The organism is Bdellovibrio sp. ZFWA1 (genome assembly GCF_056175665.1).
The window spans coordinates 1-115,343 of record NZ_JBJKJH010000003.1; the positions used below are offsets into that span (position 1 = coordinate 1).

Below are 115,343 nucleotides of genomic sequence, written 5' to 3' on the forward strand. Positions count from 1 at the left end.
TCGTACGTCCGTCCGTCTGTCCGTCTGTAGTGATACCGTTTGACACCGATCGGTTACCACTGGTTTCCACATGGTTACCAGTTGGTGTCCGTTCGGTAACCGTATGGTAACCAGTTGGTTTTTGATCTGAAATTGAGATCATTTCTTTTGATTTGAAGTGCTCGATTGCTGAAAGAATATTCTCTGGCGAATCACCTATGTGCGCGCAAAGGTACTCAAGATCTAATTCAATCCAGTCCCTTTGGTCACTTGATGCCAGGGAAAGGATGCCTATCCATAGCCATTTCTGTGCCGCTGAGAGGCCATGCAACTTTCTTGAATATATGATGGTGTTATCAACTCGGAACCAAGAATGCTTTTTTCGGTCCTTGCGCGGGTTGAACTCTTCCATGTTGAGAATCTGGATGTACTTCATGATGATCCCCTGAACTATTGAACCTTATATTGACGTTTTATTTGGGCCGTTTTTTTGGCGATTAACGCCGTGGCAATTACTTGCCTCATATCTTTTTCATTGACCCCAAAAAGCGGGGCCAATTTCTTGATGGCTTTCGCAGGTGGTTCCGAAACTCCCCTTTCCCAGTTGCTAACAAATTGGGCAGTTGAGTATTTCATAGATCGCGAAACATCGAGTTGAGATAAGCCAGCGTTGATTCGATACTGCTTCATGATGGAGCCTAGCGCCCCAACATTTGAATGATTTTGATTGTTCATTTTTCCCCCCGGAAAAGATTAGGTAGTAAACTGGTAGTAAACTTTTATGGAAATTTATGGAGTTTTAAGGGGAGTCAGGGGGGATCAAGTAGGTGGTGGCAAAAACCATGCTTTTCATAGGGAAAACGGCTTAAAAACCACTTGCATTCGAGCAGAATGGCTTTATAGTTAAAAAAGTGGCGGGGGGCCCTCCCCGCGCACCAATTCCAACAGTACTCGAACCCACACGGGTTGAGTTACTGATACTAAAAAGCTGACCTTCGAGTCGGCTTTTTTTATGCCCAAAATCTGCCGCCGCTGTGGCGGTGGATGAAGTTCCCTCTGTTCCCGTAGCTTTTAATGGTTCCCTTACTGGTGCATAAAGGCCCATTTTGATCTTTGTTGGGTGGATTTCGATGAATTTCACCAGATTCGTAAATACCGGCCTTTGAAGCTCTTTGGGAGCTTGCTCTAAATTCGCTAGGACCTGCTGGATCTTGGCAGTGAAACCTTCTTGGTCAATTTCTTGAGAGCGCAAATCCAGTTCTTTGGTTTTTAGATTTTCTTTAGCAAGTTTCAAGTCGTTCAACTTTTGGGTCATCTGCTTGATTTGCTCATAGAAGGCATCGGCAGGGACTTCTGCCGGAAGGTCAGCGATTCTTTGCACCAAGTTGTTGATGCGTTTTGAAGTCATCAGCATTTCTTGATCTAGCTTTTTGCTCTGCGCTTGAAGCTCTGGCAAATCGCTTGTGGTCTTTGACTGATAAATCTCAATCCACTTTGTAATGAGGCTTGAGTCACTCAACAGCGTCTTTAAAGACTTAATGACAATCTCCTCAAGTCTTGGCGCCCTAACGTTCTTAACTTGGCACTGATGTTCGTTAGCCTTTGTCAGCGGGTTCTTAAGTTGAGGATGACCATAGTAAAAGTGCTTTTCAGTTCTCCCAGTGCCGGACTTACCACCTAAAGATTTCCCGCATTCACCACATTGAACAAGTTCAGTGAGTGGGAATGGATATTTCTTCCAAGACTCGGGCTTGTAGCGGTTTTTATTTTTACTTAGGCGTTCCTGAACTTTAGAAAAGACTTCTTCGCTGATAATTGAGGGCCAAACGGCTTTTATTGTCTCTATAGCACCGTCTTTGTGTTTTACATCTTTAAGCCCCAAATACGTTTTGTTGGTCAAAAGGGATTGTAGGGTATCGACGGTAAAAATTTTGCCACCTTTGTCGATGCCATGCTTGTTGGTAAATTTCTTATTGAAGATTCCTTGTTCGATCAATGCGACTTGGGTTTTACGTAGGGATTCTTTCTCAAGGAAGGTTGCAAAGACCTTCTGAACTGTACAAGCCTCATCTTGGTTGATGACAAGTTCACCTTTGTTTTTGGGATTACGATCGTAGCCCAAAGGAATTGTACCGCCATTGAAAAGTCCACGCTTAGATCGCGACAGCCAGTTGGCTGCTATTCGTTCAGACGTTTGCATGCGTTCATACTGGGCATAGTTAATAAGATTAAAGACCATCATCTCGCCGCTTGCAGTTGTTGTATCGAACTGCTCACGTAATGTGACGAAGCTTGCCTTGTGCTTTTTAAGAAGATCCCAGACCTCGCAGAAGTCTTTGATGTTGCGATTGAGCCTTGAAAGCTCCGTCGCTATGATGAGATCAACTTTTCCAAGCTTTACGTCATTAAGTAAACGTAGGAACTCAGGCCGACCCTTCATATTCTTGGCAGACTTTCCTTCGTCGCAATAAATATCGACCAAAGTTCCCCAGTTGGATTCTCTTTTGTTTTGAAATTCTATGTATTCAAGTAAGCGATTTCTTTGAGAGACAAGTGAGCCATCTTGGATTCTGGCTTGTTCTTCCGTAGAAACACGAATGTAGATTCCGATTCTTTTCATTAGCTAGCCTCCTTCATTTCTGAAGCTGTGCTTTGATCACTCGCTTGATCCTGCTGCTGTTTCATAGCACGGTCAATTTCGAGCAAGGCTTTTACCAGTTGCACAACTTGGTTTTCGTATTCAGTTCGTTTTAAATGCACCTCGATCATTTCAAGTTCGTAGTTTTGTAATCCTACAACTCGCATCAATTACTATTTTCCTTATTCATATCTGTACCTCCATTTTTTTGATTGATTGTTTTTTGCTGTATCCTCCTCTCATTTTGCTCCCCTCTCTCATACTCTATTTTATTTATATTTTCCCATTAATTTTTCTTATCCTGTCCATTCCATTTTCCTGTTTCGTGACCACTTCCTCTCGTAGAGGGGGAGTGGTCACGAACGCTTGCGAGGGAAAATGGGATGGACAGGACTTCGTGTTCTTCAAATATTTTGAATATTTACAGTGGTTTTTTCGCCTTCAGATCGAATTAAATACCCGCGGAAGCTTTCCGTTTATTTTCCGTAGTGTTTGGAACTCACTAAAATCTATTAATGATATGCGCGGACGCCGTGTCGCCTAAAATCCGCGATCGAGGGAATTTTCGGTTCAGATATTTTTCATTTGTGTCGCGTCGAATTGGGAAATAATCGTGTAAAAAAGGTTTCAAATTTTTTGAAAGATTTCATCTTGGTATTCAGAAAACAAAAAACCCGCTGTTTTTTTTAAGTCAGCGGGTTTCGATAATTACTTTGGCAAGTTCACAAGTGGTATGGGGGGAGCACTACAGTCCAGAAGCAAGTTGCACGATAATAGCAGCTAGCAGTTTTATAATAGCTTACTCCATTTAAAAATATATTTTCGGTATCGTTGTCATTTACTCGCCAGCAGAATATCTACATTTCATGTTTTCATCAAAAACGGTAACTCCGTTTTTATCGGCTAAATAAAAGCCGCCATCTCTAATATTAAGGCCAGCTTCATACATACCGTTCCTTGCGAAGACCGCTTTCACATCTTTCATACTCTTTCCTGTTCCTCTGAAAGAAATGTCTTCGGACTTAACCATTGAGTAAACCAGATTACCTGGAATTTCTGAATTCTTCGATGTTGCAGTCAAAAGCAAACCTTCGGCGTTTTGTCCGAATTGTGCGGTGACTTTCTTTCCTTCACAGGTCCAATAGGATGCATGTACGGATGTTGAAAGTAGCAATGTCGCTATTGTTAATAGGGCTTTCATATTTAACTCCTTAAAGTTTGGTTTTAACTGAACTTGATGCAATGTATCAAATTGACTCGACGAAAGATACATGAATTTACATTTCGTAAAATAAATGGTTTAATTATTTGTATTTAGTGCGTTTTTATAAATTGTCATTTTTACAAAAGAGTCCTATGGCCACACCTAAACCATGGCAAAAAATCTTAATTCTAAATGAAGACAAGAGACGCATGTCTAAAGGCGATCGGCGCATGCAATTGATTTTAGATAAAGCCATTGAGTACATCGGATCTAAAGGATTTGATGAATTAAACTTTCAAGAGATTGCCAAGCTAAGCAAAATCACTCGGCCCTTAGTGAACCATTATTTTTCCAATAAGTATGAACTTTTTGATGCCCTCGTGCAGTTCGTAGCGCAAGACCACCAGAGCTATATTCTTTCTCACATGGCTAACGCCAACTCATCAAGCGATCTTCTATTAAACTACATAAGAGGAAATATTCTCTGGGTGCGCGAAAGGAGATCGTGTTCACGAGTATGGATGTATTTTCTCGCCCAGGCGGGCTATCAAAAAGAAGCGAAACTTTTGAATTCTCAATCAGTCCTCCATGGACGAGAGCGGATACTTACCATACTCAAAGAAGGAGCCCAAGAAGGAACGTGGAATAACATAGAGCTAGAAAAGAAGGCGCGCAAAATTCAAGTGATGATCACGGGCACAGTAATAAGTCTTATCACTGAGGCACATACAGATGAGGATATTGAATGCGCCATCAATGATATCTGCGCGGATGTTAAAGAATTACTGAGGCCGTGAGATTCGTTCATCACGGATATTTCCATCACGATCTGTGAACACAAACCTTAAACGATGAATGCTTGAAAGCTTTGTATCAATTTGAAGATAAATGGTTTGAAATCCATTTCCTGTCGGCTTCTTAAATATTAAATGCCCCTTCCTATACTCAGCCCAACCATCTGGACTTCTCCACCCCTCATAAAGAGGTAGATTTTCATGAAGAAGCTTATATCTTTGGTGGACGATATTACTTTCTGCGCCGAGCCAAAACGAAAAGTAAAAATGATCCTTGTTAGATTTTGTTGTGTAAACCTTGTCACTTCTGGAAATTGAAACCTCAAGAGGACCAGATTTGGATTCAAATCGTTTGTAAATTCCTTTAGCCGACTGGATAGGTAGCTTCTTACTAGACTCTACAAGAGAGTAGTACCCGCTACGATCCGACGGTTGCCACTCTTTTTTAGTATCTTTAAAGAGTTTTTGAAAACCTGCAACTGTCTCTGCGGATGCACCAATCAAATAATATTCTTTATCGCCTTTTCTTATTGGAGCCTCATATCCCGGGACCGCTTTAAAACCAAGCTTACGATACATTCTTGCCGAAACCATATCTGCATCGGTAAAGAAAATCATTTTATTGGGCTCATGCCCTTTTTCACGCATGAGTTGATGAGAGAAATCTATGAAGTGTAACATCAGCTCAGAATAAACCTCTGAACTTTCATTTTTGGCGACAACAAAATTACCAGGCTCAAATTTTCGACCACCATTCAAAGGTAAATTAATACCGTGGTCTATCTCCAAAGGTAATTGAGTTTTTTTATCCGCCCTGATCACCTTGAGTGAACCCTTAATATTCAAATTCTGTTGATTTACCCTGTCAAAGCGATGAACCATAATATAATGAGCCTGCTCCGCATACATAAAGGCGTCATCATAAATTGCCTGACGATACGAAGCATCCCAAGCACGGCGCTCTTGATAAGTTGAGATGACGAAGTCGATATTGGCCTTAACCAAATCAGCGAAAGTCTTTTGGGGATAAAGTCCATCAAATGAAGACGGCCCAGTGTTATTTGATGAAAACGAAAATACATTTGTTAAAAGCTTCTTTTTTAAGTAAAAGGCCTGATTCAAAGAGCCAGCTACATTTTTAGAAATTCCGGCATCACTTTTTTTACCTTGCCAAGTAGTGTAGTACTTATCGAGAAGAATATAGTCTGGCATCAGGTCCGCAGAGAATACCTGAGAGCAAATAGGTGCTGCCAAAGCCGCATTCAAGGGCAGACAAAGAGCGATAAAAATAGCAGCAATCTGATGCGACCAGGTCATAGTCAAAGTGGGTGCCACTTTCGTGCCAGACGGTGGACACCCCCATTTAGCGCAAGGAAAGCCCGGCAAAAGAGCTCCATCAATGAAACTGATAAAATGTGACCCAAAGTGAGACAGCTCACGCCACGCGCAAGTTATTGAGTTTACGTGTGTCAAACAAAGCTATAGGTGGATGACAAAAGAGGGAATGCCTATAATACTTAAAACGAATAGGTTCGCGCTGGCTTCCTGATCCCCAAAGACCTCCTGATTTTTACTAAAATCAGGAGGAGCCCCTTTTAAAACAGTTTTGCCGTACAAAAGCCTCGGAGGCCCCGATAGCCACGGCAGCACTTGCATACGATCCATATATATTAACGAATCGCAGCAGATCTGCGGGCAATAGCGCCTTAGGCTCTGCAATCTCCTCAAACTCTAGTTCAATTAAGACCCGGGAACCCACCCAAGCCGGTTCGCCTACTCCGGAGACTCGCGCACCAATTGTCAAGCTTTGCGAACCAAAATTCGCAGTTTTTAAAAAACCCCGATTTTTTTCGGGGTTTTTTATTTTTAGCTCCTGTTCGTAAAAATCTTTATCTAAGTTCCAATAAATCTTAATTGAATCCACTCCAATTTCGACTCTGTGGATGAATTTCTGCAAAAGACTGCGCCTGATATTGAAGTCAGGATTATTTTTAATTGCAAGGCCCGCGAACGCCGCAAATTCTTCAAACGTCTCAATGGGGACAAGCCTTTCATCAATATTCAAATCTTTTATCTTTAAAAGCCCTTCCTCCAAATCCTTTTTAACCAACTCAAGCCTTTCCAATTGTTTAAAGATTGGCGTGGCCGATACCGTTTTAGGTAGCATTGATAACCTTTCGGTCAAAGCGTCTAATTGCGAACTCACACCATAAAGTTTGGCCTTTAATTTTCCACGTTCTGACTCTTCGTTATTATTTTTATGAATGGCCTTCACTTTATTTTGAAGCTCTATTAAAAATTTTTGGCTTTCGATAAATTTACAAAATTCACCCCACACTAAGACTTCTGCTTTCTTTGATTGAACTCGTGTTGGTTCACACTGGAAAGTTTTTTTGGTTAAAGTCGAGTTTCTTTTTGTGGCCCATGAGTGTTCATAATAAGGAACCTTGCCATTTCTACCAGTTGCAGACTTTCCTGGCATGTGGTCACCACACTTCATACAAAAACATACACCAGATAAAAGATAAGGGTGCTTGCTGGTTTCTTTTAAAGGTTTAAGTCTTGAATGATTTTTGGTGAGCTTTTCGTTTGCTCGCTCAAAAACCATTTCATCAACAATAGGCTGCCAAACGGCCTTCACTTCCTTTTGTTCACCTTTTTGTGTGTAGGTTTTAATTCCGATATAAGCCTTGTTGCGAATCATTGCTTGCAAGTTATCCACTGTAAAATGGCCAAGCCTCATTCTCGAACCGCCGCCTTCCAGATGAGCTTTAGCCTTGTAACCATTATCATTCATCCAGCGAGCCGCACGAGACAAGCTTCCTTCTCGCAAAAATGTTTCAAAGGCAATTCTAACAGTGGTTGCCTGAGGTTCATCAATGTCCAAGCTACCATTTTTTGTGTGACACTTTTTAAAACCTAGCGGGATAGTTCCCCCATTGTAAAGGCCACGACTAGCGCGTGCTAAAATGTTCGCCGAAACTCTTTCACTGGTTTGCTTTCGTTCAAATTGAGCAAAGTTCATCAATTGAAATAACAACATTTCACCGGCGGCAGTTGTAGTATCGAAATCTTCGCGAAGGCTCATGAAGCTACATTTAACTTCACTCATCATGTCCCACATATTTAAAAAGTCTCTGTTGTTTCTGGAGAGCCTTGAAATTTCTGTGACCATGATGAGATTAATTTTCTGCGCCCTCATGTCTTTAAGCATGGATTGCAAGGCGGGCCTGTTCATGTCCTTCGCTGAAATTCCAGCGTCCACATAGACATTAAAAATTTGGCCGAAGTTAGATTGTTTATTTCTATAGGCAACAGCTTCACGAAGCCGTTGCTCTTGATTTTTAATGGAGCCTTCTGGGTTTTCCGCTTGTTCTTCGGTTGAAACTCTAATGTACAAAGCAATGTTGAAATTTTTGTTCTTAAGCATCTGATCCCGTCCTTTTTAAAAGATTATCTTTTAGGCTTGACGAGTCAGAGAGTGATTTTTTCTGGAGCTGGCAGAGTTCAATATAAATAATGTTCGCCACTTCTTCAATCATTTGTTCATACACCTTTTCATTAATTTTTTCGTTTCTTAAATTTATTACTTCGATCTCGTCCCATTTCTTATTCATGAGCTATCCCTATTTTTTATGGATATACTCAATTCATCACTCAATACTTCTCGCACTTTTGCCGCCGCTTAAACTGACCTAAACCTTTCGATCCGTGACCCCTTTCCACCACATCGTTGGGGGGGAGGGGTCACGGAAAAAGAAAGGTAAAAATGAGTCACTCATTGCGGCGGCAAATACCTTAAATCAAAAATAAATTTCAAATTTTCCCTAATCATTTAACGCAATTACTCAGTATTCCCACTGGGCATATTGGTGGGCATACTGTTTTCTTAGTGAAAAACCAAAGTGTTCCTAGTGAGAACACTTCAGGGAACTCTATCTTGAGAAGTCTTCGCATGACGAAGTCTTTAGCGAAGACTTCTTTTTTAGATTTTTGATTTCATTTTAATCACCTCCGATGAAGTGATCTATTAGCAAGACCGTGCCAATTATCTTTGAATTGATATGCAGATGTAACTACTTGATCCGACTTATTGAAAGTGTTTATTGGTGTCAAAACAGTCTCTCATTTCTGAGAGACTCTATTAAGAATGAGAGACAGAATTAATTGTGTAAAAATATTAAGGGCCATTTTAATTTGGCCCCTTGGATTTTTTGAATATAGTTTTTAGTTTGATTGTTATTTATTAAACTAGTGGTTTGAAGCTATTGAAATTCCCAGAGGTCCAAATTTAGCCTCCCGCTATCGGTTGCCTGATGATCATTTTCATATTTTTAGGAAAATCTCTTGAAACGTCATTTAAATATATCTCGTGGTGATAGCCTTTCGGACTCAATCCATGATCTGGAAGATATCTTTCATACAGTTGAGAATTTATTTTTTGGATTTTATCCATGTTTCCCTGACATAGGATCTGGACTGATTTTCCTTCGTGATACATTTCATATCGCAAAGTAGAGATATCTCCATTGATATTTTCTCTCGCTTTTTGCAAAGCATCGTCAAGTAACTCATCATCCATCCAATCACCAATGACAATCATCAAGCGCCATTTCCAATTTTTTTTATCTATTTGACTTAGGTTATGACCTTTGTCGCTCCACCAAAGACATTCCAGAGGAGGTTCAACAAAATTTTTACCAAGTTTCTTTCTGGCTAATTGTCTCAATGGATGAATAGCCATGAAAATCCACTTAATCGATTTAGCAAATAACTCATCTTCGGGGCCCCCGGTTCCGTCTATCATCATGTATTTGAGTTCAGGAACGTCCACAAGAGTAAATTCTTTTTGCGATGGTGAATATAAATGTTTAATTTTTCTGAAAAAAGCTTCCTCTTTCATTTACAACCTCTCAGTTTGAATTGATTTAGACTTCATATATTCAAGTGTCGATTCTACCCATTCCAGCTCCGACTCAAGCTGTCCTTTTGAAAAATTGAATAAGAGTTCGATGAAATCAGGAAAAGGTTGATTCTGATAAAGCACATTTTCCAACCGGCTTAATTCATTTTTAATTGAAATGGTTCGTGCTTCCAAAGATTTTATGGCATCAACATTGGGCAGGCACTGCCAGTTGATCATACCCAAAAGAATAGATGAAGTATTGGCCCTGATTTCAGATAGCGCAAGTTCAGTTTGCTTACGTAGTTCTTTTCTGCCCAAGGGACTTAAAGAGATCGTCTTCTTGTCTCTTGATGAGGACGATTTAGAGCTTTTAACTAACCCTTGATTTTCAAGCTCTTTGAGGATGTAGTAGATGGAAGAGAACCCGATATCGGTCCATTCACGCATCCCCCTGTCTTCAATCACTTTCTCTAACTCATAAGCATGGCGTTTTCTTTCTGATAAAAGCCCAAGTATTAGTAATTTTGCATCAGTAAGCTTTTTCATGACCATATTCTAGCACTAGAATAGTCAAAGTCAATTGAATTTAAGAGTAGTGGTTTATTTAAGCCGTTCATTTCGTAATTATTCGTTTTTATGCTCAAAAGAGCTTAAAGCAACTGCTTTCGGCCACTTGGATGCTTTTGATTCCTGAATAAGCTCAAACTGGGCTTTTCTGATTTGTTTTAAAACCCAAGGCAAGTTCCCAGTTCCGACAGCCAAAAATGCCAGCGTGACAGATAAAGAAATCAATTTTGATAGGCCCATTTGATTTGCTCCTTTTCCTCTACTGTCAGCCCATCAAGGTCAAAATTTCTGCGTCTGATGCTCTGACAGTAGTTAGTGATAGCATTGAGAGTCCGTCCATAATGACGGGCCAGTTCTTGCCTTGACCAGCCGTGTATATAACGTAGTTTTGCCAGCTCCGTTAAATTCACTCTCGACTCATGCCACTGGATTGGATAGGCTATATCCAAACTGAGTGGTTCTCTCAGCATAGGGCGAGGGGCACCATAACCACACATCGGCTCGGCTCTTCTCATTTAACTGTTTATCACTCAGCGCGGCTCTTCTCATTTAACTGTTTATCACTCAGCGCAATTCAATAAAAACAAGCATTTAAGGTTTTCAGTCGATAGTTTACAAAGTTTTTAAACCCTCTGGCCCGCTTCTGGAGGGCCTTTGCGTTCCCGTTAGTAGCCTCCGTAAATCCATTTGTCCAACGATTTTCAAAGTATCCAATTAAAGGTTCCAGCCACTTTCTGAGGGTTCTTCCGAGAGTATTGGCAGCTGACTGGCTTGAGTTTTTTAAGTCATTAATAAAGCACTCAAGATTTCTTCTCCCTTGGCGTCGGTTCCGACAATTATAAAACTGCCGCAGGCGTTCTTTGTACCAATACAACTCCTCAAGATCGGGGTGCTTGTGGAGGAACTTATCGAGATCTCTTTTTTCTGTATAATTTAAGTCTTCGCGATTTCTCAGGATTAGGCGACGTTGTTTTAGCTCCAACTTATTGCCGTTAATTTGTTTTCTCAACTTCATCATTGCAGGATTTAGAAGCCGGAGAGCATGAAATTTATCGGCTACAATTTTAGCGTTTGGGAAGAGTCTTCGCACAATGCTTAAATATCCGTTCGACAAATCTATCACTACCACTTTGACATTGTCTCGGCCTGGATAGTGTTCAACAGCTTCGAAAATTGATTTCGCATCTTTACCTTTGCACATCTCAAACAACCGACGCTTCTTTAGATCACAGAACACCGTTGCAAACTCTGCATAACCATTTCTACGAGTGAAAAAGTGTTCGTCGATGCCCAATATTTCCGGCCACTTCATTCCGTCGCGATCTTTGAGTTTCGCAGCCAGAGCCTCATAATGGACCTTATAGATAAATCCACTGGAGCAAGAGTGATGCGTTCGCACTAATTCTAGATTCACGTAGTTTTTGCAGTCTTTGGCTACGGCATTGCGAAAATGTCCCGTACTTCTTCGGCGTGGCCAAATACCTTTTACTGCCTCTGTAAAGGGCTTGCGGCAGTTCTTGCAATAGTACCGATGCTTTTCAATACGCAGCCATAATGGCCTTTCTCTAATTGGCGCATCGCGGACGACGCTGAATGCTTTTCCAGCTAAAGTATTCGATGGTGTAGCGCATTTGGGACAAACTTCGCAGGAAGCTCTTATTTTTTTAACCTCCCAAAGATATCCGTTGCGAAAACCTCTTGAAGACAAAAATTTTAGTTCCTCAGATAGCATTTGATCGGCTAAGTTGAAGTCCGTGGGCATGGTCTAGGCTCCTGAAAAAGATGTGTTGTGGTAAACAAATCTTATGAAGAATCCTGTTCCATGCCTATTCTTTTTGACTCAATGCTTTATACAGTGAAGTGTGAAGATCCCTCAGCGCAATTCAATAAAAACGGTTCTTCTCCAAAGGTAGGGGCAGGCAAGGTTTCTGCTAGCTACAATATGCCTTCACTCTGATTCTGTAATTTCCAAAGTTATGGCTCTTGCCCATTAACAGGGGCGGTCGAACTTTTGCTATCCAAGATATAACCTTGCTCTTAATCGGAAATTCTCAAATTCTTCACTCACCTTTGGAAAACCATCTCATCTGGAATGGTTTGGCACGGAGAAATTAAAAATAGAGCAAAAGACGGTTCGTACTATTGGGTGGATACCACGATCTATCCTTTAAAAAACACTGATGGAAAAATAATAAAGTACATCGCTATTCGCTTCGAAATCACCGACAAGAAAGACGCTTTTGAGAAACTACAAATAGCAAATGATGCTACAAAAAAAGCAGCCGATGCAAAAAGTGCTTTTCTAGCAAACATGAGCCACGAAATCAGAACCCCATTAAACTCGATTATTGGTCTCACCGAAGTACTAAAGGAAACTAACCTATCCCAAGAACAAAGCATGCATCTTAATACCATTGAATACGCGAGTAAAAGCCTCCTCAACATAGTGAACGATATCTTAGATCTATCTAAATTAAACGCAGGACAGGTTCAATGCGAAACTCGGATCTTTTCAATAAAGACATTAGCGCGAGAGACCCTATCTATGATTTCTTCTCAAGCAAAAAGTAAAGGGATTGGAACTGCCTTTTCTATTGACGACAATATTTCCGAACACTACATCGGCGATGAATTTCGAATCAATCAAGTACTAATAAATCTTTTAGGAAACTCCGTTAAATTCACAGACGAAGGAGTCATTGAACTAAAAATCACGCAAAACACGAACCCTGAACATCCAGGAAATCTATTGTTTACAATAAGAGATACGGGAGTTGGAATACCGAATGAAGCGCAAAGCCTACTTTTTCAGGCATTCCAACAAGGAGACAATTCAATTTCTAAAAAATTTGGGGGCACAGGCCTCGGTCTATTTATCTGTAAAAAACTGGTAAATTTAATGGGAGGGAATATTTGGTTTGAATCTACCCCAAATCACGGATCCACATTCTATTTCACCCTTTCACTACCTCCAACAAATAAGCCAATCAATAGCAATATAATACGCCCCTTACCATCACCGCTCCCGCAGTTAGTTAACCCCATTAAAATCCTTTTAGTAGATGATTCCAAAGAAAATCGGGACTTAATTAAACTCTATCTGAAAAATCAAAACTGCCTAGTTTATGAAGCTGAAAATGGCCACTCAGCCATCGAGATTTTTAAAAAAGAAGTTTTTAGCCTCGTACTAATGGATCTACAAATGCCAATTATCGATGGCTTCGAATGCACTAAAATAATGCGAACAATAGAAAAAGACCTGAGTCTCAAACGTACACCAATCATTGCTTTAACGGCATGCGCTCTAGAAGAGGAAATAAAGAAAACAAAAGAAGTCGGCTGTGATGACCACTCGACGAAACCAATTTCAAAAAAGGCCCTCTTATCTTTGATTAGAAAGTCTATCTGGTTCTAAATACACTGCTCTCAACTAGATCTTAGGCTTGAAATTTATGAATATTAATCGAAAGAGTCAATCAGGCCCCAAAAAATTTCTCAAACTGCCGATAACAAAGAATGCGTCATTTAAAACGAGGAACTTTGTGGGTCCTCCTCTCTGCAGTGATTATTTCTTCATCAGCAAGCCACTCTTATGAAGTGGATAATTTTACATATCGCTATGATCCCCTGAAAGATTCTCGAGACGTCTTAAATGATGAAGTGAATCGCTTACTAAAACAAGTGCAAGAAACTCTGGATTCTGAAAAATGCAGTTCAAAAGAACTCTTAGAGGTCAGCCAAGATTTTTTAGGATCCGGTGTCGTCGGTGTGATGGAAGAGTTCGCTGACGAATCTAAATTGATTCAAAAACATCCCGAACCAAAAAAGAATGTCTACGCTCAAGGGCGCGGAATTTTTCTTTCTTTGGTTGGACTTAATTCAAGTATTAACCTTAATGGAAATTATGTGGGAGTTGATAAACTAGGACATTTTTTTGATCAAGGATTGGAATACTATCAGATAAGAACCCGTAGCAAAAACTATGACGACGGGATCGTAAAGGCCCTGAGATATGGGCAGAGTTTAGAAAAAGGCGAATATGGTCTGGAAACCACCGGTATCTATTCACATGCTGATTTAGCTGCAAATTTTTCGGGCTATCAATTTTGGAGTCAGCTTTACGAAGGCCAGAACCCCTACTTCAAGTGCCAGAACGGTAAGTGGACCCAGGTTCGAAAGTTCGACTTCGCCGAATACGCAAACCCCGCCTGGGATGAAGGAATTAACTGTTCAAGATTTCAAAATCCGTTCTTCGAAAAATCCTTCAATAACACCTTAAAGATCTATGAAAAAGCCTCCGCAACTAGTGGACGTCGCCGAAACTATCGGTGCCCGGTATCAACCAATGAATGTTATAAGCTGAACAAGCTTTACGGCAACAATGCTTCATATATTTTGCATCCATCTTGCCAAAATGCCGTTGAAGATCCAAACGAAGACTACAAATCAGCCCAAATACCTGCAAGTTCCCTAGGACTTTCAAAATACGATAATCTAAAAAACTCTAAGTCGTCGGCACCACCTGCTAAAGGAGCAAGATAATGAAAACCATCCTTGCCACACTCATTTTATCGATGTTAGTTACTAATGCGAACGCGGTAGAGTTTAAAAACAAAAAAAGAAACACCGCGAATGCTTTGTACTATACAGAGACTGAGCTATTAAATAATCTATTCACTTGCACTCAAACCAAGAAATCAGCCGACGAACTGCGAACTTGTGCTGATGAATTTTTGTCGAAAAAAATCAGTTCTAAAAATAAAAATGAAATATTATTTTGGTTAAGTCGTCCCCTCTTCTTGGATTCTTTAAGTGAGTGCCCTACTTTTATAAAAAAATGGGAATCAAAAAAAGAATTAACCAATGCCTCTTTCCTATGTTCAAAAATTGTCTCGAGCGAGCTAAATAAAATAGCAGTATTTTATTTTGATAAAAACGGAGCGTCCTTAACTTTACTAGAGATCAAAGAAAAACTAGATTTCAATAACTAGTCCGTTAGGGCTTTTCGAAAACACGACTGACGAGGCTCCATTCCATAGGTCTGCCAAACCGAAAGCGTGGGAACTCACCTCCATCTCGTCCGTAGATTGAGGTCTGGGGCCCAAAATTTTCGATCGAAGCTCGCAGTTTTAAAATTGTATATGTTCGCGAATTCTCGGGATCCATTATCCAAAGCTCCGCACGTTGAGCATCCCAATAGACTTGCAAGACAAAATGATAAATCTCGATCGCAGTGTCTTCACCAGGGGGAACCGGACCTTGCTGCGGGATCAAAGGATTTGCGATTGAACGCCCTCCCCTCGTTGGATGGGGGAATTGCCGACTTTGTACAATCTCTTTAAATCTTAAAAGTAAAATCTGCGGTCTTGAATCCAAAAATAAATCTTTAATCTGTTCGGGGTTTAACTTTCTAAGGTCCGCGTTAGCGTATGATTTTTTGAACCCGAAAAGCTTAGCATAAAAATTGGCATATCTAGCGAGTTCAAAATCCGGCAGGCCATTGCGTACATCGACAGAGCTTTGCTGGTAAAATTCAATAGAAGCATTGATTATATTCTGCACTCCAGATTCAACATCAGCCTTGGAACGCCGTCCCTCTAGAATTTGCCAATTTTCAAAAGAAACAGGCCCACACAGGCTCGAACTTTGATCTTTGGCTAAAAAACCAAACTGATAGAATAAAGAATCTCGTTGATCGATAAATGGAGACTCTGTCATTTTCTCTGTTTGCGCCTCTTGAGCAAAACTCGATTCCGAGCCCCCAATCAAGAAGATAAACAACAATATCAACGGAATTTGCGGCCATCCCGCCCTCAACATAAGCACCTCTAAACCGAAGTGCCCAATTTGCCGGATTTTTTAGAAAAAGCCCAGACTATAAGAATCGACTTTCAAGATTACAGGACTGTCTAACTCCTAGCCAGTCCCATCGAATCTACCTAAATCAATGCGCGTCGACGACCTTGGTAGTCTTTTCTTTGAAGCGAATAAAATATAAGGGGATAAATGCGAACACAAAAATGATCATCATAGTCCACATCAGCTGTTGGAAAGTCAGCATAAAAACCTGGTTCTGAATTCGCCCGTAGATACTTTTAAGCGCTGCTTCCGCACCAGTCCCCATGCCCAAACTTTCAGTCATTTTTCCACCCAATGCCTGAGACCCCGAGTAGTACTGCGTTTGAGTCGTTTGATTCAAAAGGCTTACCTTAGAGGTTAAGTCTAAATAGTTTTGATGGCTGCGTGTATTTAGCATCGTTGCAATCAGGGCAATCCCCATCGCCCCACCAATCTGCCGGGAAAGGTTCAATAGCCCTGACACCTGCCCCATATCCAACCCCTTAAACTGCGACAGAATCGAGGAGTTGATCGGAACAAAAATAAAGGCCATAGCAAAGCCACGAACATAAAGCATATGCAGCACATCAGCTTCGGAAGACTGTGGCGACAATTGAGTCATCATAAACAACACAATTTCAATCGAAAGCAAGCCTACAAAAATTAGAATTTTTGGGTTTACTCCCTTAAACATGGCTCGCCCAATCATTGGCATCAACAGCATCGTTAACAAAGAGCCCGGGATAAAGAGCATACCTGTTTGGGTCGCATCTAAATGCAATGTTCGACCTACATAAACTGGCAAAATAAACACCACTCCATACAAAAAGAATCCCACCATCATCATCAGACCCACGCCATTAAAGACGATAGGATTCGCAAAAAGTCTGACATTTATAATTGGATTTTTGACTCTTAACTCCCACCATACGAACATCGGAAGGGCGATTATAAAAGTAATCGTATTTAGCAAAATAATCTTTGAAGCAAACCAATCCTCGGCCTCACCTCGTTCAAGAACATATTGCAGACAACCGATCCCTAACACCAGCAACACCAAACCCCACTTATCAAATGCTGGCTTTTCTTGTTCGGGTTCTTTAGGAACATTAAAGATAACCAGAGCGCCAAGGAATAGGGCTAATAATCCAAGTGGTAAGTTGATATTAAAGATCGATCGCCACCCGAAATTGTCGGTCAAATACCCACCTAAGGTAGGCCCCAGAGTAGGCCCAATCATTACGCTCATCCCAAAAATAGCCCCTGCAATCCCCGCCTTCTCTTTTGGAAACTGCTCGTAAATCAAAGTCTGAGATGTCGGAAGAAGTGCACCACCTGCAAGCCCCTGCAGAATACGGAAAACAATCAGTGTTTCAAGATTTGGAGCCAGTCCACATGCTACCGAGGTGATTGTAAACAAAGCAATACATCCTAAATAGAATGGCCTTCTGCCAAATCTGTCCCCAGCCCAAGCGGCCACTGGTAAAATAACAGCGTTGGCAATCGCGTAGCCTGTAATGACCATACTGATATCTTCAAGAGTGGCCCCAAGATTACCCATCATACTAGGAAGAGCCACGTTGACGATCGATGTATCGATAATTTCAAGCAACGAGGCTAGAACAGCAACTACTAGGATTAAAACGGACTCCCGTTTCATAACAACCTTCTTTAGTGTTTACGAACTTTTACAATCGCCGACAAACCTGCTCTTAACGAATCGATATCGTCAGCACTTAAATCAAGCAGCTTAATTTTTACCGGGACTCGCTGAACCACTTTTGTAAAATTGCCGGTCGCATTGTCTGGAGGAAGTAACGCGAAGGTTGCACCTGTTGCGGATGAAATAGACTCGACCTGCCCTTTAAAAGAATGACCTGAAACCGCATCGACCGAGACTTCAACCAGCGCACCAATCTTAATCGATGCAATCTCAGTTTCTTTGAAATTCGCAGTCACCCATCTTGACGAGCTATCTACAAATCCTACTAACGGAACACCAGGAGCCGCCAATTGCCCCACCTCTGCAGATTTTTTAGCAATAACACCATCAGAAGGAGCTTTTAGTTTAGAATTCTCAAGGTTCAACTCGGCCTGAGCCACTACCGCGGCTACGGCCTCAGACTTAGCTTTGACCTCTTTAAGAGTAGCCCCTGCCGCATCGAACTGCTGCTGAGAAACCACATTCTTTTTGTAAAGTTCAGAGACCCGGTAGTAGTTTTTTTCTAAGTCAGCCTTTTTTGCATTTAAAGAAGCCAACTCTGCTTTGGCCTGCGACAGCGAATTTTGAAAATCACGAGCGTCTATTTCGACAAGGACCTCATCTTTTTTTACCTTCTGCCCGTCTGTAATATGAACAGACTTAATAAAACCACCAACTTTAGAGGCCATTAGCAATGAATGAGCCTCGACCTGTGCATTATCAGTCTGCACATAGGTGAAGTGCTCATATCCAAAATAAAGGCCGACAATCAAAACTACTAAAGCAGCAATAATGCCAATTTTTTTCTTTTTTTGTGAACTCATAAATATATCCTTTTAAAATTTAAAAATTTCTTTTCCAGAGGCCATTTCCAAATTAAACAGAGCCTCGATCGCTCCTATTTGTGAATAAACGGCCTGAGCCTTCGAACGATACAATTCCGCCTCGGCAATTAATACTTCCGTGCCTGTACGGGCTCCGACTTTTTGCCCCTCATGAGCCAGACGAGAACTTTCTTCAGCCTTAGCAATATCATTTATTTTAGAAGCATATACCTGACAATTGTAGCTGTACTTCCGTTTCCACATATCAAAATCTCGCCCAGCCTTCAGCAAAGCTTGTTGAAGGGTCTGTTGTGCCTGAACTTTCTGTTCAACACTTTGCTTAGATTTTGATATCGACGACATTCCATCGAAAAGGTTCCAACTCACAGTGACACCCACTGAATACGAATCTCGATATCTATCCCAGTCATCAAAACGGTTGTTTCGATTGTTATAGTAGTTGTATTGACCTATCAAAGCGACTTTAGGCACCCAATATTTTTCAGCACTCTTTTCTGAATATTCAACAGCTTGAGTTTTTAACTTCAATGCAACAAGGTCTCTGCGATCACCCGCTGACTCTTTTTGAAGACCCGCAATTAAATCTGCCTTTAAAACAGGAAGGACACCTTGCACTTCCACATCATCAGTATTTCGCCCCAAAGCTTCTGCAAGGCGGGACTTAGCGATTTCAAGATTGTCAGTTGCATTCAGCACCTCAGAGCGTGACTCACTTAATTGAACTTCGGAACGAAGCACATCAAAGTTAGTCGTGACTCCAACCCGTCTTTGAATTTGAACATTCTTAACGATCTCTTCAAGAGCAATGACGTTCTGCTCGGCAACCTGCTTTAGCTGCTGAGCCGCCAATACCTTATAATAAAGCAATGCAATTTCCCTTTTATGCTGAAACAAAGCCCAATCGAAATCTGCTTGTGCCGCGTCTTCAACACTTGAGGCACTTTGGAGTCGATTTGTACTGGCAAATCCATCAAAAATGGACCACTGCGCACTCAAGGTTCCAATGGACGTTGGTACAATACTAGGTATCGTCGTCGGATTGCCCCCTAAAGTCACATCCGTTAAAAGATACTTTTTATCCGTTAGGTATGTCACTGATGCGTTTAGCGAGGGTAAAAAACCGCTGTAGGCCTCGCGGGTTTTCCACTTGGACTCATTAACTGCTGATTTAACTTTTTGAATTTTTGGAGATGACTGAAGACTTTCATCGACAGCCTGCTGCAGACTCAAGGATTCTGCCCAAGCAGAAGAGCCAATAACCAGGGCACCTAATAAGGATACAAATCTATTTTTTCTCATATCGAGAACTCGCATTCTTTGATAGTTATGCTCTTTGTTGTACAGACAAATAGTTTGCATTGCAAACGATTTGTGTTACGATCTATCAAAATGGAGCAGACATGAGAAAAGCTAAATTTGACTCAAATCAACTTGAGACCATCAAATCGAATAAAGTAAATCCAGTGCTTAAAAGTCATTTTGCCTATTCTTTAATTAAAGCTGCCATCAAACTAAAAACACTGATTAACGATAAGATTTCTCACTTAAATATTATCGGCCCTCACATTGGCGTGATGCTTTATATTCAAGCTCATGGACCCATTAGCCAGATAGAATTAGGTACAGAGCTAGGCATTGACAAAGCCACCATGGTCAAGCTTATCGACCAACTGGAGGTCGAAGGGATTGTCAAAAGGTCCTCCTCCGCGGAAGACCGCAGAATTAAAAACGTAGAGCTAACCACAAAAGGGCAGAGAACTCTTGATAAAGTTCGGACCCTCAAAGACGAAGTGGAGCAAGAATTTCTTGCCCCACTCACTGCCGAAGAACAGAAAGTTCTTCGAAAGACCTTACCTCTATTAATCAGCTAAGCCAGCTGCTTCAAGATACTTTCTTTAGTTCGTCACTTTTATCAACATGCCAGTTATTTATTTTCTTTGAATCAATAAAGAAGAACCCTATCACAAAGGTTATCAAAGCCACCGAGATAGGGTACATCAGCCCAGAAAAGTGATTTCCCGTTGCCGCCACCAAAGATGTTCCAATGAACGGAACCAAGCCACCGAAGACGCCGTTTCCAATATGATAAGGCAGTGACATTGATGTGTAGCGAATATTCGTTGGAAATAGCTCGACCAGGAACGCTGCGATAGGACCATACACCATTGTTACAAAAAGAACCTGAATCAGAATTAAAATCACCAACATCATTTGGTTTGGATTCACGGCAGGATCATTTGGCAATGCCGCATTCCAACCCGAATAAAACTCCATTGCCTGATAGATCGGAATATAACTAACGGCCGCAAGCAACATACCCGTCAGCATGATAGGTTTACGACCGATTCGATCCGAGAGCCAACCAAAAAACACAAAGAATGGCGTCCCCAACAACAAAGCGATTGCAATCACTTTGTTAGCTACCACAAAATCCACTTTAAGGACTGTCTGCAAGAAATAGAGAGCATAAAACTGTCCGGTATACCAAACAACACCCTGCCCCGCAGTGGCACCAAATAATGCAAGAATAACCATTCGACGATTCTCGGGCTTCACAAAGGAATCTCGCAAAGGATTTGTAGAAGCATTCCCCGTCTTTTTCATTTTTTCAAATAAGGGAGACTCGCTCATCGAGCGTCGAATATAATAAGAAAAGACAACCAGAAAAAATGACAATAAGAATGGGATACGCCAGCCCCACTCTTTAAAAGCGTCTTCACCCAAGCTTAATCGCGTTGCCAATATCACACCTAAACTTACAAAGAGTCCAAGGGTTGCTGTTGTCTGGATAAAACTAGTATAGAAACCTCGTTGCCCATCAGGACTATGCTCTGCCACATATGTTGCAGCCCCACCGTATTCTCCCCCTAAGGCCAGCCCTTGAAGAAGCCGTAAAACCAACAAAAGAATCGGCGCCCACATCCCAATACTTTCATAGCTAGGAAGAAATCCGATGGCCATAGTCGCTCCACCCATAATCAGCAGAGTGACCATGAATGCATGCTTACGCCCAACAACATCCCCCATTCTACCAAAAACAAGGGCGCCAAAAGGACGCACAATAAATCCCGTCGCAAAAGTCGCCAGTGTACTTAGAAGAGCGATTGTTTCATGACCTTTCGGAAAGAACATCGTCGATATAATAGTCGCCAAACTTCCGAATATATAAAAGTCATACCATTCAATCAGAGTTCCAGCACTGGAGGCTCCGATCACTTTCCATATATTACTTCGTTCTTGATTTTCCACCTGTGCCATAACATCTCCTTTACGTTCAAAACTTAGAGTAGGAACTCTATGGAGACATTGTCTCATGACAAAAGACAAAGGAGGCTTTAAGCACATTAAATTTCTATTTATTAAAAGAGGAGCTTCTTTGTGAAGCAATCGACGACTCAATACGAGAAGATTGAGTCAAAATGATCGTGTGTTTACTCGTAGATTCGAGATAAACACACCAGGATCGTAGACTCTTCAGAGTCTGCATGCGAGGCCTCGACTTTTGTCGAAGCTGCTGAAACAGCTACTACATTATCAAAGATTTTTTGTATAAGACTGAACATTTAATTTTCTCCTTTCACTTAGATTTCAACTGTTTTAAAAACCAGTTGATAGAACAAATTTACTAGACTTTCTGTATGAAATAAAAGACTTAAGACACAATCAGATATTCATATCACGAATATTAAAACGAGGGTCCAGCCCCTCGACTTCAAAAAAATACCTTATGCAATTAACTGATTTTATTAGTAAAATTGAACAAGCCCGAAAGGACCCCCAATGACTAACGGACGTATTTTTGTTTACAGAGTTTTCGATATTGGCAAAGACGTCAACCTTGAGAAAGTTCAGTCTATCTTTGATAGTGCTAACACGGTTCAACGCTTTAAACTAAATCGCAGTTCAAAAGCGATGATCATTAATAATGCCCCCTTGTCTCTCACGATTGAGAACTCTAAATACGAGGCTCTGGGACATGTGATGGATTTAGAAGTCAGCGCTAAGATCTGGCACTTTGGCTCAATCTCAATCTCTTTAGCATTTGAAATACCCGCGAATATTGGTTGGAATCGCCTGATAGAATTAGGCAACTTTCTAGAGAACGACGCCAATCTTCACACAGTAGCAAAACAAAAAGTGGAGGCTCTTATTTCAGCCTTCAATCCGGAACGCCTTGAAACGGTCAATTGGGAAACCTACGAAGACTACATCCTTTACTTTTTCAAAAGACTTGAGGGCTGCGAAAAAAATGCGTTAGATGTTTTTGAAAAGTATGATGTCTTCCGATTAATCTTATCCGAAAATAACGAATCCCTTTCTGACCAGATCAAAAAAACAATCTACGATAGCACCTATCAATATAGCCGCGACGACTTAGCTGTCGTCGACTGGAACTCGGCTTTGATTGTGGAACCATCGGGCTCGTTAGATATCGCGGATGTGATTGAGTTTGCACTTTGTCAGCTTCTTGAAATGAGATACTACGATGACCAACTCGACGAGAAATTAACTTATCTGTACTCTGCTTTGGATCAAAAGAAATTCGGCATTTTTCAAGATCACTACGGGAAGATGTCTAAAGAGGCAGCTAAGATCTACCTTGATATTTCTGACACTGTCGAAAGTGTTGAAAACAGTATGAAGGTTGTTGGAGACTTCTATCTTGCCAAGATCTTCAGAGCTGCCTCGATGAGATTTCGAACAAATGACTGGCTAGACAGCGTCAATCAAAAATTAGACAACTTGGCGCAGGTTTCTCGCCTTTTTGTCAACGAGGCTAACGAAAAGAAAAGCCAGATTCTTGAATTGATCATCATTTTCCTGATCGCAATCGAGGTCATTCCGCTCTTCTTCAAGTAGCGTCTCACATCAATCCACGGGTAAAGCTGTAGAACTTTAACTCATGTTTATTTAGTTCTACAGTTTTTTGAGCCCTCCTCCGATTAAATTCCATCTTATTTAGCACTCGATTTGCAGTAAGAGTCATTATGGGGGAATTCAATGAGCGTAAAAAACGTATCAAAAACGATCACTACGGCGTCAGTACTAACTCTTCTTATTGTGTCTTTTCAAAACTGCTCTAAAAGCGCATTTTCGCCGGCTGACAGTCAGGCGCTAGCAAAGCTTAATGGCGCTAACGACACCGAAATTCAAATCCCATCAAATGACGGCGACCACAATAGCAATACAGTACAGATCGACCCCAAAGATCCAGTAGACGAAGTTGAAGCCGTCGACCAAGAAATCGATGACAACAATCCTCAGGATCCGTACAGCGGCGCTTGTGAAGTCTTCCGCTCGTTGGGATATCCATCTGAAAAGGTATTTGCTGCTTCAAATGTTTACATCGACGGCCGACGCAGTGATCAACTTCAAACGTCCATCATCCCCCGCTTAGGAAAACTTAGCACGCTGGAAATTGCAAATCATGTAACGATCTCTGCATTTGCAGGTTCTTTATTAATCAAAGAGGCTAATATTGTCGACAGCGTTCGCATTGCGACCAACTCACTGAAGATTAATGCAAATGAAGTTCGCGAAATTCGTATGGCGGGCCATGTTTGCCTTCATGCACGGAAAGTCGGCCAGATTACCGGAGCCGCTCACGTGAAGATCATTTCCGAAGAAGTCGAAAAGCTTAGCTTTTCTGGGCATGCACACATCTATGGCGCAAAGGTCGCTTATGCTGAAGGGGCCGGATCTATTTGCCTGTATAACGGAGCTAAAGTTCTAAGCACTCACGGCAGTATTCGTGTTAAAGATTGTTCGAAAAATTAAGCCCCTGAGCTATCGCTAAGGTGGACGGCAAACTCTTGCCGTCTTTCAGGAAAATTTTCCATCAATCGAACGACCAAAGATTGAACCAAAGTCATTTTATCCATTGATTTAGCTAAATCTAAAACATATTGAATCACATAGTCATCCGCATGATTATCAAAAATCATGCGCTTACCTTCATTCAATAGAAAATGCCCATCCCGTCGCTCGCTGACCCATTGTTTGAATCGTAGGGACTTTACCAATTTAAAAGATATTTCATCTTCTTTGAACATATCAAAAAACTGATTCAAATGATTAGTTAGATTGTGTTCGATAAGTTCTTTAATTATACCTTCAATAAACTCGACCTGCCGACCAGAGATCACAGCTCCTTTAGCAAAACAGTTTAGAACTCTATTTATATCTTTCGCATCTTTTCTTAACATCACCCGACCGCTAGTTAAAAGAGCCGTCGAAACAATCAGTTTTAAACTTTCGGGTTTTCGAACTTGACGTAAATAAAGTTGGTAATACTGCTCGACTTCATCAAAATTATAGGTTTCTACAACCACCACGAAAGCGTACTTCAAAAGCTCTGGAGTCAAAGGATAGATTTTTTTTAACTCGGTCACGTAATGATAAGCATCGACCTTGCGTCCAAGATAATAAAGCGACATGAACTTGCCATACATGCTTTTAAAATGGCGCGGATTTAATGCCAAACCTTCTTCAAATGCTTTAAGTGCATCTTTGTGCTTACCCAACAACTGCGAAATATACCCTAGATAAAAATGCAAAGCTGGGTGAGGCGACAAGGTCATCTGTGAAAATGCTAAAGTCGTTTGGGCCCGATCTAGCTCTTTATTAGAGATCAGCTGCCGAACACTGACTAATATTTTACTCATCTCGCTAGGATTTTGCTTTATATGCACTGTTTTAACTAAGTACTCAAGTAATGACTGCTCACTGATTGGACGAATTAAATAGGCATCTACTTCCTCTTCCGCCGCGGCCGCAACGCTGGACTCCATACCCGAGTCGGCAAACAAGAAAAACAATCTTTGATTTAAATCAGAACAGTAGTCTTTTTGTAAGATACTTAACTCTATACCAAAATGATCGTCATACTCGAACTCGGTGAAAATGAGTTCAGGATTTTCAGATTCGATAAATTGCGCCGCTTCTTTAAACGTTTTCGAAGCTGATATTTGATTCGCAGCCATTCCCAAGCCACTTAAAATTCCCCGAACCATTGACCTCATCGCACTGTTTGAAATTGCGATATGCGCTTTTTTACTTTTAAAAAAGTCTTTTACATTTTGAAGCTGTGTTTCAGAAAATGGCGCCCTGGAAGTCATTTATTAATCATAACCGTTAACCCTAAAATGTCGTCTTTAATATGAGAAATATTTCTAAATTCTAAACCTTCGAATGATGGCAACAAACCAGACCTAAGTCGTAAAAAGGCACGACTTCCCGGCACTTATTTGAAATACTTATTTCATGAACTACCAATCAATTTTTAATCACTTGAAGAATCACTCTTGGCGCTTAAGAAGTGAACCCATCAACAATCGAATTCAGAAGTTAAATAAACTTCAATCGGCAATCTCCGCTTATGAAACCGAAATCATCCAAGCCCTTGCAAAGGATTTTAAGAAATCGGCCGCCGAGACATTACTCACCGAGATCTTTCCGGTTCAGCAAGAAATTAAATTTGCGATCAAGCATTTGCCTGAATGGACCCGTCGCCAAAAAGTTTCAGCTCCTATAATTTTATTTGGCACCCAGAATTTTATCCAATATGAACCGCGCGGAACTGTGCTAATTATTTCTCCGTGGAACTATCCATTCCAACTGGCACTGGCCCCAATTGTTGCAGCTGTTTCTGCCGGAAATAACCTTATTTTAAAGCCTTCTGAATTCACCCCCGCCACCAATCAAATTGTCAAAAAAATCATTCAAGATTGTTTTACACCCGATGAAGCCATGGTCATAGAAGGGGAAGTTGAGATAACGACTCAACTTTTAGAGCTCCCCTTCGATCATATCTTTTTTACCGGCAGCACACCGGTTGGGAAAATTGTGATGGCAGCCGCCGCAAAAAACCTGGCCAGCGTTACGTTAGAACTCGGTGGGAAATCGCCGACCATTGTCGACGCAACAGCAGACCTTGAATTAGCCGCGCAAAAAATTGCCTGGGGAAAATCTGTCAATGCTGGACAGACCTGCGTGGCTCCTGATTACATTTTTGCGCACTACTCTATTGCCAATAAATTGAAGGAACGTATCTACTTCTATCATCGCAAAATGTATCCTGATGCCATTCACAACCCTGACTATGCCGCAATTATCAGCGAAAGACATTATCAACGACTCTTGGACATGACCTCGACTCTTCCGACCGAGAAAGACCAAGATATAATTTCGACAGATAAAATTCCTTTGCAAATATTTGTCAATCCCCCGTCAGATTCTAAAATAATGTCGGAAGAAATTTTTGGCCCCTTACTGCCCATGATCACTTATGAAAATATCCACGAGGTCATAACAAAAATTCGAAACCAACCAAAGCCATTAGCCCTTTATATCTTCACCGAAGATTCGCAAATTGAAGAGACAATCTTAGAGCAAACAAGCTCGGGAGGCGTTTTAATCAACGACACCCTTTTGCATTTAGGCAATCATTATTTACCCTTTGGGGGCGTTGGCCCAAGTGGACTTGGAAACTATCACGGCATTCATGGTTTTAAAGCCTTCTCTCACGAAAAATCAGTGATGAGGCAGTCTTACCTAGGTAGGTTCTTAAAAATCATTTATGCCCCTTACACGCCGTCCAAAGAAAAACTGATTCGCTTGCTGAGTAAGCTTTAGGATTCCACATCACTCTTAGGAAGTTCGAGCTGCGCCTCTTGGCGCAGCTGTTTTATTAAGGCACTGTCACCGACGACCCACAATAAGTCTCCACTCCGAAAAACCTCGTCTGAATGGGGGTTTAAACGTCGGTGACCGTCACGTTCGATGCCCACTAACATCCCCTTCACTTGATCTCGAAGACCGGAATCACGAATTGATTTTCCAATAAAGCGGCAATCCGCCCCTAATAAAACGGGTTCTAAATTATAGCGAGCCACCACGACCTCTTGTTGGGTAATACCGTCTTCCTCTACCTCAAGAAACTTCTGAAACTGCTGTAATTGAGCATCAGTCCCAATCACATGAATTTTATCCATGGGTAATAACTTTTCGTGAGCTGATGGAGCTGGTATCACAAGTTTTCCACGCTCTATCAACGTTACCGAAACTCCGAAACGCTCTCGAATTGCTAAGTCACTTAATAAACTCCCCGCCAGCTTCCACTCGGGTTCGATTTGAAACTCTACAATATGCGCATCCCACGGCGCTAAACGAGGAAAACGGCTTTCTTTGGTTTTTTGTTTTGAAGCTCCTCCAAGATTTTTCAAGAACTGATCCTCAAACCTTTGGTACAAAACACCCATTTGCTTATTTAAAGTATAGCCCACTAACAGAAGTATCCACGCCGTAATAAAAAATGCCCAAATGCCAGATACATACTGAGCCACCATCAAGGTCAATAAAACGGCGGAAATCATTATTCTTGATATAATAAACATTCGTAAAGGAGAGCGGCGCCCTTCTTCGCCTAAGTTGGCAAATACAATCTCGACGCCTTCCATTTTTCCAAATGAAATGGCCCAAAGAAATGGCAAACTTAAAACAAGCTCTACCGAGATCACCACTAACTTTGCCGTGGCTTCTTCGAACTGCCTCTCTAACATCCAAGGAAGTAGAACCCGTGACGACAACAAAAATAATCCTACGACAACGGTGGCATTGGAAAGAAGTCTAATGACATAAGACTTTAAAGCCTCCCGAATCGCATCTTCCCCGGAAGCCCGAACTCGAAACATGGAGTATTCATCCATGGTATGCACCCAGTTTTTAGGAAATAAAGCGATAACTCCATCTGCAATTCGATCCGAGTTGCGAATCAAGATCGGAGTCATAAATGAAGTTAATACCGAAACAGCAACGGCTAAAGGGTAAAGTTTTTCCGAGACAACACCCAAGGTAAGACCTAATGTTGCTATAATAAATGAAAACTCCCCAATTTGTGACATCGCTAGTGCAGAGGAGATCGAGTTCCTGACACTTTGGCCTGCCAACACCGACCCCACCGAGATAAAAAAAGTTTTACCAAAAATAACCAGAAAAACCAAAATTCCTAATGTGCTCGCATTTCCCAAGATAACCTTTGGATTGATAAGCATTCCAACCGATACAAAAAAGACGGCCGAAAAAAGATCGCGCACAGGAGAGACCACATGATGAATGCGCTCTCCCTCTGAGGTCTCTGACAATAGGCTTCCAGCAATAAAAGCCCCCAAAGCCGCGGAAAAGCCCACGGCACTTGCAAAAGCGGCCATCGCAAGACATATCCCCAACCCCATTACCAAACCGATTTCATCACTCAGATGCCTTTGAGCGCGCTTAATAAAGCCCGGCAACAAAAAGACACCTGCGATAAACCAAATACTTAAGAAGAAGACCAATTTAAATAATGAGGTCAACATCTCCATTCCAGCAAACTTCTGACTAACTGCCAAAGTTGAAAGTAGAACCAACAAAAGCACCGCAGCCATGTCTTCGAAAACTAAGATTCCAAAAACATGAGCGACGTATTTACGGCTTTTTAAGCCCATTTCATCGAAAATTCGAAGAATAATAGACGTACTAGAAATCGAAACAATTCCAGCTAAGAACAATGAATCAAAGAGGCTCCACCCCATCCACGAGCCGATTGCGAAACCCGAGAAAAACATTCCGACGACCTCGATCGCCGTCACCATGCCCGTTGTCATGCCCTCTTTAGCAAGCTTCTTAAAGCTAAACTCGAGCCCCAATGCAAATAACAGAAATACGACCCCAAGTTCGGCCCACAAATTAACACTCTCGAGATCTGCCACGGTGGGAAACAGATTCATATTAGGACCAACAAGAAATCCCGCAACCAGATATCCCAAAACAACAGGCTGATTGAGTCGTCTAAAAATTAAAGCTGCAATGGCAGCGGTCGCTAAAATCAACGCAAGATCTGAAATCAAAGGTGGTAAATGCAACATAGACTTATTTGAATAAAAAAAAGCCCCCCTGTCTAGCGAACAGGAGGGCTTTTTAATTTTTAAATCAAATAATTACTTCAAAGACTCTTGAACAGCCAATTCAGCATTCACAACACCAGCACCCAATTCATTCTGAGTGTTTGGACCAAGTGGAGTTGCCGTTTTTTGCAAGATTGCCTTCACTTGTTGAGGAGTCAAAGCCTTGTTTGCACCTTTCATCAAAGCAACCACACCCGCTACGTGAGGAGTTGCCATTGAAGTACCGTCGAAAGCTGCGTAGTCCGTTGCTTCGATCTTAAGAGTTGCAGAAACCTTTTGTCCTGCCTTCAAAGCTGACACTGCTTTTTGACCAACGGTTTGTTCGATCATGAACACAGCCACTGGCAAAACAGAACCATCATCAGTCAATGCACCGTTCAACAAACCAGGAGCGTTATTGTAAATGATCGCACCAGTTGCACCCGCCTTGATCGCGTTGTCAATTTTTTCAGAGAAACGAATTTCACCGCGAGAGATCAAAGCAAACTTGCCTTTAACATTGATGTTTTTGAAGTCTTCAGGCTTACCAAGACCAGCATCAACCAGCTCGTTCTTCTCGGCGCCTACAGGCTCACGAGCACCTTGGAAAGTCGTAGAAGCTACTGAAGCTTCCCCAGAACCCATATTCAAACCAACGTACGGCTCGCGACCAGTCCCTTGAGGAACAGAAGAGATCACTGATACACCTGGAGCAACAACTGCCAACTCAGGACCGTATTGAGAGAAATCTGCCTTCTTAAGATCAGGATCTACTGCGCCGACTGCGATTACGTCAGGAAGAGCCGCAGGGTAAGAAACTTTACCAGTTCCGTTATTGCCAGATGCTGCAACAATCGTTACTCCAGAAGCAATGGCTTTCTTGATTGCCATACGCTCAGCAGGAGTCGCCATTGCACCACCTAAAGACATAGACACAAGGTCTACTTTCTCTTGGATACCCCAGTTCAAACCCTGAGCAATTGCAATGTTCGAGCAGCCTTGTTCAGAACATACACGGCCCGCAAGAATTTTTGCCTTTGGAGCAACACCTGTGAAGCCTGTAGTGTTATTGATCGCACCCGCGATTGTTCCCGCGGTGTGAGTACCGTGACCAACATGGTCTACGAATTCATAAGGAGTACCACCGTCACCAGTAAAGTCTTTTCCTTTTTCAAAGTTAGGAGCTAAAGCTGGGTGATCTTTATCGATACCAGTATCCAAAACTAGAACACGAACGCCAGCTCCGGCATTTGAATCCTTCCACGCTTCAATAGCTTTAACAGCTTTGATACCCCAAGGAGTGCCATTGCCAGGAAGATTTTTTGTTTGTGGCTTAGATTGACCCATTAAAACTGGATTTACCGGACGAGGTAGAGGACGGAAGATTTCTTTTTCTACTAGCGCCACAGAAGCATCAGATTGAAGTTTTGCAACTTCCGCTTCCGAATTTACATTCAAAACCAAAGTTTGAATGTTCGCTAAAGAGTCTTCAACTTTTGCATCAACCGATGCCAAAGAGTTCGCTCCCCAAGTATTTTTGAAACTCTTCAATTCAAAACGTCCGTGACGCTTGAACTGATAATCAGCAGATTTGAAAGCTTCTGGAGACTTCATAACAACTAGAACTCTGTGACCTTCCGCATTGGCCAGAACTCCAGATAAAGTCATCACTACTACGGATGCTAAAACTGATAGTTTCATTTAATTTTCCCCCTCATTATGCATGGACTTTTCCCTAAAAGTCCGATGGAAGGAAATTCATCGCTTTTTCAGAGGTTTATCAAGTATCTTTTTTCCTAATTTTTATTTTTTTTTGGCGTGTAAAAAAGTGAAATTATCTGTCATGGCACCAGGGGTTCCAAAATGGCACCCCAAATAAAAACTAGGGCCATTTCAGGCCTTATCATAAGAATTTCTTATAGAACCCATTACTTTTGCCTCATTAAAATGCACATTTAAAATACAGGCACTTCGACGCCTTGCGCATTAATTTCAATGTCGTAAGGGTGTCTGGAAATAAAAAAAGGAAGCTTCGGAGGCTTCCTTTTTTAAAAAATTTGGAGGTGACAGTAGGAATCGAACCTACACAAACGGTTTTGCAGACCGTCGCTTTAGCCATTCAGCCATGTCACCGGTACGAGGGGGCCAGATTAGTCTGGAATTATCGCCATGTCAACTGCTCCTCGCTCTTCAAAGAAAGATGGGGAAGCCAAGTCCATCGAAAAGCTTCTTCGATATCTTGCATTTGAATTGTTTCGCGCAAGTTTAACTCGGCCAGACTCAGCGCAACACGAAGCGTTGCTAGTCTTCGCCTGTGACTCCCTTGTTCCCAAGGAAAGTACTCAAGCTTTGTATTCGAATCCAAACGCCGTAAAATTGAAGCCTCGGTGGCAAAGGCATTGGCTCCCATCTCTTGATTTGAATCGCGTTTTTCAATCAAGTCTAACACTTGCCTCAACGAGACCGTGAGTTCGGTCGCAGAAGTCTTGTGGCAAAAATAAAGGATTTGAAATCGATCCAAAATAGGTCCCGACAGTTTTTCACGATATGAACGACACTTCGTCGCAGACCTCTGACAACGATTCTTTTGCTGGGGAACCCAATCCCCACAAGGACAAAGATTGGTTGTTGCGACAACCTGAGTTCGCGCACTAAATTCTTTACTCTGCGGACCACGAGCGATTCGTACTTTACCCTCCTCCATAGGTTCTCGCAAAGACTCTTGAACTCGAGTATTAAACTCTAAAAACTCATCAAGCACCAAAAGACCTCGATGCGCCCGACTCACCTCTCCCTTCTTGGGAGGAACACCCCCACCCACCATCGATAGAGGGGTGCTGGTATGATGGGGCTGAATTATCGGTCGCCAAGCACATTCGAGGTCCTCGGCACTATAAAAATAATTTTTTTGAATTTCGGCCCACTCCTCTGATGTGGGGGGCGGCAACAATGAATGAAGATTCTTTGTCAGCGTACTTTTACCCGCGCCGGCAGGACCCGCTAACAGAGCCGAATGACCTCCCCATGCCAGAATTTCCAAAAGACGCGCCTGAGACTTCGAAACTCGAATTTGATCATTGATCTGTGGCCTCACAATATCAGATTTCAACTTCATATTTTCAGCCCGAGAGATCTCTCTCCATTTATCTAAGCGCAAGATGTTCAACAGCGGAACCGAGGGGCGTTTGTGACAGACGCCGGTCAAAACTTGCATCGACGTCTCGTACCACTCACAACCAATAAATATGTCATCAGGAGCTATGACATCTCCATCTAAAGTCAGTTCTCCATAAACAATCCAATTTGAAATATCTTCTGGCAAAGAGACCTGGGAAGTGGCTTGCAAGACCCCAAGGGCCACCGCCAGCTCTAGGCCCCGCGAACTTTTCTTAAGATGATTGGGACGAATATTAACGACGGTCTGATGAGTCTTCGGAAAATCGAAGCCGCAGGCTCGAAAGGCCGTCTTAATCCGAAAAAGACTTTCCTTTATTATTTGATCTGGCAAGCCTAAGAAATGAATTTGCGGAAGCCCAGGTAAAAAGCTGATCTCGATATCAACAATTGATAATTCGTCTCCATTTTTAACAAGTGATTTCATTTTCATAAAAAAACTTATTTGCAAATAAAGAACAGTCCCAAAAAGAAAAAACCGGAATTTGACTTCCGGTTTTTAAATAAATCGTCAAATTTTTCCGCTACTCGAGGATACTCGGCATTTTCGATAGTGGATGATGATCATCGACCGCCTTTGACAAAGTATTCGTCGTCACAGTTGTATAAATCTGCGTCGTTTGAATACTCGCATGTCCAAGCAACATTTGAATTGATCTTAAGTCAGCACCCGACTCTAGCAAAGCTGTCGCGCAGCCATGGCGGAATCTGTGAGGATTTACAGTTTCTTCAAAACCTGCACGCGCAGACCATGAAGCAAGCCATCTCCAAACATCAACACGAGAAGGACGATGCCCGCGATCATTGATCAAAATACTATTCGTTGAGTCTTTGATCATCAAAGGCCGCACCTCTTGCAGGAAACTGACCAAAGTATTATACAAATTTTCCGTCAAAGGAATAAGCCGCTCTTTACTGCCTTTACCTAATACTTTCACCCAGCGCTCGGTGGCGTTAAAATCTTGAAGATTTAAGCCAATAAGCTCGGTCACACGACAACCTAAGCCATACAAAAACAAAAGAGTTAAGCGATTGCGAGCCGTTCTTAAAGAGTCCTCAACTTCGCAAGCATTGTATAATGCTTGAAACTCTTCATGAGTCAGCGCTTTCGGCAACGCTACTTTGACTTTGGGTGGTCTGAGTTCGCGTAGCTCCGGACATTTTTCTCCGCGAGCCTCACAAAATTTAAAATAGGTTCTTAAACTGCTGATAACTCGGGCCTGCGAGCGTGTCGACAGTTTGTTCTTCTTCATATAATCATAAAAAGAAGAAATCCCCGAATGAGCCTTGCGATACTCTTGAAACAACTCAAGGTCGCGACGGTAAGCCATTACCGTATTATGAGAACGGCCCCGAACATGTTGTAAGTCTTCAAAGAAGTCGATCCAATGAGGCAAATTATCCATATTCAAATTACAAACAAAACTTAGGTCGAGTTCAAGTTCTATTCTCGATTCGTGATGCGATGCGCCTTAGTAAGGTTTCCGAGGGAAAAATAGCAAAAGCACGGACGCTGCCGTGCTTTTGACTTACTTTACAAGACCAGTAAGGGTTTGGTCGATCTTAGCTTAGTTCATTGTTGTGAAAAATGATGAACAAGTTTGACCGTTAACACTTAAAATATGTACCTGTCCATAAAGTCGAACGCTGGAGCCTTCTTTATAAAGCATCGCTTGAGTGATGCGAACTCGCATGGGACCCGCCACCATTTCAGGAATTTCCATGTTGGTGCCCATGTTGATTGAACCCGCACGATAAGTCGTTAAAGCATAATCACCTGCAGCTACAGAACATCCACTGCCTCCAGCTGCCCAGTTAGCATCACCTACAGCAGCACGAATTCTTAAAACTCCCTGAGCCGTGATGACTCCATTATAGACATTGTAATTAGCGGAAACAGTGTTCACCAGTTGGTTGGCGTCACCAAAAATTCGAAGGTCTGCAATCTCAGCGGGCCACTTCGAGTAAATCGAAGTCCCAGCAGCGGTTGCAAGCAATGTTGGCGATGTAATACCAGCGCAGTTTTGACAATCCAAAGGATTCACTGCTGTGCCATTTCCGCCGCCCTTACCACCACCACAAGCTGCCAAAAGTGCCGTTACTGTTGCTATGATAAGGAACTTTGATGTTTTCTTTAAAGTTTCCATATCTGACTCCTTCTTTCGTTCTCTATCGATCTTCTAACTTAATTTACTTGTTAAAATTTTATATAAACTTAGCTTTTATTCTTACTATTCAATTTTACTGTCCAAAAGCTTGGCTTCGAATCAACCCGCTGAATGAACCCAATTTTCTGTAGTAGTCTGTTGGGTACAATGATGTCTTATCAGTAACTGCAGCCGAGCGGCAGAAGTAAGGACCTGTGTAAACAAACCAGCAGCTGCGGTATGGTGACTTTGGCGCATATGACTGAGCAAAGTTACGATACCAAACCTGACCACTTACATATGTTCCACCCTGACCGTCGTTTTGATTTACAACATTATCGATAATCAACACGATTGCACCGTAGTTGTCTTCAAAGAAACCACTGAATACTTTCTTTCCACCTAAAGTAAACCAGCGGTTAAAGGCTGCATCGTGAGTTCCGCCGTCTTTCATCGCATACATGCTTACGTTGTTGGCGTTATCTGCCGTAAAAGTTCCAGTGTATCGGTAACCACTGTCTAGATAAGAGATCTTTACAGTTCCATAAAACTGATCAGCGCCATTATTTGAAAGTTGAACTGACAATCTAAAATCTGATGGATTGTTTAATGGACGGATCGCAACGTAAGAGTTGAACTCTTGATTACTTACCGGCTTAAACTCAATTCCTTCAGCTGTTGCAGTTCCACCAGTTCCTGTTCCAACAGGCGGAGTGATTGGCGCCTCAGGCGTCACAACCGAGATGTTCCCATCTGGGCTCACGATCAAGCCGTTGTTATTGCTTGTTGAAGACTCTTGAGCACAGCCAGCAAATAAAAGTCCTACAGCTACCATGACAACGATTTTTGAGATTTGAGCTTTCATATTCACTCTCCTGTTTCAGGGGACTTCCTTTTTAGAAGTGTTCCCTTGCCCTGATCTATAGCGAATGCCATGCCGTCTGATCTTTGGGCATGCCAACATATAAACTATTGTAGTTATTATGCTTTTAAAGGCGCCTCACTATGAATCAAGGTCCCAAAGTGTCAAGAGCCGTCGAAAAATACAAAAATTGTCAGCCCACCCAAGGCCCAATCTCAAAAAAGGACGTCAAGTGACAACAATAAAATTTCATAACGAGAGCCTTAAGGTTTCCAAGGCTTTAACCGATACACTTCATGAAACAGATTTATGAGGGAGTCTAAGATGACAATTTCAATGGTAAACATGCTCGTTTTTGGTGCGGTCTTTATGTTCGCAGCACGAGTATTAGTTAATTTCTAGTTTAGTTCGTCGCAATTTGATGCGTTGAAACCGAAGCAACAGGGTAATAGTGTTTGAGTATTTGTAAGTAACTATACCCTTGTTTTCCCAAAGTACGACTTCCCCACTGACAAAGCCCCACTCCGTGACCGAATCCGTTTCCATTAAAGATCCAGTCATCACCGTCAGACTTCACCTTGAAATTCATAGATTTAATCTTTTCAAAACCAACCAATGCCCGCAAAGTATTTCCCTCGACATGCATCTTTTTTGCACTAGAAGAAATTCGCACAGGGACATCGACAATACGCCCGTTGACTAAATCCAAATGGGCTAATTGCAATTCAACTTCGACCGGTTCTTTTTCACCTAGCCAATTTTTAAATTTTGTATTGAGCAATGACTTCGATATTCGAAAGCTCCATCGCTTAGCACTACCATCGGTCGCAATATTTGAATTCGGGTCGACGGCACAGTATTTATCAGTGGCTTGACCAGAGTCCACGGCAGATCGCCAAACGGTACGAGCAGAAGCTGTGCGCCCTCCGCAATGCGAATGATAGAAAGCTTTTAAGATTTCATTTTTTACAATTAAAACTTGCCCTTGAGTTTGAAAAACGGCCTGTTTCACGAAGCGATAACGATCCTGATTTAGATCTACCGAATTGAAGACTTGATCCATCACACTAGATTCAACATCATAAGCTTGTTTTCGTCGCTCTTTGATGACTTGTAAGGCGTAAGATCTTGCTGCCACAGCTTGAGCTTTCAATGTTTCCACCGGCCACTGAATTGGCATTTCCGATGCAACCACACCGGCAACATAGGACTCAATGTCCACCTTACCAATCACATCTATTTTCGAGGTGCGCTCCTGAACGCTTAATCGCGCAGGCAGACGCTTACTACCCCACAAGATATCGGTCCCGTTCAATTCAATTTTTTTAAAAGGGCCGCGCCGAACGCCCCCCGCTTCAATAAAAAATCCGCCTTTAGCATTAGAATCTACGAAGAAACGAACTCTGCAGGCATTACCGCCCTTACAAAGAATAAAATTCTCACTCTGCTTTTGGATATCTTTGGCTGCTAAAGCTTGCGAAAGGAATTTGGCCACTAAAACCATTTCCCCTTGCCCCTTAACCAAACGAACGCGAACATCAGCACGGTTAATTACATCACCTTGCAAACTACCAAATGCAAAGTTTAAAGATAATAGGGTTAAGCAAAACCCAATCAGTAATTTCATTAAACCATCCATGGTTAAAAAAAATAAGGAAGAACCGTGTTCTTCCTTATCTCAACAAAATCATCGATCGTGTTCTAGTCTAGTTTTTACTTTTTTTCGCTTAGTTCCATAAATGGTTTAATCAGCTCCATCGGTAAAGGGAAAACGATCGTATTAGTTTTATCGCTGGCAATCTCGGTTAAAGACTGAAGATAAACCAACTGAAGCGCCGACGGACTAGTCGCAATAATATTAGAAGCGTCTGCCAACTTCTGCGCCCTTTGAACTTCCCCATCCGCCGAAATAATTTTAGCACGACGTTCTCGTTCAGCTTCCGCTTCTGCAGCCATCGCCCGTTGCATTTCTTTCGGTAAATCTATTTGCTTCACTTCAACGATAGCCACCTGGATACCCCAGCCATCTGTATGCTTGTACAAAATCTCTTGAAGAGTGTGGTTCACCTTTTCACGGTTTTCCAAGACGTCATCTAAATTGAATTGTCCAATCACGGAACGCAATGTGGTTTGAGCCAACTGGGACGTCGCAAAGTAATAGTTTTCAACTTTAGTGATCGCATCTAACGGCGAGATCACTTTAAAATAAACAACTGCATTTACCTGCATCGATACGTTGTCTTTAGTGATCACATCTTGTGGCGTGACATCCATTGTGACAGTTCGGGTATCGACTTTAATCATCTTTTCAACGAATGGGATCAAGATGATCAAACCAGGCCCGCGCACGCCAACCGCTTTACCTAAACGAAGTACCACGCCCCGTTCCCAGTCTTGCAAAATTTTAAACATACTTGTCAATACAACAACAGCGACAACGAATAAAATAATTGTAAACTCCATGCTTACTTCCTTTCGTTAGATTGCTAACTCTTTCATTAGCTTTTGCATATCAGACCAAACTTGCTTTTTTAAATCCGGACGCTCTAACAATACCGCAGGCGAGAATGTTTGCACCCAAATAGCTTCACCCAATTTCTGCATCTGTCCCAATTTTTCAGGCTCTCGCGAAAAAAGTAGAACACAACGAACTTCGGCAATTTTTAAAAATTCAGCAACGACCAAAGCACGTTCATTCAAAACGCAATCTAGATTTAAAATTTTGTCCTCTGGCAATTTTAAAGCTGCCTTCATTTTACCAAAAAGATCCGCAACCTGAGACTCGAACAAAGAGTCCTCGGCCTTATCAATAAAATTGATGATAGCTAAGGGCGTCCGGTAGAAATTTTGACCGGCCTTGATCGGTCCCGAATCATTGTAAAAAAAAGCAGGGACCTCGAAAGAGCCATGAGAAAATTCATGATCGGCAGGCGCATTGGCCCCAAGAACTTCTTTTCGATCCACTAGAATTTTCTGAACACCAAGCACTTGCTCGATGTACTTCAAGTATGAATTCATACCGATGTTCTACTACGGTTGCCGGGCAATCTCACGGAATACCGGTTTTCTCGACGCATACCGCAAACTGCAGCGTCTCCTTGCACCCTTTGTCATTATTCGAAACAATTTAAATAAGAGGTGAATTTATGAAAAAACTATTAATTTCAATTGCGACCCTATTTATTGGCTTTGCGGCAAATACAGCAATGGCTCAAGAAGTCATCGCCCTGCAAAACCGATTTCTATCCTACAACTTCGGCTCGCAGTTTTTAAATTCTTTATCTTATGCCGATTTCACACTGACATCTAGTGACACGGAAGCCACAGAGATAAGAGAACTCACGATTGCTGGCTATTCCTACGACTTACGCACAAACTGCCCACGCATCATACCAGCTAAAGCAAAGTGCACAATTCGCGTTTACTTCCAACCACGAATGGAAGGCTTCCAAACTGGCCGAGCAGTTATTTACCTAAAAGACGACAACTACATCATCGATCTTTCTGGATGGGGCATTAAATAAAAAAAAGGGCTTTTAAAAAGCCCTTTTTTTATCTCCAATACTTCGATGTCTCTACAAAGCCTTGGCCGGAATAGATTGAATGTAATGCTCTGGCAATCCTGACACCTTCGCTCCTCGGATCAGGGCTTCTAGATATCTTTCACTGATTTGCCCATCCAAGCTCTGTCTGTTGGGTGAAGTAACAAAGGCTGTGGCTTCAAATTCTTCACCGTCCACCAAGACTTTTAATGCCACCTCGATCGACATCCCAGTTACAACGCCTTCTTTGTGTTGAATAATTGGCCATTCTTTTTCGGGAATCTCAAATAGACGCCCAAATACCGATGCTTCTGGTTTCTGAGTCAGACCTGCAACCCGGCCTCCCCACCATCTTGACGGGAAATCAAAAATAAGATCGACTCCTTGAGCCTCTGCAACCCGTCCTTCGGGAAGTTTAAAAAACTGATAGCTATGTTCCTCCGCCCAAACTTCAAAAGCCTGGCGATCTAAAACTCCCGAATACGCAAAATACATTCGAGTACCATTACCTTGAATATTTTCTCGGGCATTCATCACCTTGTTGTAATGCGCATCCATTGTCGAAATCTCCTTACTTAACTAACCTGATTCCTGAGTCATCAATACTGATTAATCGCTTTTTATAAAGACCACCAATGGCCATTTTATATTTTTTCTTACTCACCCCAAAGCGGCTGTGTATTTCATCCGGAGTTGTTTTTTCGTTAAAGCGTAAAAAGCCATCTTCTTCTAAAACTTGAAGAATTTTCTCTTCAATACTGGCGGCGGCCTTGTAACCCAACTGTTGCATATAAAGATCTATTTTACCATCGGGACGACATTTTTTTACATAGACTTTTAAATGTTGCCCTACTGATAACTTTTCAAAAACTTCATTAGCATAGAGAATACCAAAATGAGCATCATTGACCACGACTTTAAAACCAAGTTCGTTTTTTTCGACAACAAAGGCATTCACTTGATCATTGGGTTTAAACTCGGCCTTTTTCTTACTAATATGTCGAGACAATCGCATCGAAGATGCAATCCTTCCTGTATTGTCTAGATAAACGGCGACGATAACTTGATCGCCGACCTTTACTGGGTGGGTTTGTTCTATAAAAGGCAAGAAAAGATCCTTAGGAAGTCCCCAATCCAAAAAAGCGCCAAACTGGTTGGTTGCAACAACTTCTAACATTTCAATTTCTCCGACCATCACATAGGGATATTCGGTAGAAGCAAATAGACGATCTTCTGAGTCAAGCCCCACAAAAACTTCAATCGAGTCACCAATATTCATTTCAGGTTTTACGTATCGCTGAGGCAGCAATATAGAAGTCGGTTCGCCTTTATCATCCAACCCACCATCTAAAAACAGCCCATAATCAGATTTTCTAGAAATTTTTAATAAATTAACGTAGCCAATATTTAGCATAGCAAGTCCTTCCGTCTGTGTTTTGTAGCAGGGCAGCCCTGCCGGCCTCTTGATGAGACCCGCACAGATTTAACAAAAACTTGAAAGAATTGAAAGATATTCCTTTTGAGGAAAGTAATTTGGGGCATTTCGACCCGACTTTTTCGCCTTTTAAGTGTTTTTTTCAGGATCCTTCGCGAATATAACTTCCGTTGAATAGACATAACTCCCTTTCGCCTGCGAAATAGCCAATTCTTGAGAGGTTGAAAGATCTATGAACACACAAAGTCCCGAACTTTTAATGCCTGCTGGCTCATATGAAAAACTTGAGTATGCCTACGCTTATGGCGCCGATGCTTGTTATGTCGGAGTGCCTTTATTCAGTCTACGGGCCCGAGAAAACGAATTTAATCTCAATGAACTTGAAAGAGCTGTTCAACTTAAAAGATCTCTAAATAAAAAGCTCTATTTTACTGCGAATATCTTTGCTCGAAATCTAAAACTTAAACCCTTCAAAGAGCATATTAAAAAGCTTGCTGACATGAAGCCTGACGCCTTTATCATGTCCGACCCAGGCTTAATGATGATCGTAAAAGAAGAAGCCCCAGACGTCCCTATTCACTTATCGGTTCAAGCCAATTGTATGAACTGGCAAGCCGTTAAGTTTTGGCAACAACAAGGACTTGAGCGGGTCATCCTTTCCCGAGAACTAAGAATTGAAGAGATCAAAGAAATCAAAGACCGTGTCCCTGATATTGAACTTGAAGCCTTTGTTCATGGCTCAATTTGCATTGCCTATTCTGGGCGCTGTTTACTTTCCCACTATATGAGCCATCGTGATGCCAACCAGGGTGTATGCGACAACTCTTGCCGCTATCCTTACAAGACATTCAAAGCGGACCTTAGCACCGATGAAGAGTTTTTTATCGAAGATCAACGAGACCCAGGAAAACTCTACCCTATCGAAGAAGATGAGCACGGAACTTACATCATGAACTCTAAAGATCTTTGCGTTATTGAACACCTCAAAGAACTCAAAGACGCGGGAGTATGCTCTTTCAAAATCGAAGGGCGCACGAAGTCGATTTATTATGTATCCTTGATCTCGAAAATCTATCGCCAAGCGATAGATGATATGATGGCTGGGCGTCCTTTTAACCCCGCCCACCTGAGTGAGCTTGAAAAACTAGCGAACCGAGGCTACCACAAGGGCTTCGCCGTCGGTCAAACAGGTCCCGAATCCCAGAACTATGAATTCAGCCACAGCCGTGGCTTAGACCAGAAATTCGCCGGCGTCGTTAGGGACTTTGATAGCAGTTCCCGAAAAGCCCTTGTCGAAGTGCGTGGCCAAATGAGATCCGGCGACGAAGTCGAAATCATCAGCCCCTCAGAGGCTTTCAAAACTCGCATTGGCCAAATTGTGAACAGAAATGGGCAAGAAATACAGACTGTTCACCCCGGCATGGGGACCTTTTATATGGATTTAGGACGCGCCATTGACAAGTACGCAGTCCTCAGTCAAAAACCTTTAAATCAAAAACAATAGGAACCTGGCGTGTCTGAACATCTACGGCAAAAACTAAGCGAGCTTCGTCAGCAAATGGACGAACAAAATCAGAAAGTTATTTCTGAGCTAAAGACACGCCTTCAAATTGCTGTTCAAATCAACTCGTTAAAAAAGGATCTTGGTCTTCCCAAAGAGGACCGATCTCGCGAAGAAGTCATCTTATTGCGAGTTTCACAGGCCTCTGAATCCCGCGAAGAAAACGCTTACCTGCACAATATTTTTGAAGAGATCTTCAACTCTACTAAAGATTACATCAAGTAGTCTCAATTTAGTACAAACCAAGCTTAAGTTTAGTTTTTAAATACCGAAGTGTTTAGGTATGAAGATTGATTTTTTAGATTTTCTACAACTAATCGATAATTATTTTTACTATGCAATTTCGATCGTAAACCCTGCGTAAGACGCGTTATTGACGAAGGGCTCGGGCATGTGCCAGTGGCGTCGGCGGTGTTTTTCCGTCGGCCACCATATGCAGTGCCATGCTAAGATAGGTCCGCGGATCAAGATCATTCTTTTTGCACGTCTCAATAATTGAAAACAAGGTCGCAGCTGTTTCTCCACCAGCATGATTTCCAGAACCATAATAGTTTTTTCTTCCAACGACAGCATGTCGAATTGTGCGTTCGGCTTCGTTGTTGGAAAGTGGAATGCGGATGTCCCCTAAAAACAATGTAAAACCATCCCACCGTTTGGTGAGGTACTCAATGGCTTTGCGCTTCTGACTTCCTGGCCGGGACTTCGGAAACTCTTCCAGAAGTTTTCGATTTAAATCATTTACAACAACGAGACTTTTGGTCCTTCGAATATTTGCGAGTTCCTCGAAAGACTTAGCCTCGCGCTCGATCTCAAACAATTTATCGATGTCATCTAAGATGGGTTTCACCGATGGATCGTGGTCTTCGATTTTTATAAATTCTCTGCGGCCATGGGCCCAACAGAAAGCTTGTGGGATTGCCGCCTCTTGAAGAACATTGTAACCGCTATAACCATCAGTCACCACTGGACCGTTGTATCCATCCAAAAATTCTTTTACAACTTGCCCTGACCTGGTGGGTTTGAATAAGTAATGACTACCATAGCGGTTGCTCACAACCCACATATAGCCGTCCTTTTCATCTTTGTTTTGGATTTTCCAAGGCGTCTCATCCAGGTGAAGTGCTAAATCAGTAACTTTAAGTTCCTTAAGAATTTCTGCCTGAATGGATTCCAAACTTGCTGCCACAAGTCCGGCCATTCTGGATAAAGTACTGTTCTTGATTCCCTTAAGTCCCAAAGACTCCATTTCTCGAATTTGTCTTTCAAGTGGCATGTGGCTGATATATTTATCCGCCACAACACTGACGACAAAATCTGTGGAGTAATTCATTCCCGGCAATAGACCCGAAGGGCCATTGGCCGTGATAATAACTTCTTTATCAGGATCGGGATTGAATTTTGGATCAAGCTTGTATTTGAACTTTTTGTGGATTTCTTTGAAGTAAGAGCGTTCGATGATTTCTATGCGGAAGGATTCATCATAAAGGCCCGTATTTTTCCACATTGATGGCTGCGGATTTTCAATACCACGAAGCTTTGCTTCTTCATCAAGTTCGCGATCAGCAAAATGATGTTCAACTTCTTGAGTTGGAAGACCAGACCACTTGTTTTTTGTTTGATCCTCGCGTGAAACTTCAGCAGGAAATGCGGCCTGGCTAAATAACAAAGCCTCGGTCTGACTCTTATCGCGCGGGCGGTCTGTTGCCTCAGCTCTTTTTTCTGCGGATTTGCCAAAAATACTTCGGCGAAGAAGTTTAACGCGCTCATCGAGATTAAACTTGGATTGTGCGCTCAGCGCCTGCTCCTCCTGAAGTTTTGCTACCAAAGCCTTTTGTTGATCGATGAACTCGAGTGCTTGTGTCAAAAGCGCCTGCAAAATGCGGGGATCTTTTTCGCTTTCAATAATTCGTCGAGTTCGCTCATCCATCAGACAAGATTCTGAATGGCCCCTTTGGGAAGATCAACTGACTCCCTTTGCGTCAGTGCATTTTGTGGTATTGATGCTGATAGCGACCGATCCACAATCGGAGTTCTGATCATACTGCCATGAAAAATCATCTTTAATTCTGCAAGACTGACTTCGGAACGGCCAAGTAAATCTGCTAAAGACATGAAGTTGCCCTTTTCCATACGCTTTGAAATCTGTACCAATCCAGTACCATCATAAAACAGAGCTTTGATTCGTTTGCGGTTTTTTCCGAAAAATATATACACATGCCCCTGATCCATGATGGCTTGCATTTGGTGAACACAAAGCGAGTGCAACTTTTCAAACCCACACCGCATATCTATACTTTCTCGATAGATGAATGCGCGAAGTCCCTTGCGATCTAGAAACATGAGACCCCCCGCTGAAGTTCAAGAATGGTTTTGGCCGCAATGGCTTCGGGAATTTCCAAAATATATCCTTCAGGTGTTCTAACCGTCACAGTTAGACCACTATTAGACTTCTGATTGTTAGATGGTCCAACTGTGACGGTTGGACTGGGTCTAACTGTGAGGGCATGGAAATCTGGTTTGATTTTCTTTTTGGGCCGAATTCGCCAGGACATAATGGTCGCATAGGGGATGTCGATTTGCCGAGCTGTTTTCTTCACCGGTACGTCTAGTTCAAACAATTCTTGGATTCTCGTTTTTATAGATTTCGGCCAGGGTTTCCTGACTGAACTTACTTCAGCATGATATTGGCGGGTGAGTTCTTGAATTTCTTCGATAAGTTGTTTTGCACGCTGTGTATTCATGGAACTCAGCATGCCGGACGACGAAAAACTTTCCTAGACGCGTTTTATGCAGTGGTTACTTTCGATCTCCATTTTTTTAGCTTTTGCCATTAGATTTTTTGGACCAACTATTCTAGGTAAAAATTTAAATTTAAATTTTTCACTGGACGAGAATAAATACAAAGAACTTATCGTTCAAAAAAAAATTATATACGGCGTCTACATATTCTTTTGCCAAATTATTGCACTACTATGTCTATATAAGATTTGTGATTTCGGAGCCATATTAATCGATTCTCACGACTACTTGACTAGCTTTTTTAAGAGCGGGCTTGCCGTATTTGGCCTCATATCAATTTTTTATGGATGGATGTACGCTGAGTATCGCCGATTTAATGACAAGTATGTCAATTTAGTAACTCAATTCTATAGCATCAAAAAGCCTCACATCAAAAACTCGGGACGTACTTCAAAAGTAAACTCAAGACAGCTAGCAATTGCTAGAGAACTCATTTTTCTTTTGAGCGAAGAAAAGAAGATGTTCGTCGACTATAATATTATTTATTTTCCCCTATATCCAAGCTCCACAATCAATTCTGATAACAAACCAACAAATAGAACAATTGAAAGCCATATTCCCGCCTTATTTTACTTTTTAAAAAAAGTAGCATCCAAAGTAATGCATCCTTATCTTTACATTTATACTTTATGTTACCTTTTTGGCCTTAAGAATTTTGTAGACCCTTGGAAAGACATATTTATTCAAATCGAAATGAACGAAAAATTCAATGCACTATCAGGATTGGGTCAATTTATTCATGAAACGCAAAGGAAAAAAAGCGGCCTCTTCGAGCTCATTAGTATAATTAACGAGCACCACAATGAGGCTGCAAAAAGCCTATATCTGATGAACCTAAATCCTAATCAACCGGACAAAAATACTAAGGTAATTGATTTCCCGGAAAAATTATCCAGTAGTCAAAACTCCACGCCGGCGTAATGCAGATTTCTTTTGAGTGAGCTTGATCATCGCGATTGCACCTAAGAATGAAAAAATGGACATCGCCGGAAGCCAGTAATCCCATCCAAACCGATCAATGGCTCGACCGAGTAAGGGCATCGCAATAGCTGCGCCGTAATATTGAAATGAATCAATAACACCGGCGGCAAAGCCGGCCATTTTCTTACCGCCAATATCCATGGGCGCTGCCGAACCAATAATCGAATGAGTCGCATTCACCGGTAAGGAAACCAGCAGCAGTACGGCTCCACAAAGAATCAGGGATTCGGAATACCAATGAATCACCGCAGCTCCAAACAGCATAAAAATACCCGCTGAAAAATAAAGCTTAGAAGCGATAGGGCCCCGATGGCCCGAATAAAACTTATCAGATATCCATCCGCTAATAAATGAGCCTGCAACTCCAACAAAAGGCATGACCGTGAATACCCACTTCAAGACACCATCACCTGTGGGATTCACGGAAAGGCGCTCTACAAAGAACAGCGTCGCCAATTGATCAATTCCATGGCGTGCAGCACCGGTTGCTGCATAGGCCAGGGCGTAAAACCACACCAAGGGATGATTGAATATCGTCCAAAAACTTTGTTTCAATGAAACACGGACTCCATCAAAATCATCGATTTCATCTACAATGACGTTTTTATTGAAGCCCGCAAGCTCTGGTGATTCTTTAACAAAAATAGCCGTGCAGACCATCAGTATCGCCAACATAATTGGCGGCACCCGAAACAACCACTGCCACTGATTTTCAGCAACGATAAAGGTGCCAATCGAAAAACCCGCTAACAATAATGGTGACAACTGAGCAGATCCCACTTGGCCTAGCTGAACCATCAGGCCAAAAACTCCAGCAAAAGTTCCGCGTTCAGAGCGTTTAAACCATGCTGCATTGATTTTAACCATCCCTGGGGCTCCCCAAGACTGGAAGTATCCGTTCATAAGTAATATCGCTGCAAAGGTCGAGAATGAGGAAATAATGGGGCTAAAGCCACAAACCAAGTTTACGACGATCGTACCTAGCCCCCCGATCAACATGGCATTCTTTCCGCCAATTCGATCTGAAAATAAACCATTTATCAACTGTCCCGTCCCGTAGGCGAAGCTAAACGCAGCCCACAGCTCGGTGATCTGTGATTTAGAAAAATGAAATTCATTCACCAAAAAAGGGGTCGCCGCCCGAAAGTTATACCGAGCTAAATAATAGGCACTATATAAAAGACCTAAAGTCACCCAGTTTAATGCTCGTCTATTTCGAAACCCATTTGGATACTGCATTGAAGCTTCCCATCTTTAAAACCTCAAGGACTATGACATACCTTCTATGGCCAAGACATGATGGGCATCATGTTGAAATAAAATTTATCTAATCAGAATCCGAAGAATCTTCCAATGAACAAGAGAAACTGCCAAGACAGGATCCTACTGACGTTACTTTTTCCTAAACTCTTTTATCAAATAATCGCGGAATATTTTCTTCTTTTTATCGACAAGCATCTGTTCGTGACAAATCAAATGCAGAGGATGAGCCTTTGAATCCTCTGCTACAATTTTGATTTTATTTTTTTCAAGAGCTTTCAATGCACTATTTTTGGGAATGACGGCCAATAAATCATCCTCTACGACCATTTGCACCATAGCTGAGTGGGAATTGACGCTCGATCGAAATCGGACTCTTTTTTGTTCGGCCTTGCTCAGGTGTCGGGATAGAAATTCCGTCGCATAGACATCGTTCTCGCGATACCCTACGAACTCTAGGACTTTTCTATCCGACATAAAAAATTTAGACCTCGAAGATTGAATCAGAACTGGGCAATCCTCTGTGAGGACATCGGCCCTTAGAGTCTTACTTTCTGGAAGACGATATACGAAACCAAAATCAAGACTTCCTTTCAGAACTTCTTCACTCACCTGCTTTGATGACATGAAGGTTGTGTGAATATCTAAATCAGGATGAATCCTTAAAAATTGAAAAATCTTAGGCATAAGCAACATCTGCCCAGCCTCCTGCATACTTCCGATTCGGATAGTTCCAGCTACCAGATTTCCCACTACCTGATTTTCTAAAAAAAGCTTTTTGATCTCCTCTACTAAGGGAACCAATTGAACTTTCAAATGCTGCCCTTCCTTCGACAGAACCACACTCTTGCGACTACGTATGAATAAAGGATATCCCAAGCTATCTTCCAATAGTCTAATCTGCCGCGATATCGCAGGCTGAGCTGTATTAAGCACCCTTGCAGTTTCACTGAAACTTAGGTTCTCTGACAAAATAACGAATGTCTTCATGTAATTCCAATTAAACATGAAATTATATTATATCAATTTTATATTAATAATATATTTTTATTTAATTTGATTATAAATCAAGACTTAAGCTATATAGCTTGATGTAAACAACAACCCAAAGGAGTTTGCGATGAAAAATGAATTTATGGCTAGCGTTCTAACGATCACAGCAGGCATGGCTAACACAATATGCGTTCCCAACTTTGCCTTAGCTAAAACGACTCATCAGGCAGAAAAATCGTATGCCAAGCAATTTTCACTCGCCTTAAACGCTCCGGCTCGCTTTATTACCCCGAATGGAGACGTGATTTTAGGTCGAATTGAAATCTCATTAGATCAAACCCCCTTTACTCCCCACTTCCAAAATCAGCTTCATGGTGAAATGACCGGATATCTATACTTCGTGAGCAATGACTACACATCCGAAATTAACGGCAAAAAATTCAAAACTATACGCAGTCTCATTGGCGACGATGGCGAGGCCCTGCTTGATCTAGTAGATCGCTCATCAACAAATGGCCGTGAGTATCGCATTTACGGCTGCAACTCGACGTTGACCTCCTGCGAACACTCTCATTACTCAATCAACTTTGGCGGTTCAAAAAGAAACCACTTAGTAGAAATGTCGCTATCGTTTTCAATAGAAGATAGAATTGAAGTTCTTGCACCTCAATTTATATGGAATGAAACCACCCAAAAAATGGAGTCCTCTCTACAGTGGAGTCGTTCAGCAAATAGCATCGAAATGGTGCGTACTTATTAAACTTGAAACTAATATGGAGCCAAGCCTGTATTACAGCCTTACCCAAGAAATAACCGAATCAGAAATGTCCGAAATCGATGGTCTGATTCAAAAAATAACACAAAAGCGGGAGCTCACGGATTTGCTCTCCGCTCAAGACTGGCACTCTGGCTTTCAACGCCTGAGCCCCTACCGTTTACAGGCGTCTACCTCGCTAAAACGAGGATCGCGTGAAGCCTGGATTAATGCCAACACTTTTGTTGCCAATAAAGTGGCAAATGAGCAATTCCCTAAAGAACAAGATGTTATCCTGATAAATGCCATTCTAAGAGAAAAGCCGGAGATTACCATTAGAACTATAGATGTTTTCATTGGACCACATCGGGCTTGCACTCCGGAAGTTTTGCCGAGTTTTCTTGAGTATTTCTATAAAAATGTACTTACCGTAGAAAATCAATCCCACCCTTTGGTTGTAGCGGCCCTTACACGGTATTGGCTTATCAGTCTTCATCCCTTTGAGGACGCGAATGGTCGAACTTCCGCATTGATTGCAGATTGGTTGCTTTTAAGTCGGGGATACCTACCACTCAGCTTTGAAAGACAACTAGACGCCATCATCGGCAACCTTGATGGCAGCAGAGTCTCTGCAACTCCAGGACAAGCCATTATTAAAACTTTGCGATGTGTTCTACATAGTTATAAACTGATACTCGATATTTGATAAACCGAAAAGAAGCCACAGAGAAACAGCGGCTTCTTTTATTTGTTCGACTTAAAAATCTTCAGTCTTTTTCTGAATAGAAAGCGAACGATGGCCTTTGATCGCGTTGCCCCGCCCTCGTTTCACTGGCAGTTTTGGAGGGCAAGGCAAAACATAAAATAAGTTAAAAAAACCTTAGATGAACTACCACCAGCCATTCAAAAAGACAAAAAAATAGAAACACTTCAGCTTGAAGGCAATCCATTCTCACGTCAATGATTTCAAGAAACGCATACACAAACAAGTTACATAAAAGATCGAACCTATTCAGAATCCGAAGAATCTTCTGCCGAGTTTTCTTGGGCCTCGTCCTCGTTTAATTGCAACAAGATACGTTCTGCCAATACTCGATTAAAGCCTTTTAGTTGGGCGATCTCTTCGGGATCGGCATTGCGAATATCATCCAAAGAGTTGAACTTAGTTAAGAGCTCTTTTTTGCGCTTTTCGCCCAGGCCGACTACCAAATCCAACTCGCTTTCAATCGAAGTGGCTTCGCGCAGCTTGCGGTGATAGGTAATTGCAAAGCGATGGGCTTCGTCGCGGATGCCAACCAAAATATGCAGGGCTTCCGAATTCGTTCTAAACGTCACAGGATTAGCTCGCCCTGGCAAAAAGAAACGCTCTTCTGTTGAGTTCACATCGGCGGATTTGAAATCACTCTCGGTACGGGCTTTTGCCAAACCAACCACCGGCAAATCTTTGCGACCGATTTCCTCTAGAATCTTCACTGCCTGAGCTAGCTGCCCCTTCCCTCCATCAACTACAACTAAATCTGGATCCTCGTATTCGGTGTGTTTAAATCGTCGGCTTAATACTTCATACATCGAGGCAAAGTCATCAATCCCCTGCACTGTTTTAATTTTGTATCTACGATAGTGTTCGCGTGCAGGCACCCCTTCTTCGAAGACAACCTGCGAGGCAACGGTCTCGGCGCCCTGAAATGTAGAGATATCAAAACACTCGATTCGCATTGGAGGCTTTTCTAACCCAAATTTTTTCTGGATCTCGTCAAGCCCACGAAGCTTTTCTTCTGACTTAGAAACATACTTCAAAAAATGACTTTCGGCATTTCGATTGGCCATATCGACAAGATTGCGTCCTTTTTCATCTGTCGCAAAGCGAACTATACTGGTGCTTCCTGAGCGCTCTTTCAAGACAGCTTCCATAAGTTTTACCAGATCATTACCGATATCTACAGGCAGTAAAACATCGTCGGGGATAAAGTTGTCCTCGTAGTATTGATTGAGGAAATCAACCAACCACTCGCGAGGATCTTCCGTCGGCGACTTCGGATCTACATGGGGAAGGAAATGGGAACGAGTTCCCAATACGCGACCGGCTCGAATATGTATGGTTTCAAGAAGAGTTCCACGCTCATCACCATAAAATCCAACGGCGTCTTGATCTTTTTCTGAAGTTTCATTGATGACGGCTTGCTTTTCCAAGATCGCTTTAATCGCAGACAGGGAGTCTCGCAGTCTGGCTGCAACCTCAAACTTTTCTTCCTCTGCGGCCGTGAACATTCGATCCGTCATCGTCTTGATGACCTTCTTGTTCTGTCCCTTTAAAAACAGCTTCGCTCCATCAACTTCATCGCGATAATCTTTTTCGGTCACATAACCGACACAGGGAGCTGTACAGCGCCCAATTTGATGAGTCATACAAGGACGCTTTCGAGATTTCAGAACGGAATCTGTACAATCACGAATTTTAAAAATACGATTTAAAAATCGAATTGTTCCCGCGACGGCTCCACCACTTGTGTAGGGGCCAAAATACAAACTTCCATCTTTCTTAACTTTCCGAGCCAGATACAATCTTGGAAAGACATCGGCCCAAGATAATTTGATGTATGGATAGCTTTTATCATCCCTCAATCGAATATTGTATTTGGGACGATGTTTTTTAATCAACGAGGCCTCAAGTAAAAAAGCTTCGACCTCGGTTTTAGTCAAAATATATTCAACATCCGCGATATTCTGCACCAGCAGACGAGTCTTAGGAGTATGGTCTTTAGAATCTGTAAAATAGGATCTAACACGATTTCTTAAAATCTTAGCCTTACCAACATAGATAATCTTGTCGGCTGCGTTTTTCATTAAGTAAACGCCGGGCTGCTGCGGGAATTCTTTGACTCTTTCTTTTAAACGCTCAAAAAGACTCTCGGAGCTCATTACTTTAGACCCTGTTTGATTATATCATCCGACTCTTTATCGACACTGCCAGATCTGATGGAAAGTTCCACAATCTGCAAGCGTTTGATTTCATCTCGAATCTTGGCGGCCTCTTCAAACTCTAAGTTCGCAGAAAGCTCTTTCATTCGCTTTCGCAGTTTATCGATCTCGATCGAAATCTTATCTGGTGCATGTGCAAATTTATCATGAAGGGCCCCAATTTTACCTTGAGGCTTCACAACTTGTGGAACACCATCAAAAGCTTCTCCAAGCCCCTCTTTAATGCTTTTCTTAATTGAGGTCGGCGTAATGCCATGTTTGATATTATGTTCTTGCTGAATCTTACGACGACGTTCAGTTTCACTGATGGCCTTACGCATACTTTCTGTGACGGTGTCTCCGTAAAGTATGACGTAACCATTAATATTTCTAGCCGCTCGACCAATAGTTTGAATCAAAGAACGCTCGGATCTTAGAAAGCCTTCCTTATCTGCATCTGTGATGGCTACTAAAGACACTTCTGGAATATCTAAACCTTCCCTTAATAGATTGATTCCAACCAGGACATCAAAGACTCCTAAACGCAAATCACGAATAATCTCGGAGCGCTCAATGGTATCAATATCCGAATGAAGATACTTAACTTTGATTCCTAGGGATTCATAGTACTCCGTGAGGTCCTCGGCAGAGCGTTTGGTCAATGTCGTAATTAAAATTCTTTCGTTCTTTTTAATACGTTCACGAACTTCTTTCAGGATATCGTCCACCTGATGCTTGACTGGGCGAACTTCGACAATAGGATCAATCAATCCGGTTGGACGAATGATCTGTTCGATGATCACCCCTTCAGACTTTTCAAGCTCGTAGTTCGCTGGAGTCGCAGAGACAAAGACCACTTTATCCATAAATTTTTCAAACTCTTGAAAATTTAAGGGACGGTTATCTAATGCCGATGGCAATCGGAAGCCGTGCTCAACCAAGGTTGTTTTACGAGCTCGATCCCCGCGGTACATAGCTCCGAGCTGAGGAATTGTAACATGAGACTCATCAATAAAAGTAATAAACTCTTTGGGGAAGTATTCCAGCAATGTCGGCGGAGGCTCACCAGTTCCCCTCCCCGTCATGTGTCGAGAGTAATTTTCGATTCCTTGGCAAAAACCCATTTGCTCCATCATCTCGATGTCATAATAAGTTCGCTGCTCTAACCGTTGTGCCTCTAAGGTTTTACCCTCGGCCTTTAAAATATTAAGACGATCTCCAAGTTCATCTTGAATGGTCTTGATCGCTTTTTTTAAGTTATCATCAGATGTGACGTGGTGAGACCCAGGATAGATTGCAATCTGATCTAAATCTTCAAGAACCTGGCCGCTTAAGGGATCGAACCAAGCGATACGCTCGATATAGTCTCCAAAAAATTCGATGCGAATAGCGCGATCTTCTTCGTAGGGGGGAAACACTTCCACGTTATCGCCACGCACTCGAATCGTTCCTCGGTGGAAGTCGACATTGTTGCGTTGATATTGAACGCGGATAAGCTCTTTTAACAAATGATCCCGCTTCATGTTCGTATTCGACACCACATGAATCATCATTCCCTCATAGGCCTCTGGAGACCCCAAACCATAAATACAAGAAACGGAGCTAACAATGATCACGTCGCGACGATCAAACAAACTTCGCGTGGCCGAGTGGCGCATGCGATCGATCTGTTCATTGATGGCCGAGTCTTTTTCGATATAAGTGTCTGTGGAAGGAATATAGGCTTCCGGCTGATAGTAGTCGTAATACGAAACAAAATATTCAACAGCATTATTAGGGAACAGCTCTTTAAATTCCGCATAAAGCTGAGCTGCTAAAGTTTTATTATGAGCTAATACCAAGGCCGGCTGATTAATCTGCGCAATCGTATTGGCCATCGTAAAGGTTTTACCCGACCCCGTCACCCCGAGTAGCGTCTGATGTTTCAAACCAGCCCGAAAATTAGAGACAATCTGCTCGATAGCTCGAGGCTGATCCCCTGCCGGTTTTTTTTCACTTATTAACTGGAAGTTCTTTTTAAAGCGCTCACTCATAAAGATCAGTTTAACAAAGGCCGCGCCTACGCACAAAAACTGTATTCTAACTTGCTGCGCAAAAAATCGATCAAAATTTTCATTCAGAATCGGATATTTCCTTGAATATTTGTAAGCCTTCCTAATAATCTTCGAACTTATGAAAATGAATCACCCTAAATTAATTCAAGGCGGCATGGGCATCGCAGTTTCCGACTGGAAACTCGCAAAGGCAGTATCTTTAACTGGTCAATTGGGAGTTGTCTCTGGAACAGCGATCAATTCAGTCTTAGTTCGTCGCCTTCAAGATGGAGACCCTCAAGGTCACTGTCGCCGGGCTTTAAGCGCCTTTCCTCATCAAGAAATTTCTAAAAACATCGTAGACACCTATTTTATAGAAGGGGGAAAAGACCCTTCCAAAGCCTACAAACGGGCACCGATGTTTAATATCGAATCTCCAAAGTCATTGCTTCAATTGACGGTGGCCGCCTGCTTCGTTGAAGTTTGGTTGGCAAAAGAAGGCCACAATGGCGTTGTGGGTCTGAATCTTTTAGAGAAAATCCATCTTCCTAACCTAGCCTGCCTTTACGGGGCGATGCTTGCAGATATCGATTATGTGATAATGGGCGCTGGTATTCCGCGAGAGATCCCGGGAGTCCTTGATTTATTTGCCAAGAATCAAAAAGCCAGCCTTAAAATTCCTGTTGAAGGACATCCTGAAGGCCACGTTCTTTCTTGGTTTGACCCTCAAGTGGTGATGGAAGGTTGTGAACTAAAAGACCTCAAAAGACCTTACTTCTTCCCGATTGTTTCTTCAGCTGCTTTAGCGATGAACCTTAAAAAGAAATCAACTGGTGAAATCAATGGCTTTATCGTCGAAGGTCCTTTGGCCGGAGGCCACAATGCTCCCCCAAGAGGTCCATTAAAACTAAGCGATGCCGGCGAGCCGATCTATGGCCCTCGCGATGAAGTTAGCTACGAAGATATGAACGCTCTTGAGCTTCCATATTGGATGGCCGGTTACTACGCAACTCCAGAAAAAATTGCCGAAGTTCAGAAATTAGGAGCGCATGGGGTGCAAGTAGGAACGCTGTTTGCTTTTTGCACGGAATCTGGTGTTTCTTCAAAACTCCGCAAAGAGTCTTTGGAAATCATCAAATCAACACCGGCTCCAGAAGGTGGATGGATTTTTACAGATCCACGCTCTTCACCGACGGGCTTTCCTTTCAAAGCAGCGAAACTTCCGGGTTCGATTGCCCAGAAAGAAACTTACGAAGCCCGAAAACGTATTTGCGATTTAGGATATCTTCGTCATGGCTTTCTAAAGGAAGATGGAAGTGTTGGCCAACGCTGCCCTGCTGAACCAGTTCAAGACTACCTGAAAAAAGGTGGCTTGGAAGAAGACACAGTCGGACGCAAATGCCTTTGCAATGCTCTTTTTGCTGATGTCGGAATGCCACAAGTTCAAGCTGGTGGTGCAATCGAAACGCACTTGTTAACCGCGGGCGATGACTTGAATAATGTCTCGCGTTTATTCAAAAACGGAAATGTCGATTACTCGGCAAAAGATGTGGTAGAGTATCTTATGGGAGATGAACTTGAAAATAAGTATCATGTCTCAAAGGGCACTGAGCATGGAGTCTCGACACATATTTAATCGTCAATTTGAGTCGGCGCTGGATCTAAGTTTAAAATTAGATTCCTGCGCCGTCGTCTCTTTGATTTTTCGTCTTAATCCCGAACTAGAAATTTTATTTATTCGCCGAGCCCACAATCCCGAAGATCGTTGGTCCGGCCAAATTGCATTTCCTGGCGGCCGCATGGAGGCAAACGAAAGTCATCTGCAAACCGCCCTTCGCGAGTGCCAAGAAGAAATCGGACTTAATTTACAAAACTCGACATATTTGGGAGCCCTAGATGATATCCAAGCGCGAAAAGCAGGTGGCTTGTTACCCTTTTATGTCCGTCCCCTAATTTTTAATTTATCTGACAACTTTAAATCAGATGATTTAGTATTGGATCCTGCCGAGGTGGACGAGGTCTTTTGGCTCCCCTTTGATCAACTATTAGCCTCAGAAAATCACGTCAGTTTCCAGTTCCCTCATCCGGAGATTCCTGCCAACACATCCTTCCCCGGAGTAAAACTGCGAACCGGAGACACTCTATGGGGACTGTCATATATCATGCTTACCGACCTTTTAAACAAAACTGGACAGCGACCTGATTTTTGGAAAGAATATTTGCGATGAGTTATGTATTCGTACACGAAGTTCGAGATCTCACAGAAGCTAAGGTTGTTATTAGCTACTTGAACGCTCATGGCTTTTTGGCCCGAGTGCGCGACGAACAAACACGTGAAATGGCTCCACACTTAAATCTTTTACTGGGTCGCCTCCTTATCGAAGTGCCAGAGCATCAAGCCGTCGATGCTTCACTGGCTCTGGAAGAGATGATCCGTCGCCGAGAAGAACTCTTAGCAAAAAATCCTTCAGGCGAACAAAAGGAGTATGAAGATCTTTTAGCGCAATCTCAAAATACGGCCCGCAGCTCGTTTATTTGTGCAGTCCTCGGAACATTTCTAATTCCGATTCTGCTAAATTTTTATTCTTTACGCTTAGGCTATCGTGTGATGAAAACAGAAAGCCCAGTCTCTAAAAAAAGTTGGCGCTATCTTCTAGCAGCGGGAGCCTTCAATTCGCTTTCGTTTTGGTTCTGGTTTAACAACTTTGATATTCTAAAAAAAATCGTCTTCTAAACAATATCTACCCTCGATCAGCCTTTAAATTTGATTCAACAGGTGGAATAAATAATACTTTTCAGAAGTGCTCAGATTCTGCACCCCTCCCTGTTGCTCCATATTTCTTAAGTCTTCAAGTGCATACCCGTGGACCGCAGCGCTATCTTTTTCAACTTTATTTCTAAGAAACTGCTGCAATCTATGCCATTCTGCTTTTTCTTCATCATCCGCACAAGACGCCAAGGCCTCTGGAGTTTTGGCCCCCCAACGTCTTTCGGGACAACTATATGGATCGTAGGATAAGTCCGTCAAACTTCGCAAAACCTGATCCACATTCAATGGTACGGAATTACCTCTAGAGTTTAGATAACTTAATTCACAGCGCTTGACCCCTTTTTCATAGGACAATAAAACGTCAGCTTTTAAGTTTGCACCATAATAGTTTAACAATGGATAAGATTCTTTTTGCATTGTCATCCACTCTTTGGCTGCCTTTTGAATACTTAGCACCTTATTTCGCAAACGAATATCACGTCCCGGACTTGAGTAGCTTTCCCACTCTCCATCAGCGCCATAGATATTGCCTGGTAAGTTAGCCGGATGAGACTTTTTATGAATACCTGCTAAAACTGCGACGTTCACCGCTTCAACCCGAGCCATTAAATCCAAACACAATTGATCCATGAGCTTCCCCATCTCGGCCATCGGATCAATCCTAAAACTTCCATTACTAAGCCTAAAGCGAACCCACTCATGAAAAGACATCTGTAAATTCTGATTTAAGACCCGTTCACTCCAAGCTGCGGTCGCAGTTCCCATATTACCACTGTATTGTTCAAGGCTCGCATCTGGAAGTTGTTCATCACGATACTCCACCAAGGTGCCTTTTTTAATTCCACCGTTTCCAAAAATGCTATTCGCTTTTTCAGGATTCGTAATGGCAAACGGACGCCAAGACTTAAAATTACCTCCAGTCCAGGCTGAACCAGTTTTGTAATCCACGTTAAATGATCCCCGACTTACAGAATTATCAGGGTGTGCGTCCATAAACTTCACCTCACCCTGAGCTGTCACTTCATAAACAATGGCAACGTGCCCGGATGTATTATACAAAACCGTGCCGGGTCCGATAGAAGTCGTCGTGACCTGAGGTGAATAAAAGTCAGACTGCAGACCGCTAGGACCCGCAAACTGAGTTCGCATATTTCCAGAACTCACCATGTTTCGAATTGTACTGGCTACATTAAAGAAATCTTTTGAGGCCTTTGAATCGGAAGGAACTACGAGTTTACGAACCGGAAAATTTCCGTTTCGTGAATATCTTAGATCATTCAAATTTTTTTCAAATAAAGCTAATTTTTCAGCGGATTGTGCAGCCAGAACTTCACGGTCTTTATCTACCTTCACTTGTTGCTCGGCTGTTAAAGGATGTGCTTTGATCTCGGTCGTAACCACCATGGGAAGATTCTTTTTCCATGCAAAATACGCCCTTAGATAATAAGGAAAATCGGCACAATCTGAATAGTGGTTAGCGACCAAATCTATTTCTGCACGCAAAATATTAGCCGTGGTCGACATACACGAGTCCACGGTATTACACGAGGACTGTCCCATCACTGTAATAAATTTTTGAAATTCGGATTCATCATTCCATTCCCAACGATTTTTTTTAACGACCCACTCTGCAGTCGGCTGCGCCGATAAACATTTAAATTGGGCTGGATTGGTAATCACAGGTTTCTGATAGGTTCGACCATTAAAGCTGTAATTCGAAGTTTTTATTGCCGAACAATCAACAGGTTCCTCGGGCGCTGCCCACACAGAGCTGGCAACCAATGACGCTCCTAAAATTCTAAACAATAATGAATGCTTTAACATACGTACCTCTCATGCCTGAGACCGATACAAATGCAAAAGTACGACCAAAACAAATTTAACCAAACCAAGTATATTGCAGCTAAGATTCCCAATAGATATCACTAAAAACAAAAGGGCCCATTTAGGCCCTTTTGTTCAGAAAATCGACAACTTCGATACTTACTTTGATACTTCCCAAAGACTGCCTGTCGGGGTGTCCATCACTGAAATACCCATGCTGATCAACTGATCTCGCAATTGATCAGACTTAGCCCAGTCTTTAGCATCGCGAGCCAAAATTCTTTCAGCAACCAGAGCTTCCACTTGGGCTCTAGCTAACTTCATTTCTTCAAGCAACATATCATCTAATTGCCTTAGAAACTGCGCTGCCGGTTCTTGAAACAATGAAAGCACATTACCGACTCTTTTTAAAAGCGCCTGAAACTCTTGCGCCTTGTACAATACCGCGGGGTTAACTTTGCCCCTCTTGACTTGCGAATTAAATGCCCGCACCAATTCAAAAATCGCAGCAAATACATTTGGCGTTCCGAAGTCATCATTCATCGCGATTTGAATTTTATGCCAAGTTTCTTCGATAAGTTTTGCAAATGCAGCATCCTTAACGGCAGCCACCGAGCCTGCATTGGAAAGGATATCCTCGGCCAAACTCATCGCAGAGTAAATCCGCGCCAAAGGAGACAATGCACGAGTGATTGCATCGGAAGAAAAATCACAAACTGTACGGTAATGCACAGATAGAATCATAAATTTATACAGTTCTGCTGGATGAGTCTGTAGGAATTCACGCATGGTCACGATATTGCCTAAAGACTTCGACATCTTCTGACCACCGAAATTCAGCATATTATTGTGCATCCAATACTTTGCAAAGTGATGGCCATTGCAAGCCTCACTTTGCGCAATTTCATTTTCATGATGCGGGAAAATCAAATCCATTCCGCCACCATGAATATCAATGGAATCCCCAAAAAGTGCTTTATTCATTGCAGAGCACTCAATATGCCATCCTGGACGCCCCGGCCCCCATGGCGATGACCAAGACGGCTCTCCAACTTTCGCAGCTTTCCACAAAGCAAAATCCATTGGATTTTCCTTTTTCTCGTCTACTTCGACTCGTGCCCCGGCAATAAGTTCATCAACGTTCCGACCAGAAAGTTTTCCGTACCCATCAAATGCTTTAATAGAGAATAATACATCTCCATCAGCCGCATACGCCTTCTTGCTATCAACCAAAGACTTTACCATGCTAATGATATCATCCATGTGCTCTGTGACTTTCGGATTCATATCATGGGGACGAAGCCCCAACGATGCAAAATCTGTCTTATACTCACGAATATAACGTTCGCTTAATTCGTAGGGGTCGACATTTTCTTGGTTGGCTTTTTGAATGATTTTATCATCCACATCAGTGAAATTTAAAGCATAGGTAACTTTAAAACCTAAATGCTCAAGCCAATTGCGAACCATATTAAAAACTACCGGTCCTCGAAAATTACCTACATGAAGAAAATTATAAACCGTAGGACCGCAAACGTACATTTTCACCTGACCTGGAATCAGGGGCTGAAATTCTTCTGTCTTGCGAGTTAAACTATTGTAAATTTGAAGCGACATCGTTTTATCCTAAGTTTATAATCCAATTAATCGAAATTAAAACCGAGCCAACACTTTATCGACCCGGCCCAACAATGAAGTTTTGTTCATTAAAGGAACTAAGATTTTCAATTCGGCCCCATGTGGTTTACCAATGATCGCCACGCGAATAGGCATAAATAAATGCTTACCTTTTACACCGACTTTATTTTTAACTTCATCTTGCATCGCTAAAAACTCTTGCTCTGTGAATTCTTGTCCTGAATGAGCCAACAATAACTCTTTCCAAGTCATCAAGACGGCCTTCGTAGAGTCAAAGGCCAAAACCTCTTGGCTTTCATCGTGAATCACAAAAGAAGAATCATTCAAGGGACGATACAACTCGATCGCATCAGACAGGATCTCCATATATGACTTGAACACCTCTACCGAACGAATCTGCCAGGCTGGATCTTTAGGTAATTCAAATTTTTCGCGCGCTAAAAACGGTTGAATCTGCTTCCAGATTTCTTCATTTGGTAGCGCTCTTAAATGCACAGAGTTCATCCACTTTAATTTTACCCGATCAAACACGGCTCCTGAAGGATGTAGACGATCTAATGAAAAACCACTGATCATATCATCAAGATTCATAATCTCTTTGCCGTCTGGATGAGACCACCCCAATAAGGCAATAAAGTTAAGGATAGCCGACGGCAAATACCCCTCGTCTTTAAACTGACCGCAAGCCACCGCCCCTTTTCGTTTCGATAATTTTTGACGGTCTTCATCAAGAATCAAGGACATGTGTGCAAACTCGGGAATACTCCATCCCATAGCCTCGTAGATCATCATCTGGCGGAGGGTGTTTGGTAAATGCTCTTCCGCACGCAATACATGGGAAATCTGCATTAAATGATCGTCGACGACGCAGCAAAAGTTATAAACTGGCATTCCGTCGGAACGAAGCAATACGAAGTCACCCACCATGTCCGAAGGGAATTTCACCTCGCCGCGGATGTGATCGACAAATTGATAATCCTTTTTCAAATGATGCGTTTTAAATCGAACGACAGCTTTTTCCCCGTTAGCCATTTTGGCCCGGGCCTCAGCAACCGGCATATCCTGATAAGGCGAGTTCACATGCGGTGAACGGCCTTCTTTCAACGCCTGCTCGCGCTGCACTTCGATTTCTTCGTCCTTAAGAAAGCAGTAATAAGCCTTTCCTTCTGACAAAAGTTTTTCAGCAACTTCTTTGTAAATTCCCAAACGCTGAGACTGCCGATAAGGAGCATGTGACCCCATATCTTTTAAGGTATCCGCCGTGACTCCCTCATCCCACTTTAATCCCAACCAAACTAAATCATCAACAACTCCACGCAAAGACTCTTCCGTAGAGCGAGCCTCATCCGTATCTTCAATTCTGAGAATAAATTTTCCGCCGCTTTTCTTGGCGTAAAGATAATTATAAAGAGCCGTACGGGCACCGCCGACATGAAGATAACCAGTTGGAGAAGGCGCAAAGCGAACACGAACGGGAGAAGAAGAACTCATGAGAAACTCCTAAATTTATTAACTCAAAGCCATGGCAGAATAGCGTAATTTCAAGGCTTTATCTAGATTTTATCGTCCCTTACTCTTGGTTTTTCAAAAACTGCGCGTCGTTTCCAAAAACAGAAAAGAGAGCCGTAGCTCTCTTTTCTCTAGGGGTTCCCCATTTTCACTTCAATTTTTTCCTGATGAGCTGGATCCTCAGTTTTAATATTCAATCTCAGCTTTCCTGGCTTAAGAGCTCCTTCGTATAGAAAATGATCATCCTGTCTTTTCAACACCAGAGTTCGACCTTTATTTTCATCTAAGTTTTCAAAAAAAGTCGCTTCCACTTGAAGTTTTTCAATCTTAATATCGGCGGCCTTTTTACCAACGACAAAAAAGGAGGTGGAGCTTTGGCCCGGAACCATTCTGACCGAAAAAAGCTTTCCGGCTTGCATAATTTGCCGCGCCTGCTCTACTTGACGATCTTCAGAAACCTGGGGATGAGGCGTTTGAGCCCCTGCCGAAAACGAAAAACACGCTGATAAAATAAGAATTAAACTCTTCATAAAGAAATCTAATCAATATTTCGCACAAGGGTCAATTCATGCTTAAAGATTATCCAGATCTTTATCCTGATCGCGATCGGCCCACTGCGGAAACAACTTTGAGGCCCGATGTGAATAGTCTTCAGCCAAGAGCTGCTTTCCTTCTTTCAGTAGGTAATCGACCAAGAGCCGATAAGAATCCTGATCTGCATAATTCTTCTGAGCCAAATGGCGGCCCATCTCTATCATTTGTTGCGGAGTTCTAAAGTATTGAGAGACCAAATAAGATAGGACACTGTGCGTGGCCCCACCGACCTGATCACCAGGATACTTTCTTAAAAACTTTGAAGCTGCTGCGGAAGCCTCAGCACCATAGCGCACAAGAACACGCACAATTTTTTCAATATAATGAGCATCCGCCCCTACCACCTGTAAACCATAGTCAAAACACTGAACAGCTTGATTCAAATCTTTACGGTTAAGATAGAATCGACCCGCAACAAAAAGGGCCGCAGAAAAAACTCTACGCAATTCCGGGGTGACGTGTTCGATCTGTAAAAATAAATCATAATAACGGGAAACCTCATCAAGTCTGCCCGAGTAAACAGCAGCAACAAACAAATGACAAAGTCGCTTAGGGCCTAAAGGGTAATTTTGAACTAACTGAGGCACCATCTCATAAGCCTCGTGAAATTTCTTTTGTTCGAAATAAGAATCAAACTGCCCCGTTAAACATTTAAAATGCAAAGGCCTAAACTCGAGGCCGCGCTGATAATCCCCGATCGCTTTAGAAAATTCATTTTGAAAAAATGAAGTTTGCCCCATGTAATAGTAAGCCAGAGTCGGCTTGGAATCCAAAAAGCTTGCACTTTGAAACTGAAACTGCGCCGCTTCGAATTTATTCTCCAGTAAAAACTGCTTCCCCTTACGAATCTCTTCAATATATTTCGGAGGAAATAATTTTCGCTTAAGCAAGCCCTCGATACGCTCTTGTAAGTTCTGAACAAAAAACGGCTTGATTATATAATCATCTACCAATTCTTCGGCGGCCTCTGCGATAGCTGAACTCGAGTTATTATAGGTCACAATCATTGCCATCTTAGCAACGCCCAAGGCACAGTGTTTTTGAACTAGATCCAAACCAGGGCGACCTTCAATCAAAAAATCCAGTAACAAAAAATCAATGTTTTGATTTTCGATGATCGCCTGAGCTTCGGAAAAAGAACGAGTTTTAAAGATGTTTTTCTCGGAAAAACCAGCTCGAACCAAGGCCGCATTCATCGTTTCGATGGCCGCTAAAGAATTATCGACAATCAGTGCACGCAAACGTTCCGTCATTCAAGATCCCTCATCGAAGAAAAAAGACGATCAATCCTAACTTGCTGACCAGCCAGAGCGTTCAAATACTGCTGCCACAAAGCAGATTCATGCCTGTAGAGCTCAACACGATACTTCGAAGTTCGGGCATCCAATACCACCACCTCTACAACTTTACCTGTCGAATAGAAGTCGTTTTCAACACCGTCGATCAACAAAAGCCCTTCAACACTGATAAGCTGCCCCAAAACACAGGCCCTTGAAGGTCCTTCGAAACCATAACTATGTTCTTCAATCTCGCTCACCAATACCGAATTTGCATCGGCATTAATCAACACAAGACCATTTACTAAACTGGATATTTTTTGAATGGTGAATTGGCTCTTTGTTTGAGACACGAATCCTCCTCTGCTTATTTTAACGCGAAGAAGATTCGAATCAGAGTGAAATCATAAAACCTAGACCTTGATTAAAATAAAAAAAAGGAAGGTCTAGCCTTCCTTTTTTTTAATTCACTTACTTAGCTGGAACTTTAACCCATACCGAAGATTTGCTTAACTTCTTCCTCTTCCATTAGTTTATCCTGCGGAGTCGCAAGGATAAGCTCTTTTAGAAGCAACGATCTGGCGTTATCAAGCATTTTTCTTTCACCAAAAGAAAGTTCCTTGTCCGCTTTTAACAAGAATAGGTCGCGCAGAACTTCCGCTATTTCATACACAGAACCCGTCTTGATCTTTTCCATATATTCACGGTAGCGACGATTCCAGGTCTGATTGTCAATCTTCACTTCCTTCTCTTTAAGGATATTGATGACCTTACCTGCCTCTTCAGTAGAAATAATAGGACGCAAGCCAACCGACTTTACGTTCCCCTGGGGGATCATGATCTTCATCCCTGTTTCGACCAGAACCAAAGAATAGAAGCTGTGCTTCGATCCGAGGATTTCTTTTGTCTCAATGGCTGCCACTCGGCAAACACCGTGACCTGGATAAACCGCATGATCGCCAACATTGAAAGTAACTGTATCGTTAGCCACTCTTTTACCTCCGACCATAGTCTGGTCCACTTTGGACAGACTTCGAGCATCATTGGTATATCAAATTTGACACAAATCATCAAACAAGAGCGGCGCGGTATGTAAAAAATAAAGGGCCTGATTAAAAATCAGACCCTTCAGTGTTTTCAATAACTTAGGAAAATTATTAGAAGCTATACACTAAAGCGTAAGGCTGTTTTCCAGCTCTCCCCTGCGGGATCTTATAGCCACGTACAACCACTTGGTAGTCTCCAGCAGGAAGATTTTCAATCTCGATAATCTCGTGGTTATTCAAACGATCTTGAGCCAACTTCATAACTCCAGAAGGTCCCACCAAAGCCAAATCCAGGTCATTAACCAAGGCCTGAGCCGCATTTGCCGAACCTGGAGCGTCTGTCCAAACAAGATTCGCCAAAAACTTTCCACCATTAGAGCGGAAAGAAACAGCCACTTCGGCTCCTTGAGCAATGCCTGACTTATTATCAACTAAAGCATTTGCCGAAGAAAGTTGAACCAATTTCTCAACATCTACTCGACCAAAACCTTCATCAGAATTAGGTCTGCGCGTTAAAAGCTCCTGACCGCGTGATGCCCCAACTTCGCCGTACTGGCCTGGATACATATCAACCGCATTGTGAATCATATACGCCTTCATCAATGCTGCAGAAGGAGTCGTCATACCGCGTTTTTCAACCAAATACTGACGAACAACTGTTGCTGCCCCCGCTGTTAACGGAGTCGCCATTGAAGTACCACCCGACCAAACATAGTCTTTATTGTAAGCGCCCCACAACTCTTGAGCATCTTTATGCTGAGAGCGAACACTTAAAATATTCGTACCCGGAGCAACAATATCAGGCTTGATTCGACCATCTTGAGTGGGGCCACGACTTGAGAACATTGAAACACCATTGGCGTTATCAGAAATCAACGAAGAGTAGATCGGCTCAGCACCCCAGTTGTCTTTGGCGATACGAAGCTTACTAATTGGAACCTGAATCCCACCGGTCTTCGTCACGTTCTCGGAAGCTCCGACCGTTAATACGTTCTTAGCTGTTCCCGGTGAAGCCATTGAATTCGGATCGATTCTTCCGTCTTTATCCTTATCAATGCCCGAGTTACCAGCAGCAAATAGGATTAACATATCAGGATTATTCCACATCCACTCATCCACCTGGATTGCGAAATTATCGTAAGACCCAAAAGTTCTAGCTCCACCCCAAGAGTTTGAATGAATGCGAGCGCCATCAGCGTAGGCCTTTGTAAACAAATCTCCAAGTTTACTAGGAACAGACAAATTACCTAGCATCGGAGACCACATGCCTTCCGCGACCAATCCGGCCTCAGGAGCACCCCCTTTTAATACACCACGAGAAGCAGCACCTCGTCCCATGATAGATCCCGCAACATGCGTCCCATGCCCCATTGGATCTTCCCAAGACTTTCCAAACATTCCCATAATGTGGCCTGATACAACTGCGCCACTGAAATCTTGATGAATAGCATCTAGCTTTCCAGAGTCCAATCCAGTATCTGCCATCGAAGCAATTTGACCTTTTCCAGTTAAACCTTGCGCCCACGCTGAATCAAACTTCATGACCTTAGTGCCAGACTCATCGCCTGCTAAGTCAGAATAATCTCCAGCGCCTAAAACTGAAGCCTGAGATTCTTCCCCAAAAGACATTTCCATTGTCTTGAGTTGAGGATCTAACTGAACGTGCTCAACTCCGGAAATCTTCGCGAAATCATAAGCCATACTCAGTGGCGCTTTAACTAAGACCGACTTTCCTTGAGCCGCTAAAACTTGTGCTTCAGGAAGCTGAAGACGAATAACCGAAAGCACTTGAGCTAAATCTTGCTCTTTAAACGACTTCAAAACAAAAACATCATTTACAGCTTTACTAAAAATGCTTAAGCCATTGATATTTTTTGAAATCTTAAATTCCGGCATATACGAGATAGCCGCTTCAACATTCGCCTGCCCCTGCAACAAAGCTGCCGCTGAAGCATTTCCGCGAACGACCAACGCATCTTCTGGAAGGTATCCTAAAACCTCTAAACCGTGAGACTTCAAGGACTGCTTTAAGACCTCGGTCACTGGCTTTTTAAACTGAACAATCCACTCTTGAACACCTTGAGTTTTCATCAAGTGAATTTGATTTTGTGCCTGAAGCTTTTTTGTTTCAAAAACTCCGACGCTCATTTTTAACTGTGTCCCTGCGAATGTTGTCGAACACATTAATGTCGACAAAACGGCCGATGCTAATCTAGCTGAAGTTATTTTCATATTTCCCCTCCGCCTAAAATTGGAGCACGACCAACAACCAGGGGCAAACTTTTTTAGATCATATACTTTATTTTCTGTTCCTCGGCTTAAAACTTTTGCGGCGCAAAATATAAACAACAATCCATAACGTATTTCAAAAATAAAGAAGGGGCCCGTTGATATTCACCAAACGGACCCCACCACGGAGACTCTAGAATAAATTAATTATGTTAAGTTAAATTGGATGAGCCAACACAGCGATCGCCAAATCCGGAGCTTTCTTGCCGCGCTTACCACTGACAAGCTCTGCCTCTTGATTTTCGAATGCGAAAATCTGAGCTCTTTCTTCCGCTTTCACCTTGCCTCGAACCGTTCGGGTGACTTTAATATCCATCCACAATCCATCCTTGGCGTTTACTTTGGACTTCTTAGATAAAACCTCAACATTAGTTTCGGTTTGGCCGTCTGACGAAATCTCGGTGAAGCTCGATTTTTTACCAGACTTCACCGGAGTTGAAATAGAAATCGGCAACTGACCTTTAAGATCAATTCGCATACTCACCTGATATTTAGAGGGAATGGCCGCTTCAGCCGGAAGAACAAACAAACTAGAAACTAAACAAATAGACGAAAACAAACGCAACATTTTTAACACATCCTTGTGTAATACCGTCTAGGAAAATTTTGCCTAGATATTTCTGCGGTGTAAAGATTGATATCTCTGCGCAATCCTTAAACTAGACGTTTGTTTGAAGACACCACTCAACTTGAATGATCCTCACTATCGAGTTGAATTATCAACGGGACTAAGCCCCCAAGGATAATCAATAAAAATTGTCATTCGATTTTGCTCATCATTCCCTTTAGACCAATCACAGCGAAAAACAGTCCCCCCTTTAAAGACAACACGACCACCAATACCATAGGAATAAAGTTTATAATCGATGTCTTTCAAATCATCCGCAACCGAACCGACTCCACCAAAAGCTGCCAATTGAAATCCAGTGCGCACACCTTTCATCACTAAGTAGTTAAAACTTGAGTTCTCTTGCTTTAAATTCCAACGTAGTTCAGTTCCCGCAAATCGAGAATGACCCGCAAAGTATCGCCCATTCTCAAAAGCTCCTAATCGCTGGCTCCCCCCTAAAGGGGTCGCCCTTCCGTATTTATTGTACTCGACTCTCTCGCGAATTCTTTGATCCTCAACGGCTTGGCACTGCGCTTTTGCCGCGGCGTCTGGTATCGAATCGCAGTTTAAACCCAAAACGGACTTAAGCTGAGCAGAGTCGGTTGTCGCTTGTTTTTTTATCAAAACATCTGACTGATAATAATTAAAAGCCCAAGTACTTGCCGAACCTAAAGGCAAATAGGCGGTCACATTCATATCTATAATCGAAATCGTACTTGAATATTCATCAGAATGGCCCGGGTTTTTCAACAACCCCTCTATACGCAATCCCGAGCGAGGATCGTAACGATGATCTGTAAAATCTAGGATCAAACCAAAATCAACAGACCTCGCAGATATTTTTTGATTATCAGAATTATCAAAGCGTGTCCCATCCGAACCGTAAACAGACTTTACCTGGCTTTGATCGCTTTGCGCCCGAGCAAAAAACTCGAACATTCGTTCATTCAAATTAAAAGTTAACTGAGCAAAATGCCCCACCCCAACCACTGCCGGCAAAAGGTAACTTGTCGCAACCGAGGCCTGCCCCCGGTCAAAAACCTTTGTCACAACATCGTAATCATAATACCCAATATCCAAAACAAGCCGCTCTTTTAACAAATGAATATTCAACAACGAGACAACGGAAATTTCAAAATCCCCCTTTGCCTTTACGCCCGTAAAGTCCGTATCTGTCGAAAACATATTATTTACGGTCAACCCCGCCCCCGCGGCACTCCCTAAACCTGGGATCTCGCTGGCTAAAGGATATATAAAATAGCTAGGGGTATAATCAAAAGTCGCCTCCCGCCTTAAAGAGTTCGCCTGAACATTTAATAGAAATAGCAAGGGGCCTATAAAAAAGATTAGTTTCAGCATAATCATCCGTCCTTTTAGTCAAGACTACCCAAAATCATTATGCGAAAGTGGAGTCGTCGATTGAACGGCCGATTTTTCCTTTAAACTGCCGAGACTTTTAGACAAAAAGCCTCTAAGATGACCTAAAATGAATAGCCACTCTTTACATAAAACAAAACTCGCAAAGCAAACGCTGAACGGCTACCTAAAGGTGCTGTTTCTATTAAATCCGTTTATTAGCTTAGCTATCACTTGGCCACTGAACTCTCAGGAAACCTTCGCAACTAGCTTTGCATTTTCACTACTTGTTGCAAGCCTAACAGCGACCCTTTGCATTTGGGGCGCATACCTCATTGAAGTCTTATTTCAACCGTTTCAAAAAATGGACTCCAAAATTCGTCATTTTTTGCTTCAAATGCTAATTTTGGGGCCCGCTCTTTATTTAAGTTACTGGCTCGGTCTTCAGTTTTTTCAAGCCCAAGACCCATCTTTAAATAGAATTGTAATTAGTGATGTAATAAATCAAAGTTTTTCGTTTATCGCTTTAATTATAGGGGCATCATACCTTCTTGATAAAATCCGTGAATTAAAAAACGAAAAACATGAAAAGGAGCTACTCTTAAAAAAGTTGGAAGTGGAAAATCTTAACGCCAAAATGAATTTACTGATTCAACAGCTAAGCCCCCACTTTCTTTTTAACTCCCTAAACACCCTTATCGGCAGCATTCACTCTGCGCCAGAGACTGCCGAAGATATGGCACTAAAGCTTTCTGATTTTTATCGATTAAATCTTGAATCTATAAAAAAAGAATCGCACAGCTTGTGTGATGAACTTCATTTAGTAACGACCTATTTAGAAATTGAAAAAATTCGATTCCAACAAAGACTTCAGGTGGAAATTCATTCAACGATCCCCCAAGAGCTCACCTTACATGAAGTGCCTGTTTTAATCCTGCAACCCTTAGTGGAAAATGCAATTAAGCATGGAATCCAACAGCGCATCGAAGGCGGATTGGTATCGATTGATATTGCCCCGTCAAGCAGGTCCATAGATATTAAAATCTCAAACCCCCTGGGACGAAAGAAATCTGAAATTGGCACCAAGACCGGACTTAATAATGTGGCTCGCCGATTGGAAATTTTCTACAGCACCCCGAATGTCTTTAAGGCTGAGACTACAGAAAATGGGCTTTTTATTGTGACCCTAAATTTACCGTTAAACATGGTTCCCGCTAACACTAAAAATGTTCAGAACGGATTAAAGGAACATAGACGCGGGGAAGTACAATGATTCGCGTTTTCATAGTTGACGATGAACTCTATGCTCGCAAGCGCCTCGGGGAACTTTTAAAACGACTCCCTCAAATCGAAGTTTTAGGCGAGGCCGAAAACGCAACTTCAGCCTACGATCAAATTTCAGAACTCCGTCCCGATTTGGTGTTTCTAGATATTGAAATGCCCGAAATTAATGGACTCATCTTGGGGAAAATGCTGACCCAGCTGAATATCGCCATTATCTTCACAACAGCGCATTCAGAATTTGCATTAGATTCATTTGATTTAAATACTGTAGACTATCTCTTAAAACCCATAAAAACCGAAAGACTTCAACAGGCACTAAGTAAGCTTCACCGCACACCACCCCCAAGAAGTTTAAACATAAAAGTTGGCAACAAACATATCACCATACCTTACGGGGATATCCTGTACTTCTCGGCCAATGAATCTTACTCGCGCCTCCACACCGCCGAAAAAGAATTCACTTTATCTGAAAGCCTGGACAGCCTTGAAAACCGTCTTCACACTTACGGCTTCATCCGCTGCCATCGCTCTTATATCGTAAATAAACTTTTCATCCAAGAAATCCGCCGCATCGGGGACCGCCAATACGAACTCATTGTCTGCAAAAATCCACTAGTAAAATTGAAGGTCGGAAGAACTTATTTAAAAAATATTGATTTGATTAAGAAACGCTGAGATCGGCCATATTTCGTCGTGACCACATTGCCAATCTAAGGCATCATGAAAACCAATGTCGCAAACGAATGCGCAAACTTTTTCATTGGATTTTCAGTGGCAGACTTTTGAGCCTTTTCTTTTTTGTGTTCACCATTATGATCGCTACCCGGCGGGTAATAAAGATTATGGCCCCAAAGCCAGCTTGGCTGGCCGCCAAATAGGCAGTGATTTTGATTTAAAAGACGGATTTCGTATGTATCATGGTGAAGTCGTGCCAGGCTTTCCCGTGCACCCACATCGGGGTTTTGAAACAATCACGATTGTTCGTAAAGGATACGTAGATCACTCGGACTCTATCGGGGCCGCCGGACGATATGGACAAGGTGATGTGCAGTGGATGACTGCAGGATCGGGCTTACAACACTCGGAGATGTTTCCTCTTCTAAAACAAGATGAAGAAAACCCGCTCGAGCTTTTTCAAATTTGGTTAAATCTTCCCGCGAAAAATAAGATGGTGAAACCCCACTTCAAAATGCTGTGGTCAGAAAAAATTCCAACAGTGACCGATGCGTCTGGCGCTAAAATCACTCTTATCGCAGGCAACTGGGGCGAAGTACGCCCACCATCGCCGCCGCCAGACAGCTGGGCTAGCCAACCGAAAAGTGATGTCCAAATATGGCTGATCAAACTTCCACCGAATTCACAGTTGGAACTTCCAAAAGGTCAGCCGGGAACAGCACGAACACTTTATTTTTTTGAAGGTTCTGAACTGGCAATAAATGAAAAAAAATTAAGCAGCAAATCGGGACAAGCAATGTCCGCAGCCGATTCGCAAATACTTAAGAATGGCCCAACAGAAAGTGAAGTTCTGGTTTTACAAGCTCGACCCATCGGAGAACGCGTAGTTCAATACGGTCCATTCGTTATGAATAGCGAACAAGAAATTCGCCAAACCATCAATGATTACCAAGCCACTCAGTTTGGTGGATGGCCCTGGGATACACCTGAAATGGTGCACGGATCACAAATTAGAAGATTTGCGCGTTATCCAGATGGAAGAGTCGAAGAGCCTAGTTAAGATTATATGAAACAACCTAAGCAATACCCGCCAGCGCTGTTGGGCCATGAGTTCGAAGCAACTCTTCTTTTAGTTTTTCGTGATCTTTAAAACTTAATCTAGGATCTTTTCTTAAGACTTCAAATGCGGCCTCACGAGCATCCTGTAAAATCATAACATCACGAACTAGGTTTGCCATTTTAAAGCCTGCAAGCCCGGATTGACGAGTCCCCATGAATTCTCCGGGACCACGCATCTCAAGATCAAATTCCGCGATCTTAAATCCATCCGTCGTTTTTTCCATAAACTCGGTTCGCTGACGACCTTCATCAGAGACCGCATATCCAAGCATCAAAATACAAAAGGACTTATGCTCGCCTCGCCCGACCCGTCCACGCAACTGATGAAGCTGGGACAAACCAAAGCGTTCCGCATGCTCGATGATCATGATGTTGGCATTCGGAACGTCGACACCGACTTCGATCACGGTCGTACTGACCAAAACTTGAACTTCGTTGCGACGAAAGGCCTCCATGACTTGATCTTTTTCATCAGACTTCATTTTACCATGCAATAAACCAAAGCGAATCTGGGGATGCGCCGCTTGTAGCGCTTCAAACTCAGAAACCGCATCCTTCAAGTCCATTTTTTCGCTTTCTTCAACCAGAGGATAAACAATATAGGCTTGGCGACCTTTCTGAACTTGCTCTAACATAAATTGAATTGCCTGAGGCCGTTTGCTTGAGTGAGCCACTCGGGTCTGTATCGGCGATCGCCCCGCTGGCATTTCATCAATGATCGAAACATCAAGGTCACCATAAACCGTCATCGCCAAGGTTCGCGGAATGGGTGTCGCCGTCATAACCAAAAAATGAGGCGAAACGCCTTTGGATTTTAATTTCCCCCGCTGCTCGACTCCAAATCTGTGCTGCTCGTCAATAATCACCAGTCCAAGATTCGCAAACTGAACTTCATCTTCAATCAAAGCATGAGTCCCAATCAGTAGATCTATCTGGCCTTCTTGTAGTGCCTGCAACAGCACCTTTCGTTCTGAGGCTTTAGATTTCCCCGTCAATAAACCCAGACGTAATCCCAATGGCGCCAAATACTTTTGTGCATTTTTAAAGTGTTGCTCTGCCAGAATTTCAGTGGGAGCCATCAAACAGGATTGAAATGAGCTTTCCGCAGCATAGACAGCCGCTAAAAAACTCACCATCGTTTTTCCAGACCCTACATCCCCTTGCACCAGACGATGCATCGGAGAGCCCTTTTCTAAGTCCTGCTTTATCTCTTTGAAAACTCGAGTTTGTGCCTTGGTCGGTTCAAAAGGAAGACTTAGTAACAACTTGTAAATTAACTGCCCTTCATTTTGAATCACGGGAGCTGATTCTTTTTTGAAGCCTGACTTTCGAGAGGCTAAGAAAAGTTCAAGCCAAAAAAGTTCTTCAAAAATCAATCGGCGATGGGCCGTGGACTTTAGCTCGATAAATTCCTTCGCTAATTCTGGTGGAGGATTGTGAATTTGCAGCAAAGCGCTTTTGCGATCCATCAGTTCGTATTTTTGCCGCATCCAAACTGGCAATACTTCTTCTGGCCACTCTGCCAGTTGCGCCAACGAAGCTTGAATTATCTTTTGAATCTTAGTTGTGCTAAGGCCTTCGATCTCGGTGTAAAGTGGAACCAACTGGTCTTGATTTTCATCGTCGGGCTCGATATCGCGAATATCCGGATGATGAAATTCAATGCGACTTCGATAATGAGTGACCTTACCAACAACACGAACCTCGCTAAATGGCTTGAAGCGCTCAAAATAACCCTTATAAGGAACACGGAAAAACTTGCAGTGGATCTGCCCTGAAGAATCCCGAACGACAACATCGTACATTTTTCTTGAAGAACGTCCCATGGGGACCGCATGCACCGCGACGATTTGCGCCTTAATCGAGACCACTTCATCGGGTCGAAGTGAGGCAATATTCCGAGCCGCCCTTTGATCTTCGTAGGCTCGCGGATAAAACTCTAAAAGATCGGAAATGGTCTTGATGCCTTTGCGTGAAAACAAAGACCCTAATTTAGGACCAACTCCCTTGATATATTGCAAAGATGTATCTAGACGTAAGCCCATGAAGTCTCATTATTGAGCTTTTATTTTGAGAGTCAAGAAAAGCGTGAGATACTTTCACTATGAGCTCTGAAAATACCTACTTTCGTATTCGTTTAAATACAATACGACCCGCAAAAATCACTACTTTCGATATTTTTGTTCAAGTCGACAAAAAGTTCATTTTGTATTTACGAGCCGGCGATAAAATTTCCGATGCAAAAATAAATATTCTTCATACCCGTGACACCGGTGAATCTTTTTTTGTTAAAGAAGAAGATCGTTGGAAATATCGCGACTGGGTTCGGGAAGAACTCAATGCCGACATTCCCCATCAGGACAAAGCCAATATTCTACGCGAATCCTCAATCGCACTTATGGAAGACCTCTTTGACAATCCCGATGTCCATAAAGCCCTTGATGAGTCTCGTCCTATTATTTCAGACTTTATCAACTTCATGGAAGAGGCTCCGGAAGCCATGCAATTCATGCTGACGCTTTCAGGCCATGACTTCTACACTTATAATCACTCGTTAGATGTCAGCATCTATTCTTTGGGGTTGGGCAAAGCTCTTGGCTTTGATCGCAAAGAGCTTGAGGCCTTAGGTGTGGGCTCCTTGTTTCATGATATCGGAAAAAGAAATGTCAGTTTAGATATCCTATGCAAAAAGGGAGGGCTTGACGAAAACGAGTGGGCCCAAATGAAAATGCACCCTCAATATGGACTTATGATTTTGAATGAACACGAAGGTATTGGTGATGACATCAAAGCCGCGGCCTTTGAACACCACGAAAGCTGGAGCGGAGGCGGTTACCCCCAAGGCATTTCAGGGCAAGAAATCCATCCCTTTGCCCGCATTGTTTCTATAACCGATACCTACGACGCCATGACGACGCAAAGATCCTATAACACTCCTTTGAAGCCTGTCGACGCCGTAACCATGATGAAAGAGAAGCTGGCTGGGCGCTATGACCCAGAGATGCTAAAGGCCCTCTACTTCACCCTATTTAAATTAAAAGCAGGTTAAAACCTGCTTTTAATTTATTCCTCGGACGAACTAGGCTCTGTCGTCTCAATACAACTATCTTCATTGAACTTCGATTTTTGCGAATCCCAAAAGTTCGATGGATAGCACTTTTTAACACACTCATTGTGGTTGCTATAATAAGGATCAATACAGGCCTCATAGCACCAATATGGACTCTCTGGCGGAGGTACATACCCAGCCGAGGCCTTAAAACTAAATTGCGTCATTCCTAGTAAAACGACAAAAATTACTTTTTTCACGCAGCTCTCCTTTGTGTGAGGCTAGAGCCTATAAAATTGATACAAATATTCAATAACCTTGTATTTAGTATCTTCTGATGATACCAAAACAAGCACTATGGATCATTCAAACCAACACACCGATTCCAAAAAACTACTAAACACCCTGCGCGATGTTTTAAAATCTAAAAACTTCACCTACGCGATGCTGGCCCAACAATTAGATGTTTCAGAAGTTACGGTAAAAAGAATATTTTCGAACCAAAACTGCAATCTTCAAACAATTTTCAAAATATGTGATTTAGTTGGTATCTCTTTTTTTGATTTAGCAGCGCTTTCAAACCAAGAGCAAGAGCTGGATTATGTGCTGACAGCAGATCAAGAAAAGTTTTTTGCCGACAATCCTGCGCTGTTTGGAATTCTAAGAGCACTCCATCGAGGAACAAATCCAGCAATCCTAGCTAAACAGTGGAACTTGACGCCTCAAAAATTTTTTCGAATTCTTAGAAAACTTGAAAAACTTCAACTGTTAGAAGTTCTTCCGGAAAACCAAGTAAGAATGAAAATTGTGGGAAATATTCGTTTTCAACACCAAGGTCCCCTAGCAAGAAAAATACTCCGCCCGCAGATTTTGCAATTTCTTGATCACGTGGACAATGTCTTAAAAAACAAAGATGTCTGCCTACACTCTGCAGAAGTAGAACTTTCGCCCGCTCATATCTCCGAATTTGTAGAAGAGATTCATGCTCTGGGTGCAAAATACCGAGCTCGAGCTTTTCGTGACAAGAATTTGCTTTCTGCAGATAGACTAAAATCTGTCAGATGGCTATTTGCATTCGCTCCATTTCAAACAGATTGGCTGCAGTACAAAATTCAAGATTAAAAAACATTCTCAGTTCAACTGACAGACACCCGACTGCTGACGAAGTTGATCAGCATCCGCTGTATAGTTTAGCAGAAGAGTGCCTCCGGCTAGTTTGTTTTGCAGCTCTGGCATAACCTCGTCAGCCACTCCGATACATCCCCACGTCCTTGGAGCCAATCCCAATTTTAAATTTGATTCCGGCCCCCAATCATGAAGCCGAATAGCGCGCTCATGACTGTTCGCATTTTTCTTTTCCATCCCCTTCATCTCAAGACCTAAACGATAGGGACGTCCATTGCGAAACAACTTACCATCTAATTTATGAAAACCCGCGGGCGTACCGTTTTCACCAGCGACGCTGCCGACACCTTTGCCGTGCATTGCATATTCAGATTGCACAACCGCCCCCGTTTTGGCATCCAATATAAACAAACGTTTGGATGTCGAAGCCTTGGTTAAATCCATAATGACTATATAGGGATTCGAAAATTTTTCTTTGTTCTGCTGATAGCAATTCATCGCAGAATTGTAGGCTGCCTCTGGAACACCAGCAAGCTTCGCAGACTGACATTGATTCGAGGAACGACCAGCTGAATTCAACCCTTCAATACCTTCAAGAATTTCTTTTTCACGAGCTAAATTATCGCTTGGATCTGCGGAAGAAAACTCGGGCCGAACCTTAGGATTATTTGGAGCCGGATCAATTGATTCGGACGCACGAAAAAGACCTGCGTCGGCACTGGTCTTCACGGTCCGAACTCCCACCTCGCCGCCAGTGTTCATCGCAGAAATTGCTGAAACAGGAATATACAATAAGCCCATCTGAGCTGCTTTATTGTAGCGCTCTTGATCTGCCTTTTCCATATCTTGAACGTATTTTAAGTACTGCACCTGATAATAATCTTGAATCTGAACCGAACCGCTGGGAGTGACTCCTTTATAACTTTCTGCGGCCTGAGCTGCATTGATCTGCACCTCTGAACCAGCAGGCAAAACAAAATCCTGCCCTAGCGAGGTCCCAGCATTTGCAGTCACTAAAAAGCCCCAGCAAACGACAAATAGAGTCAGCTTTAAAATATTAATTTTCATTCTTTTATTTTGAAGATTCCAAAGAAATTTCTCAACGAGAAATCATAAAAAATTTTACCAACAAGGCCTCATTCAATTAAGGGCGCTTATGCCTAGTCTAAAGGAAAGTAGACCGTTATGCGATTTCCCCGCCCATTGACCTGCTCCGCAAAGGATGTCACCTCGACTCGAGCGGCGACTTTTTCTAAGTATCCCTTCATCAAGGGAAACGCATAGGCTAATTCCCCTAATCTAGAAATTTTGGTTACTTTATCTTCAAGACTAAAAATAGAGCGAACCTGATCCTCTGAAAAAGGTTCCCCGTAATCGTGGACTTCCAGAAGATAAAAAGACTTTTCATCAATTGTCTTTTTAAAAACACGCACATCCACCCACGTATCATCCGGAGAGGACAGAACGGCATTCGTAAGGATCGTATGCAAGACAATATCGCGCAAGCCCCGCTCGTCAGCCACTACCGGAATGTCACCATCCGGAATGTCTAAATTAATGGAGATCCTCCGAGAAGTCATTGTTGGCGCCAAAAGCGCGACGACATCTTTGAGAGCCGCATTTAAATCCACCAAAATGAAATCATGAAAATGCTGATTTCCCTTCAATGCCCGGAGCTCGCGAATTTGCATCAAAAGAGAACTCATCGTTTCGATAGTTCGGCGGATTTTTGCCGGAACCTCAGGGTTGATAGCTTGCGAATCCAGCGGCTCTAACTTCATGCTTTCAATTTGAAGAATCGTCAATGGTGTCGAAAAATCATGCATAAGGACTCGCAACAAAGAATCACTTTCTTGCTTCTTCGCCTTAACAAGATTCACATAGCGTTCTTCTAAAAAAAGAAAGTAGGCCGAGTTGGCACAAATAAATATAAAAAACAATATCACATTAATAATGCGCTCTTGTCTTTGGTAAAAGGCCGAGTTGATAATATCCAAACTGAGTCCAGAGTAATCAACCAAACCTAAAACACCCGTTACCAGTGTTAATAGAACAACACCTAGCCAAAGACCAAAGCGACCATACAAAAATCCTAAAATAATCGGCAAAGTGGCGAACCAATGAACTCCCGGGGCTAATAAGCCTCCAGAAAGACTGACAAGTGTAAATACCAGCAAGTACGCTGGCACAAGCACCAGCAAAGAACTGACAATGAAAGAAGACCACTTTTTATAGATCCAGGGCCCACTCAACATCAGTGCATATAAGGGAATCATTAAGATGTTGAACTGAGAAAAATCATAGACCCAATTGTATCGAACAATATAAAAGCCAAGACTAAGCCCCCCTAACACGTACACCATGTTAAGATAAGCCAACTCTTTAAAATAAGGATCTTCATTCGTAACTTTAAAAAACATATTTCCTAATCTGCAATTCCATCTTCTACAATAACAACTTTTTTATAGCCACGTCTTAGAAGCTCCCATGCGACAAAAGCGCTTCTATTTCCGTCTTCAGCAACCACTAATATCCAGTTCGAATAATCTACCGCGCCATTCATTTTTTTTGCCAACGGCTCCCAAATTATCATCCCTCGCGGATCTAAAAGCTCCTTATAATTTAAAGAAATCACATCTTTAAACTGGGCCCTTGAGACCTCCAGCGAAGGATTTAAGTTTAGGACCACAATTTGATCACGAACTTGATGAATTGAAAATTCACCCAATTTCTTGGGCGCTATTCGGTCTAGCTTTTTCTGACCATTCAGCACTAACCATTCGTTGGAATTAATATATAAATCATTTTTTGTTTTTGGCAACCAAATTGATGTGTTCTGCGTTGGGTTTATATCATTTAGATTCAAAGTCCTGAACTGCTGAATAGGAACAACATAAATCTGCTCTACCCCCAACATCCATAGACTCCACGCAACCCTGCCGGCTGCTCCGGGCTCAATCGTCTCATCTGCTAAAATCAAAACCGGACGGGATGGATGCACACCATAAACTGCTAATCTTCGCACCCAAGAGCCATAATCAGCAGAGAGCCGCCGCTGCCCTAAAGAGTTTATCTGCGTAAAGTCTTGCCATGAAATCTGCACACTCCCAGGGACTCGCGATAGGCCAAACTCGAAAGGCCTCCGAGCGTCAATAAGTACCGGATCTTTTTTAAAAACATCTTTAATCTGGGCATCTAAAGAGTCTTTTGGAAAAATAGGAGCCTCTGAGAGCGCCTTTGTTGGCTTTTGCTGGCAGGCGACTCCTAATGCCAAAGTGAGTGTCAATAAAACGGTCAACGAAAATAAACTACGCATAGGACTCCAAAAAAAGAAAGGAGCTGCTGCTCCCCTCTTAAAAATACATCTAATGAACTTTCCCACTAACGAACGATACGCATTGTCGGGAAGAAAATGATATCGCGAATGCTTGGTCGATCCGTCAAGATCATCACAATTCTTTCGACACCTAAACCAACACCACCCGTCGGAGGCATACCCGCATCGATGGCTAAACAAAAGTCTTCATCCATTGGATGAGCTTCTTCGTCCTCGCCCCGATTCGCCTCTTGCTCTTTTAAACGAGCCAATTGATCTTCAGGATCGTTCAACTCAGAGTAAGAATTTCCGATCTCCATACATGCAGCAAATGGCTCAAAACGCTCGACAAGACGCTTGTCCTCGCGGTGGATCTTCGTCAGCGGAGAAATCTCTACTGGATGATCCATAACAAATGTCGGCTGCCACAAGTGCTGCTCGGCTGTCAGTTCAAAAAGTTCCATAATCATTTCGCCGCGACGACCTAGCTTCTCGAGACCAGCGCCATACTTATTGCATGCATCGAAAATTTCTTGATCTGAAGCCTTATCCGGATCAACACCCGCGTACTGACGAACACCATCATGAACTGTCAGACGTCTCCATGGAGGCGTGAAATCGATTTCTTTCTCTTGGTAAACAACTTTCATTGAACCATGAGTTTTCATAACCAATGTTGATACCAACTCTTCAAATTGCTTCATTTGATAATTGTAGTCCGTGTACGCTTCGTAAAATTCGAGCATCGTAAACTCAGGATTATGAGTCTTATCAATACCTTCGTTCCGGAAGCATTTTGCAATTTCATATACTTTCTCGAAACCACCCACAATCAGACGCTTTAAATAAAGCTCTGGCGAAATTTTCATGTAAAGCTTCATATCTAAAGCGCGGTGATGAGTCGTGAACGGATGTGCGGCCGCGCCCCCGTAAATCGGTTGCAAGACCGGTGTTTCAACTTCCAAAAACCCACGATCATCAAGGAAACGACGGATCTCTTTGATAATCTTCGAGCGCGTTTCGAAAACTTTGCGAGAGTCGGCATCAGTCATTAAATCTAGATGTCTATGACGATACTTAATTTCAACATCTTGAACCCCGTGAAACTTCTCGGGAAGAGGCTCTAAAGATTTAGTTAAAATCTGGAACGATTTAATATGCAGTGAAAACTCGCCCTTCATTGTCTTGAAAGGAAAGCCTTCGATTCCAACAATATCACCCAAATCGACCAGATCAAATGCCGCCCGATCTTGTTCATTAAGCTCTTCAAGCCGAACATAAACCTGAACGGTTCCAGTCTGATCTTGAACGTTAAAGAAGCAGGCCTTACCCATACTTCTTAATGTCATCAAACGGCCCGCCACTCGGTAGCTTAAGTCCGTTTTCTTATCGCCAGCCACCATGCCTGCAGCGTGCTCGTTAGTAATATCGGCAACCGCCGTTTTATTGTCGAACGAATACGGATAAGGATTGATACCTTTTTCTCGAAGCGCGTGAAGCTTTTTTCTTTTTTCCGCTCTTAACGGATTATCATGAACTGACATTCAATTTTCCTTCAATTACTTTTTTAGAGGATGCCCAGCAAAAGCTTCCATCACATTGTGAAGCAATTCGATCGCCTCGGCTTTTGGACGTTGGAAAGCATTTCTTCCCATGATCGAACCAAAAGCACCACCTTGAGCTAATCCCTTCACTTCCTCGATAAGCTCCGCTGTTGATTTTGCTTCACCACCCGAGAAAATAACCACTCGACGGCCATCAAATGCTGACTGAACTACGTGACGAGCACGATCGGCCATCGACGTGACTTTGATTCCCTGAGCTTCGTAAACCTTGCGAGCAGCATCTTGTTCAATATGCGCTGTTGGAGGTTTAACTTTGATTATGTGTGCACCTAATTGAGCAGCGATCTGAGCGGCATAAGCGCAAACATCGATCCCTGTTTCCCCAGCTTTAGAGATTTGTTCTCCACGAGGGTAAGACCAAATCACAACCACAAGGCCCGCCTTTTTGGCTTCAGATGCTGCCAAGGCGATTTCTTCGTACATCATTTTGCGCTCTGCAGATCCTGGGTAAATTGTAAAACCAATACCCGCACAACCCAAACGAAGTGCATCATCAATTCCTGAAGACAAAGCAGAAATCGGAGCTACGGGAGAGAACAAAGTATCTGAATTGTTGATTTTCAAAATCAACGGGATTTCACCTGCAAACTCACGCGCACCCGCCTCAATAAAGCCAAGTGGAGCCGCATAAGCATTGCAACCAGATTCAATAGCCAATTCAAAATGATAATGAGGATTGTAACCGCTTGGGTTTTTAGCAAAAGATCTAGCCGGACCATGCTCAAAACCTTGATCCACTGGAAGAATAACCATTTTACCAGTGCCCGCCAATTTACCATGGTTCAACATGCGAGCCATGTTCGTTAAAACGCCAGGATTGTCGGCGCCGTACCAGCTTAAAATCTCTCTAACTCTTGGTGTCATAGTAGTCTCCCTCAGGATCGTTTAAAAATGAAAATTCTCATAAAACAGGACGGCTAACAAGTTAGTCATTAGTGGGCTTTAAATCAAGAAGCCGCTGAGAATAACACGCTTGGCAAGAAGACCTAAATTGAGGTAGAAGTTCGCTATGGAAAATACAAACTTACCCGCAGTCTCTTTTGAAGCCACTCCAAACCCCTCAACAATGAAGTTTTTGTTCCACAAAAACTATCTGGATCGGGGTTTTGCTTTTGCCGATGCTGAAGATGCCGAGGTTTCCCCGTTGGCTTCGAAAATTTTTGGTTTTCCTTGGGTGAGTGCTGTTTTTTTAGGCGAAAACTTCATGACCGTAACTAAGCAGGATTGGGTGGAATGGGAATACTTGGCAGCCCCCTTGGCCAATCTGATTCAAGAACACCTGAACGCCAACGAGCCTCTACTTATCGACATCGTTGCCGATAATGAAGAAAATGAGAATGACTCACCTGTTGTGAAAGAAATCAAAAAAATACTTAATAAAGAGATCCGTCCTGTCGTCGCTCTAGATGGCGGCGATATCGTCTTTAATAAATACGAAAATAATATTCTTTATGTTCACATGATGGGAGCCTGCAGTGGTTGCCCTTCGTCAACAGCCACGCTCAAAGACGGCGTTGAAGCACGCATGAAAGAGGCGCTGCCTGAAATCCTAGAAGTGCGATCGGTTTAGGTCTTAAGCTGTGGGCACAAACTTCAGACACGAAGCCAAGACAATTTTAAAGTTGTCTTGGCCAATAGCTCTTGGACAAATGGGTCAAAATTTAATCGGCCTCACCGACACCCTTATGATTGGCCCTTTAGGCCCCACAGCCCTTGCAGCAAATTCTTTTGCATTTAGTCTTTTCTTTATCTTTTTAATTTTTGGATTAGGAAGCCTAGCCCCTATCACCGGCTTGTTTGCAAAAGCCGACGGACAAAAAGATTTTGAAACCGGCGGTGCGCTTTTAAAGCACTCCCTGATTGTTTCGGGGCTGATTTCGGCTCTTTTGATTGGCTTACTTTATGGACTAATGCCTTATTTGCATATCTTCGGGCAAACTCCCGAAGTCCTCTCCGCAGCCAAACCTTTTTTCGAAATCATTACTTGGTCCATCGTGCCTGTTTTATTTTTTCAGTCTTATCGTCAATTCACAGATGGCTTGGGACACACGCGGGTCTCTATGCTTGTGATGTATTGGGGTGTTTTAGCCAATGCTGTTGGAAACTACTTGCTTATACCTCGACTGGGACTGGTCGGGGCTGGTTGGGCCACACTCATTACTCGCGCCGTCATGGCTGTAACGATGATATTCGTTGTGCATTGGAAGTCGTCCTATAGACCTTATCTTCAACAGCCTTGGTTAAGAAAAACCGACCGCCAATTGTTACGAAACCTTATCCGACTGGGAATTCCAAATGGAATGACTTTTGTTTTTGAGGTCGCGACCTTTTCAGCTGCAGCTTTTATGATGGGATGGTTTGGCGCAATGCCACTGGCAGCACACCAAATCACGATCACTGTTGCCTCTATGAGTTTTATGACAGTCATGGGACTAGGCATCGGAGCAACAATTCGAGTCGGCTTTGAACAAGGACGAAAAAATCAAAATGGCGTTCGTACTGCGGGTCTTACGGCCATCGGCTTGGGCGCAATTTTCATGGGAACCACCGCGATGTTGTTTTTGCTTTTCCGCCAAGTGATTCCCACTTATTTTATTGAAAATAAGGACGTGATTGAACTTGCATCTACGTTGTTTATTGTTGTCGCTTTTTTCCAACTTAGTGATGGCATTCAAGTCGTCGCCATCGGTGCACTTAGAGGCCTTGCTGACACTCGATGGCCCTCGGTGATTGCCTTTGTTGCCTATTGGATCTTAGGGCTTCCTGCTGGCTACTTTTTAGCATTTCACGCCGGGGTTGGCCCCGTTGGAATATGGTGGGGCCTCTTTATTGGACTCAGTTTTGCTGCGGTTTTATTAACTTGGAGATTTCATTGGATCACTCGAAATAAATTAATTTCCGAGTCGAACACCAATGACCAAGTTAGTTAAAAACAAACTCACATCTTAAAGCTGCACCGCCTACTGACTTGTTTTGCTTTGAGTTCGCCATTGAATCAGTGAAGCTTGGCACTTTTTCTTGTTTCTTGATAAGCTGCTCAAAACCTAATTTAATAATTTCTCCTGGGCTGAGCTTAGCATCTTGAAGTAGAATCTTTGCCATTACCGCTGGATATTTAAAAGCTAGTTTTTTTGCGATATTCTGAACAGTCATGCTGCTTCCAGAATCCTCTAATAGTTTATCGATAATCACTTGCCCGCGATTAATACTGATAAAATCATATGGAAGACGAAGCCCCGAATCCAAGCTCAGCGCCGACCAATTACCAACGCCCCACTTCTGCCCCGTCTTGGCGAGTGTTTCTGCCTGCTTGGCTACGATCTGTCGGTACTCGGTTTCCGAGATCAAATTTTTGTTTTGATCTGAAAGTGCCCACATCGCTTTTGAAATAAGATCTGCTTTATTTAATTCTAAACCGGCCCCCAACAGGACTAAGTTCTTTTGCATGCTCTTGGAAATCACTCCACCCATTCCAAAATCTAAAATATTCAACTTGATTGCGTCATCACGCATTTGCACCATAAAATTTCCTTGATGCAAATCCGAGTGATAAAATCCTGATTTAAACATCAACTCTTCCATCCAAACTTTGGCTACCATCTCGACTAAGGCTTTTTTCATACCAGGAACGGCCTCTTTCCACGCGTCTGCTTCTTTATCAAGTTTACGACCAAAAACCATCTCTTGCACCATGAACTGCGTCTGCTTATTCTTAGGCGCGTAAACCAATGGGACATTGATATCTACCAAATTTTTATATTCAGGAGTTTCCATTAACAACTGACGATTGTAAACCTCTCGCCCTTTTAGCTGTCTATCGACCGTGTCTTTCTGGCTGAGTTCGGCTCTCACTGTCTGGGTGACATCCTCGATAATAGGAGTTAACTTCGGCGCTCCGCTTTTAGCGAACTCGAAATTTGAGTCCAATATTGCCGCGACCTCCATAAGAATTCGATGGTCTTCATTAATTCGATTTTCAATTCCTGGCTTAATAAAGCGAACCACAACATCCCGACGCTGCCCATTTTCTTCAATTTTAGCTCGATGGACCTGCGCCATGGTTCCAACACCCAAGGGCTTGCGCTCGAAGTACAAAAATCTATAATTCGATGATTCAGCCTGCACCATGTCTCGAACTTGAACCCAAGGTACTGGACGGACGGCATTTTCTAAGGTTTTAAAAACTTTAAGAAGCTCTGGATCCAGATTCGCCTGCCGAGCAACGATCTGCAAAAGTTTTTGCAATTGAGGTCCCGAGTTTTGCACCATAATCTCAAATCGCTGCATCTCTGAAAGCTCTAAAGGAGCGGCCATCATTGCTGAAATAATTTGTTTTTTGGATTCAATAGACAGTCGTCCAAAATACTCAGATAATAGCGTCTGCATAAAAATCCGCGCACTGGCATCGGACTGCTGCGAAAAGCCAGAGGTCGCAACCCTCTCTCCGATTTTTCCAAACTCACTTAGTGCATCCTTTACAACTAAATCTGACACATTTAAAAGGGACTCAAACAAGTACTGCTTCGCAGCCTGCTCTTGACCCAAGTTTAGCTTTTCCATAGAAGATTGATAAAGCTTGTTTAAGTTCATTGATTCGACTTGGTTCTTTACCGAAGAGCTTTCTTTTTGAGTCTCGGCTAGCTTCTTTAACTGATTCAACTGAAACTCTAAATATTGATCGATTTCTCTCTGCACTCGAGGGTGTTTGGACTTAAACTCACGAAGCGCGAAAGACTTTTGAGCGTTGATTTCAAGATCACGAGCCAGGCTGTCGGTCTCGGGCCAAACCCCGCGAAACTCCTTCATAAAATCTTGAAAATTTTCAACCCAAACCTCTTGAACCTTTGTTTGTACAGATGATTTTATGAGCTCTTCAACTCGAAGCAAGGTTTGCGCCCTGTTTTGAGCACTTTGCCCCTCGGCCTGCAGTAACATAGAAGCCACCAAACGCTGTTCGTAAGACAGATAGACATCCTTCTTTAAAAACTCTGCCCAGGCCGGAGCCGCTGCAAGCAGACTCAGCCAAAAAATTCTAAAAAACCAGCGCGTTACCGAGGAAACAACTAACACAACGACCTCTCTTACGGTTATCAAAGTTCAATAGCCTCTTCCTTCCCTGCGATTCTTGTTCCAATTCGAGCCGCATTTAAACACTTAGCCTACGTAATTTTTCTAGGCAGAAGCCCCTTTTTGTCACCCATTGGAGGAGCCTCTCGGGTTTCTTCTGTGGGTAGGTTTCATGCCAGGCTGCTATATTTGAATAGACGCCGGGTATCCATGTGTCTCGAATTGAGAAATCCACACCTCTGAAGGATCTTTAGCATAAACGATTCCTCATTCTGATAGCTGTAGGCCATGGCCTTTAGAACTCTGATTTTATTGTTAAGTCCTTCACTGATTGCAGTCGTTAAATTTGATCGTATATAGGCTTCGATATTGATCCGGTACTTGCGAACTTGCAGTGCAAACTTCCGAAGTGGCAGCAACTTCGAATCTCGAACCAACCCATACCATTTTGCCAAGCGTGATCTAAACCCGTGGACACCTTTTTCTTCTAAAACCTTATGGAAATACTCAACGATAATCATTGCGTTTGAAATATTCGTATTTAACACTTTTAACTTTCCTAGCATATTATTCTCCTCGATAGATAAAACAGCATCTCGCTCTAAAAACATGAACCTTCTCGATGGTGACAACATGATTTCTTCGAACTCTTTTTTGTTCTTTTTTGCCTTTTGAAACTCTTCTTTTCTGACTTTTTCAAAGTATTCGTTCATGCTCTGAACCAAGTGGAATCGATCAATCGCAATCTCTGCATTGGGACAGAGTTTACTCACGGCTTGGAAGTAGCCAGGGTTCATGTCTATTGAAAAAAACTCCACTGATAATCGCTGGGGTCTTGATAGAGTTTTTAAACACGTTGCTAAGGCCATAGCATCCCTACCAGCAGCGTTAGCAATCACCTTTGCAGCCTTCGTACACACTAAGTTTGTTACGAACTTTACGGTCCATCGTGGTGCAAAAGGGTGCTCTCTTTTGGTTTCAGTTTCAGTCTTAAAGTGCACCTCGTCAGCACTCATACGAGAAACATCAAGATCTTTTGTAAACCTGTTTACATCTAAATTCTTTTGCATTTCTCGCATACGCCACTGATCCATTTGCCATAAAGTCTTTGGATCTGAACTCAAGGTCCGGGCCGCAGCAGCACAGGTGGTTTCTTCCATGAGTCGACCCGCGGTTTCGACAAAGCTGCAGCTATGGCCTTTGAATTTTGAATGGATCCCTGAAACCTTAGAGCGTTGGATTTTATTGCATACGGGACAAAGTCCTCGTGGATATCGTAAATGAATAACGACGTCCTTAAAGAGCCCCAGAGGGGGTACTTTAAGGTCTCGATAGCTCCATTGATGGAATTCCAATAAGGGATGCTCGCAGTCCGCGCAGCAGGCGCGGGACCACGGTAACTCTGCCGAAAGCCGACAAGACACAAAGTCCTCTGAAAGCTCCGCGTTGGTAATATTTAAATCTTGCAGACCTAATAAGCTGTTGATCAAATGATGAAGGTCCATTCTTGGCCTTTGTAATTTTTTTTTCGTAGTAAAAAAATCAAATCACAAGGTTCGCCAAGATGGGCCTTTTTATTTCAAGAGACACAACGCAAAAAGCCGGTCACGATGACCGGCTTTACCCCAGGGTATGGGAGCGGGAAGCTCCCATGACAGGATGTCTTTTTTCTTAAGTACCCACAGCTCAATCCCGAGACCCATTGGAGGACTAGATTTTAGATAATCAAGCTTCCCTTAAGGAGGCCTTGACTATGGCGGAAAATTTGAGACTTTAACGGCATGGGTCTTACTATTCGGGCGGCATTATTATCTTTGATCTTATCTAGCGTTTCGTTAACGTCGCTGGCTCATAGCCTTCCTCAGAATTCCGCAGGACCTCAAAATTGGTGGGCTGTATCGCCTGAAGAAGTTATGAGTGCTCCTTGTAAATCTCAGCGCCCTCCAACTAATCAAGAAATGCAAGCCCGCCTGCTGAAGCTTTCCGGCCCTGTCGAAAGTAAGGTTGTATTTGGGGTTCGCTTTAAAAATGAGTACTCTGCTAAAATCAAATACTTTACGGATCTTCATACTTACGACCTAAGCCTTCGAGGCACAAATCCCCCACTTGAGTTTAAGACTGACTGTCCCGCCGCACTTTGCGCGATGAAGGAAATCTATGGAAATGCCATTGGATTGCGCCTTTTCTATATGATGGTTCATTTCGGAATCAACGGTTCTCATCTGAGAACAAAAAATGCGGCAGCCTGGGAAGTATCGGAACTTGATGAGGTTCTGCAGGCTCTGAACGACTACCCGCCGTCGCTTTTTCCTGTTTCCTACAACAAACGGCTAGTCCACTTTGCAAGAGGTAAATTTTATCGCGGCGGCGAGCGCACTATTGCAAATGCAAGCATAGAGCTTTTCGACAATTGGAATAAGCTTTCTTTTCCAGAACGGCAGCAGACCTTACTTCACGAGCTGGGACACCTATTGGCCTATAATAAAAACTTAGACCGCTCTGCCGAGTGGCTCAAAATAAGTGGCTGGGAAGAATTCACAGAAATTATTAACGGCCACGCTTTTAAGTCTTATCGCTTAATAGACCCTAGTAAATCAGTCTCAATGTATGGCCAAACCAGTCCCTCAGAGGACTTTGCCGAATCGGTTGTTGCCTATCGCTTTATTGGCGATCGTTTAAAGAAGTCCCAACCAGAAAAATACGATTTTTTAAAACGTGAAGCCTTTGCAGGTTTTGAGTACCTGAACAATCATATCTGCCCCACTTCATATTAGGAATTTACGAAATGCCATTAAAGATTGAAAAGAAAATTAAAATTAAAGCGCCTCTTGCTTGGGTCTGGAATGCTTTGACCGATAAATCCGAACTAGAAAACTGGTGGAGCGAATATGTCGAGCTTCAACCCAAGTTGGGTGGGAAATTTAAAGAATCCTGGCTTGACGATAAAGGCAAAAAACAACTAGCAACAGGCAAAGTTCAAAAAATTAAAAAATTTGAGTTTATTCAGTTCACCTGGAGCGAGCAAGCCTGGGCTAAAGGCTCTGAAACCATATGCATCTTAAGCTTCAAAGAAGAAAAAGGCTTTTGCGTCCTTGAACTTGAACAAAGCGGCTGGGAATGTCTTCCCAAAGAACAACAAAAATCGACAATGAAAGACTTCGAAATTGGCTGGAAATACCACTTCGAAGAGCTCAAATCTTATCTTGAGGATTAGACTCAGACACTTTCCCGAGCCATGGGCTCGGGCTGTTTTAACCTATTTGCGACAGAAAAATACTTTTTGCCCCAGATGCTGAGATAAAAGTTGCGAATACAAATCCGGCTCTAAAAATAAAGTTCCGAAGCCATAACTTTCGGCCTGTGGTAAAAGACGAGAAGGCTTTTTATCTAAAGCTAAACGCAGGAACATTCCCTTCACCGCCATCGTCAAATGGGTGCTATCCAAACCAAATTCTACGGTATTTAATGTGGGACAATTTTCCAAATTCAAAACTTCCAAAGATTCATTTAAAATCAACCACTGATTTTCAAACTTATGGTAGGCTTCGGCTTCCTGAGATTTCACCATCGCAGCACGAGATCCAACAACGGGATAGACTGGTTTTAATTCAAGCATCTTGCTTTCCTTGCATATCAATTCATCGATAGAATCATCAAAACCCAAATACCATGGAAGATCAAATGCATTTTCACTTGCTGAAATGGCGCAGGCTGCTACTATTAACACATGAAAAAGAAACAAATGGGTGGCGCACTTTTTGTGGCCCTGGGCATCTTCCTTAGTCGAATAGCAGGCTTGGTCCGCGAAAGAGTCTTCGCTCATTTTTTTGGCAACTCCGACTATGGCGATGCGTTTAAAGCCGCCCTTAAAATTCCAAATTTTTTGCAAAATCTTTTTGGTGAGGGAGTCCTTTCAGCAAGTTTTATTCCTGTTTACGCAAAATTGATTGGCCAAGGCAAAGAAGAAGAAGCTGGCGAACTTGCTTCGATTATCGGTACTATTTTATTTTTGATTACCTCGTTGCTGGTAGGTGTAGGGATCCTAGCGACCCCCTATCTAATCGATGCGATAGCCCCTGGCTTTGAAGGTGAAAAAAGAATTTTGACTATTCAGATTGTTCAAATTCTTTTCCCTGGCACAGGCATTCTAGTTATTTCCGCCTGGTGCTTAGGAATCTTAAACTCGCATAAAAACTTTTTCCTGCCTTACGTCGCACCTGTTCTGATGAATATTGTCATGATTGCTGCATTGATTTTTTTTGGATCAAAACAAAACCAGTCTGAATTGGCTTTGACCATCAGTTATGCATTTATTCTTGGAAGCGCGGCTCAGTTTTTAATTCAGCTTCCAAAAACACTCGTCTTAGCCAAAAAATTACGCCCGCAACTAAAGATCAATTCGGAAGCTCAAACAGTCGTTAAAAACTTTTTTCCCGTGGTGATTTCTCGGGGGGTCGTGCAGGTAAGCGCCTACATTGACAATATGCTTGCCAGCCTCTTACCCAGCGGTTCCGTTTCCGCCCTTGCCTATGCTCAAACAATCTATTTATTGCCAATCTCCTTATTCGGAATGAGCATTTCCGTGGCCGAACTTCCCACGCTATCACAAGCCGAAGGAAGTGCCGACGAAGTGAAAACATTTTTACAAAATAGACTACGTCTTTCATTAGGTCGTATTTGTTATTTCGTTATTCCGTCGGCGGCGGCCTTTCTTTTTCTTGGAGAACAAATCGTTGGACTTCTATTCCAAACAGGAGCTTTTGATTCCGAAACCACTCGCTATGTCTGGTTTGTCTTAGCAGGCTCTACCGTTGGCCTTCTAGCATCAACCCAAGGAAGACTTCTTTCCTCTGCATATTACTCTTTAAAGGACACTAAGACACCTTTGCGTTTTGCCTTTGTGCGAGTCTTTTTCACAACCGCGCTAGGCTATCTATTCGCATTCCCCCTCCCAATACTATTAAATATCGACCCGAAGTGGGGAACCGTAGGCTTAACTGTTTCCGCCGGTATTGCTGGATGGATTGAATTCTATTTATTGCGCCGGGGTCTTCATAAAAAAATCGGAGCAATTGATTTACAAATTAAAAACCAAATTAAACTTTGGACTGCGGCCATCATCGGTTCAGTTTTAGCGCTTACATTAGTAAACCTACTTAGCACCATTCACTTTATTCCTAAAGCTATCCTTGCCCTTTTAGTATTTGGAATCACCTATCTAGTTGGCACCTATGCTTTAAATATATCGGAAGCTAAGCTTGCCGCCGGTAAAATATTAAACAAACTTCAAAAGCGCTAAGTGTCCTTTTAGGGCACCCCCTGACGGGGATTAATGAAAATACTTCATTGAACCTGTTTCTAAATATCCTATAGTGGCATTGAGGCTGGTTAGAAACTTGTAGTAGTGGCTCACAATCAGGAGTCACTATGAAATTACAACTTTTAGCAATCACCTATGCCCTCACGGCATTGACGGCCAGCCCCAGCGAGGTATTAGCCCAAGAACTGTCATCTGCTCAATCAGTAGCTCGCGTTGCTCAAACATGGAGTCTCTATAACGAAAATATTTTTTCCTCGTACACCAATGAATCGATTCAAGAAGCACTAGATAATATTTGGCTGCATGGCTTAAACCCAAAAGAGTATTTACCCAACGACACCAGCATCGCCTCAAGAGAACAATGGGTGCGCGCCCTTGATAAAGCCATTCAACACATTTCTACCGGTGTAACTGACCCGCAGGCTATTGCCTCGGATATCAAATTAAAAAAGAAGTCCCCCTTCACGTCAGAGCAACTTCAAGTCTTGGTTACGGCCTCGGGAGGTAGCGCAAAAAATCTTTTGCAATCCCTCGCCCCTCAGTCCCCCCACTATTTGGCTCTTCAACAAGCGATGCAAAGACTTTATCCACTTTTTGCTAAAGGTGGTTGGGATCGTATTTCTCCGGTGAATACTCCATTAAAACTGAATGTACGTAACGCGATAATTCCGAAACTCAAGGAACGCCTACGTTTATACGGATATCAAATCGAATCGAATGACGATCTTTTTGATAATCAAATGTTGGCCGCGATCAACGACATCCAAGCTAATTTTAAAATGAAACCCGATGGTATTATGTCGCCAAACGGAAAAACTTGGACCTTCTTTTACGCCTTCTGCGGCGAGCGTGTCCGACAAATACAAGCTGACATGGAAAAACTTCGTTGGCTCCCTCAACGTCTAGAAGATCGCCATATTTTTGTTAATACAGCATTTTCTCAGTTTACCTTGATTGATAGAGGCTATCCCCAAGGCACTGTACTAAACTTCAGAGCAATAAATGGTTCGGCGGAAAGAAAGACACCAACCCTACGAGACCGCATGACCTACTTGGTCTTTAACCCAACATGGACGGTACCTCCAACGGTATTTATCAAGGATAAGGTTGAGGCAATTAAGAACCTGGACAACAACGGAATTCTTGAATATTTCAACAAAAATAACTTTCAAGTATTCAATTCGGAATTTACCCGCACTATTGATCCAAGATCTATTGATTGGAAAAACATCACTTCCTCGAATGTTGATTTCTATATTCGGCAGCGCCCGAATTATATGAATGCTCTTGGAGTCGTAAAGTTTATGCTCACCAATCCTTATGCCATATACCTTCACGACACCAATCAAAGAGAACTATTCGGGGAAGCCATGCGCCAACGGAGTTCTGGCTGCGTCCGTCTGGAACGCCCGCTAGATTTAGCCGAGTATATGCTAAAAGATTCTGATTGGAATCGAAACAAAATCGAAAATTTTGTAGCAAAACCTGATCAAGTAATTCTTGAAGAGACTCGAGTGAATATCAAAAACCCAATCCCGGTCTATCTGATATCAATCACGTCGCAGCTCAACTCGGATGGCGTCATTCGCTTTGTCGAGGACACTTACAATCATAATACAAATATTTTAAATCAATTACGAGGAATAGGAAAATAATATGAAAAAAGTAATTTTATCGATTGGTCTTGCATTGACTGTTTTTGGAATTCAAAAAGCCAAAGCCGCAGAAGCTCTAATTGTGGTTACTGGAACGGTCGAGCATATGGAAGCCATGGAAAATGAAGCTACCATTAAGATTTCTGGACTTAACAAACTGTTTTTTATCAAAAACTTAATGGCGTTTTCAGAAGTCAAGCTTCAGGCAATTATGGACAGCCAAGAAAATCAAAAAGTTTTAAAGCTGAAGGTCAATGAATCCAACCAAGTCATTGACGTTTCGCTTTAGTTTGGCAAAATAATGCCCATGGGGGGCCGGAATGCCAACGACGATGGATAAAAATAAAATTGTTGAACTTTTTATTCATCAGCTCGAATCTGAGCTGTCGACTCTTGAGACCAGCATCAAAGCCGCTCGGGAAGAAGCAACCCATGAAGAAAGCAAGCCCGAGAACGAATACGATACTCGGGCACTTGAAGCGGGATACTTAGTAAAGGCACAATCCAAAAGGGTCCTAGATGCCAAAGAAATGCTGAGCGCCTTTAAACATGTCAGCATAAAAAATTTTGGACCCAACACTCCGATCGAAAGTACTGCGCTGATTACTTTGGATATTAATAGTAAAACCCAGTGGTTCTTCTATATGCCCTCAGGTGGCGGAGCTGCCGTCGAATATGGCGGCGTTAAAATTCAAGTGATTACTCCAACCAGCCCATTAGGCGAAGCCCTGTTAGGTTTAAAAGAAGGCGATATCGCTATCGTCGAGCAAGGCACCGATGTTAAAGAGTACGAAATCTTGAGTGTTCAGTAGTATGTCAAAAAATGAATGGGTCTTAATTCGAGGTATCATGAGTGAATCATTTCACTGGCATGATTTTATCTTGTTACTTCAAAAAGAATTTCCTCAGGATCACTTTCATACAGCCGATATTCTGGGTAACGGAAGACAGAACGATATTTGGACTCCCATTTCCGTTTCTAAAAACATCGAGGGCCTGCGCCAACAAGTTTCAACATCAACTCCTAAGATTGTTTTAGGATTTTCTCTTGGCGGGATGCTAGGTATCGAGTGGGCTCGCCGCTATCCAGAAGAAGTTCGTCATCTGTTTTTGTTAAACTCTAGCACGAATTCATCTTGGCCTCACCGTCGCATGACGCCTTTTTCACTTAAGCAGATTTACACTGCGTCCAAAAAAACCTGCCCCATCGAAAGGGAAAAGGTCATCCTTCAGATGACCTCGAATCTTTCTAACTCTGATATTGATAAACTCGCCCCGGCCTGGGGACAGCGGGCCGAAGAAGTTCCAGTTAAAACAGCCAATTTTTTTAGACAACTGGCTTTGGCAACCCAAGTAAAGACTCATCCTAAACCAAACTGTGCAGTTAGTCTTATAGCGGGCCTTCAAGACAAAGTCGTCTCGCCCAGCTGCACACAGTTGTTAGCACGAAAATGGAAAGAACCCGCCCTGATTCACCCTGAGGCTGGACACGATATCACACTTGACCGTCCTGAGTGGGTACTCGAAGTCATTAAGCAGCGACTAGCTTTAGCAACCACTGATCAACACCCCCAGCCCAAGATGGAACCCACTGATAAATCAGCAAGGCCGTAATGGCTCCCGCGTAAATATCCATGGTCCAATGAGCTTTTAAAAGTAAAACTGTTGCAATCTCGTAGACAACAATAACTACTGCCAATAGGGACATCCATACTCCTCCAAGTGCAGCAAGCTCTAGCGCACCGTAGACAGCAAGAGCGGTATGGCCAGAAAAAAATAAATCATTAGAAACACCATAAGTTACAAACAAAGACGGAAATCCAGGATCCTTCCATATCATACCTCGAGGCGCAGGAAGAACACTGGCGACTTGGTTCAGCTGACGCAATCCAAAAATCATCAACAGCCCCAATAAGGGGCGCAACGAATCACCAAAAATCGCTGAATAAATCAAATAAAGACCTAATCCATCAACGACCAACGAACTTGAAATCAATAGAAATCGAGATCGAACTTCCTTAGCTGCAATCCACGAATGAAAAGAACCGGTGATCTCGTGAAAATAATCGCCAATCATTTGCGAATCCGCCAAAGGCTGACGACGGCCAAGCCAGCGCTGGCTTAATATCCAAGCTACAAATGCGACGATGACAAAAACACATTTGATTAATAGCAACATCAGGCCCCCTGTTCACCCATTTTTGGCAGTTCTCTTTTTAAGACATCGTCTCATCAATTTGAGACAATCCAAATGCCTTTGTATTGCGTTAAAGCTCAAAGCTCTGGCACGAGCCTTGCCTCTATTCATGTTGAAACATATTTTTTTGTCTTTTTAAAAAGGAGTCAACCCATGGCAAATCAAAGCTTCAAAAAATGGACGCTAGGTGTTTTGTGCACAAGCTTTATCGCAGGTTTTGCACAACCATCGGTTGCTTTCGAACTTCCTTTCACCAAAAAACCTCATTCACAACAACAGCAGAACCAAGTTGAAACCATCTTCATCGCCGTTGATGGGTTTAGTTACTACGCTTTTATGCAGGCTCAGAAAATGGGACTCTTTAAAGATTTTGCCAACTTTGGAGCCCATGTATCCCCTTTCCCTTCGATGACTGATCTATCGTGGGCGACAGTCACTCACACCGCTAATATCTTTGGAGACGCAGGTCGCATTCGGTCGGTCGAAGCCACTTACTTTGACGAGTCCTCAAAATCAATTCAAGGTGATCCTCGTGACTACTACCGTCGTCTTGCCTTTCCAAAATATTATATGGGAGCCTTCGACACTTTCTTCAACCCTTACGTCGAAGCTTTAATGTACTTCCCAACCGAAGAAGTTCCAAAACTAGAGATGAAAACTGTAGTTGACGATCTTTTAGCGGCTAAACCTAAGAAAGTGCTAACAGGTTACGTAGGGGCTGTCGACTCCACCGCACATACACAGCTTAATCGTCTTTTCCCAATCCTACGTCAGTTGGACTCTGAATTAAAACGTCTTAAAGAGGGTTTCAAAGCCAAAGGCCAAAATCCAGAAATCATTTTGGTCTCGGACCACGGAAACATTGGGCGCTTTAAAGAAGGCGAACAAGAGCAAGAACTTTTAGGCATTGAGCTGAACCCTATTATCGAAAGAGCCGGGTTAAAATCCGTGCAGGCGCTTCGCGAACAATCCGATGTCGCTGTTCCACTCTTGGCCTTAGGAACCTGGGCTCCTGTCTACGTCAAAGACCGAAACCAACTACCAAAGTTGATTCAAGAATTTAGCAAAGAAGCTTGGTTTGATATGTCAGTTATTTTAAATTTCAACTCCGCTGATGGCACAGGAATGACAATTTACACCAAGGACAGCGAAGCTAAAATCACATTTAACAAAAAGACCCAAGAGTATAATTACATTCCCGTTCGTGGCAACCCTTTACAGATTCCTGCGCAATACCACTCGTCAAAGCAAAAACAAGTTGCAATCGATTCGCAAACTGCCTTTACATTGACTTCACAAACCAAATATCCCGATTCACTTTTTAGAATTATCGAATCTGCCTCGGAAAGAAACTTCGACTTCCCAGACCTTATTTTGACTCTTAAAGACGGCTACTACATCAAGTCAGGATTGGGCTCTTTTACGAAAATGTACAGAACCCACGGCTCGTTAACGGCAGCATCATCATTTGGCTTAGTCGCCTCTACATCTCGACGAGTCCCCGGACAAATGCGAAGTAAAGACATCCTTCCATTCTTCGGAATTGACCCTAAAAAACTGTTTGGAGATATCGAGCAAAAGCACAATAAAAAGCCTCAACAGACATTGGCGGAGTTAAAGCAAACGGCGAAGGCCGGCATTGCAACAGATGCAAAAGACCTAAGTCAAAAACGAATCTTTCGCCATATTTCTAAATTCGTGGCCGACACAAGACCTTACTTCTTAGTCAGCGAAATGAAGTCGTTCATGGAGGCTTTCAAATTCGACCCTTTTAAATCAAACACTTCTATGGCCCTTTCACCTATGAATTTTGACTCATCAAAATTTGATGTTTCAACTATGATTTCGCCTGAAGATATCGGGTCCGTAACTGACGCCGTATTGACGGCAGGTTCAGTTGAAAATCTTATGAAAGACCCTCGAGTCAATGCAGTTAAAGAAAAAATCCCATTCTTGAAGGACTCAAAAACCAATCAAGTTGAATGGAGCGAAGAACAATCCCAACAGGATATCCTTTCAAAAGTGAAGCGTTACACTTTGCCGGCAAAACGTTCGGTCATGAAGATGTATCAAATTCCTTACCTACTTGAAAACTCAATTGTGATTCAGGAAAAGCAATTCTTACCTGAAGTTCGCGATTTAGGTTTTGCAGGTCACTGGCTTTCGAATAAGGATAAACTGAATTCCTCTCCTAAAGGTCTTAATGCAATTAATAAGCAAACTAAACTTAGCAACGCAATGACCTTGCTTAAAGAGACGATCAAAGAAGCCGAACTTGAAGGACGAATCTATCCAACTCAGTTGGACAAGCTTTATAATCCCAAAGCGGAAGATATAACCGTAGTATATGTACCTGGCATCTATAATAGTATCTTCGATAAAGAGATCTTTAGCTTAGGCCTCAATGCTATCGCTGATGATATGGGCGTTCGAGTGATCTCTCCTCCGGTAGAGGCGACTTGTGCTTCCGACATCAACGCAGATATTATTGTCAATTACCTTAAAGAGGACCGCCGAACAAGAGTTGCACGTGGCCACAAATCACCTAAATACATCTTCTTCAGTTACTCAAAAGGAGCTGTGGATACCCTGCATGCCTTCGTAAAAGCGCCTCAACTAATCTCAAGTACTGTGCGCGGAATGATTTCTATTGCTGGTGGATTGCATGGCTCTAGCATTTTAAATACGACAGATCTACCGTTTGCTTTGGTTTCGGCTTTATCTGAAAATGAAGGCCCAAAGATTTGCCAAAAAGACAAACCTGCAGCGAAGTCCATCACACCGACAGCTATGGAAGCCTTTTGGAGAAAAAATGAGCGCTCTTTGATTGGACTAACTCGTTATTTCTCGGTTTCTTTTGAAAGTTCTCCTGAGGATTCACATATCTTCATGAAAGCTACGAAAATAATTGGACAGTTTGACGAAGACAATGATGGTGTTCTGACGGTCTCTTCAACAAAATTTCCAGCAGCCTTACAAGCCGTTGACCTTGGTGTTATCCACGCGGATCACTTAGCAGGAATCTTGTCTTCGCGCTTTAATCAAAAAGCATTTATGAAAGGACTTATGACTGCAGCTCTTGAAATGAATATTCAAGATGATGCCGCCAACAAGACTTGGAATGTCAATACGATCATAGCTAAGGCCAATGAGCACTATATCCGCGATAGACGTTACTACTCGCTAAAGTCAGATGGCATTATTCGCTCGATCGGAACTAATAGCGATAATATCGTAGACCTTAGCGTCTTTTCAGATACATGGGAACTCAATGCGCAACTATTGCCCAAGCAAAATGATCCGGCCGATTCATACGAGCCAAAAGTCAAATTACCACAATCCCAAATTAAGTTTGATCCTTATGCCGTTCTGGATGTGCAAAAACTGCCAGACGTTATGGCTCAAGTGAAAGTAAATCCGGCAACGACCCAAAATATGCCTGATGGTATTAAAATCATCTATGATCATAAAAATATGGTGCACTTCCGAATGGATCACCAATTTAACTATGAATCTAGATCACCGGGTGGATTAGACGACAACCAGAACTTTGGCTATGTAACGGCTGATTTTAACGGTGAAAAGAACTGGGCCCTTATGCGCAGTCAAAACAACTCGATTCGAATGACGACTCTGGCATATCGTTTCAGCCCACTTGATTTTTCGAAGATGAATCTAAAAATGGCAGTTACTAAAGACGTAACTGGTGCTGACCCCGTTAAAGGAAAAACCGGCAAAGACGATTCGGCTTTCCAGTTGTGGTTTACAATTCGTGATGGTTTAGCCAATGGCGACCGCACAACCGTAGACCCTAAGAATGACAAAGTCTTTCTTTTTGGCTATTACTGGGGCGGAACCGTTCCAAACGAAAATCGCCCAGCCGGAGCCATTTACGAAAACTGGTACTCAAACAAAAATATCGTCGTAGCGACTCTTCCGGAAGCAAAACAATTGCTACTGAACAGTCAAGATATGTTAGGTAAAGCCCAAGTTTTCCAACGAAACCTAGCTGAAGACTTGAAAAAAGCCTTCCCTAACAGAGACGTCAGTCAAATGGAAATAGTCGCGATCACGATTCAACATGACTCCAACGACACAGAATCCTCTTCTGAAACATACTTTAAGGGTGTCGAATTCAATAAATAAAAAGAAGGCTCTGGTCACAGAGCCTTCTTTATTTAGGCCGCTTCGATTCTTTGGGCCAACTTATTCCAATCAACTGGTTTGGTAAAAAACTCTTCCATACCGACCTCGAGGCAATGCATCTGCGTGCTTTCTCGTGCACTGGCGGTAACCGCATATATCGGAGGAGCGGATAACTTTGCTATTTCATGAATTTTCTTTGAAGCCTCAAAACCATCCATCACCGGCATTTGGCAATCCATCAAAATAAGATCAATATTATTGAGCTCGGTTTTGCAAATTTCTACAGCCTCCAACCCATTCCGAGCTGTCATAACCGTAAATCCTTTCATCTCTAAAAAGGCTTTAGCGATCTCCCTATTTACATCCACGTCTTCTACAATTAAAATCCGTCGAATCTTTTTTCTTTCGCTTACAACGGCAGCTTTGGGAACCCTCAAAGGAATAATTAAAGAAACGACTGATCCTACATCCGCTTTTGCTAAAACAGACAATTCACCACCAAGGTTTCGGGCAGAATTATGCATAAGGCTGAACCCCAAGCCCAAGCCCCCCAAGGCTCTGCGATCACTATTATCCCCCTGAGAGAATAGTTGATTCGAGATGTTGCGAATATTTTCTGGCACTCCTATTCCCGTATCAGAAACGCTGATCTCGATCTTCTCTTCGTTGAAATCATCACCCAAATCATTGGCAACTTTCTCGATCGAAAGACTGATTACCCCCGTATCCGTGAAACGAAATGCGTTTTCCAGGGCCTCTCTAATGAAGATTTCTACATCTGAAAGATTTAACATCATTTCGTCAGGAAGGCTTTCATCGAAATAGAAGTTTTGCTGTACATTGTCTTTGCGCTGAAACGAACAAAAAGCAAACTCTGTGGCCTTCAGCTGGCCCTTGCGAACCACACTCAAACCAGTCGCGACAGCTTTGGCATCGGACTCGGAGGCCTTTAATATACGATCGATCATCTCAAGTTGGGTATTCGCCGACTTCAAAACAATGTCGAGCCGTTCTCGAGCTTTTGAATCAGGATTTGCCTGAAGCATCAGCTGGGCCACCCCAGTTATCTGATTTAAGGGAGTTCTTAATTCATGACTAATATTCGATAAAAATTGAGACTTCACTGAATTCGCCTTTTCAGCAATCTCTTTTGCTTTAAGAATTTCCTCGGTTCGGATACGAATCTTTTCTTCAAGACTTGCATTTAGGTCTTTTAGTTCATTATTTAAAAAATAAAGCTCTCGGCTTTTTTGTTCGAGCAAATCCTCGGCCTCTTTCCGTGCCATTTTTTCCCGTTCAATGATACGTTCATAAACTTTTGAATCACTCATGCGGCCTCTTTTCTTATTCGAAACAAGCGATTGGTATCATAGGGCAGGTCACCAACGGGCTCGGCTTGCAAGGCCGCCCTTTCATTGAAATAGGCAATTGAAGATTCAAGCAAGCCTTCTGCGAGATCCCCGAAGGGTCGAGACGAGCTATACTTCAATACTAATTCTTTTTGATCCAACGAAATTTGACAGTCAAAATGAGGCAGCTCCGCATCTGGATACAGTTTGCGCACTTCTACGTGTATATGCTCGTGGATAGACTTGATGAACGAAAACAAGTCTTTATTTTCAAAAAATGTAGGATATTTTTTCGCAAAAACTGCGTGAAGATGCACGCCAAAGGCTCGGACCAAAATCCGCGGTTCTATTTGCGTTTTCGCCGACAACTCCATCACAATTTTTATTATTTCTTTATGATCGTAAGTTCCTGTACTGGTATAAGCCGCATGAGACTGCAGTTGAATTCGATCCAAAAGGACTTGAGTCTCGACGGGGCCCAATTTACTTTCGATCATCTCTATGAGTTCTTGAAAAACGACACCTTTCAAAACGACCTCCAAAACTTGATCCTGATCATAGGATAGCAAATTTTCCTCACCCGAAGGTGAGGAGTCAGTCATCTAGGTGTCTTTATTTGAGAGACCTTGGAGGTCTAAGGCGTTTTATTTATCCGTACAAATTTGAATATCTTGCTCTGATTGCAAATCCTGAAACAAGACTTTCAATTCTTGTTTTTCAGTCTCTGTAATTTGGCTGGCCTCATTGAGGTCGTTACTCAAATTAATCATCAAGGGCCGAGGCATATCGGTCAAAACATCATACAAGGCATCTAAATTTTTGCCGTAATAAGATGGAAATGGCTGCGAACTCTTAATGCTATTATGCATCTCGGTCAGTCCTCCACGAAGATCCAAACCCACTTCCGAGCTAAATCCTTCACTACTTCCACAATTGGCTGCTAGCGAGTTCGAGGCTATTAAAAATAGACCAAAAAAGATCGAAAACTTCATAAATACTCCTTATATACTAAATTACCGCTACTTAATTTCGCAGCTATCGATGGAAATAGAAACGATATCAGATTCTGTCACAACACCCTTCTTAAAGGCCGTTGCCACTGATTCATCAATTGCTAATGAGTCGCCACCTTGATATTCGGGAAACTGTATATTCGCTTCCATCAATTTTTTAGTGAATGACGGAGAGAGTGCCGATTTAGAATTTAACTCGACCAATCCTTTTCCAGCTTTTGACGTGCCCAGCATGCTGTAAGCCGCAGTCACATTCATTTCTTCTTTTTTAGCGCCAAGTTCTTCTATCAGAATCTCTGCACTATACACACCCATGGCCTCGGTGCTCTCGATTCCACATAAGGTCACCGAAAGATTCGAAATTTGACTTAACGAACATTGGTTCACATCAAGATGTCCAGACTGAACCTTAACCCCTTGAAGCTTCACCATTCTTTCGGCTGGCATTAAACCACCCGCGTTGGCCATATTCATACTTACATTACATTCCATTGTCTTTGCCATCACTGTCGACGAAATCACTAGAGCGCCTAAAAATGTCACTAATTGTTTCATATAAAGTCTCCTATATTTGATTAAAAAACCTTTTGTTTATCCAGGGTTAGGACTTTGCAAAAAAGGGTCCCTTTTTTTTAATCTGAACTAAGGCGCATTAAACAACTTTTTGTTAAAATTTTTAGTGCTATTTAGGGCAAAAAAAAGGAGACACCTCATTGGTATCTCCTTTTGATTTTCATTCGAAAGCAATAGCACTCAATGCTTTTTGCGAAAATGACTATTGTCCAAGAACGTAAGCAAACATAAGTGGAGCAACGATAGACGCATCAGACTCGACGATGAACTTTGGAGTTTCAATTGCAAGCTTACCCCAAGTGATTTTCTCGTTCGGAACTGCGCCAGAGTAAGAGCCATAGGAAGTTGTCGAATCAGAGATCTGGCAGAAGTAACTCCATAAAGGAATGTCTTCGTGACCCAAGTCTTGCTCGAGCATTGGAACAACACAAATTGGGAAGTCACCAGCAATACCACCGCCAATTTGGAAGAAACCAACTTCTTTTTTCTTCGCAGTTGCCATATACCATTCAGCCCAAGTTTGCATATACTGAATTCCACCTTTAACAGTGTGAACGTTCTTAATGTCACCTTTGATAACGTGACCAGTGAAGATGTTACCCAAAGTAGAGTCTTCCCATCCTGGAACGACCATAGGCAAATTCTTTTCAGCAGCAGCCAACAACCAAGAGTTTTTTGGATCGATTTGGTAATACTGTTCTAACTTGCCAGAAAGAAGAATTTTGTACATGAACTCATGCGGGAAATAAGACTCCCCTTTTTTGTCTGCATCTTGCCAGTACTCAAGAACTACATTCTCGATACGGCGAATTGCCTCTTCTTCTGGAATGCAAGTATCAGTAACACGGTTCATGTGCTTTTCCAAAAGACGCTGTTCATCTTGTGGAGTCAAATCACGGTAGTTTGGAATACGCTCGTAATGATTGTGTGCTACCAAATTGAAGACATCTTCCTCAAGGTTAGCACCAGTACAAGAAATAGCATGTACTTTTCCCTGACGGATCATTTCTGCCAATGACAAGCCAAGTTCGGCCGTAGACATAGCACCTGCCAATGTCACCAGCATTTGGCCACCTTTATCGATATGTGTTTTGTAGCCTTTAGCAGCATCGCGCAAAGCTGCCGCGTTGAAGTGACGATAATGATGATCAATAAACTGAGTAATAGTAGACATTCTTGCCTCTAGATTTAGTGGTTGATTGTGAACTCAATGAGCCCAGCAACCTACCAATGACGAAGTAAAAAGCCAAGGGGATTTTTTCCGCCCTGGCTGGTTTTAAAAGTATAAAAAGTCTTTTAAAATTAAGTCTTTACAGAAACTACCGTTTTACTAAGGAAGCATTTCTTCGATTCGACCTCAGAAAAGCCCGCATCAACAAGCAAGTCTTCCATCGGGAACTGAGTGTAATTTCGATAAAAGGGCTCGTGGAAGTCCTTTGGAAACTGCTCCAGGGCCCACTCAAAGGACTCATCATTCAGCTGTAAGGAATCAACCAATCCATATACTCCTCCGGACTTCAATACACGCAGGCCTTCTTGCAGGACTTGGATTCGAACCTCTTTGGGAAGCTCGTGAAATAGAAAACACGAATATACCACATCAAAACTACCATCCTCGTAGGTCAGTTTTTCCCCGGTTCCGACCTCAAAATCAATAGCCCCAAGATCTTTAAGGCGCAGGGCCGCTGCTTGCAAGTAAGGCTCAGAAATATCAATGGCTGTGATTTGCGCCTTGGGAAAAGCCAATCGCATAAATCGGGTTAAACGCCCAGTACCCGCACCAACCTCCAAGAATCTTAAACCCTCTCCCTGAGTGCCGTTGAGTCTTTGCTTCAGCAATGGAATAATCGACCTGCGCATTGCATCTGCCGCCCCGGCAAATAATATCTCGACTTGATGTTCGTAAAGCTCTGCCGAATGGTCCGAAAGATAGCCATCGGTCTGAAAATGAAAATTTCGTTTATAATATTCAGGTAGATCCTGCAGATAATCTTGCGCCTGAGCTCCAAAATCTTGCGAGTCCTTTTGCATTCGTCGTTTCGAAATTGCATACCCATCTTTTAATATCTTTGGAAAGCGTACCGTATGCTTCCAAGGATTTTCAGGCTTTAGCACTTCGAGCGGATAAAAACCTTGAGCTATGTTTTTTGCATCCTCTAGAAGAGTCTTATTTAGCGCTGGTAAAATTTGTTCATAGTTTTTCTTGTAAGCATCTACAGTGGGAGGCTTTTTGCCGGTCGCTAGAAACTCGAACCACGGCAGAGAGAGCTGCTGTAAAGTAAAATGCGTCGAACGCAAAAGAGCGTACCCATGCAGGACACGCTCTTTGATTTGCTGCTCCGTTTTTGGATCGATAAACTGACTAAGTATTTGCTGTGCCTTGATTTGAGACATTTGAAATCTCCGCCTTCTTTTTAGCTCTCCACTCTTTGAAGTAGTGAGTAAAGACTACTCCTAAAGTGACAAAGCCGACAAGAACCACGAATCCAACCATGACAAACCACATAAGCACAATCACAAATAACCTCGGTTTAATTTAACGAAGTGTCAGAAGACAGAGAATCCTCTGCCGCTGGAGTTTCTTCGTTTTTATCTTGATAGCCTGTTTTTTCACCGATGGCATCTCGAACCACCCATGACGCTAAATGCAAACCGAAGCTACCGGTCACAAAGCTCGCATTCCCATGAATCATGTTCTTATTATCACAAGTATTCAATCCGTTTTGCCCCTGAGGACAAACACATTTAAACCCCATCCCGTTATCATACTTTAGCTCTACAGGCATCCGAGGTGCTTCGTCAGAAAAGACACAAGGTATACCAAACCATTTTTTTTCAGGGAATCCATGGGATTTCCGTAAAATCTTACGAACATTGGCTGCCATAGGATCCACAAAGGTGCGCGCTAGATCATCTAAGCGAATTCGTGTCGGATCCATTTTACCTGCAGAGCCGCCGGAAGTGATAACTTTGATTCCACGTTTTTTGCACTCGGCAAGTAAGTGGCACTTCGCCGTCATATTATCGATAGCATCGATGATATAATCAGGATTTAAAGAAAAAAACTTCTCCATGTTTTCTTCGTTATAAAACTCTGGAAGAGCTTCCACTTTTGCCTGAGGGTTGATTTTCTGTAAACGCTCGGCCATAACAACGGCCTTCTTTTTTCCAACAAATCCCTGCAGCGCATGCAACTGTCGATTGGCGTTGGTAATGCAGACCTCATCAAAATCTGCTACCGTCAAATGACCGACACCAGAACGAGCTAAACTTTCAGCCGCCCATGAACCCACACCTCCAAGACCAATCACCATGACATGGGTCTTGTAAAGAGTCTCCATCGCAGAGTCCCCCACTAAGCGCCCCATGCGGTCAAAACGACGATGAAGAACGTACTTTGTTTCCTCGGGCTGAGGAAAGGCTTGATTGTCAGTTGTCGAGCTCTGATTTTGCATAAAATTCACCTACTTACTTAACGGACTGAACGCCGCAAGAAAATAGCTGATTTTCATTTACGATCAAGGAAAAAAGAACTTTCGGGGGTTCTTTAAAAAGCTTATAAGGACCCAACGAAGCAAGACCCCTTTTGTATGTCCAGAAACCCCCTGCGCGCGCAAAGCCACGCCTAAAGCCAGCCCAAAGCTGACCATAACGTTCAGAATTCCGATCAATAACAAGCCCATCAAAGCCCACCACCAAGATGGACTTTGCCATACCTCAGCCCCCAGCACCGGCAAAGAAGCCGCCATCTGACCAGTTGAAAGCGTAATATGCCGCACTTCCAAAGGTATTCCGATAAATTTTAACAGCGGTGGCGTCAGACCCAAGAGAAAGGCCAAACTCGTGTTCGCAGCAATCCCCCCAATATGATGATCAACGGTATTGGCAACTTCCAGGGCCCCACGTTCTCCGAAGGCTCTAGTAAAGATTCTATTGTGCGAAATTCTTTTTCCTATTCCACGCAAGGTGAACCAATTTTCAACCCAACCAGAAAATAAACTAGATAACCACAACAACAAACCAGTAAAGGCTGCGAAGATCGGTACCGCTGACATCAAGTCCATTGAGTGCACAGTGTACTGCGCCTGCTCTATGGTCAAAATATGCCTTCCACCAATATAAAAAAACAAAGCGTCTAAAATTAGAGCTGCTGGAATCACCATTAATAAGTTCCCGAAAATAGAAGCACTCTGACTACGCAAAATGGCCTGAGTTTCATACAAGAACTCCTGCCGTCCAGAATCGGTTCCTAGATTTTTCAGTTTTTTAGCCAAAGCCGCAGCGGTCATTGCTGGCTGCTTTGTTCCTAGCGTAAAGCCCACCCATTGAATCACCAAAAACGAGATCGCATAATTTACACTCGCAAACAATCCACCAACCAATGCACTGACAGCCAAAGTCCCCAGCAGCATTTTTAAGTAAACGGTAAACGAGGTCACGAAACCACCGCCTAAAGCGGCCCACAACATCTGTTTATACTCGTCCCACGTCTTCACCATATAGTGCTCGCCGGTAGAGGCAACCCGATCCGTAATCGTGCGCGCCATGAGCCCCATGTTTTCTGAAATCAAATTGCGAATACCTTGCTTTTGTTGAACCTTAGAAATCAGAACATACAAAAGAGCTGGCGCGGCTTGGCTCGAAATTCCCGCCGCGGCCTGATCGGCATTTAGGTCCGCGCTTAAATTTTCCAAAATCAATTGAATACGATCAAGATACTGTTTCATTAAACTCATCTGAAAAACAGTTCGACTACTCACACCTTTCGCACTTAACACCTGATGGATGCGCTCAAGTTCAAAGCGGCTTTGGTTCAACAAATCCCACGTAGCCGAAAGTTCAACATCACTACGCTGGCCTCTTTGTTCGTGATAAAGGTACTGCTCTAGCATTCGCCCCAATAAATAGAACGCCGAATCTTCCATATGAACCGACTTCAAACGCAGGCGGAACTCTGCCTGCAATCCCAAAGCTTGAACTTGAACTCCTAGTAATAGCAGAGCCTCACGCAAATCCTGGCGCAAATCTGCCATCGTTTCGATCTTGAGCAGTGATTTAATATATTCAATGTTTTCATTCTCAATACGCAGTAACCACGAGACATCTTGGTCTTCGAAAACAAAACGAACAAACTCTTCAAGATCCTCGGTTAACGAACCATGCGGAAGTATCTTTAACAAAATTCGCTCTTGGACTTCTTGGCTTAAAGTATTTTTTTGCAGCAGGCCAATTTCTGCAAAATGGGCACCGCCTCGAAATCCTTTCAGTAAGCGTACTAACAATAAAGAAAAATTCTCTTTCCATTGGGGATTCTTTTCCAGAGTCTGAATGAGATATTTAAATCGACTATTCGTCGACGAGGCGCCTGACTCCGCTTGAAAGGTCAACCATAAGATAAAAGAACGAAACCAATCAACTAAAGCATCACCGGCCAAGTTTTCATTCATTTGTTCAAGCCAAAACGAAAGATACTCTTGCCGATCAAAATTTCGACGCGCCACTATTAAACTTTTAATATTTTCTTTTGTCTGTTTTAACATAATTTAAAAAACCTCTCGGCATTCTTTGACGTCATACTCAATACATCATCTACACTTATATTTTTTTTGATCTGCGATACCTTTAAGGCGACATCTAAAACCGACCACGGAGGATTCTGAAGTCCTTGATAAGGGGCTGCTGGCTGATCGGGTCCGTCACTTTCAATTAGAAGCTGGTCTAACGGGATCACTTGCACAGCCTGATGGAGGCGCTGATTATCATCTCGAGTAACAGGTCCCCCTACTGAGATCATCATGCCCAATTCTAAATATTTTTCAGCTTGATGTGCCGATCCGTTAAAAGAATGCACCATTGCTGAATTTCTGGGAGCCCCCCAGACTTCAAAAAAAGTCATAGCCTCCTCAAAGGCCTGAACCAAATGCAAAACCAATGGTTTTCCAGCCACCTCTGCCAACTCGAATTGAGCCTCGAACGCTTGGTATTGTAGCTCCAACTTATCTTGAACAATTCGAGGGCGAAGATCTAAACCTGTTTCACCTAACGCCACGGCGTGATGAAGGCGCGAAGCCAAGCTATCCAATACACCGTCCAATTGGACAGAACTATAATTCACAACTTCGTAGGGATGAAGCCCTAAAACAGGCCACACCATTTTCGGATAAACCTCTTGAAGTTTTAGCTGTCGCTCCCAATCTTCAGGATCAACCCCAGCCATTACCAAGCCCTTTGCTCCTCGAGCTTTCGCCTGCAGAACCAAACTCGAAGCCGCTTCGGGAAACTCGCCCCATCGTTGGTCGGTAAGATGAACATGACTGTCGATCCATTCAATACTAGACATAAGTTTAACTTAGGGCGATTACGGCCAAGAATCACCTATTATTCGCCAAAAAAATCAAAAATAGACTCAAAAAAAGACGCAATCAACCGATAGCAACTACGAGGACGTTGTTAACAACGCTATGGGGAATTATGAAAAAGCAAAACGGAATTCAATTAAGTTATGACATCCACCTAGAGAAAGGTTCTTGCAAACCTACTTCTGTTCGCTTTTGGAGTGATCAAGATCAAAAAAAATTCAAAGCTGAGGCTCCTTTCAAATATATGGCGGACGCACTGGTTGGACTTTCAATGATCAAAATGAATTCTTATCTTAAAAGCCCAGTCTTCGTTCCTCAGTATGACTACAATTATATCCACGAAGCATGGACTCAGCTCGATCCTCTTCGTCATGTCTTCGAACGTTCCCAAGAGCGTATCGAATCCCTTGCTATTCCCGCTAAATCAGATTGCACACAAGCTTGTAAAAAATTCGAAGAAGCCTTCATCGCAGCTTTTGAACACATGCAAAAGCCTTGGGGCTTCGACTTCTCTGAAGTGGGACCTTTACTAGATACAATTTCTTGGTTTGAAGAAAAATCAAAATCACCATTGCTATTTAATACTGGATATCAATGGAGTCGGCCGTTCCGAGAAAAGCTTATGGCTTTTTACTCTTTCCTTTACAATTTACGATCGGTCGTTGCGGTCGACATCAACGCACACATTGAAGATCCTTCACATGAAGCTGTCAAGGTGGATGCCATTACGGACTATTTGCCAAAAGCGGAGTATATTGTGAACGATGCTCTTTTGTATTGGAACTTCAAAAAATTAGCAACGCCTTGGTCCTCTCGTCATCGCCAACACGTCAACGGCGATCATCCAGTCGACACGCTTTTTGTTGAGCCGATGGAAAAAGCATTTAAAAAATACAGCCACAATGCTGTGAATTTAATTGAAAACTTGCCAGCAAGATTTTTAGAATCAATGAACCCTGTTGAACTAGAGGAGGCCCTTTATCTAGTTCAGATGGATTGGCTTCTAGGTTCAGATGCTGGCCTGCTCTTCCGTGTACGCGAAGAGCTCTATGGCATTCAAAATGGTTACGAAGAAATCTTCTGGCAGGATTTAGAACACTGCGGCCATCGCAAGGCTCATAAGCTCAGCGTCTGCTGTGAAGTGAAAGACAATATGATTGCATCGGCCAAAGCAGCCTAAATAAAAAAGCCTGAGTAATTCTCAGGCTTTTTTTATACTTTCTTTCTTGCTGCGACTCTTTCGCGCCATTTCTTAAATAAGAAGTATAGAAGAGCCAAACCAAGTGCCGAAAACAAAACCAATTTAAATTGCTTCAATACACCCAAAATCGAATCTCCATAATGGGCGATCAAATAAATTTGCGTCGGCACACTAACCAATGCAGCAATCCCATCGATCACCGCGAATTTCCAAGCTGGAAAATGTAAAATTCCGCAGGCTAAATGCCCCGGAAAACGAATACCCGGCGTAAATCTAAAAATACCACAAGCATAGGCTCCGTACTTTTTAGTCCACTCTTCTACTTTTTGCATCGCCGAATCCGGCATAAATCTTTTAAAGGTGGGGCGTTCCAGCAAGGGCCGACCAAAATGTCGGCCAACGGCATAGATTAAAAAATCCGATCCAAAAACAGCCAAGAATGCAATGATTGCCGCAGTATGCACCTCCACAACAGGAGCACCTGGGTACGGAGGCGGAAATTTATCGGGATGAGAACCAATGAATGCCAAAAAACCAACGCTGAGTAGAGTCACCTCTTCAGGCAGAGGCAAGCCAACCGACGACAAAACCATCATGCCTACCAACAATAGATAAACCATGTAAGGCTGATACGCAAACTGAGCTAGCCATTGAAAAATGGGTTCGTGAGCTAATTCCATTGGCCACCACTATCTTTTATAATCATCTGCTTGAATACCCTTAAGGCGCTGTGCTATGTCGTTTTCATGATTCTGAACAATGCCAGAGGTTTTGAGTACGGTGTTCGTCATTTTTACAGTCCTAAGTCGGGGCTGTTGGCGCAAATTATTTCTGAGTCCTTAGAACTTCCGCTTGAAAATGCTCAATGGTTAATCACTTTTGGCTGTGTCTATGTGGAAAAGCAAAGGATCGCCCCCCAAATTGGTGATGAAGATATATGGATCCATCAAGGTCAGTACCTCCGAGTTCATACAAAGCCACGCCGTTTTCCGCTTGAAAAACGCGCTGGTTCTGTTGAATTGGTTTTTGAAAACACCAACTTTGTGATCGTCAATAAGCCTCATGGTCTCCCCTGTCATCCAACGGTGGACAACCTGCAAGAAAACCTGCTGGCAGAATGGGCCTTAAAGTATCCAGACAAGCCTTTGTTTTTGACCCATCGCTTGGACGTACCAACTTCGGGATTGTTAGTTCTTGCGAAAAATGCGCAAGCCCAAACAGCGTTTAATGGACTCCTTAAAAGTGGTCAGTTGAAAAAAACTTATCACGCCGAACTGAGCAAAACCCCGTCTTGTTGGGGATTATGGGAACACTGGATGGAGCCATCACCCAAGGCACCAAAAAATGTGGCCGCTCAAGCCCAGGGAAACGACTGGCAGCAATGCCTGTTAGAAATCAACCCGCTTCAGAATAAAGAAAATAGCGTGATTGCAGAAGTTCAATTGCTGACAGGGCGAACCCATCAAATTCGCGCCCAAGCCAGTTTTATGAATTGTCCAATTGTAGGCGATATTGCCTACGGGGGACCACGCCTATATGACTATGAACGTATTCACCTAAGCGCGGTGCAGATCTGCTTTGAGGACGTAATAAGTAACGAGAGGATCGAAGTTACAATCGATCGCAGTTTTTAGAACAGAACACCATTTAACTGCAAAGTGTACGAATTGTCTTTAGGTCTAAAGAAAGCAACCTCTTCAAGAACCTTGCCCGTCTTGCGGTCACGGTATGGAAGCAACTTAGGCATATTATCGACACCGACAGCGACCATCCAAGTTCGAGTCGCACGATATTGAACTGACATTCCCGCTATTCCATTGGTCATATGACCACCATTTAAACCTTCAGCTGAAGATCCATAGTACCAAGTTTCATCCGTTCCAACACGAGCCTTCACGGCCCAGCTGCGATTCAAATCTCGAGTCACTTGAAGAGTGTGTTCAAAATCGGCAATTTTATTTGTGCGACGAGGATCAGTCACGTACGAGCCATCGTCTCGAGTTCGTGTTGTCGAATCAAAAAAAGCTTTTTGAGATTGGAAGTAATAACGGGGTTTAGCCAAATAAGTCAGAGTCGTAAAACGCGCTAAAGTATAATCGGCAAAAAGGTCCATCGACAAAAAGGCGATCATTTTATTCATCTGACTGTACTTTGATGTAGGTAATCCCAATTTCACAGTTCCAGATAAATCGACAGGTCCAATGTAGCCAAGGTCATAAAAGGTCGCCGCTAAAACAACATCTGCCATGTCCACTTTTTGAGGCACATTATTGCCATATTTATCAAAGCCCGCGGTGTTAAAATAGAAAGGCAAACGCAAAGCCAACTTTCTATCGTCATCCCATTTGTAGTTCACACCGACATAGTTGTAATTGCTAAAAGATCCGCCACCTTCATCTAACTGCTTCGCTGTCATTCCACCAATCGAGAAATACGAGTAACGAAACTTTGTAAAGAGCCCCGCCCCATCCATTGCAAAGACATTGATATCGTCCTCTGCAAAAGCCGGCACGGAAGACGCTACAGAAACTAGAAAGGATGCGGCAACCAAGAAACACTTCATAGCGGGACGATATCTTTGAAACATTAAACACCTCTAAGTGGCTAGACCGCGAATTTGTACCATAACACCAAGTATCAAACAAGGCTCCCCTTTGTTTTAAACAAATCCTGACCGAATATTGATGGACCTCCCCTTAAAACTTGCTTAAACTGCAGCCCATGAAAAAGCCAATGTACAAACTTTCGACACTCCTTGTTCTTTTTACCTTTTTAGTTAGTTGCTCGATCAAGACGACCCCCAATAAATGGTCTCTTCCAGCAAAAAGTGATGATGAGGTCTCTTTTATGACCTTTAACGTAGAAAACCTTTTTGATGCTGAACACGATGAGGGGAAGAACGACTTCACCTATCTGCCTAAAAAACTTAAAAAGAAAGTGGAAGCCTATCGCGAAGGCTGCGAAGAAAACGACTCTCCTAGTCGAGTAGCGGAATGCTTAAATACTGACTATGACGATGAAACGATCAAGGCAAAAATCAAGAATATCTCTCAAATTGTTTTAGGCGTCGATGGCAATGGCCCTGACATTCTAGTAGTGCTTGAAGTAGAAAACATAAAAATCTTGAAACGCCTTAACGAAGAAGGCCTCAAAGCAGCGGGTTACCAAACCGTGGTCCTAATTGAAGGCGAAGACAAACGAGGAATCGATGTTGGGCTGCTTTCGCGTTTTCCTCTGGCTGGGACACCTCAGCTTCATAAAGTTGAGATCGTCAAAAAACCATCGGAAAAAGATCGTTATGCGGATACACGTGGTATCCTGCAAGTTCCATTAAAACTTCCCAACGGCGACGTATTAAATGTTTTTGGCGCCCACTTCCCTTCCCAGGCCAATCCTACTCATTGGCGCGAACAGGCCCTAACTCAATTAGTGAAACGTGTTAATGGAGATAACGAGAAATACATGGCCATCGGAGGCGGCGATTTAAATATCACCGCCGAAGAGGAAGAAGAGGCAAAACTCTTCAAGAAAATCGCAACTCCAACGACTTGGGTGTCTCATTTTATTGGCTGTAAAGAATGCCCCGGTACTCACAACTATCGTCGCAGCTGGTCCTTCCTTGATGCTCAATTATACTCGAAGGCCCTGCAGGCTGATGGCAAAGGATCCTACAGAATCCTTCCTGAAACGGTCGATGCTATTCGCTATGACGAAATTCATATTCGTCGTGGAAAATATCCAAATCGCTGGGACAACGACGACAAGACCGGAGTTTCCGACCACTTCCCACTTTATGTAAGAATGAAAAAGAGATAAAAAAAAGCCACATCTTTCGATGTGGCTTTTTTTTTAATTTAACAATCTACTTAGATCTACCGTTGGTCGCTGACCGCAAGCTTTATTAGGGGAAGTGTATTTGCCGCTATCAAAGTTCGCTTCATTCTCGCCAAGCTCGACAGGAATTTTTTGAAACTCTGGACGATCCCCCTGTCCTTTTTTATAAATGGGTGTTTCAACCTGTATAGAGCCAACAATTTGCGGACAATTATCATTTTTGAAGGTTAAAGATTTTTCTTTTGGTAAAAACAAACGAATCTCTCGAGGTTTTGCCTCGCCAACGATTATTGAGGAATATACTTTCGAGATCTTAAGCTCTGCTGCTGTTAAGTCCGCAAGATCAACATCCATCTCGATTTTTAACTTTACCGGCCAAGCTGACATTTTATCTTTGGCTGCATTTAAAAGACCTTCAGCAGAGTAGTAAACCTTGAATGCCGCAGAATCTTTAATAGGATAAGCTCGCAATTCGGCATTGGATAGATTCAAGTTCGCAAACAACTTAGGAGTATTTCGATCTGATTTTTGGGAGCGATCCAAAGAAATTCTTGTTTCTTTATTTTTCCCTTCGATCATTACGATCTTTGAAGCTTCACCGGCGGTCTCCTTATAGACGTCAAAATTCCACTCACTATTTAAAATAGTTTTCAAGGCTTCAGCGGACTCTACTTTTGTCTCTTTATTTCGAGCCACCAAAAGAGTGCGCTCTAAGCTTGCCGCTTTGGCTTTAGCTTCGACACTGTAGGCACCCTTGGTTTGATACCGATCTAACTGCGAGGCGGCGATGACTTCTAAAACTTCCGCCTGCTTTTCAAGAAGCACCAAAGCAACAGCTTTATCATCAACACGTAAATCAGACTTTTCAATAATCCCGGTTTTGCTTTGGGCACCCTGAGCACCAACTGTTGGTGTGCGACCTTTTCTAGATTGAATAAAGGCCCGTTCTTCGGGACTGGTGACCGCAACATCACGAGGAGCACAGGCCGTCATAGAAAGAGAAGCCAACACAAATAAACTAGGAATAACTCTGATTGTTTTCATGGGACTGGTTATAAACGAAGAAACTCTAAAAAGCGACCTTCTGAAGAGCCTCTTGACCAAATCCTTAAATTTTACACCACACTGTCCAAACAGTTTTCAGTCCGCCATTAGATAGAGGAATTTCCTTGGTCTTTTCAAAGCCTTGGAAGTGTAAAGCCTGGGCCTCTTCTGGCGGGAGCAGCAGTGCAAGCCGCGTAATGCGCCCCTGTCCTTGTCCTAAGACGTGGGTAATTTGCTGCTGAAGGCCTCCATCGGCGCCTAATTGGACGCGGTCCCCATACGGAGGATTGCTCACTATCCAAACTTCATCCCCCTCGGCCAAGTCAGTTAAAAATGGGGCCCCGGAAAGGCTTCCACAAGGGCCATTATGCCATTTAAATGTAGATGCCCATTGACTGTGGACCTCTAAGAGCTGGCGCCCCAGTTCTTCACTGTTTTGACGAGCAGCCTCTAAGACCTTCGCGCTAAGATCATTGCCGACATAAGACTTAAAAATGGGGTTTGGCAGAAGCCGAAAATTTTTGCGCCAAGAGTCCGATTTGAAAATTTTAGGACAACTTGGAAAATGAATAAAAGAAAAAGGTC

107 protein-coding genes and 1 tRNA gene (1 of these 108 running past the window's edge) are annotated in these 115,343 nt (G+C 42.7%); 35 read left to right on the top strand and 73 right to left on the bottom strand.

The genetic code is table 11. The features are described from left to right. The 5 genes from AC04MN_RS13880 to AC04MN_RS13900 all read right to left on the bottom strand — a co-directional run. Positions 1–415, bottom strand: a 415-nt coding sequence (locus tag AC04MN_RS13880) for a hypothetical protein (RefSeq protein WP_475383815.1), incomplete at its 3' end; no start/stop codon positions are given. Between the two features lie 14 nt (positions 416–429). Continuing rightward, positions 430–714, bottom strand: coding sequence for a helix-turn-helix domain-containing protein (locus AC04MN_RS13885; RefSeq protein WP_475383816.1), 285 nt, complete (start codon positions 712–714; stop codon positions 430–432). A 130-nt stretch (positions 715–844) separates the two neighbouring features. Further along, entirely contained in the window at positions 845–2,599 is a 1,755-nt protein-coding gene (locus AC04MN_RS13890) for a recombinase family protein (RefSeq protein ID WP_475383817.1), read from the bottom strand. Then, positions 2,599–2,784, bottom strand: a complete 186-nt coding sequence (locus AC04MN_RS13895; RefSeq protein WP_475383818.1) for a hypothetical protein — start codon at positions 2,782–2,784, stop codon at positions 2,599–2,601. Before AC04MN_RS13895 ends, AC04MN_RS13890 begins: the two co-directional genes overlap by 1 nt. A gap of 671 nt (positions 2,785–3,455) precedes the next feature. Next, the gene (locus AC04MN_RS13900; protein ID WP_475383819.1) at positions 3,456–3,818 is read right to left on the bottom strand and encodes a hypothetical protein; all 363 of its coding nucleotides are present in this window, start codon (positions 3,816–3,818) and stop codon (positions 3,456–3,458) included. A gap of 155 nt (positions 3,819–3,973) precedes the next feature. Between AC04MN_RS13900 and AC04MN_RS13905 the strand changes: the two genes are divergently transcribed. Beyond that, a complete protein-coding gene (locus AC04MN_RS13905) occupies positions 3,974–4,618 on the top strand; it encodes a TetR/AcrR family transcriptional regulator (protein WP_475383820.1) in 645 nt (214 codons plus the stop codon). Here AC04MN_RS13905 and AC04MN_RS13910 read toward each other — a convergent pair. The 7 genes from AC04MN_RS13910 to AC04MN_RS13940 form a co-directional block, all read right to left on the bottom strand. Beyond that, positions 4,604–5,932: a hypothetical protein gene (locus tag AC04MN_RS13910; protein ID WP_475383821.1), complete on the bottom strand. Its 1,329-nt coding sequence runs from the start codon at positions 5,930–5,932 to the stop codon at positions 4,604–4,606. The two genes, AC04MN_RS13905 and AC04MN_RS13910, sit on opposite strands and share 15 nt — an antisense overlap. 262 nt (positions 5,933–6,194) lie before the next feature. Further along, the gene (locus tag AC04MN_RS13915) at positions 6,195–8,045 is read right to left on the bottom strand and encodes a recombinase family protein (protein ID WP_475383822.1); all 1,851 of its coding nucleotides are present in this window, start codon (positions 8,043–8,045) and stop codon (positions 6,195–6,197) included. Beyond that, on the bottom strand, positions 8,038–8,232 hold the full coding sequence (locus AC04MN_RS13920; protein WP_475383823.1) for a hypothetical protein: 195 nt from the start codon (positions 8,230–8,232) through the stop codon (positions 8,038–8,040). Before AC04MN_RS13920 ends, AC04MN_RS13915 begins: the two co-directional genes overlap by 8 nt. A 674-nt stretch (positions 8,233–8,906) precedes the next feature. Further along, on the bottom strand, positions 8,907–9,518 hold the full coding sequence (locus AC04MN_RS13925) for a GyrI-like domain-containing protein (RefSeq protein ID WP_475383824.1): 612 nt from the start codon (positions 9,516–9,518) through the stop codon (positions 8,907–8,909). Next, positions 9,519–10,067 (bottom strand): PadR family transcriptional regulator, encoded by a 549-nt coding sequence (locus AC04MN_RS13930; RefSeq protein ID WP_475383825.1) that lies wholly within the window; start codon positions 10,065–10,067, stop codon positions 9,519–9,521. 78 nt (positions 10,068–10,145) lie between these two features. Then, on the bottom strand, positions 10,146–10,328 hold the full coding sequence (locus AC04MN_RS13935) for a hypothetical protein (RefSeq protein ID WP_475383826.1): 183 nt from the start codon (positions 10,326–10,328) through the stop codon (positions 10,146–10,148). 334 nt (positions 10,329–10,662) lie between these two features. After that, positions 10,663–11,850, bottom strand: coding sequence for an ISL3 family transposase (locus AC04MN_RS13940; protein ID WP_475381257.1), 1,188 nt, complete (start codon positions 11,848–11,850; stop codon positions 10,663–10,665). Positions 11,851–12,135: 285 nt separating this feature from the next. On the opposite strand from AC04MN_RS13940, the gene AC04MN_RS13945 reads away from it, so the two are divergent. The 3 genes from AC04MN_RS13945 to AC04MN_RS13955 all read left to right on the top strand — a co-directional run bounded on the left by AC04MN_RS13945 (position 12,136) and on the right by AC04MN_RS13955 (position 15,079). After that, the gene (locus AC04MN_RS13945; protein ID WP_475383974.1) at positions 12,136–13,503 is read left to right on the top strand and encodes a PAS domain-containing hybrid sensor histidine kinase/response regulator; all 1,368 of its coding nucleotides are present in this window, start codon (positions 12,136–12,138) and stop codon (positions 13,501–13,503) included. 101 nt (positions 13,504–13,604) lie between these two features. Then, entirely contained in the window at positions 13,605–14,630 is a 1,026-nt protein-coding gene (locus AC04MN_RS13950; protein ID WP_475383827.1) for a hypothetical protein, read from the top strand. Further along, positions 14,630–15,079, top strand: a complete 450-nt coding sequence (locus AC04MN_RS13955; RefSeq protein ID WP_475383828.1) for a hypothetical protein — start codon at positions 14,630–14,632, stop codon at positions 15,077–15,079. The genes AC04MN_RS13950 and AC04MN_RS13955 overlap by 1 nt, the downstream gene beginning before the upstream one ends. A gap of 4 nt (positions 15,080–15,083) precedes the next feature. Here AC04MN_RS13955 and AC04MN_RS13960 read toward each other — a convergent pair whose 3' ends face one another. From AC04MN_RS13960 to AC04MN_RS13975, 4 genes are all read right to left on the bottom strand, one after another. After that, positions 15,084–15,908 (bottom strand): hypothetical protein, encoded by an 825-nt coding sequence (locus AC04MN_RS13960; RefSeq protein WP_475383829.1) that lies wholly within the window; start codon positions 15,906–15,908, stop codon positions 15,084–15,086. Between the two features lie 124 nt (positions 15,909–16,032). Beyond that, positions 16,033–17,586, bottom strand: coding sequence for a DHA2 family efflux MFS transporter permease subunit (locus tag AC04MN_RS13965; RefSeq protein WP_475383830.1), 1,554 nt, complete (start codon positions 17,584–17,586; stop codon positions 16,033–16,035). An 11-nt stretch (positions 17,587–17,597) separates the two neighbouring features. Further along, complete coding sequence (locus AC04MN_RS13970; RefSeq protein ID WP_475383831.1) at positions 17,598–18,452, bottom strand: HlyD family secretion protein; 855 nt, start codon at positions 18,450–18,452, stop codon at positions 17,598–17,600. A 12-nt stretch (positions 18,453–18,464) separates the two neighbouring features. Further along, positions 18,465–19,772 carry a TolC family protein gene (locus AC04MN_RS13975; protein WP_475383832.1) on the bottom strand — a complete coding sequence of 436 codons (1,308 nt, stop codon included), beginning with the start codon at positions 19,770–19,772 and terminating at the stop codon, positions 18,465–18,467. A gap of 101 nt (positions 19,773–19,873) precedes the next feature. On the opposite strand from AC04MN_RS13975, the gene AC04MN_RS13980 reads away from it, so the two are divergent. Beyond that, on the top strand, positions 19,874–20,344 hold the full coding sequence (locus tag AC04MN_RS13980) for a MarR family winged helix-turn-helix transcriptional regulator (RefSeq protein ID WP_475383833.1): 471 nt from the start codon (positions 19,874–19,876) through the stop codon (positions 20,342–20,344). A 10-nt stretch (positions 20,345–20,354) separates the two neighbouring features. Here AC04MN_RS13980 and AC04MN_RS13985 read toward each other — a convergent pair whose 3' ends face one another. Together AC04MN_RS13985 and AC04MN_RS13990 are read right to left on the bottom strand one after the other, a co-directional pair. Next, on the bottom strand, positions 20,355–21,731 hold the full coding sequence (locus tag AC04MN_RS13985; RefSeq protein ID WP_475383834.1) for an MFS transporter: 1,377 nt from the start codon (positions 21,729–21,731) through the stop codon (positions 20,355–20,357). 173 nt (positions 21,732–21,904) lie between these two features. Continuing rightward, positions 21,905–22,036 carry a hypothetical protein gene (locus AC04MN_RS13990; protein ID WP_475383835.1) on the bottom strand — a complete coding sequence of 44 codons (132 nt, stop codon included), beginning with the start codon at positions 22,034–22,036 and terminating at the stop codon, positions 21,905–21,907. Between the two features lie 217 nt (positions 22,037–22,253). Here AC04MN_RS13990 and AC04MN_RS13995 point away from each other — a divergent pair, with 217 nt between their 5' ends. Both AC04MN_RS13995 and AC04MN_RS14000 read left to right on the top strand, forming a co-directional pair. Continuing rightward, the gene (locus tag AC04MN_RS13995) at positions 22,254–23,333 is read left to right on the top strand and encodes a hypothetical protein (protein ID WP_475383836.1); all 1,080 of its coding nucleotides are present in this window, start codon (positions 22,254–22,256) and stop codon (positions 23,331–23,333) included. 141 nt (positions 23,334–23,474) lie between these two features. After that, on the top strand, positions 23,475–24,251 hold the full coding sequence (locus tag AC04MN_RS14000; protein WP_475383837.1) for a hypothetical protein: 777 nt from the start codon (positions 23,475–23,477) through the stop codon (positions 24,249–24,251). Here AC04MN_RS14000 and AC04MN_RS14005 read toward each other — a convergent pair. Continuing rightward, positions 24,248–25,591, bottom strand: a complete 1,344-nt coding sequence (locus AC04MN_RS14005; protein ID WP_475383838.1) for a tetratricopeptide repeat protein — start codon at positions 25,589–25,591, stop codon at positions 24,248–24,250. The two genes, AC04MN_RS14000 and AC04MN_RS14005, sit on opposite strands and share 4 nt — an antisense overlap. Positions 25,592–25,736: 145 nt before the next feature. Between AC04MN_RS14005 and AC04MN_RS14010 the strand changes: the two genes are divergently transcribed. Further along, entirely contained in the window at positions 25,737–27,107 is a 1,371-nt protein-coding gene (locus AC04MN_RS14010; protein WP_475383839.1) for an aldehyde dehydrogenase family protein, read from the top strand. Here the strand turns inward: AC04MN_RS14010 and AC04MN_RS14015 are convergent. From AC04MN_RS14015 to AC04MN_RS14060, 10 genes are all read right to left on the bottom strand, one after another. Further along, a complete protein-coding gene (locus AC04MN_RS14015; protein WP_475383840.1) occupies positions 27,104–29,377 on the bottom strand; it encodes a cation:proton antiporter domain-containing protein in 2,274 nt (757 codons plus the stop codon). The two genes, AC04MN_RS14010 and AC04MN_RS14015, sit on opposite strands and share 4 nt — an antisense overlap. A 72-nt stretch (positions 29,378–29,449) precedes the next feature. Further along, the gene (locus AC04MN_RS14020) at positions 29,450–31,096 is read right to left on the bottom strand and encodes a S8 family serine peptidase (protein WP_475383841.1); all 1,647 of its coding nucleotides are present in this window, start codon (positions 31,094–31,096) and stop codon (positions 29,450–29,452) included. Between the two features lie 357 nt (positions 31,097–31,453). Next, positions 31,454–31,528: transfer RNA gene (locus tag AC04MN_RS14025), tRNA-Cys, on the bottom strand. A 28-nt stretch (positions 31,529–31,556) separates the two neighbouring features. After that, positions 31,557–33,002, bottom strand: a complete 1,446-nt coding sequence (locus AC04MN_RS14030; protein WP_475383842.1) for an ATP-binding protein — start codon at positions 33,000–33,002, stop codon at positions 31,557–31,559. 91 nt (positions 33,003–33,093) lie between these two features. Beyond that, positions 33,094–33,975: a tyrosine-type recombinase/integrase gene (locus AC04MN_RS14035; protein ID WP_475383843.1), complete on the bottom strand. Its 882-nt coding sequence runs from the start codon at positions 33,973–33,975 to the stop codon at positions 33,094–33,096. Positions 33,976–34,137: 162 nt separating this feature from the next. Beyond that, the gene (locus AC04MN_RS14040; RefSeq protein ID WP_475383844.1) at positions 34,138–34,716 is read right to left on the bottom strand and encodes a hypothetical protein; all 579 of its coding nucleotides are present in this window, start codon (positions 34,714–34,716) and stop codon (positions 34,138–34,140) included. Between the two features lie 94 nt (positions 34,717–34,810). Then, complete coding sequence (locus AC04MN_RS14045; protein WP_475383845.1) at positions 34,811–35,581, bottom strand: hypothetical protein; 771 nt, start codon at positions 35,579–35,581, stop codon at positions 34,811–34,813. Between the two features lie 400 nt (positions 35,582–35,981). Beyond that, complete coding sequence (locus AC04MN_RS14050; RefSeq protein ID WP_475383846.1) at positions 35,982–37,205, bottom strand: SpoIID/LytB domain-containing protein; 1,224 nt, start codon at positions 37,203–37,205, stop codon at positions 35,982–35,984. Positions 37,206–37,291: 86 nt separating this feature from the next. Further along, on the bottom strand, positions 37,292–38,041 hold the full coding sequence (locus AC04MN_RS14055; RefSeq protein WP_475383847.1) for a slipin family protein: 750 nt from the start codon (positions 38,039–38,041) through the stop codon (positions 37,292–37,294). Between the two features lie 15 nt (positions 38,042–38,056). Next, a complete protein-coding gene (locus tag AC04MN_RS14060) occupies positions 38,057–38,596 on the bottom strand; it encodes a hypothetical protein (RefSeq protein WP_475383848.1) in 540 nt (179 codons plus the stop codon). A 128-nt stretch (positions 38,597–38,724) separates the two neighbouring features. Here AC04MN_RS14060 and AC04MN_RS14065 point away from each other — a divergent pair, with 128 nt between their 5' ends. Further along, the gene (locus AC04MN_RS14065) at positions 38,725–39,102 is read left to right on the top strand and encodes a hypothetical protein (RefSeq protein WP_475383849.1); all 378 of its coding nucleotides are present in this window, start codon (positions 38,725–38,727) and stop codon (positions 39,100–39,102) included. A 51-nt stretch (positions 39,103–39,153) separates the two neighbouring features. Here the strand turns inward: AC04MN_RS14065 and AC04MN_RS14070 are convergent, their stop codons facing one another. Beyond that, entirely contained in the window at positions 39,154–39,678 is a 525-nt protein-coding gene (locus AC04MN_RS14070) for a gamma-glutamylcyclotransferase family protein (protein WP_475383850.1), read from the bottom strand. Positions 39,679–39,691: 13 nt separating this feature from the next. Continuing rightward, positions 39,692–40,534: a CvfB family protein gene (locus AC04MN_RS14075; protein WP_475383851.1), complete on the bottom strand. Its 843-nt coding sequence runs from the start codon at positions 40,532–40,534 to the stop codon at positions 39,692–39,694. A gap of 253 nt (positions 40,535–40,787) precedes the next feature. Between AC04MN_RS14075 and AC04MN_RS14080 the strand changes: the two genes are divergently transcribed. Both AC04MN_RS14080 and AC04MN_RS14085 read left to right on the top strand, forming a co-directional pair. Beyond that, positions 40,788–42,059 (top strand): U32 family peptidase C-terminal domain-containing protein, encoded by a 1,272-nt coding sequence (locus AC04MN_RS14080; protein WP_475383852.1) that lies wholly within the window; start codon positions 40,788–40,790, stop codon positions 42,057–42,059. Between the two features lie 9 nt (positions 42,060–42,068). Continuing rightward, complete coding sequence (locus tag AC04MN_RS14085; protein ID WP_475383853.1) at positions 42,069–42,341, top strand: chorismate mutase; 273 nt, start codon at positions 42,069–42,071, stop codon at positions 42,339–42,341. 145 nt (positions 42,342–42,486) lie between these two features. Here AC04MN_RS14085 and tnpC read toward each other — a convergent pair whose 3' ends face one another. The 3 genes from tnpC to AC04MN_RS14100 are packed head-to-tail and all read right to left on the bottom strand — an operon-like array spanning position 42,487 to position 44,857. Further along, entirely contained in the window at positions 42,487–44,043 is a 1,557-nt protein-coding gene (gene tnpC / locus AC04MN_RS14090; protein ID WP_475381868.1) for an IS66 family transposase, read from the bottom strand. Beyond that, entirely contained in the window at positions 44,043–44,456 is a 414-nt protein-coding gene (tnpB, locus tag AC04MN_RS14095; RefSeq protein ID WP_475381867.1) for an IS66 family insertion sequence element accessory protein TnpB, read from the bottom strand. Before tnpB ends, tnpC begins: the two co-directional genes overlap by 1 nt. Further along, complete coding sequence (locus tag AC04MN_RS14100) at positions 44,447–44,857, bottom strand: hypothetical protein (RefSeq protein WP_475381866.1); 411 nt, start codon at positions 44,855–44,857, stop codon at positions 44,447–44,449. Before AC04MN_RS14100 ends, tnpB begins: the two co-directional genes overlap by 10 nt. Positions 44,858–44,903: 46 nt before the next feature. Here AC04MN_RS14100 and AC04MN_RS14105 point away from each other — a divergent pair, with 46 nt between their 5' ends. Further along, positions 44,904–45,836 (top strand): hypothetical protein, encoded by a 933-nt coding sequence (locus AC04MN_RS14105; protein ID WP_475383854.1) that lies wholly within the window; start codon positions 44,904–44,906, stop codon positions 45,834–45,836. On the opposite strand, the gene AC04MN_RS14110 is transcribed toward AC04MN_RS14105, so the two are convergent. After that, the gene (locus tag AC04MN_RS14110; protein WP_475383855.1) at positions 45,804–47,135 is read right to left on the bottom strand and encodes an MFS transporter; all 1,332 of its coding nucleotides are present in this window, start codon (positions 47,133–47,135) and stop codon (positions 45,804–45,806) included. The genes AC04MN_RS14105 and AC04MN_RS14110 overlap by 33 nt on opposite strands. 153 nt (positions 47,136–47,288) lie before the next feature. Further along, positions 47,289–48,164 carry a LysR family transcriptional regulator gene (locus tag AC04MN_RS14115; RefSeq protein ID WP_475383856.1) on the bottom strand — a complete coding sequence of 292 codons (876 nt, stop codon included), beginning with the start codon at positions 48,162–48,164 and terminating at the stop codon, positions 47,289–47,291. Positions 48,165–48,276: 112 nt separating this feature from the next. On the opposite strand from AC04MN_RS14115, the gene AC04MN_RS14120 reads away from it, so the two are divergent. Continuing rightward, entirely contained in the window at positions 48,277–48,909 is a 633-nt protein-coding gene (locus AC04MN_RS14120) for a hypothetical protein (protein ID WP_475383857.1), read from the top strand. Continuing rightward, positions 48,830–49,609 (top strand): Fic family protein, encoded by a 780-nt coding sequence (locus AC04MN_RS14125; RefSeq protein WP_475383858.1) that lies wholly within the window; start codon positions 48,830–48,832, stop codon positions 49,607–49,609. Before AC04MN_RS14120 ends, AC04MN_RS14125 begins: the two co-directional genes overlap by 80 nt. Positions 49,610–49,911: 302 nt before the next feature. Here AC04MN_RS14125 and uvrC read toward each other — a convergent pair whose 3' ends face one another. Both uvrC and uvrB read right to left on the bottom strand, forming a co-directional pair. Continuing rightward, positions 49,912–51,822, bottom strand: coding sequence for an excinuclease ABC subunit UvrC (gene uvrC, locus AC04MN_RS14130; RefSeq protein ID WP_475383859.1), 1,911 nt, complete (start codon positions 51,820–51,822; stop codon positions 49,912–49,914). Next, on the bottom strand, positions 51,822–53,894 hold the full coding sequence (uvrB, locus tag AC04MN_RS14135) for an excinuclease ABC subunit UvrB (protein ID WP_475383860.1): 2,073 nt from the start codon (positions 53,892–53,894) through the stop codon (positions 51,822–51,824). Before uvrB ends, uvrC begins: the two co-directional genes overlap by 1 nt. 145 nt (positions 53,895–54,039) lie before the next feature. Here uvrB and AC04MN_RS14140 point away from each other — a divergent pair, with 145 nt between their 5' ends. Genes AC04MN_RS14140 through AC04MN_RS14150 form a run of 3 tightly spaced genes read left to right on the top strand, consistent with a single transcriptional unit; the run spans position 54,040 to position 56,628 of the window. After that, positions 54,040–55,530 (top strand): nitronate monooxygenase, encoded by a 1,491-nt coding sequence (locus AC04MN_RS14140; RefSeq protein ID WP_475383861.1) that lies wholly within the window; start codon positions 54,040–54,042, stop codon positions 55,528–55,530. Further along, positions 55,487–56,122 (top strand): NUDIX hydrolase, encoded by a 636-nt coding sequence (locus tag AC04MN_RS14145; RefSeq protein WP_475383862.1) that lies wholly within the window; start codon positions 55,487–55,489, stop codon positions 56,120–56,122. Before AC04MN_RS14140 ends, AC04MN_RS14145 begins: the two co-directional genes overlap by 44 nt. Then, positions 56,119–56,628 (top strand): hypothetical protein, encoded by a 510-nt coding sequence (locus AC04MN_RS14150; protein WP_475383863.1) that lies wholly within the window; start codon positions 56,119–56,121, stop codon positions 56,626–56,628. Before AC04MN_RS14145 ends, AC04MN_RS14150 begins: the two co-directional genes overlap by 4 nt. A gap of 24 nt (positions 56,629–56,652) precedes the next feature. On the opposite strand, the gene AC04MN_RS14155 is transcribed toward AC04MN_RS14150, so the two are convergent. The 10 genes from AC04MN_RS14155 to AC04MN_RS14200 all read right to left on the bottom strand — a co-directional run bounded on the left by AC04MN_RS14155 (position 56,653) and on the right by AC04MN_RS14200 (position 68,810). Then, on the bottom strand, positions 56,653–58,488 hold the full coding sequence (locus AC04MN_RS14155) for a hypothetical protein (RefSeq protein ID WP_475383864.1): 1,836 nt from the start codon (positions 58,486–58,488) through the stop codon (positions 56,653–56,655). Between the two features lie 159 nt (positions 58,489–58,647). Further along, positions 58,648–60,105 (bottom strand): cysteine--tRNA ligase, encoded by a 1,458-nt coding sequence (cysS, locus tag AC04MN_RS14160; protein WP_475383865.1) that lies wholly within the window; start codon positions 60,103–60,105, stop codon positions 58,648–58,650. Between the two features lie 36 nt (positions 60,106–60,141). Next, the gene (gene gltX, locus AC04MN_RS14165; protein ID WP_475383866.1) at positions 60,142–61,617 is read right to left on the bottom strand and encodes a glutamate--tRNA ligase; all 1,476 of its coding nucleotides are present in this window, start codon (positions 61,615–61,617) and stop codon (positions 60,142–60,144) included. A 149-nt stretch (positions 61,618–61,766) separates the two neighbouring features. Next, complete coding sequence (locus AC04MN_RS14170; protein ID WP_475383867.1) at positions 61,767–62,165, bottom strand: hypothetical protein; 399 nt, start codon at positions 62,163–62,165, stop codon at positions 61,767–61,769. A 42-nt stretch (positions 62,166–62,207) separates the two neighbouring features. Further along, on the bottom strand, positions 62,208–63,482 hold the full coding sequence (locus AC04MN_RS14175; RefSeq protein ID WP_475383868.1) for a response regulator: 1,275 nt from the start codon (positions 63,480–63,482) through the stop codon (positions 62,208–62,210). After that, complete coding sequence (locus AC04MN_RS14180) at positions 63,479–63,859, bottom strand: hypothetical protein (protein WP_475383869.1); 381 nt, start codon at positions 63,857–63,859, stop codon at positions 63,479–63,481. Before AC04MN_RS14180 ends, AC04MN_RS14175 begins: the two co-directional genes overlap by 4 nt. Before the next feature lie 134 nt (positions 63,860–63,993). Further along, positions 63,994–64,497 carry a CarD family transcriptional regulator gene (locus tag AC04MN_RS14185; protein ID WP_475383870.1) on the bottom strand — a complete coding sequence of 168 codons (504 nt, stop codon included), beginning with the start codon at positions 64,495–64,497 and terminating at the stop codon, positions 63,994–63,996. Positions 64,498–64,663: 166 nt separating this feature from the next. Continuing rightward, the gene (locus AC04MN_RS14190) at positions 64,664–66,784 is read right to left on the bottom strand and encodes a S8 family serine peptidase (RefSeq protein ID WP_475383871.1); all 2,121 of its coding nucleotides are present in this window, start codon (positions 66,782–66,784) and stop codon (positions 64,664–64,666) included. A 214-nt stretch (positions 66,785–66,998) separates the two neighbouring features. Next, positions 66,999–67,409, bottom strand: a complete 411-nt coding sequence (locus AC04MN_RS14195; protein ID WP_475383872.1) for a hypothetical protein — start codon at positions 67,407–67,409, stop codon at positions 66,999–67,001. Positions 67,410–67,544: 135 nt separating this feature from the next. Further along, the gene (locus tag AC04MN_RS14200) at positions 67,545–68,810 is read right to left on the bottom strand and encodes a hypothetical protein (protein WP_475383873.1); all 1,266 of its coding nucleotides are present in this window, start codon (positions 68,808–68,810) and stop codon (positions 67,545–67,547) included. Between the two features lie 127 nt (positions 68,811–68,937). Between AC04MN_RS14200 and AC04MN_RS14205 the strand changes: the two genes are divergently transcribed. From AC04MN_RS14205 to AC04MN_RS14215, 3 genes are read left to right on the top strand one after another with little or no spacing between them, the layout of a single operon-like run. Then, on the top strand, positions 68,938–70,080 hold the full coding sequence (locus AC04MN_RS14205) for a sensor histidine kinase (RefSeq protein WP_475383874.1): 1,143 nt from the start codon (positions 68,938–68,940) through the stop codon (positions 70,078–70,080). After that, positions 70,077–70,766: a LytR/AlgR family response regulator transcription factor gene (locus AC04MN_RS14210; protein ID WP_475383875.1), complete on the top strand. Its 690-nt coding sequence runs from the start codon at positions 70,077–70,079 to the stop codon at positions 70,764–70,766. The genes AC04MN_RS14205 and AC04MN_RS14210 overlap by 4 nt, the downstream gene beginning before the upstream one ends. Before the next feature lie 55 nt (positions 70,767–70,821). Beyond that, the gene (locus AC04MN_RS14215) at positions 70,822–71,826 is read left to right on the top strand and encodes a pirin family protein (protein ID WP_475383876.1); all 1,005 of its coding nucleotides are present in this window, start codon (positions 70,822–70,824) and stop codon (positions 71,824–71,826) included. Between the two features lie 16 nt (positions 71,827–71,842). Here AC04MN_RS14215 and recG read toward each other — a convergent pair whose 3' ends face one another. Beyond that, a complete protein-coding gene (gene recG, locus AC04MN_RS14220; RefSeq protein WP_475383877.1) occupies positions 71,843–73,930 on the bottom strand; it encodes an ATP-dependent DNA helicase RecG in 2,088 nt (695 codons plus the stop codon). 59 nt (positions 73,931–73,989) lie between these two features. Here recG and AC04MN_RS14225 point away from each other — a divergent pair, with 59 nt between their 5' ends. Next, on the top strand, positions 73,990–74,934 hold the full coding sequence (locus AC04MN_RS14225) for an HD-GYP domain-containing protein (protein WP_475383878.1): 945 nt from the start codon (positions 73,990–73,992) through the stop codon (positions 74,932–74,934). A 14-nt stretch (positions 74,935–74,948) separates the two neighbouring features. Here the strand turns inward: AC04MN_RS14225 and AC04MN_RS14230 are convergent, their stop codons facing one another. Further along, entirely contained in the window at positions 74,949–75,194 is a 246-nt protein-coding gene (locus AC04MN_RS14230; RefSeq protein WP_475383879.1) for a hypothetical protein, read from the bottom strand. A 97-nt stretch (positions 75,195–75,291) separates the two neighbouring features. Here AC04MN_RS14230 and AC04MN_RS14235 point away from each other — a divergent pair, with 97 nt between their 5' ends. Continuing rightward, positions 75,292–76,056: a helix-turn-helix domain-containing protein gene (locus AC04MN_RS14235; RefSeq protein ID WP_475383880.1), complete on the top strand. Its 765-nt coding sequence runs from the start codon at positions 75,292–75,294 to the stop codon at positions 76,054–76,056. A gap of 9 nt (positions 76,057–76,065) precedes the next feature. Here the strand turns inward: AC04MN_RS14235 and AC04MN_RS14240 are convergent, their stop codons facing one another. The 5 genes from AC04MN_RS14240 to AC04MN_RS14260 form a co-directional block, all read right to left on the bottom strand. Next, complete coding sequence (locus tag AC04MN_RS14240) at positions 76,066–77,127, bottom strand: murein L,D-transpeptidase catalytic domain-containing protein (protein ID WP_475383881.1); 1,062 nt, start codon at positions 77,125–77,127, stop codon at positions 76,066–76,068. Positions 77,128–77,219: 92 nt separating this feature from the next. Continuing rightward, entirely contained in the window at positions 77,220–78,479 is a 1,260-nt protein-coding gene (locus AC04MN_RS14245) for a sensor histidine kinase (RefSeq protein WP_475383882.1), read from the bottom strand. Between the two features lie 5 nt (positions 78,480–78,484). Further along, positions 78,485–79,375, bottom strand: coding sequence for a rhodanese-like domain-containing protein (locus tag AC04MN_RS14250; protein WP_475383883.1), 891 nt, complete (start codon positions 79,373–79,375; stop codon positions 78,485–78,487). Positions 79,376–79,440: 65 nt separating this feature from the next. Continuing rightward, positions 79,441–80,919 (bottom strand): lysine--tRNA ligase, encoded by a 1,479-nt coding sequence (gene lysS / locus AC04MN_RS14255; RefSeq protein ID WP_475383884.1) that lies wholly within the window; start codon positions 80,917–80,919, stop codon positions 79,441–79,443. Positions 80,920–80,934: 15 nt separating this feature from the next. Further along, positions 80,935–81,864, bottom strand: a complete 930-nt coding sequence (locus AC04MN_RS14260) for a class I fructose-bisphosphate aldolase (RefSeq protein ID WP_475383885.1) — start codon at positions 81,862–81,864, stop codon at positions 80,935–80,937. Positions 81,865–82,009: 145 nt separating this feature from the next. On the opposite strand from AC04MN_RS14260, the gene AC04MN_RS14265 reads away from it, so the two are divergent. After that, on the top strand, positions 82,010–82,570 hold the full coding sequence (locus AC04MN_RS14265) for a NifU family protein (RefSeq protein WP_475383886.1): 561 nt from the start codon (positions 82,010–82,012) through the stop codon (positions 82,568–82,570). Positions 82,571–82,580: 10 nt separating this feature from the next. After that, complete coding sequence (locus AC04MN_RS14270; protein ID WP_475383887.1) at positions 82,581–83,930, top strand: MATE family efflux transporter; 1,350 nt, start codon at positions 82,581–82,583, stop codon at positions 83,928–83,930. Here the strand turns inward: AC04MN_RS14270 and AC04MN_RS14275 are convergent. Together AC04MN_RS14275 and AC04MN_RS14280 are read right to left on the bottom strand one after the other, a co-directional pair. Continuing rightward, on the bottom strand, positions 83,923–86,070 hold the full coding sequence (locus AC04MN_RS14275; RefSeq protein ID WP_475383888.1) for an AarF/UbiB family protein: 2,148 nt from the start codon (positions 86,068–86,070) through the stop codon (positions 83,923–83,925). The two genes, AC04MN_RS14270 and AC04MN_RS14275, sit on opposite strands and share 8 nt — an antisense overlap. Positions 86,071–86,237: 167 nt before the next feature. Next, entirely contained in the window at positions 86,238–87,572 is a 1,335-nt protein-coding gene (locus tag AC04MN_RS14280) for an ISL3 family transposase (RefSeq protein ID WP_475381169.1), read from the bottom strand. Positions 87,573–87,848: 276 nt separating this feature from the next. Here AC04MN_RS14280 and AC04MN_RS14285 point away from each other — a divergent pair, with 276 nt between their 5' ends. Continuing rightward, positions 87,849–88,841 carry a hypothetical protein gene (locus AC04MN_RS14285; protein ID WP_475383889.1) on the top strand — a complete coding sequence of 331 codons (993 nt, stop codon included), beginning with the start codon at positions 87,849–87,851 and terminating at the stop codon, positions 88,839–88,841. 11 nt (positions 88,842–88,852) lie between these two features. Then, positions 88,853–89,281, top strand: a complete 429-nt coding sequence (locus AC04MN_RS14290; protein ID WP_475383890.1) for an SRPBCC family protein — start codon at positions 88,853–88,855, stop codon at positions 89,279–89,281. A 42-nt stretch (positions 89,282–89,323) separates the two neighbouring features. Here AC04MN_RS14290 and AC04MN_RS14295 read toward each other — a convergent pair whose 3' ends face one another. Further along, complete coding sequence (locus tag AC04MN_RS14295; protein ID WP_475383891.1) at positions 89,324–89,794, bottom strand: hypothetical protein; 471 nt, start codon at positions 89,792–89,794, stop codon at positions 89,324–89,326. Here AC04MN_RS14295 and murJ point away from each other — a divergent pair, their 5' ends adjacent. The 5 genes from murJ to AC04MN_RS14320 all read left to right on the top strand — a co-directional run bounded on the left by murJ (position 89,795) and on the right by AC04MN_RS14320 (position 94,656). Next, positions 89,795–91,366 carry a murein biosynthesis integral membrane protein MurJ gene (gene murJ, locus AC04MN_RS14300; RefSeq protein ID WP_475383892.1) on the top strand — a complete coding sequence of 524 codons (1,572 nt, stop codon included), beginning with the start codon at positions 89,795–89,797 and terminating at the stop codon, positions 91,364–91,366. 128 nt (positions 91,367–91,494) lie between these two features. Next, on the top strand, positions 91,495–93,042 hold the full coding sequence (locus AC04MN_RS14305; RefSeq protein WP_475383893.1) for a L,D-transpeptidase family protein: 1,548 nt from the start codon (positions 91,495–91,497) through the stop codon (positions 93,040–93,042). 1 nt (position 93,043) lies between these two features. Next, entirely contained in the window at positions 93,044–93,331 is a 288-nt protein-coding gene (locus tag AC04MN_RS14310; protein ID WP_475383894.1) for a hypothetical protein, read from the top strand. Positions 93,332–93,362: 31 nt separating this feature from the next. After that, on the top strand, positions 93,363–93,854 hold the full coding sequence (locus AC04MN_RS14315) for a GreA/GreB family elongation factor (protein WP_475383895.1): 492 nt from the start codon (positions 93,363–93,365) through the stop codon (positions 93,852–93,854). Position 93,855: 1 nt separating this feature from the next. Further along, entirely contained in the window at positions 93,856–94,656 is an 801-nt protein-coding gene (locus AC04MN_RS14320; protein ID WP_475383896.1) for an alpha/beta fold hydrolase, read from the top strand. Here AC04MN_RS14320 and AC04MN_RS14325 read toward each other — a convergent pair. After that, positions 94,574–95,221, bottom strand: coding sequence for a phosphatase PAP2-related protein (locus AC04MN_RS14325; RefSeq protein ID WP_475383897.1), 648 nt, complete (start codon positions 95,219–95,221; stop codon positions 94,574–94,576). The two genes, AC04MN_RS14320 and AC04MN_RS14325, sit on opposite strands and share 83 nt — an antisense overlap. A gap of 171 nt (positions 95,222–95,392) precedes the next feature. Here AC04MN_RS14325 and AC04MN_RS14330 point away from each other — a divergent pair, with 171 nt between their 5' ends. Further along, on the top strand, positions 95,393–99,385 hold the full coding sequence (locus AC04MN_RS14330) for a hypothetical protein (RefSeq protein WP_475383898.1): 3,993 nt from the start codon (positions 95,393–95,395) through the stop codon (positions 99,383–99,385). Between the two features lie 32 nt (positions 99,386–99,417). Here the strand turns inward: AC04MN_RS14330 and AC04MN_RS14335 are convergent, their stop codons facing one another. The 10 genes from AC04MN_RS14335 to AC04MN_RS14380 form a co-directional block, all read right to left on the bottom strand. Continuing rightward, positions 99,418–100,716, bottom strand: coding sequence for a response regulator (locus tag AC04MN_RS14335; RefSeq protein WP_475383899.1), 1,299 nt, complete (start codon positions 100,714–100,716; stop codon positions 99,418–99,420). Beyond that, the gene (locus AC04MN_RS14340; protein WP_475383900.1) at positions 100,713–101,264 is read right to left on the bottom strand and encodes a heme NO-binding domain-containing protein; all 552 of its coding nucleotides are present in this window, start codon (positions 101,262–101,264) and stop codon (positions 100,713–100,715) included. The genes AC04MN_RS14335 and AC04MN_RS14340 overlap by 4 nt, the downstream gene beginning before the upstream one ends. Positions 101,265–101,378: 114 nt before the next feature. After that, entirely contained in the window at positions 101,379–101,726 is a 348-nt protein-coding gene (locus tag AC04MN_RS14345) for a barstar family protein (protein WP_475383901.1), read from the bottom strand. Positions 101,727–101,753: 27 nt separating this feature from the next. Further along, positions 101,754–102,302: a hypothetical protein gene (locus tag AC04MN_RS14350; RefSeq protein WP_475383902.1), complete on the bottom strand. Its 549-nt coding sequence runs from the start codon at positions 102,300–102,302 to the stop codon at positions 101,754–101,756. 220 nt (positions 102,303–102,522) lie between these two features. Beyond that, complete coding sequence (locus AC04MN_RS14355) at positions 102,523–103,494, bottom strand: deoxyhypusine synthase family protein (RefSeq protein ID WP_475383903.1); 972 nt, start codon at positions 103,492–103,494, stop codon at positions 102,523–102,525. 128 nt (positions 103,495–103,622) lie between these two features. Further along, positions 103,623–104,714, bottom strand: coding sequence for a class I SAM-dependent methyltransferase (locus tag AC04MN_RS14360; RefSeq protein WP_475383904.1), 1,092 nt, complete (start codon positions 104,712–104,714; stop codon positions 103,623–103,625). Further along, positions 104,683–104,826: a hypothetical protein gene (locus AC04MN_RS14365; RefSeq protein ID WP_475383905.1), complete on the bottom strand. Its 144-nt coding sequence runs from the start codon at positions 104,824–104,826 to the stop codon at positions 104,683–104,685. Before AC04MN_RS14365 ends, AC04MN_RS14360 begins: the two co-directional genes overlap by 32 nt. Before the next feature lie 25 nt (positions 104,827–104,851). Beyond that, entirely contained in the window at positions 104,852–105,775 is a 924-nt protein-coding gene (locus AC04MN_RS14370) for a tRNA threonylcarbamoyladenosine dehydratase (RefSeq protein ID WP_475383906.1), read from the bottom strand. Between the two features lie 63 nt (positions 105,776–105,838). Further along, on the bottom strand, positions 105,839–107,860 hold the full coding sequence (locus tag AC04MN_RS14375) for a hypothetical protein (protein ID WP_475383907.1): 2,022 nt from the start codon (positions 107,858–107,860) through the stop codon (positions 105,839–105,841). Continuing rightward, positions 107,854–108,660 (bottom strand): TatD family hydrolase, encoded by an 807-nt coding sequence (locus AC04MN_RS14380; protein ID WP_475383908.1) that lies wholly within the window; start codon positions 108,658–108,660, stop codon positions 107,854–107,856. Before AC04MN_RS14380 ends, AC04MN_RS14375 begins: the two co-directional genes overlap by 7 nt. Before the next feature lie 131 nt (positions 108,661–108,791). Between AC04MN_RS14380 and AC04MN_RS14385 the strand changes: the two genes are divergently transcribed. Continuing rightward, on the top strand, positions 108,792–109,859 hold the full coding sequence (locus AC04MN_RS14385) for a hypothetical protein (RefSeq protein WP_475383909.1): 1,068 nt from the start codon (positions 108,792–108,794) through the stop codon (positions 109,857–109,859). 32 nt (positions 109,860–109,891) lie between these two features. On the opposite strand, the gene AC04MN_RS14390 is transcribed toward AC04MN_RS14385, so the two are convergent. After that, the gene (locus AC04MN_RS14390) at positions 109,892–110,560 is read right to left on the bottom strand and encodes a DedA family protein (protein ID WP_475383910.1); all 669 of its coding nucleotides are present in this window, start codon (positions 110,558–110,560) and stop codon (positions 109,892–109,894) included. A gap of 30 nt (positions 110,561–110,590) precedes the next feature. On the opposite strand from AC04MN_RS14390, the gene AC04MN_RS14395 reads away from it, so the two are divergent. Continuing rightward, positions 110,591–111,514 (top strand): RluA family pseudouridine synthase, encoded by a 924-nt coding sequence (locus tag AC04MN_RS14395; protein WP_475383911.1) that lies wholly within the window; start codon positions 110,591–110,593, stop codon positions 111,512–111,514. Here the strand turns inward: AC04MN_RS14395 and AC04MN_RS14400 are convergent. Then, positions 111,511–112,467: a hypothetical protein gene (locus AC04MN_RS14400; RefSeq protein ID WP_475383912.1), complete on the bottom strand. Its 957-nt coding sequence runs from the start codon at positions 112,465–112,467 to the stop codon at positions 111,511–111,513. The genes AC04MN_RS14395 and AC04MN_RS14400 overlap by 4 nt on opposite strands. 134 nt (positions 112,468–112,601) lie before the next feature. Here AC04MN_RS14400 and AC04MN_RS14405 point away from each other — a divergent pair, with 134 nt between their 5' ends. Beyond that, positions 112,602–113,696: an endonuclease/exonuclease/phosphatase family protein gene (locus AC04MN_RS14405; RefSeq protein ID WP_475383913.1), complete on the top strand. Its 1,095-nt coding sequence runs from the start codon at positions 112,602–112,604 to the stop codon at positions 113,694–113,696. 33 nt (positions 113,697–113,729) lie between these two features. On the opposite strand, the gene AC04MN_RS14410 is transcribed toward AC04MN_RS14405, so the two are convergent. Beyond that, a complete protein-coding gene (locus tag AC04MN_RS14410) occupies positions 113,730–114,758 on the bottom strand; it encodes a hypothetical protein (RefSeq protein WP_475383914.1) in 1,029 nt (342 codons plus the stop codon). Positions 114,759–114,822: 64 nt separating this feature from the next. Further along, positions 114,823–115,343, bottom strand: the 3' portion of a protein-coding gene (locus AC04MN_RS14415) for an RNA methyltransferase (protein ID WP_475383915.1). 682 nt of this gene lie beyond the right edge of the window; only the last 521 of its 1,203 coding nucleotides appear in the window; the start codon falls outside the window, past its right edge — the gene reads right to left on this strand; the stop codon is at positions 114,823–114,825.

Excerpts from the sequence above, each read along its gene's own strand:
- AC04MN_RS13885 (WP_475383816.1), bottom strand. The coding sequence starts at position 714 with ATGAACAATCAAAATCATTCAAATGTTGGGGCGCTAGGCTCCATCATG.
- AC04MN_RS13890 (WP_475383817.1), bottom strand. The coding sequence starts at position 2,599 with ATGAAAAGAATCGGAATCTACATTCGTGTTTCTACGGAAGAACAAGCC.
- AC04MN_RS13895 (WP_475383818.1), bottom strand. The coding sequence starts at position 2,784 with ATGCGAGTTGTAGGATTACAAAACTACGAACTTGAAATGATCGAGGTG.
- AC04MN_RS13900 (WP_475383819.1), bottom strand. The coding sequence starts at position 3,818 with ATGAAAGCCCTATTAACAATAGCGACATTGCTACTTTCAACATCCGTA.
- AC04MN_RS13905 (WP_475383820.1), top strand. The coding sequence starts at position 3,974 with ATGGCCACACCTAAACCATGGCAAAAAATCTTAATTCTAAATGAAGAC.
- AC04MN_RS13910 (WP_475383821.1), bottom strand. The coding sequence starts at position 5,932 with ATGACCTGGTCGCATCAGATTGCTGCTATTTTTATCGCTCTTTGTCTG.
- AC04MN_RS13915 (WP_475383822.1), bottom strand. The coding sequence starts at position 8,045 with ATGCTTAAGAACAAAAATTTCAACATTGCTTTGTACATTAGAGTTTCA.
- AC04MN_RS13920 (WP_475383823.1), bottom strand. The coding sequence starts at position 8,232 with ATGAATAAGAAATGGGACGAGATCGAAGTAATAAATTTAAGAAACGAA.
- AC04MN_RS13925 (WP_475383824.1), bottom strand. The coding sequence starts at position 9,518 with ATGAAAGAGGAAGCTTTTTTCAGAAAAATTAAACATTTATATTCACCA.
- AC04MN_RS13930 (WP_475383825.1), bottom strand. The coding sequence starts at position 10,067 with ATGAAAAAGCTTACTGATGCAAAATTACTAATACTTGGGCTTTTATCA.
- AC04MN_RS13935 (WP_475383826.1), bottom strand. The coding sequence starts at position 10,328 with ATGGGCCTATCAAAATTGATTTCTTTATCTGTCACGCTGGCATTTTTG.
- AC04MN_RS13940 (WP_475381257.1), bottom strand. The coding sequence starts at position 11,850 with ATGCCCACGGACTTCAACTTAGCCGATCAAATGCTATCTGAGGAACTA.
- AC04MN_RS13950 (WP_475383827.1), top strand. The coding sequence starts at position 13,605 with ATGCGTCATTTAAAACGAGGAACTTTGTGGGTCCTCCTCTCTGCAGTG.
- AC04MN_RS13955 (WP_475383828.1), top strand. The coding sequence starts at position 14,630 with ATGAAAACCATCCTTGCCACACTCATTTTATCGATGTTAGTTACTAAT.
- AC04MN_RS13960 (WP_475383829.1), bottom strand. The coding sequence starts at position 15,908 with ATGTTGAGGGCGGGATGGCCGCAAATTCCGTTGATATTGTTGTTTATC.
- AC04MN_RS13965 (WP_475383830.1), bottom strand. The coding sequence starts at position 17,586 with ATGAAACGGGAGTCCGTTTTAATCCTAGTAGTTGCTGTTCTAGCCTCG.
- AC04MN_RS13970 (WP_475383831.1), bottom strand. The coding sequence starts at position 18,452 with ATGAGTTCACAAAAAAAGAAAAAAATTGGCATTATTGCTGCTTTAGTA.
- AC04MN_RS13975 (WP_475383832.1), bottom strand. The coding sequence starts at position 19,772 with ATGAGAAAAAATAGATTTGTATCCTTATTAGGTGCCCTGGTTATTGGC.
- AC04MN_RS13980 (WP_475383833.1), top strand. The coding sequence starts at position 19,874 with ATGAGAAAAGCTAAATTTGACTCAAATCAACTTGAGACCATCAAATCG.
- AC04MN_RS13985 (WP_475383834.1), bottom strand. The coding sequence starts at position 21,731 with ATGGCACAGGTGGAAAATCAAGAACGAAGTAATATATGGAAAGTGATC.
- AC04MN_RS13990 (WP_475383835.1), bottom strand. The coding sequence starts at position 22,036 with ATGTTCAGTCTTATACAAAAAATCTTTGATAATGTAGTAGCTGTTTCA.
- AC04MN_RS13995 (WP_475383836.1), top strand. The coding sequence starts at position 22,254 with ATGACTAACGGACGTATTTTTGTTTACAGAGTTTTCGATATTGGCAAA.
- AC04MN_RS14000 (WP_475383837.1), top strand. The coding sequence starts at position 23,475 with ATGAGCGTAAAAAACGTATCAAAAACGATCACTACGGCGTCAGTACTA.
- AC04MN_RS14005 (WP_475383838.1), bottom strand. The coding sequence starts at position 25,591 with ATGACTTCCAGGGCGCCATTTTCTGAAACACAGCTTCAAAATGTAAAA.
- AC04MN_RS14010 (WP_475383839.1), top strand. The coding sequence starts at position 25,737 with ATGAACTACCAATCAATTTTTAATCACTTGAAGAATCACTCTTGGCGC.
- AC04MN_RS14015 (WP_475383840.1), bottom strand. The coding sequence starts at position 29,377 with ATGTTGCATTTACCACCTTTGATTTCAGATCTTGCGTTGATTTTAGCG.
- AC04MN_RS14020 (WP_475383841.1), bottom strand. The coding sequence starts at position 31,096 with ATGAAACTATCAGTTTTAGCATCCGTAGTAGTGATGACTTTATCTGGA.
- AC04MN_RS14030 (WP_475383842.1), bottom strand. The coding sequence starts at position 33,002 with ATGAAAATGAAATCACTTGTTAAAAATGGAGACGAATTATCAATTGTT.
- AC04MN_RS14035 (WP_475383843.1), bottom strand. The coding sequence starts at position 33,975 with ATGGATAATTTGCCTCATTGGATCGACTTCTTTGAAGACTTACAACAT.
- AC04MN_RS14040 (WP_475383844.1), bottom strand. The coding sequence starts at position 34,716 with ATGGAAACTTTAAAGAAAACATCAAAGTTCCTTATCATAGCAACAGTA.
- AC04MN_RS14045 (WP_475383845.1), bottom strand. The coding sequence starts at position 35,581 with ATGAAAGCTCAAATCTCAAAAATCGTTGTCATGGTAGCTGTAGGACTT.
- AC04MN_RS14050 (WP_475383846.1), bottom strand. The coding sequence starts at position 37,205 with ATGAAATTACTGATTGGGTTTTGCTTAACCCTATTATCTTTAAACTTT.
- AC04MN_RS14055 (WP_475383847.1), bottom strand. The coding sequence starts at position 38,041 with ATGGAGTTTACAATTATTTTATTCGTTGTCGCTGTTGTTGTATTGACA.
- AC04MN_RS14060 (WP_475383848.1), bottom strand. The coding sequence starts at position 38,596 with ATGAATTCATACTTGAAGTACATCGAGCAAGTGCTTGGTGTTCAGAAA.
- AC04MN_RS14065 (WP_475383849.1), top strand. The coding sequence starts at position 38,725 with ATGAAAAAACTATTAATTTCAATTGCGACCCTATTTATTGGCTTTGCG.
- AC04MN_RS14070 (WP_475383850.1), bottom strand. The coding sequence starts at position 39,678 with ATGGATGCGCATTACAACAAGGTGATGAATGCCCGAGAAAATATTCAA.
- AC04MN_RS14075 (WP_475383851.1), bottom strand. The coding sequence starts at position 40,534 with ATGCTAAATATTGGCTACGTTAATTTATTAAAAATTTCTAGAAAATCT.
- AC04MN_RS14080 (WP_475383852.1), top strand. The coding sequence starts at position 40,788 with ATGAACACACAAAGTCCCGAACTTTTAATGCCTGCTGGCTCATATGAA.
- tnpC (WP_475381868.1), bottom strand. The coding sequence starts at position 44,043 with ATGGATGAGCGAACTCGACGAATTATTGAAAGCGAAAAAGATCCCCGC.
- tnpB (WP_475381867.1), bottom strand. The coding sequence starts at position 44,456 with ATGTTTCTAGATCGCAAGGGACTTCGCGCATTCATCTATCGAGAAAGT.
- AC04MN_RS14100 (WP_475381866.1), bottom strand. The coding sequence starts at position 44,857 with ATGAATACACAGCGTGCAAAACAACTTATCGAAGAAATTCAAGAACTC.
- AC04MN_RS14105 (WP_475383854.1), top strand. The coding sequence starts at position 44,904 with ATGCAGTGGTTACTTTCGATCTCCATTTTTTTAGCTTTTGCCATTAGA.
- AC04MN_RS14110 (WP_475383855.1), bottom strand. The coding sequence starts at position 47,135 with ATGCAGTATCCAAATGGGTTTCGAAATAGACGAGCATTAAACTGGGTG.
- AC04MN_RS14115 (WP_475383856.1), bottom strand. The coding sequence starts at position 48,164 with ATGTTTAATTGGAATTACATGAAGACATTCGTTATTTTGTCAGAGAAC.
- AC04MN_RS14120 (WP_475383857.1), top strand. The coding sequence starts at position 48,277 with ATGAAAAATGAATTTATGGCTAGCGTTCTAACGATCACAGCAGGCATG.
- AC04MN_RS14125 (WP_475383858.1), top strand. The coding sequence starts at position 48,830 with ATGAAACCACCCAAAAAATGGAGTCCTCTCTACAGTGGAGTCGTTCAG.
- uvrC (WP_475383859.1), bottom strand. The coding sequence starts at position 51,822 with ATGAGCTCCGAGAGTCTTTTTGAGCGTTTAAAAGAAAGAGTCAAAGAA.
- uvrB (WP_475383860.1), bottom strand. The coding sequence starts at position 53,894 with ATGAGTGAGCGCTTTAAAAAGAACTTCCAGTTAATAAGTGAAAAAAAA.
- AC04MN_RS14140 (WP_475383861.1), top strand. The coding sequence starts at position 54,040 with ATGAATCACCCTAAATTAATTCAAGGCGGCATGGGCATCGCAGTTTCC.
- AC04MN_RS14145 (WP_475383862.1), top strand. The coding sequence starts at position 55,487 with ATGTCTCAAAGGGCACTGAGCATGGAGTCTCGACACATATTTAATCGT.
- AC04MN_RS14150 (WP_475383863.1), top strand. The coding sequence starts at position 56,119 with ATGAGTTATGTATTCGTACACGAAGTTCGAGATCTCACAGAAGCTAAG.
- AC04MN_RS14155 (WP_475383864.1), bottom strand. The coding sequence starts at position 58,488 with ATGTTAAAGCATTCATTATTGTTTAGAATTTTAGGAGCGTCATTGGTT.
- cysS (WP_475383865.1), bottom strand. The coding sequence starts at position 60,105 with ATGTCGCTTCAAATTTACAATAGTTTAACTCGCAAGACAGAAGAATTT.
- gltX (WP_475383866.1), bottom strand. The coding sequence starts at position 61,617 with ATGAGTTCTTCTTCTCCCGTTCGTGTTCGCTTTGCGCCTTCTCCAACT.
- AC04MN_RS14170 (WP_475383867.1), bottom strand. The coding sequence starts at position 62,165 with ATGAAGAGTTTAATTCTTATTTTATCAGCGTGTTTTTCGTTTTCGGCA.
- AC04MN_RS14175 (WP_475383868.1), bottom strand. The coding sequence starts at position 63,482 with ATGACGGAACGTTTGCGTGCACTGATTGTCGATAATTCTTTAGCGGCC.
- AC04MN_RS14190 (WP_475383871.1), bottom strand. The coding sequence starts at position 66,784 with ATGAAAATAACTTCAGCTAGATTAGCATCGGCCGTTTTGTCGACATTA.
- AC04MN_RS14195 (WP_475383872.1), bottom strand. The coding sequence starts at position 67,409 with ATGTTGCGTTTGTTTTCGTCTATTTGTTTAGTTTCTAGTTTGTTTGTT.
- AC04MN_RS14200 (WP_475383873.1), bottom strand. The coding sequence starts at position 68,810 with ATGCTGAAACTAATCTTTTTTATAGGCCCCTTGCTATTTCTATTAAAT.
- AC04MN_RS14205 (WP_475383874.1), top strand. The coding sequence starts at position 68,938 with ATGAATAGCCACTCTTTACATAAAACAAAACTCGCAAAGCAAACGCTG.
- AC04MN_RS14210 (WP_475383875.1), top strand. The coding sequence starts at position 70,077 with ATGATTCGCGTTTTCATAGTTGACGATGAACTCTATGCTCGCAAGCGC.
- AC04MN_RS14215 (WP_475383876.1), top strand. The coding sequence starts at position 70,822 with ATGTCGCAAACGAATGCGCAAACTTTTTCATTGGATTTTCAGTGGCAG.
- recG (WP_475383877.1), bottom strand. The coding sequence starts at position 73,930 with ATGGGCTTACGTCTAGATACATCTTTGCAATATATCAAGGGAGTTGGT.
- AC04MN_RS14225 (WP_475383878.1), top strand. The coding sequence starts at position 73,990 with ATGAGCTCTGAAAATACCTACTTTCGTATTCGTTTAAATACAATACGA.
- AC04MN_RS14235 (WP_475383880.1), top strand. The coding sequence starts at position 75,292 with ATGGATCATTCAAACCAACACACCGATTCCAAAAAACTACTAAACACC.
- AC04MN_RS14240 (WP_475383881.1), bottom strand. The coding sequence starts at position 77,127 with ATGAAAATTAATATTTTAAAGCTGACTCTATTTGTCGTTTGCTGGGGC.
- AC04MN_RS14245 (WP_475383882.1), bottom strand. The coding sequence starts at position 78,479 with ATGTTTTTTAAAGTTACGAATGAAGATCCTTATTTTAAAGAGTTGGCT.
- AC04MN_RS14250 (WP_475383883.1), bottom strand. The coding sequence starts at position 79,375 with ATGCGTAGTTTATTTTCGTTGACCGTTTTATTGACACTCACTTTGGCA.
- lysS (WP_475383884.1), bottom strand. The coding sequence starts at position 80,919 with ATGTCAGTTCATGATAATCCGTTAAGAGCGGAAAAAAGAAAAAAGCTT.
- AC04MN_RS14260 (WP_475383885.1), bottom strand. The coding sequence starts at position 81,864 with ATGACACCAAGAGTTAGAGAGATTTTAAGCTGGTACGGCGCCGACAAT.
- AC04MN_RS14265 (WP_475383886.1), top strand. The coding sequence starts at position 82,010 with ATGGAAAATACAAACTTACCCGCAGTCTCTTTTGAAGCCACTCCAAAC.
- AC04MN_RS14280 (WP_475381169.1), bottom strand. The coding sequence starts at position 87,572 with ATGGACCTTCATCATTTGATCAACAGCTTATTAGGTCTGCAAGATTTA.
- AC04MN_RS14285 (WP_475383889.1), top strand. The coding sequence starts at position 87,849 with ATGGGTCTTACTATTCGGGCGGCATTATTATCTTTGATCTTATCTAGC.
- AC04MN_RS14290 (WP_475383890.1), top strand. The coding sequence starts at position 88,853 with ATGCCATTAAAGATTGAAAAGAAAATTAAAATTAAAGCGCCTCTTGCT.
- murJ (WP_475383892.1), top strand. The coding sequence starts at position 89,795 with ATGAAAAAGAAACAAATGGGTGGCGCACTTTTTGTGGCCCTGGGCATC.
- AC04MN_RS14305 (WP_475383893.1), top strand. The coding sequence starts at position 91,495 with ATGAAATTACAACTTTTAGCAATCACCTATGCCCTCACGGCATTGACG.
- AC04MN_RS14310 (WP_475383894.1), top strand. The coding sequence starts at position 93,044 with ATGAAAAAAGTAATTTTATCGATTGGTCTTGCATTGACTGTTTTTGGA.
- AC04MN_RS14315 (WP_475383895.1), top strand. The coding sequence starts at position 93,363 with ATGCCAACGACGATGGATAAAAATAAAATTGTTGAACTTTTTATTCAT.
- AC04MN_RS14320 (WP_475383896.1), top strand. The coding sequence starts at position 93,856 with ATGTCAAAAAATGAATGGGTCTTAATTCGAGGTATCATGAGTGAATCA.
- AC04MN_RS14325 (WP_475383897.1), bottom strand. The coding sequence starts at position 95,221 with ATGTTGCTATTAATCAAATGTGTTTTTGTCATCGTCGCATTTGTAGCT.
- AC04MN_RS14330 (WP_475383898.1), top strand. The coding sequence starts at position 95,393 with ATGGCAAATCAAAGCTTCAAAAAATGGACGCTAGGTGTTTTGTGCACA.
- AC04MN_RS14335 (WP_475383899.1), bottom strand. The coding sequence starts at position 100,716 with ATGAGTGATTCAAAAGTTTATGAACGTATCATTGAACGGGAAAAAATG.
- AC04MN_RS14345 (WP_475383901.1), bottom strand. The coding sequence starts at position 101,726 with ATGAAGTTTTCGATCTTTTTTGGTCTATTTTTAATAGCCTCGAACTCG.
- AC04MN_RS14350 (WP_475383902.1), bottom strand. The coding sequence starts at position 102,302 with ATGAAACAATTAGTGACATTTTTAGGCGCTCTAGTGATTTCGTCGACA.
- AC04MN_RS14355 (WP_475383903.1), bottom strand. The coding sequence starts at position 103,494 with ATGTCTACTATTACTCAGTTTATTGATCATCATTATCGTCACTTCAAC.
- AC04MN_RS14360 (WP_475383904.1), bottom strand. The coding sequence starts at position 104,714 with ATGTCTCAAATCAAGGCACAGCAAATACTTAGTCAGTTTATCGATCCA.
- AC04MN_RS14365 (WP_475383905.1), bottom strand. The coding sequence starts at position 104,826 with ATGTGGTTTGTCATGGTTGGATTCGTGGTTCTTGTCGGCTTTGTCACT.
- AC04MN_RS14370 (WP_475383906.1), bottom strand. The coding sequence starts at position 105,775 with ATGCAAAATCAGAGCTCGACAACTGACAATCAAGCCTTTCCTCAGCCC.
- AC04MN_RS14375 (WP_475383907.1), bottom strand. The coding sequence starts at position 107,860 with ATGTTAAAACAGACAAAAGAAAATATTAAAAGTTTAATAGTGGCGCGT.
- AC04MN_RS14380 (WP_475383908.1), bottom strand. The coding sequence starts at position 108,660 with ATGTCTAGTATTGAATGGATCGACAGTCATGTTCATCTTACCGACCAA.
- AC04MN_RS14385 (WP_475383909.1), top strand. The coding sequence starts at position 108,792 with ATGAAAAAGCAAAACGGAATTCAATTAAGTTATGACATCCACCTAGAG.
- AC04MN_RS14390 (WP_475383910.1), bottom strand. The coding sequence starts at position 110,560 with ATGGAATTAGCTCACGAACCCATTTTTCAATGGCTAGCTCAGTTTGCG.
- AC04MN_RS14400 (WP_475383912.1), bottom strand. The coding sequence starts at position 112,467 with ATGTTTCAAAGATATCGTCCCGCTATGAAGTGTTTCTTGGTTGCCGCA.
- AC04MN_RS14405 (WP_475383913.1), top strand. The coding sequence starts at position 112,602 with ATGAAAAAGCCAATGTACAAACTTTCGACACTCCTTGTTCTTTTTACC.
- AC04MN_RS14410 (WP_475383914.1), bottom strand. The coding sequence starts at position 114,758 with ATGAAAACAATCAGAGTTATTCCTAGTTTATTTGTGTTGGCTTCTCTT.